General features: G+C 42.2%; 84 protein-coding genes, 1 tRNA gene and 6 pseudogenes (1 of these 91 only partly in view). 44 read left to right on the forward strand and 47 right to left on the reverse strand.

Annotated features, from left to right (window positions below):
- The 4 genes from B5D77_RS25155 to B5D77_RS25175 form a co-directional block, all read left to right on the forward strand.
- A protein-coding gene (locus tag B5D77_RS25155) for a bifunctional aminoglycoside phosphotransferase/ATP-binding protein (protein ID WP_106909897.1) crosses the window boundary here: on the forward strand, positions 1-62 show its 3' portion. Its footprint begins 1,465 nt before the window's first position; only the last 62 of its 1,527 coding nucleotides appear in the window; its start codon lies beyond the left edge, outside the window; it ends in the stop codon at positions 60-62.
- A gap of 56 nt (positions 63-118) precedes the next feature.
- Positions 119-682 (forward strand): Uma2 family endonuclease, encoded by a 564-nt coding sequence (locus B5D77_RS25160; RefSeq protein WP_008200234.1) that lies wholly within the window; start codon positions 119-121, stop codon positions 680-682.
- A 163-nt stretch (positions 683-845) separates the two neighbouring features.
- The gene (locus B5D77_RS25165) at positions 846-1,409 is read left to right on the forward strand and encodes a Uma2 family endonuclease (protein ID WP_106909898.1); all 564 of its coding nucleotides are present in this window, start codon (positions 846-848) and stop codon (positions 1,407-1,409) included.
- Between the two features lie 243 nt (positions 1,410-1,652).
- Positions 1,653-3,704, forward strand: coding sequence for an FAD-dependent oxidoreductase (locus tag B5D77_RS25175; RefSeq protein WP_106909899.1), 2,052 nt, complete (start codon positions 1,653-1,655; stop codon positions 3,702-3,704).
- A 315-nt stretch (positions 3,705-4,019) separates the two neighbouring features.
- Here B5D77_RS25175 and B5D77_RS25180 read toward each other — a convergent pair whose 3' ends face one another.
- The 4 genes from B5D77_RS25180 to dnaN all read right to left on the reverse strand — a co-directional run bounded on the left by B5D77_RS25180 (position 4,020) and on the right by dnaN (position 9,257).
- Positions 4,020-4,565: a hypothetical protein gene (locus tag B5D77_RS25180; RefSeq protein WP_008200241.1), complete on the reverse strand. Its 546-nt coding sequence runs from the start codon at positions 4,563-4,565 to the stop codon at positions 4,020-4,022.
- Between the two features lie 23 nt (positions 4,566-4,588).
- Entirely contained in the window at positions 4,589-5,797 is a 1,209-nt protein-coding gene (locus B5D77_RS25185) for an XRE family transcriptional regulator (protein WP_008200242.1), read from the reverse strand.
- A gap of 31 nt (positions 5,798-5,828) precedes the next feature.
- Entirely contained in the window at positions 5,829-7,388 is a 1,560-nt protein-coding gene (locus tag B5D77_RS25190; protein ID WP_008200245.1) for a DUF262 domain-containing protein, read from the reverse strand.
- 720 nt (positions 7,389-8,108) lie between these two features.
- Positions 8,109-9,257 (reverse strand): DNA polymerase III subunit beta, encoded by a 1,149-nt coding sequence (gene dnaN / locus B5D77_RS25200; RefSeq protein ID WP_008200247.1) that lies wholly within the window; start codon positions 9,255-9,257, stop codon positions 8,109-8,111.
- A 404-nt stretch (positions 9,258-9,661) separates the two neighbouring features.
- Here dnaN and hemL point away from each other — a divergent pair, with 404 nt between their 5' ends.
- Entirely contained in the window at positions 9,662-10,963 is a 1,302-nt protein-coding gene (gene hemL / locus B5D77_RS25205) for a glutamate-1-semialdehyde 2,1-aminomutase (protein WP_039899836.1), read from the forward strand.
- A gap of 525 nt (positions 10,964-11,488) precedes the next feature.
- Positions 11,489-11,869, forward strand: a complete 381-nt coding sequence (locus B5D77_RS25210; RefSeq protein ID WP_008200251.1) for a DUF1830 domain-containing protein — start codon at positions 11,489-11,491, stop codon at positions 11,867-11,869.
- A gap of 8 nt (positions 11,870-11,877) precedes the next feature.
- On the opposite strand, the gene B5D77_RS25215 is transcribed toward B5D77_RS25210, so the two are convergent.
- Positions 11,878-14,505, reverse strand: coding sequence for a chloride channel protein (locus B5D77_RS25215; RefSeq protein WP_106909901.1), 2,628 nt, complete (start codon positions 14,503-14,505; stop codon positions 11,878-11,880).
- Between the two features lie 219 nt (positions 14,506-14,724).
- Here B5D77_RS25215 and B5D77_RS26815 point away from each other — a divergent pair, with 219 nt between their 5' ends.
- The gene (locus tag B5D77_RS26815; protein ID WP_232306161.1) at positions 14,725-14,949 is read left to right on the forward strand and encodes a DNA cytosine methyltransferase; all 225 of its coding nucleotides are present in this window, start codon (positions 14,725-14,727) and stop codon (positions 14,947-14,949) included.
- Here the strand turns inward: B5D77_RS26815 and B5D77_RS25225 are convergent.
- The gene (locus B5D77_RS25225) at positions 14,857-15,102 is read right to left on the reverse strand and encodes a hypothetical protein (RefSeq protein WP_232306162.1); all 246 of its coding nucleotides are present in this window, start codon (positions 15,100-15,102) and stop codon (positions 14,857-14,859) included. The genes B5D77_RS26815 and B5D77_RS25225 overlap by 93 nt on opposite strands.
- Positions 15,103-15,287: 185 nt before the next feature.
- Here B5D77_RS25225 and B5D77_RS25230 point away from each other — a divergent pair, with 185 nt between their 5' ends.
- On the forward strand, positions 15,288-15,806 hold the full coding sequence (locus B5D77_RS25230; protein WP_008200258.1) for a DUF3122 domain-containing protein: 519 nt from the start codon (positions 15,288-15,290) through the stop codon (positions 15,804-15,806).
- 82 nt (positions 15,807-15,888) lie between these two features.
- On the opposite strand, the gene B5D77_RS25235 is transcribed toward B5D77_RS25230, so the two are convergent.
- Positions 15,889-16,275: a DUF4359 domain-containing protein gene (locus B5D77_RS25235; protein WP_008200259.1), complete on the reverse strand. Its 387-nt coding sequence runs from the start codon at positions 16,273-16,275 to the stop codon at positions 15,889-15,891.
- A gap of 101 nt (positions 16,276-16,376) precedes the next feature.
- Between B5D77_RS25235 and B5D77_RS25240 the strand changes: the two genes are divergently transcribed.
- The 3 genes from B5D77_RS25240 (at position 16,377) to B5D77_RS25250 (ending at position 18,889) form a co-directional block, all read left to right on the forward strand.
- Positions 16,377-16,449, forward strand: a tRNA-His gene (locus B5D77_RS25240).
- Positions 16,450-16,683: 234 nt separating this feature from the next.
- The gene (locus B5D77_RS25245; RefSeq protein WP_106909902.1) at positions 16,684-17,628 is read left to right on the forward strand and encodes an isoaspartyl peptidase/L-asparaginase; all 945 of its coding nucleotides are present in this window, start codon (positions 16,684-16,686) and stop codon (positions 17,626-17,628) included.
- Between the two features lie 70 nt (positions 17,629-17,698).
- Positions 17,699-18,889 (forward strand): FtsW/RodA/SpoVE family cell cycle protein, encoded by a 1,191-nt coding sequence (locus B5D77_RS25250; RefSeq protein WP_008200263.1) that lies wholly within the window; start codon positions 17,699-17,701, stop codon positions 18,887-18,889.
- Between the two features lie 64 nt (positions 18,890-18,953).
- Here B5D77_RS25250 and B5D77_RS25255 read toward each other — a convergent pair whose 3' ends face one another.
- Positions 18,954-19,154 (reverse strand): hypothetical protein, encoded by a 201-nt coding sequence (locus B5D77_RS25255; protein WP_106909903.1) that lies wholly within the window; start codon positions 19,152-19,154, stop codon positions 18,954-18,956.
- A gap of 212 nt (positions 19,155-19,366) precedes the next feature.
- Here B5D77_RS25255 and B5D77_RS25260 point away from each other — a divergent pair, with 212 nt between their 5' ends.
- Together B5D77_RS25260 and B5D77_RS25265 are read left to right on the forward strand one after the other, a co-directional pair.
- Entirely contained in the window at positions 19,367-20,035 is a 669-nt protein-coding gene (locus B5D77_RS25260; RefSeq protein WP_106909904.1) for a 1-acyl-sn-glycerol-3-phosphate acyltransferase, read from the forward strand.
- Between the two features lie 361 nt (positions 20,036-20,396).
- Positions 20,397-20,741, forward strand: a complete 345-nt coding sequence (locus B5D77_RS25265) for a hypothetical protein (RefSeq protein WP_008200276.1) — start codon at positions 20,397-20,399, stop codon at positions 20,739-20,741.
- Here B5D77_RS25265 and cbiB read toward each other — a convergent pair.
- The 3 genes from cbiB to B5D77_RS25280 are packed head-to-tail and all read right to left on the reverse strand — an operon-like array spanning position 20,712 to position 22,559.
- Positions 20,712-21,692 (reverse strand): adenosylcobinamide-phosphate synthase CbiB, encoded by a 981-nt coding sequence (gene cbiB / locus B5D77_RS25270; RefSeq protein ID WP_008200278.1) that lies wholly within the window; start codon positions 21,690-21,692, stop codon positions 20,712-20,714. The two genes, B5D77_RS25265 and cbiB, sit on opposite strands and share 30 nt — an antisense overlap.
- Positions 21,693-21,694: 2 nt before the next feature.
- The gene (locus tag B5D77_RS25275) at positions 21,695-22,168 is read right to left on the reverse strand and encodes a GFA family protein (protein ID WP_081504661.1); all 474 of its coding nucleotides are present in this window, start codon (positions 22,166-22,168) and stop codon (positions 21,695-21,697) included.
- Complete coding sequence (locus B5D77_RS25280) at positions 22,116-22,559, reverse strand: RrF2 family transcriptional regulator (protein ID WP_002783777.1); 444 nt, start codon at positions 22,557-22,559, stop codon at positions 22,116-22,118. Before B5D77_RS25280 ends, B5D77_RS25275 begins: the two co-directional genes overlap by 53 nt.
- Before the next feature lie 300 nt (positions 22,560-22,859).
- Here B5D77_RS25280 and B5D77_RS25285 point away from each other — a divergent pair, with 300 nt between their 5' ends.
- Positions 22,860-23,249, forward strand: coding sequence for an AbrB family transcriptional regulator (locus B5D77_RS25285; RefSeq protein ID WP_008200283.1), 390 nt, complete (start codon positions 22,860-22,862; stop codon positions 23,247-23,249).
- 292 nt (positions 23,250-23,541) lie between these two features.
- Here B5D77_RS25285 and B5D77_RS25290 read toward each other — a convergent pair whose 3' ends face one another.
- From B5D77_RS25290 to B5D77_RS25325, 7 genes and pseudogenes are all read right to left on the reverse strand, one after another.
- Positions 23,542-23,709, reverse strand: a complete 168-nt coding sequence (locus B5D77_RS25290) for a YqaE/Pmp3 family membrane protein (RefSeq protein ID WP_008200286.1) — start codon at positions 23,707-23,709, stop codon at positions 23,542-23,544.
- A gap of 507 nt (positions 23,710-24,216) precedes the next feature.
- A complete protein-coding gene (gene eno, locus B5D77_RS25300) occupies positions 24,217-25,515 on the reverse strand; it encodes a phosphopyruvate hydratase (RefSeq protein WP_008200287.1) in 1,299 nt (432 codons plus the stop codon).
- A 46-nt stretch (positions 25,516-25,561) separates the two neighbouring features.
- Positions 25,562-26,323, reverse strand: coding sequence for a DUF3887 domain-containing protein (locus tag B5D77_RS25305; protein ID WP_106909905.1), 762 nt, complete (start codon positions 26,321-26,323; stop codon positions 25,562-25,564).
- A 115-nt stretch (positions 26,324-26,438) separates the two neighbouring features.
- Complete coding sequence (glgX, locus tag B5D77_RS25310; RefSeq protein WP_008200291.1) at positions 26,439-28,517, reverse strand: glycogen debranching protein GlgX; 2,079 nt, start codon at positions 28,515-28,517, stop codon at positions 26,439-26,441.
- 276 nt (positions 28,518-28,793) lie between these two features.
- Positions 28,794-29,255 (reverse strand): annotated as a pseudogene (locus B5D77_RS25315) (DUF4351 domain-containing protein); the annotation flags it as partial.
- Between the two features lie 120 nt (positions 29,256-29,375).
- Positions 29,376-29,811: pseudogene (locus B5D77_RS25320) on the reverse strand (hypothetical protein); the annotation flags it as partial.
- A 39-nt stretch (positions 29,812-29,850) separates the two neighbouring features.
- Positions 29,851-30,780 (reverse strand): DUF4351 domain-containing protein, encoded by a 930-nt coding sequence (locus B5D77_RS25325; protein WP_106909906.1) that lies wholly within the window; start codon positions 30,778-30,780, stop codon positions 29,851-29,853.
- A 150-nt stretch (positions 30,781-30,930) separates the two neighbouring features.
- Between B5D77_RS25325 and B5D77_RS25330 the strand changes: the two genes are divergently transcribed.
- Together B5D77_RS25330 and B5D77_RS25335 are read left to right on the forward strand one after the other, a co-directional pair.
- The gene (locus B5D77_RS25330; RefSeq protein ID WP_106909907.1) at positions 30,931-32,637 is read left to right on the forward strand and encodes a TrkA family potassium uptake protein; all 1,707 of its coding nucleotides are present in this window, start codon (positions 30,931-30,933) and stop codon (positions 32,635-32,637) included.
- Positions 32,634-32,888, forward strand: coding sequence for a hypothetical protein (locus B5D77_RS25335; protein ID WP_002776534.1), 255 nt, complete (start codon positions 32,634-32,636; stop codon positions 32,886-32,888). The genes B5D77_RS25330 and B5D77_RS25335 overlap by 4 nt, the downstream gene beginning before the upstream one ends.
- Positions 32,889-33,158: 270 nt before the next feature.
- Here B5D77_RS25335 and B5D77_RS25340 read toward each other — a convergent pair whose 3' ends face one another.
- Entirely contained in the window at positions 33,159-33,770 is a 612-nt protein-coding gene (locus B5D77_RS25340; RefSeq protein ID WP_106909908.1) for a Uma2 family endonuclease, read from the reverse strand.
- 230 nt (positions 33,771-34,000) lie between these two features.
- Here B5D77_RS25340 and B5D77_RS25345 point away from each other — a divergent pair, with 230 nt between their 5' ends.
- The gene (locus tag B5D77_RS25345; RefSeq protein WP_002740011.1) at positions 34,001-34,207 is read left to right on the forward strand and encodes a hypothetical protein; all 207 of its coding nucleotides are present in this window, start codon (positions 34,001-34,003) and stop codon (positions 34,205-34,207) included.
- A gap of 78 nt (positions 34,208-34,285) precedes the next feature.
- Here B5D77_RS25345 and B5D77_RS25350 read toward each other — a convergent pair whose 3' ends face one another.
- The 3 genes from B5D77_RS25350 to B5D77_RS27825 form a co-directional block, all read right to left on the reverse strand.
- A complete protein-coding gene (locus B5D77_RS25350) occupies positions 34,286-36,430 on the reverse strand; it encodes a pentapeptide repeat-containing protein (RefSeq protein ID WP_106909909.1) in 2,145 nt (714 codons plus the stop codon).
- Between the two features lie 41 nt (positions 36,431-36,471).
- On the reverse strand, positions 36,472-36,990 hold the full coding sequence (locus tag B5D77_RS25355) for a hypothetical protein (RefSeq protein ID WP_106909910.1): 519 nt from the start codon (positions 36,988-36,990) through the stop codon (positions 36,472-36,474).
- Positions 36,991-37,263: 273 nt separating this feature from the next.
- Entirely contained in the window at positions 37,264-37,392 is a 129-nt protein-coding gene (locus B5D77_RS27825) for a hypothetical protein (protein WP_002739494.1), read from the reverse strand.
- A gap of 293 nt (positions 37,393-37,685) precedes the next feature.
- On the opposite strand from B5D77_RS27825, the gene B5D77_RS25360 reads away from it, so the two are divergent.
- The 7 genes from B5D77_RS25360 to B5D77_RS25390 all read left to right on the forward strand — a co-directional run bounded on the left by B5D77_RS25360 (position 37,686) and on the right by B5D77_RS25390 (position 42,609).
- Positions 37,686-37,922: a hypothetical protein gene (locus B5D77_RS25360; protein WP_106909911.1), complete on the forward strand. Its 237-nt coding sequence runs from the start codon at positions 37,686-37,688 to the stop codon at positions 37,920-37,922.
- Positions 37,923-37,924: 2 nt separating this feature from the next.
- Positions 37,925-38,365 carry a hypothetical protein gene (locus B5D77_RS25365; RefSeq protein WP_106909912.1) on the forward strand — a complete coding sequence of 147 codons (441 nt, stop codon included), beginning with the start codon at positions 37,925-37,927 and terminating at the stop codon, positions 38,363-38,365.
- Complete coding sequence (locus B5D77_RS25370; protein WP_106909913.1) at positions 38,365-38,955, forward strand: RES family NAD+ phosphorylase; 591 nt, start codon at positions 38,365-38,367, stop codon at positions 38,953-38,955. Before B5D77_RS25365 ends, B5D77_RS25370 begins: the two co-directional genes overlap by 1 nt.
- Positions 38,956-39,486: 531 nt before the next feature.
- On the forward strand, positions 39,487-40,053 hold the full coding sequence (locus tag B5D77_RS25375) for a nicotinate-nucleotide adenylyltransferase (RefSeq protein WP_002743664.1): 567 nt from the start codon (positions 39,487-39,489) through the stop codon (positions 40,051-40,053).
- The gene (locus B5D77_RS25380) at positions 40,050-40,778 is read left to right on the forward strand and encodes an NUDIX domain-containing protein (protein WP_106909914.1); all 729 of its coding nucleotides are present in this window, start codon (positions 40,050-40,052) and stop codon (positions 40,776-40,778) included. Before B5D77_RS25375 ends, B5D77_RS25380 begins: the two co-directional genes overlap by 4 nt.
- 12 nt (positions 40,779-40,790) lie before the next feature.
- Positions 40,791-42,449: an NAD+ synthase gene (locus B5D77_RS25385; RefSeq protein ID WP_106909915.1), complete on the forward strand. Its 1,659-nt coding sequence runs from the start codon at positions 40,791-40,793 to the stop codon at positions 42,447-42,449.
- Complete coding sequence (locus B5D77_RS25390) at positions 42,406-42,609, forward strand: hypothetical protein (protein ID WP_254053022.1); 204 nt, start codon at positions 42,406-42,408, stop codon at positions 42,607-42,609. Before B5D77_RS25385 ends, B5D77_RS25390 begins: the two co-directional genes overlap by 44 nt.
- Before the next feature lie 192 nt (positions 42,610-42,801).
- Here the strand turns inward: B5D77_RS25390 and B5D77_RS25395 are convergent, their stop codons facing one another.
- The 3 genes from B5D77_RS25395 to gap all read right to left on the reverse strand — a co-directional run bounded on the left by B5D77_RS25395 (position 42,802) and on the right by gap (position 45,510).
- The gene (locus B5D77_RS25395; RefSeq protein WP_106909916.1) at positions 42,802-43,815 is read right to left on the reverse strand and encodes a folate-binding protein YgfZ; all 1,014 of its coding nucleotides are present in this window, start codon (positions 43,813-43,815) and stop codon (positions 42,802-42,804) included.
- Positions 43,812-44,180, reverse strand: a complete 369-nt coding sequence (locus B5D77_RS25400; RefSeq protein WP_008200332.1) for a hypothetical protein — start codon at positions 44,178-44,180, stop codon at positions 43,812-43,814. The genes B5D77_RS25395 and B5D77_RS25400 overlap by 4 nt, the downstream gene beginning before the upstream one ends.
- A gap of 295 nt (positions 44,181-44,475) precedes the next feature.
- The gene (gene gap / locus B5D77_RS25405) at positions 44,476-45,510 is read right to left on the reverse strand and encodes a type I glyceraldehyde-3-phosphate dehydrogenase (protein WP_002739710.1); all 1,035 of its coding nucleotides are present in this window, start codon (positions 45,508-45,510) and stop codon (positions 44,476-44,478) included.
- A 555-nt stretch (positions 45,511-46,065) separates the two neighbouring features.
- Between gap and B5D77_RS25410 the strand changes: the two genes are divergently transcribed.
- Positions 46,066-48,486 carry a phosphoketolase gene (locus B5D77_RS25410; RefSeq protein ID WP_008200346.1) on the forward strand — a complete coding sequence of 807 codons (2,421 nt, stop codon included), beginning with the start codon at positions 46,066-46,068 and terminating at the stop codon, positions 48,484-48,486.
- Here B5D77_RS25410 and B5D77_RS25415 read toward each other — a convergent pair whose 3' ends face one another.
- The 3 genes and pseudogenes from B5D77_RS25415 to B5D77_RS25425 all read right to left on the reverse strand — a co-directional run bounded on the left by B5D77_RS25415 (position 48,487) and on the right by B5D77_RS25425 (position 49,946).
- Complete coding sequence (locus tag B5D77_RS25415; protein ID WP_008200348.1) at positions 48,487-48,906, reverse strand: type II toxin-antitoxin system VapC family toxin; 420 nt, start codon at positions 48,904-48,906, stop codon at positions 48,487-48,489. It abuts the gene before it with no gap.
- Positions 48,907-48,909: 3 nt separating this feature from the next.
- A pseudogene (locus tag B5D77_RS28265) lies at positions 48,910-49,274 on the reverse strand (hypothetical protein).
- 459 nt (positions 49,275-49,733) lie between these two features.
- A complete protein-coding gene (locus B5D77_RS25425) occupies positions 49,734-49,946 on the reverse strand; it encodes a 2-oxoisovalerate dehydrogenase E1 subunit beta (protein ID WP_008204776.1) in 213 nt (70 codons plus the stop codon).
- 324 nt (positions 49,947-50,270) lie between these two features.
- On the opposite strand from B5D77_RS25425, the gene B5D77_RS25430 reads away from it, so the two are divergent.
- Both B5D77_RS25430 and B5D77_RS25435 read left to right on the forward strand, forming a co-directional pair.
- Positions 50,271-50,573, forward strand: coding sequence for a DUF433 domain-containing protein (locus B5D77_RS25430; RefSeq protein WP_106909917.1), 303 nt, complete (start codon positions 50,271-50,273; stop codon positions 50,571-50,573).
- A gap of 15 nt (positions 50,574-50,588) precedes the next feature.
- A complete protein-coding gene (locus B5D77_RS25435) occupies positions 50,589-51,062 on the forward strand; it encodes a PIN domain-containing protein (protein ID WP_106909918.1) in 474 nt (157 codons plus the stop codon).
- A gap of 22 nt (positions 51,063-51,084) precedes the next feature.
- On the opposite strand, the pseudogene B5D77_RS25440 reads toward B5D77_RS25435, so the two are convergent.
- From B5D77_RS25440 to B5D77_RS25450, 3 genes and pseudogenes are all read right to left on the reverse strand, one after another.
- Positions 51,085-52,303, reverse strand: a pseudogene (locus tag B5D77_RS25440) (ISAs1 family transposase).
- Positions 52,304-52,741: 438 nt separating this feature from the next.
- Positions 52,742-52,939 (reverse strand): hypothetical protein, encoded by a 198-nt coding sequence (locus B5D77_RS25445; RefSeq protein ID WP_008205015.1) that lies wholly within the window; start codon positions 52,937-52,939, stop codon positions 52,742-52,744.
- A gap of 47 nt (positions 52,940-52,986) precedes the next feature.
- Positions 52,987-53,190: a hypothetical protein gene (locus tag B5D77_RS25450; RefSeq protein ID WP_106909919.1), complete on the reverse strand. Its 204-nt coding sequence runs from the start codon at positions 53,188-53,190 to the stop codon at positions 52,987-52,989.
- 251 nt (positions 53,191-53,441) lie between these two features.
- On the opposite strand from B5D77_RS25450, the gene B5D77_RS25455 reads away from it, so the two are divergent.
- The gene (locus B5D77_RS25455) at positions 53,442-54,851 is read left to right on the forward strand and encodes an IS4 family transposase (RefSeq protein WP_106910069.1); all 1,410 of its coding nucleotides are present in this window, start codon (positions 53,442-53,444) and stop codon (positions 54,849-54,851) included.
- A gap of 388 nt (positions 54,852-55,239) precedes the next feature.
- Here B5D77_RS25455 and B5D77_RS25460 read toward each other — a convergent pair whose 3' ends face one another.
- From B5D77_RS25460 to B5D77_RS25475, 5 genes are all read right to left on the reverse strand, one after another.
- The gene (locus B5D77_RS25460; RefSeq protein ID WP_106908196.1) at positions 55,240-56,454 is read right to left on the reverse strand and encodes an ISL3 family transposase; all 1,215 of its coding nucleotides are present in this window, start codon (positions 56,452-56,454) and stop codon (positions 55,240-55,242) included.
- A 139-nt stretch (positions 56,455-56,593) separates the two neighbouring features.
- Complete coding sequence (locus B5D77_RS25465) at positions 56,594-56,875, reverse strand: DUF1036 domain-containing protein (RefSeq protein ID WP_106909920.1); 282 nt, start codon at positions 56,873-56,875, stop codon at positions 56,594-56,596.
- Between the two features lie 3 nt (positions 56,876-56,878).
- The gene (locus B5D77_RS27830; protein WP_008200360.1) at positions 56,879-57,004 is read right to left on the reverse strand and encodes a hypothetical protein; all 126 of its coding nucleotides are present in this window, start codon (positions 57,002-57,004) and stop codon (positions 56,879-56,881) included.
- A 103-nt stretch (positions 57,005-57,107) separates the two neighbouring features.
- On the reverse strand, positions 57,108-57,620 hold the full coding sequence (locus tag B5D77_RS25470; RefSeq protein WP_008200362.1) for a GTPase family protein: 513 nt from the start codon (positions 57,618-57,620) through the stop codon (positions 57,108-57,110).
- Between the two features lie 40 nt (positions 57,621-57,660).
- The gene (locus tag B5D77_RS25475; RefSeq protein WP_106909921.1) at positions 57,661-58,299 is read right to left on the reverse strand and encodes a GTPase family protein; all 639 of its coding nucleotides are present in this window, start codon (positions 58,297-58,299) and stop codon (positions 57,661-57,663) included.
- 201 nt (positions 58,300-58,500) lie between these two features.
- Between B5D77_RS25475 and B5D77_RS27570 the strand changes: the two genes are divergently transcribed.
- From B5D77_RS27570 to B5D77_RS27580, 3 genes are read left to right on the forward strand one after another with little or no spacing between them, the layout of a single operon-like run.
- Positions 58,501-58,824 carry a DEAD/DEAH box helicase family protein gene (locus B5D77_RS27570; protein ID WP_255348751.1) on the forward strand — a complete coding sequence of 108 codons (324 nt, stop codon included), beginning with the start codon at positions 58,501-58,503 and terminating at the stop codon, positions 58,822-58,824.
- A complete protein-coding gene (locus tag B5D77_RS27575) occupies positions 58,802-59,044 on the forward strand; it encodes a hypothetical protein (RefSeq protein ID WP_253860578.1) in 243 nt (80 codons plus the stop codon). The genes B5D77_RS27570 and B5D77_RS27575 overlap by 23 nt, the downstream gene beginning before the upstream one ends.
- A complete protein-coding gene (locus B5D77_RS27580) occupies positions 59,020-59,289 on the forward strand; it encodes a hypothetical protein (protein ID WP_253852012.1) in 270 nt (89 codons plus the stop codon). The genes B5D77_RS27575 and B5D77_RS27580 overlap by 25 nt, the downstream gene beginning before the upstream one ends.
- Before the next feature lie 178 nt (positions 59,290-59,467).
- Here B5D77_RS27580 and B5D77_RS25485 read toward each other — a convergent pair.
- Positions 59,468-60,626 (reverse strand): annotated as a pseudogene (locus B5D77_RS25485) (IS630-like element ISMae23 family transposase).
- A gap of 46 nt (positions 60,627-60,672) precedes the next feature.
- On the opposite strand from B5D77_RS25485, the gene B5D77_RS25490 reads away from it, so the two are divergent.
- A complete protein-coding gene (locus B5D77_RS25490) occupies positions 60,673-61,386 on the forward strand; it encodes a type I restriction enzyme endonuclease domain-containing protein (RefSeq protein ID WP_254053023.1) in 714 nt (237 codons plus the stop codon).
- Positions 61,387-61,732: 346 nt separating this feature from the next.
- Here the strand turns inward: B5D77_RS25490 and B5D77_RS25495 are convergent, their stop codons facing one another.
- Positions 61,733-62,689 (reverse strand): glycosyltransferase, encoded by a 957-nt coding sequence (locus tag B5D77_RS25495; protein ID WP_008200381.1) that lies wholly within the window; start codon positions 62,687-62,689, stop codon positions 61,733-61,735.
- A 269-nt stretch (positions 62,690-62,958) separates the two neighbouring features.
- On the opposite strand from B5D77_RS25495, the gene B5D77_RS25500 reads away from it, so the two are divergent.
- Complete coding sequence (locus B5D77_RS25500) at positions 62,959-63,150, forward strand: DUF2949 domain-containing protein (protein WP_008200383.1); 192 nt, start codon at positions 62,959-62,961, stop codon at positions 63,148-63,150.
- Between the two features lie 265 nt (positions 63,151-63,415).
- On the opposite strand, the gene B5D77_RS25505 is transcribed toward B5D77_RS25500, so the two are convergent.
- The 3 genes from B5D77_RS25505 to B5D77_RS25515 all read right to left on the reverse strand — a co-directional run bounded on the left by B5D77_RS25505 (position 63,416) and on the right by B5D77_RS25515 (position 65,273).
- Entirely contained in the window at positions 63,416-63,874 is a 459-nt protein-coding gene (locus B5D77_RS25505; protein ID WP_008200385.1) for a nitrate reductase associated protein, read from the reverse strand.
- A 185-nt stretch (positions 63,875-64,059) separates the two neighbouring features.
- Positions 64,060-64,905 (reverse strand): prephenate/arogenate dehydrogenase, encoded by an 846-nt coding sequence (locus B5D77_RS25510; protein WP_008200387.1) that lies wholly within the window; start codon positions 64,903-64,905, stop codon positions 64,060-64,062.
- A gap of 5 nt (positions 64,906-64,910) precedes the next feature.
- Complete coding sequence (locus B5D77_RS25515; protein ID WP_008200389.1) at positions 64,911-65,273, reverse strand: cupin domain-containing protein; 363 nt, start codon at positions 65,271-65,273, stop codon at positions 64,911-64,913.
- Positions 65,274-65,377: 104 nt separating this feature from the next.
- Here B5D77_RS25515 and B5D77_RS25520 point away from each other — a divergent pair, with 104 nt between their 5' ends.
- The 8 genes and pseudogenes from B5D77_RS25520 (at position 65,378) to B5D77_RS25555 (ending at position 71,507) form a co-directional block, all read left to right on the forward strand.
- A complete protein-coding gene (locus tag B5D77_RS25520; RefSeq protein WP_002737629.1) occupies positions 65,378-65,830 on the forward strand; it encodes an SRPBCC family protein in 453 nt (150 codons plus the stop codon).
- 474 nt (positions 65,831-66,304) lie between these two features.
- A complete protein-coding gene (locus B5D77_RS27585; protein WP_008200398.1) occupies positions 66,305-66,427 on the forward strand; it encodes a hypothetical protein in 123 nt (40 codons plus the stop codon).
- Positions 66,428-66,471: 44 nt separating this feature from the next.
- The gene (locus B5D77_RS27590; RefSeq protein WP_253257798.1) at positions 66,472-66,546 is read left to right on the forward strand and encodes a hypothetical protein; all 75 of its coding nucleotides are present in this window, start codon (positions 66,472-66,474) and stop codon (positions 66,544-66,546) included.
- Positions 66,547-66,650: 104 nt separating this feature from the next.
- Complete coding sequence (locus B5D77_RS25535; protein WP_255348752.1) at positions 66,651-66,845, forward strand: DegT/DnrJ/EryC1/StrS family aminotransferase; 195 nt, start codon at positions 66,651-66,653, stop codon at positions 66,843-66,845.
- A 10-nt stretch (positions 66,846-66,855) separates the two neighbouring features.
- Entirely contained in the window at positions 66,856-67,446 is a 591-nt protein-coding gene (cbiT, locus tag B5D77_RS25540) for a precorrin-6Y C5,15-methyltransferase subunit CbiT (RefSeq protein WP_008200401.1), read from the forward strand.
- A gap of 48 nt (positions 67,447-67,494) precedes the next feature.
- Positions 67,495-68,406, forward strand: coding sequence for a phosphatidate cytidylyltransferase (locus tag B5D77_RS25545; RefSeq protein WP_008200403.1), 912 nt, complete (start codon positions 67,495-67,497; stop codon positions 68,404-68,406).
- Between the two features lie 54 nt (positions 68,407-68,460).
- Complete coding sequence (cobA, locus tag B5D77_RS25550; protein ID WP_106909922.1) at positions 68,461-69,978, forward strand: uroporphyrinogen-III C-methyltransferase; 1,518 nt, start codon at positions 68,461-68,463, stop codon at positions 69,976-69,978.
- A gap of 313 nt (positions 69,979-70,291) precedes the next feature.
- Positions 70,292-71,507, forward strand: a pseudogene (locus tag B5D77_RS25555) (ISL3 family transposase).
- Positions 71,508-71,768: 261 nt separating this feature from the next.
- Here the strand turns inward: B5D77_RS25555 and rsmH are convergent.
- Positions 71,769-72,641 (reverse strand): 16S rRNA (cytosine(1402)-N(4))-methyltransferase RsmH, encoded by an 873-nt coding sequence (rsmH, locus tag B5D77_RS25560; protein WP_106909923.1) that lies wholly within the window; start codon positions 72,639-72,641, stop codon positions 71,769-71,771.
- 266 nt (positions 72,642-72,907) lie between these two features.
- Positions 72,908-74,419 (reverse strand): threonine ammonia-lyase, biosynthetic, encoded by a 1,512-nt coding sequence (ilvA, locus tag B5D77_RS25565; RefSeq protein ID WP_106909924.1) that lies wholly within the window; start codon positions 74,417-74,419, stop codon positions 72,908-72,910.
- 1,117 nt (positions 74,420-75,536) lie between these two features.
- Here ilvA and B5D77_RS25575 point away from each other — a divergent pair.
- Both B5D77_RS25575 and B5D77_RS25580 read left to right on the forward strand, forming a co-directional pair.
- Positions 75,537-76,394, forward strand: coding sequence for an IS5-like element ISMae4 family transposase (locus tag B5D77_RS25575; RefSeq protein ID WP_106910071.1), 858 nt, complete (start codon positions 75,537-75,539; stop codon positions 76,392-76,394).
- A gap of 406 nt (positions 76,395-76,800) precedes the next feature.
- Positions 76,801-78,480 carry a glycosyltransferase family 39 protein gene (locus B5D77_RS25580; protein ID WP_106909925.1) on the forward strand — a complete coding sequence of 560 codons (1,680 nt, stop codon included), beginning with the start codon at positions 76,801-76,803 and terminating at the stop codon, positions 78,478-78,480.
- Positions 78,481-78,738: 258 nt separating this feature from the next.
- Here the strand turns inward: B5D77_RS25580 and B5D77_RS25585 are convergent, their stop codons facing one another.
- A complete protein-coding gene (locus B5D77_RS25585) occupies positions 78,739-80,817 on the reverse strand; it encodes a thioredoxin domain-containing protein (RefSeq protein WP_106909926.1) in 2,079 nt (692 codons plus the stop codon).
- Between the two features lie 77 nt (positions 80,818-80,894).
- Here B5D77_RS25585 and B5D77_RS25590 point away from each other — a divergent pair, with 77 nt between their 5' ends.
- The gene (locus B5D77_RS25590) at positions 80,895-81,503 is read left to right on the forward strand and encodes a chromophore lyase CpcT/CpeT (protein WP_106909927.1); all 609 of its coding nucleotides are present in this window, start codon (positions 80,895-80,897) and stop codon (positions 81,501-81,503) included.
- On the opposite strand, the gene hemB is transcribed toward B5D77_RS25590, so the two are convergent.
- The 3 genes from hemB to def form a co-directional block, all read right to left on the reverse strand.
- Positions 81,500-82,480 (reverse strand): porphobilinogen synthase, encoded by a 981-nt coding sequence (hemB, locus tag B5D77_RS25595; RefSeq protein ID WP_008202087.1) that lies wholly within the window; start codon positions 82,478-82,480, stop codon positions 81,500-81,502. The two genes, B5D77_RS25590 and hemB, sit on opposite strands and share 4 nt — an antisense overlap.
- 235 nt (positions 82,481-82,715) lie before the next feature.
- Positions 82,716-83,372, reverse strand: a complete 657-nt coding sequence (folE, locus tag B5D77_RS25600; protein ID WP_008202086.1) for a GTP cyclohydrolase I FolE — start codon at positions 83,370-83,372, stop codon at positions 82,716-82,718.
- 423 nt (positions 83,373-83,795) lie between these two features.
- Entirely contained in the window at positions 83,796-84,338 is a 543-nt protein-coding gene (gene def, locus B5D77_RS25605; protein WP_008202083.1) for a peptide deformylase, read from the reverse strand.
- Positions 84,339-84,398 lie beyond the last annotated feature (60 nt).

Genomic DNA, 84,398 nt, shown 5'->3' on the forward strand with positions numbered 1-84,398 from the left:
TTTCCCTAGACACTACTAACCCCAATTGGCCAGAATTTTTAGAGAGTCAATTAGCTAAATAGCTTGAGATGCACCCAATGATATAGCCATTCTTATAAAGTAGCAAGAAGGAGAAGCGATGGAAACTGTAGTGTTAAATCTAGAGACAGTTAATTTGACTGATGAACAATTTTATCATCTCTGTCAGGACAATCAAACATGGAATTTAGAACGTAATCAGAAAGGAGAATTATTAATTATGCCTCCCGTGGGTGGAAATACTGGTAAACAAGAAGCTAATTTGATTGTTAAAGTGGGGGTATGGAACGAGCAAACTCAACTTGGTGAGGTGTTTAGTTCTTCGACAATTTTTCGTTTACCAAAGGGAGGCTATCGTTCTCCTGATGTTGCTTGGATAAAACGGGAGAGATGGGAAGCTTTAAGCGCAGAAGAGCGAGAAAAGTTCCCCCCTTTATGTCCCGATTTTGTGATTGAATTACGTTCTCGTACTGATTCCTTAACCTCTTTACGCGAAAAGATGCGCGAATATTTAGCCAGTGGTTTACGTTTGGGTTGGTTGATTAATCCGCAACAGCAGCAGGTGGAAATCTACCGACTAAATGATGGTGTGGAAATTATTAATTTACCTGCTACTTTATCTGGGGAAGATGTCTTACCCGGATTTGTTTTGCATTTAACCTAAGAAGGATTGAGTACCCAGACAGAATTAATTACACATATTTTTCCCTGAACTGATAACTGATACAGCAGTTCTGGCGTTCCCTAAAACCAGAGACTTCCCACCTCACCATTAAGATAACTGCTATGAGTTATAGTGTATAAAGTAGCAAAAAGTAGAAGTGATTATGGAAACTGTAGTGTTAAATATCGAGACAGTTAATCTGACCGATGAACAATTTTATCATCTCTGTCAGGACAATCAAACATGGAATTTAGAACGTAATCAAAAAGGAGAATTATTAATTATGCCTCCCGTGGGTGGAAATAGTGGTAATCGAGAAGCTGATTTAATTGCTGATGTAACGATTTGGAATCGTCAAAGTAATTCTGGTAAAGTCTTTAGTTCTTCGACAATTTTTCGTTTACCAAAAGGAGGATATCGTTCTCCTGATGTTGCTTGGATAAAACGGGAGAGATGGGAAGCTTTAAGCGCAGAAGAGCGAGAAAAGTTCCCCCCTTTATGTCCCGATTTTGTGATTGAATTACGTTCTCCTAGCGATTCTTTAACTTCTTTACGGGACAAGATGCGCGAATATTTAGCCAGTGGTTTACGTTTGGGTTGGTTGATTAATCCTCAACAGCAGCAGGTGGAAATCTACCGACTAAATGACGGTGTGGAAATTATTAATTTACCTGCGATTTTATCCGGGGAAGATGTCTTACCCGGATTTGTTTTGCATTTAACCTAAGAAGGATGACAGGGAATAACAAAGGGAATGAGACACAATCAGGATATCTCTATTTTGTCAAGACATTTCCAGAAAAGCGATCGATTGTCAGCTTGAAGGTGTATAATCTCTCAAAGGCCAGCATCAAGCTACAAAGTTCTCAATATATCCCAAAAAAACCATCAGGATTTCAGGAACAGATGCTCTGGCTTCTTCTTCAAATAAAGAGGAAACTCTCAGCCACAACATTGATATTTGTCAATAATGTCCCCTAAAATTTTCAATCATCACTTTACTCCCCTCAAATCCCTCTCTCTGGGATTATTTCTCCTACAAGCTTTCACTCCCCTTACCCTAGCGGCCCCCCCGCGAGAACCGGATCAAACCGTCGGCTGTGATATTCTGGTGGTGGGTGGTGGTTTAGCCGGTGCCGGTGCAGCCTACGAAGCCTTATTATTAGGAAAAACCGTCTGTTTAACCGAGATTACTGACTGGGTGGGGGGACAGATATCTTCTCAGGGAACCTCCGCATTAGATGAAAGACGCACACAAAGAGAAAAATTATTTTTCCCGAAAGGTTATCTAGAATTTAGGGAAAGAATTAGAAAGCATTACGGCAAACAAAACCCCGGGGAATGTTGGGTAAGTGGGTCTTGTTTTTTCCCTTTTGATGGACATAAATTATTATTTCAACAGTTAGAAGACGCTGCCAAAAAAGGCAAAGGAACCCTGAAATGGTTTCCCTCCACGGTAGTCAAAGAATTAAATATTGAAACTTTACCCAATCGCGGCACCGGTCAACAGATTACCAGTGTAATTGCCATTCAACATAGTCCCGCAAAAGGTACTCCTCCCCTAAATACCGAGTTTTTATCGCAAAAAATGGAGGATATCTATCGCTACGAAAATTCTCCCCGTTTTGATAAAAAAATCCTCCGTTTTGTCTCCAAATCCTCCCAACCGAATCAATTAGCAGATTGGTATGTGATTGAAGCGACCGAAACCGGAGAAATCATCGGATTATCAGATATTCCCTACCGTTTAGGGGTCGATAAGCGCAGTTATCTCGAACCTTCTTCCTCTAGTGTCACTGGCGACCCCTACTGTACCCAAGGCTTTACCTATACCTTCGCCATGGAGGAAACAGAAAAACCACAAACCCACGAGAAACCCGTTTATTACGAACGCTATGCCCCCTATTTTAGCTATGAATTGCCGCGATTAGCCGATTTTGACCTAGTTTTCACCTATCGTCGTATTTGGAGTCCGCAACTGGGTAAAGAGAAAACCTTTGGGGGAATTACTTTTACCGAACCCGTCCCGGGGGATATCTCCATGCAGAATTGGACTTGGGGAAATGATTATCGTCCGGGGACTGCAAAGGATAACTTTATCTACACCCGTGAACAGTTGCAAGAGTTAGGACAGTTATCTCCCGGGGGATGGATGGGAGGATTACGCACAGAAACCCTCGCAAGGGGCGAAGAACACGCCATTTCCTACTATTATTGGTTAGTAGAAGGGATCACCGATTCCCAGTTAGGGGACGGGGTAAAAGTTCCCCATTTGAATAACCGTTATCTGTCTGGTTTTGATTCTCCCATGGGAACTGCCCACGGTTTGTCAAAATATCCCTATATTCGGGAAGCAAGACGGATTATCGGTCGTCCTTCCCTGACTTTCCCCACTGGTTTTACCGTCACAGAAATCGATATTTCCCGACAAAATTTTCAAAGCGATTTCTATCGTCAAAATCTTTCCCCGGCAGAATATCGGCGCTTAATTGCCACCTTGGCAGGATTAGAGGGATTTTCCGTACTTGATGGCACATTATCCCCCGATCAGGCCGTTAAACGCAAGCGATCGACTATTTACCCCGATTCCGTCGGTATCGGCCACTATGCGATTGATTTTCATCCCTGCATGACGGAACATCCCCCCGAAAAACCGGGTAATACAGAAAAAGCAGGAGAAAGACAGGGACAGGGCCAAGCTTACCCCTTCGAGATCCCTTTAAGGGCTATAATTCCCCAAAAAATCGATAATTTACTGATAGCGGGTAAAAGTATCGCTCTCAGTCATATTGCCGCAGCCGCCTATCGTGTCCATTCCTTCGAGTGGTCTTCCGGGGTAGCTGCCGGCATCACGGCAGTGTATGCTTTAAATAATAATGTACTGCCCTATCAATTAGTAGAAAGTGATTTTCTCATCGGCAATCAACAATTGCGAGAATTACGGCAAAAAATCGACGCTAGTGGTAATCCCACTGTGTTCCCCGATGCCTCAATTTTCCGGTCGATGGATAATTGGTATTAATTAGGGTCTGCTGAAAAAGTTTGTTGGTGGGGTTAGGAGTCAGTAGCCGGTCGTCAGTAGCCGGTCGTCGGGAGTTTCAGGCTTTTTTGCCCTCTCTTTTTGTGCCAATTTTGTACTATAAGAAGGATAATGCAAGGTTTTTGATGGTCCCAATCCGATTTTCGCAGCATGAACATCGGATTTTAACAGGTCAAAAGCCTTATTTTAAAAGGGTTTTACCATTATTCAGCAAGCCCTAATTAACCAGAGTTCGGGATAAAATCGAGTGTTTTTGGAAAATTATCTAAAAATTTGACCAGTTATACCAGTATTTTTCTAATTCTGGGTAATGCTCGCCCACCAATTCGCCAGAGGATGTTCTCGCGGGGGTGAATATCGTCCTTTGACTCGAACCGATTTGAGAACGTTTTTCAAATCTTGATCGCTAATCTTATTTTTTTCCGCCCAATATTGCAGAATTTCAGGAGTCGAGAGGATCTCTAGGTTTGGTTTTTCCCGTCGAAATAAGTTCGTTGCCTGTTTGTCATCCGTCGCAATTGCCCAGCCTCTGGAAATAGCGATCGCTCCGCTTGCCGACTCTCCATCATCTTTTAAAATAGCGACATAATTGACAAAAAGATCAGTTTCTGATTCGGATTCAAAATCAACAATTTGGATGATTTTGTTTTTAACCGATTCATCTAGCTGGAGTCTGTCACTTTCTTCAAAGCGATCGAAGTTAATCAATTCCTCTTCCCAAACTGTTTGCGCGATTGTAATTTGAGTGGGAATAGCCGTAATGATTTCTAAAAAACAACCAGAAGCTATCAGATTAAAAACACAACAGGCATCGAAAACAATAGGGGAGGATCGCTTCAGCATAAGGTTAATAGCCTCTCCCCTACTTATTTGATTTTAGTTAAATCAATATCTCTGTAGTCTTCGGTTAATTCCTGTGATGGTTCACGCAATATCTCGGCGAGCCGACGAGCTTCTAGGCGATCAACACCTAAAAAATGAGCGAAAGCACCTTCAGTAATTAGTTCTCGATTGTAAGCCTCGATCGCTAAATGTTGATAATGAGTAGGAGTTAAATCGTAGGATCTATTAGGATTATTTTCTAAGCCTAGTTCCTGTTGCGCTTTTCGGATTTTAAATCCACTATCCTTTAATCTGTTATAAGTACCCGATGGCAGCAATTGCATTTCTTCCAATCGATAGCATAGTGCTTGTATCGAAACACCGTAGTAATGAGCTAAGGTAATTAAATGGGTAGGAGTAAATTTACCTTGTGATCGTTTAATGTCATTATAACGTTTCAGTAAGCTACTGGTGGGCATGAGAAAATATTTCGGAAAAGCTTCCGCCAATTGTTCACTTTTAGGCATTCTTTGATATTCATCGAGATAATCAATCACGGGTTGATAACGATGGGCTAAAAAATGTAGATAACCGTGGGCTAATGACCACAGTTGACGTTCTCGCGGGTGATTAGCGTTAATTGCGATACAAGCTCCTATGGTTTCATTGTAACTGTACATTTCTGAGCATTTCGATTGGGAAGGCATGGGCAGATAAAAAATTCTGATTCCCACTTCTTGCTCTAAAATATCTCGTAATAGCGAAATCGGTTTATCTCCTAAACCTAATCGTTGTCTTTCGGCATTGGCGATACTTTCGGCGATAATATTAATGGGAAAAGTATCATCTAGATGATATTCGGGGGGATAGTTACGGGGTAAAGGCGACTTCATTAGTTCTTCTAATTCAAGGTAATTTTGACAGAATTCTTGGAAGCGCAAGATCACAGACTGTATTTCCGTTTTTTCCGCTTCACCACGACGAGAAGCGGAACGAAATTGTACCTCGAAAGATTCAATCGGAGGGGTTAAGACAAGAAAATCACTAACATTTTTACCGTAAGTGCGAGCGAGTTTTACTAATTCTGAGGATTTGAGACGGCGCTCCCCTTTTTCAATCGCGACTAGGGTTGTCCGCGCCACCTCGATAATTTTTGCCGCCGCTTCTTGCGTCATGCCGCGCTGTTCTCTCGCTTGTTTGAGTCGTTTTCCTAAGTCGTTGAGATTAATGCGATCGAGGATATTATTCGTCATGATTGTAATTCTCGATTTTCGTTAAATAAAGTTAGTTTTTATAGCCTGTATTACAATAAGGATGGGTAACTTGTCCATTATCTACATTTGCCGAACCTCCATCTCGTTTGCGTTTTTTATGATCGATGGAAATAGAGTTACAGTGAATCAGTCCGTTGCAAATTTGACAACGCGGAGCTTGTGAAAATGTTTCCAAGATAAAAATTTCACTCTTTTGGTCTTGACTAAAATTTTGTGATACTGCTGATGTTGAAGTTGGCAAATCATGGCTATATCCGATTTTTAAGTAATTAAAATTATTATTTACAATATCTTCTAGAATAAAATCTATTTTTTTATTACTCTTTAAACCTTCAACAATTTTCAACCAAAACTCAGCAATAGGTCTATAGCTTTTTTGAACAGAGCGATATTTGCTCATGATTTGGGAAACTAAGTAATTATAGTCAAATAAAAATTGCTCAAATTCTGCTCGGATATTTATGAAGCCATTTAAATGCTTTGTTTCTACTAGCTTGATAACAAAATAAACAGTTGCGAGAAAAGAAACCGTACGGTATCTTCCGGATCGAGAATAACAATACAGTAACGGATGTAAGCCAAGAGACGAAGGATGATTACTATTAAACCGTTGAGCAACTTTTTTAGCTTGTTTCAAAAAATTTATCGTTGTTTCTCCTGTTTCATCATTCTCAATATTTGGATTTTCATCTTCAACATGATTGGCAATATTAACAAAAGTGAGAATCATGGATAAGGTTTCATTAGAGTATAGCTTTCCGCACACTGGCAAATCTAAAGTTTTAATAGGAGTTTGTAGAGGTGGTTTAAATAGTATATTGTTAATCTCTTTAGCCAGTTCTTGTACTTGACACTGCTTTTCCTTAGAAAAGCTTGACCAATATTTATGCCCCGTTCCACTATTTATAATTGCTCGTGTTGCAATACTGTTTGGCTTTCTTCTAGATCTCAACAGCTTAATTTCAGTTGTATCAAGCGGAGTAGATTGTTGATTTATTTTAAAAAAAGAATCTTCAGCTTTTTCTGAATTTCCTTCAACCCATTGAAGCTGAATGGCTAATACTCCTAGCTCTCTAGCATTATTGACAATATCATCCCTAACTTTATCTGGGTTTTCTAAAGCTAGTTTGAAGTTCTGATACGATCCAACTTTTTTATCGATCAGTTTTCTGGTTCTATCGGCTATATTTAATTGTTCATCAGGAACAATACCATTATAAAAAGGCTTTGATATTAAACCATCTCCGTAGTCATCATTTACCCACGCTATCAATGAACTTAATCGATGACTGCCATCTATAACAAAAATTAATCCACTTTCACTACGCCATAAAATAATAGCTGGGATCAAATCACCTTCTACGAAACTTTTAATAAACTGACATACTCGTTCTTCATCCCATTCATTCGTCTCTCTTTGAAAGTCGGGCTTACGAACAGCGGGAAAAAAAAATGAATCAGGTGTAATATCCCTAATAGCGATAGACTCTATTTTCTTAATTGCTTTAGTGCTGGCTTTGATTTCAAAGTCTTCTCGCGGAATTAAAGCATCCAGATTAACTTTAACCATAAGTCTGTCGTGCGGGTAGAGAAAGGTAATAATGTCGTACAGGCGATCTCTTAATATATTAACTCTTTTATGCTGACATTGTTAGAAATTTATGGGTTTTTTGCAGGGTGAGAGCATCTCAAAAGCTATTGACAATTGGCCAATTTTGTGGTCCGCGTGGGTATTTCAGGTGATACCAGTCAATCAGAATAGTTACGAAATCTTAACATTTGGTCGATTTTTGCTTAACAATTGAGATGGCAAATTCTCCTCAAATATTCCTGAATCGTCCTCTGGGTAAGCAACTCACACAAAGTTCATTTTGTCAAGGATTGTTAAGATGCGCTTGCCCTGGGGTTTTTGGGGTTAAATGTCAGTTCTGGGTACTAACCAATCGAAAAAACAGTTTTTTAAAATCGATTTTGTCAACTTTTCCTTTTTTAGGGATAAATTTCAGACAATACCTGCAAAAAAAAAAACATAATTCATAAGACTTGCATGAGTAGAAAACGGGTTTCTCCGAGAAACCCGTTTTCTGTGCGTTACTCAACGGATTTAGTATAACTTGTGATCACTCTCGAAAGCAAAATCGGATTATCGCTATAATCCGAAGGATAAAGTTATCGCACTCGTTTTCCTTTTCCAGATTCTCGCGATACCTTTTAATTAGCATTTTTAGGGGTTGGGACTAACAACCCCTAATTGTTAGACAAGCTATTGATAATCGCTTCTAGAGAAAAATTACTGACGAATTTGTACCGGCATCACCAAATAGGTCATCTTTAAACCTCCCAAGGGGGTAAAAATAACCGGTTGGGTACTAGCATTTAACTGCATTTGGATATCATTATTGGGTAAAGCCTTCAAACCGTCCATCAAATATTTAACATTAAAGGCAATATCGCCACTTTCTCCCTGAATTTCCGCCGCCATAGACTCTTTGGCGCTACCTAAATCAGGAGATTCCACCGCTAGGGATAAACGGTCATTTTCGCTATCGAGACTAAACTTGACTAAATTATTCTTTTGGTCCGATAAAACCGCCACTAATTCCAAACAACGGATTAACTGTTTGCGGTCTAAAACCAAAGAACGCTCGAAGGATTTAGGAATTAACTGATTATAAGTGGGATAGGCCCCTTCTAACTTACGACTGGTTAACCTCTGTTCCCCCATTTCAAAGATGACTTGAGAATCATCCACGTGCAGAGTAATAGTCTCGATATTTTGTTTTGTTGACATCATTCTTTCCAATTCTCGCAGGGCCCGGGCCGGAATGGTGACATTAAAGCCACCAGAGGCACTTTCCACCTCCTCTAGGGGAGTTTGTACCACCGCTAAACGATGACCGTCTGTAGCGGCAAATTCTAGACAATCGACGGTTTTAGTTAAATGTACCCCCGTCAACACCTGTTTAGTTTCATCGCCACTAGCGGCAAACAATGCACCTTTTAGTCCCTCTGTCAAGGCAACTATAGGTAAATTAACAATTTCTCCATCGGCCACCGTGGGCAATTCTGGGAACTCATCGGCCTTCATGCCGCGAATTTGGAACTGTGCCGAGGCAGTTTTCAGGAAAGCGAGACTATGCTCTTCATCATTCTCGTTTTCTTCCACAGAGATGGTGATTTCCCCCTCTCCCAAACGAGAGACAATATCGTTAAGCAATTTTGCCGGCAGGGTAATTTTGCCCCCTTCCACCACTTCGGCCCGAAAACTGGTGCGAATCCCTAAACTCAAATCAAAAGCAGTCAGGCTAATTTCGCCCTTTTCCTCATCGGCACAAAAGAGAACATTTCCCAACACCGGATGGGTAGGACGACTGGCAACGGCCCGACTAACTAGGGATAAATTGCTGTTGAGTTCGCTTTGACTACTGGTAAATTTCATAGCAGGAATAGTTTTTTTGTACGCTAAAAAATAATAGCAAGAATTCCCCTGTGGAAAATCTGTGGAAAACCTGAGCTTTTTTTGATCGCTCTTTCCGGGCTAAAATCTATCAATAGCAATAACTTCGCCCATTGCTAGGTTTTTCTGGCCATTCTGAAAAGATTGTGGAAAAATTGTCAAAAGTGAAATTTTCGCCCCTTCTCAGCCAATTACATCAACTGTTAACCATCAAGCTACAAGTTAAGAATAGCGAGACTTGAGCCGACCAGCATCTTTCTTTGGGAAAAAATTGCGTAAAATGTAGGCTGGTGATCTTTAAAATGGAACAAGCAGCAGGAAGTTAACAAAACAAAACTCCGGGCATTCCCCGGAATCGATAGACTCAAATAGACAAGGAGACAGGATTGGTTAGCACATCTTCGTATCAAACAACAAAATCGAAAGAAATCTTTACAGCCGCTCAAAAATTAATGCCGGGGGGTGTAAGTTCCCCCGTGCGGGCCTTTAAATCCGTCGGTGGGCAACCCATCGTTTTTGAAAGCGTCAAAGGGGCCTATATTCGCGACGTGGACGGTAACGAATACATCGACTATGTGGGAACTTGGGGGCCGGCTATCTGTGGTCATGCCCATCCCGAAGTGATTGCCGCCCTACACGAGTCCCTAGATAAAGGGACCAGTTTCGGCGCTCCCTGTGTCCAAGAAAATATTCTCGCTGAAATGGTGATTGATGCTGTTCCCAGCATTGAAATGGTGCGTTTTGTCAATTCTGGCACCGAAGCCTGTATGTCCGTCCTGCGCTTAATGCGGGCTTTTACCGGCCGGGATAAAATCATCAAATTCGAGGGCTGTTACCACGGTCACGCCGATATGTTCCTGGTTAAAGCCGGCTCTGGTGTAGCCACCCTGGGCCTACCCGACTCGCCGGGGGTTCCCAAAACCACCACTAACAACACTTTAACCGCCCCCTACAATGACCTGGAAGCGGTAAAAGCCCTCTTTGTCGAAAATCCCGACTCTATCGCTGGGGTGATTTTAGAGCCAGTGGTGGGTAATGCCGGCTTTATCGTGCCAGATGCCGGCTTTTTAGAGGGATTGCGGGAATTAACCAAAGAATACGGGGCTCTATTAATGTTTGATGAGGTAATGACCGGATTCCGCATCGCCTACGGTGGCGCTCAGGAAAAATTCGGCATCACCCCCGATTTAACCACCCTGGGCAAAGTTATCGGCGGTGGGCTGCCGGTGGGGGCCTACGGCGGTCGGGCCGATATTATGGCGATGGTGGCTCCGGCCGGTCCAATGTACCAAGCGGGAACCTTATCCGGCAACCCTTTGGCCATGACGGCGGGAATTAAAACCCTCGAGTTACTCCAGCGCCCCGGCACCTACGAATATCTCGATAAAGTGACTAAATCCTTAACTGAAGGGCTGCTGAAAGTGGCTAGAGATGCTGGTCATAGCGTTTCTGGGGGTCATATCAGTGCCATGTTCGGGATGTTTTTTACTGGCACCCCTGTGCATAATTATGAAGATGCCAAAAAGGCCGATGTGGCTAAATTTGGTCGTTTTCACCGGGGAATGTTGGAAAGAGGCGTTTATCTAGCTCCTTCCCAGTTTGAAGCTGGTTTTACTTCCTTAGCTCACACAGAGGCCGATATCGAACGGACTTTGGCCGCCGCTAAAGAGGTTTTAGCAGGTTTATAGTTAATACTGCTTCGGCCGGGAAAATCGATTGATAGAGTCCCAAGTATGGATGAGTTGACATCTCCCCGCTTGCAAAAGACGGGGATTCTCCGGGGAAATTTGCCGAGAAACCCCGAACAATCGAGGGATTATTATCCCCAGCACTGTAAAACTTATCAGTCTAACCACAGGCCGACCCTTTTTAGTCAACCAGATGGAGGAGACCATGAGCAAGCGGTATCTAACTTGACAAAAATTACCTCGGTTTTTATAATCCTGAAACCGTTAACAAAATTGAGCGATAAATAGCCCCGCAAAAAATCAAGAAAAACAGCAAAAAACCCCAGTTCCCCCCTTGACAAATAGCCAAAACTAGGCATTAGTTAAATTTAATGATTTTTTAATAAAAACCGCTTTCTATCACCAGAAAAAGCTATCGGTAGATTTTTATCAGAGTAATGTAATCATCTTTACAACTATCGGGGATCAAAGGATGTTACGGTGAAGGAGCGATGACAAACCCACTTTAAGATCACCCCGATTGCTATGGCACAAATTCTCGATCCCCTCCCCAACGGCAAGAAAAATAGTATTCTTTGTTGTTATGTCAATGCGACCAGTCATATTCAAATTGTTCGCATCACCAATATTGCTAACTGGTATTTTGAAAGGGTGGTTTTCCCCGGACAGCGTTTAGTATTTGAGACCCTAGCGGATGCTTTCTTAGAGATTCACACGGGGATGATAGCCAGTGCTATCCTTTCCGATAACATCCCCTGTGAGCGCCTTTATATCAGCGATGGGGATGACGATGACTCCGAGGGTCAACTAGACGGGGAAATATTCTACCCCCATTCCCTAGAGGAAAGTCAAGGGGCGAAAATTGACAATACCGTACCCTTCAGTTTAACTTTAGCTTCCGCCTAGCTAATAACCTAATCTGATAATTCCCCTCGTACGAGAATCACAGTGCAGTTAACGGCACGGGCAATCGTCGAGGGGATATTGCCATTTAATAACTGATTGAGCAAACTTTCCCTCGATGCACCCAAAAGCACCAAAGAACAATCCTCCGATTCTACCAGATCAATGACTGCCTCGGCCGGAGAGGCCGAACGAATCGGTAAAGGTACAATCGGCTCTGCGATCGCTTTCTGTAAAGATGCTTGTAAAACTTCCAAAGTGGACAGGTCTGGCAGTAACTCCGTCGGAGAATAGATTTTACATAACCAAAGTTTGGGATGATCCGAAGACTCGGACAAGGACAGCAAACTAGGCAATAATGCTAAAGCGCGTTGGGCATTCGGACCGCCGGCGGTGGGAATCAGCCAAATCCTTTCCCGATTAGGATCGTTGGGAAAACAATCCTTTGTTCCTAATTTTACCAAGATGGTTTCACAGGGAGCTTGGGCGATCAAAGTATCGACTGAAAACCCAAAAATCGCCCCAGTAGTCGATTTTTCCCCCGTCCAACCCATAATTAATAAATTGCTGTGTCGTTCGCGAATCGTGGCCAAAATCCCGTCGGCGATGTCCTGAGCCACGGAAATTTGCGTATGAACAGAGATATGCTGCTGACGGGCTAATCTTTCCAGACGATGAAGTAATTTGCGTCCTTCGCGTGTATCTACCCGGACTTCCGCCGGAGAACTAAGACGAGGCACAGTAATCACATAGAGACAATCTATCTCATAATTGCGTTCACGGGCGATGGCAGCGGCAATTTTAAACAAAGCGGTAGCGGTGTCGGGATTGGCAATGGGTAACAAAATCCGGCCTATTCCCACAGCCGGAGAACGAGTTTGATAAACCACATAGGAAGGAGTACTGGGTTGGGGCAGTTGACAAACCCCCCCTAATTGATCAGCTTCCACCCGGATAATATCAGTGCGGGTGATGATCCCCACCAGTTTTTGACCGTCGGTAACGGGTAAACGGGAAAGCTGATAGCGATTCAACAGAAATAAAACATCGGTTAAAGCTGCCTGGGGAGCCACCGTAATCGGATTGGGAGTCATCATCTCCCGCAGGACGGTTTGACTGTTTTTTGATCGCCATTTATCCAGATCACTTTGGGTAAAAATCCCCAATAGTCGCCCCTGTTCCACCACGGGAAAACCGCGATGATGGGAACGGGACATAATTTTCACCACTTCCCCCAGGGGTAAATCCGCCGCCAGAATTTCCACCTGCGATTGCATCACATCCATAGCCGACAGATGGGCCAGCACATCGTTAGCCGGGGTTTCCTCGTTGAGAATAATACCACTAGCGGAAAGTAAATGCTGATAGAGGGAACCGGGGCGAATGCTTTCGGCAGTGATATAAGAAACGGCACAGGTCAACATCAGGGGCAGCACAATATTAAAATTGCGATGCAGTTCAAAGACAATCACGATCGCCGTTACCGGAACCCTGACTACTCCCGTAAAAAAGGCCCCCATACCCGCTAAAGCATAACTAGGTTCGCTGCCGAAACCCATAATTTTCGTCTCGATTCCCCCCACCAGAAACCCCAAACAGGATCCCAACACCAAAGCGGGGGCGAGCAGTCCTCCAGGGGCGCCGGAACTGTAGGAGATCATCGTCAGGAAAAAATAGACCACAAAAGCGAGGGCGGTATTCTGCCAGCTTAATTCCCCTGCCAGCAAAAACTCGCGTAAACCCGTATTATCTCGAAAAAAGTCGGGTAAAAAAGCCACTACCGTTCCCGATAACCAGCTGACCAGACCGATGCGCCAAGCCAGAGATAACCGCCAACGCCGCTGCAGCTGGCTACAAAAAAGGATGCCTTGATTGAATAAAGCCCCCAATAAGCCCGCTAAAGCCCCTAAAAGGCAATAAATGGGTATTTCTTGGGCAGAGAAGCTAATATTGGCATATTCAGTGATGATCGAGGGGGTATTCTGCAGCATCATCGAAACCACGGCCCCGGTAAAGGAAGCCACAATCGCCGTTTCTAGGGTCATACTGGAAACATCGCGCATTAATTCCTCGATCACAAAGAGGACCCCGGCGATGGGAGTAGTAAAACCGGCCGCTAACCCCGCGGCTGCCCCGGCTGCGATCATCTGACGACGGTGATCGGGACTGGTGGGCAGCCATACGCTTAATTGGGCCGCTAGGGCTGCCCCGATGTGTACCGTCGGGGCCCGACGACCAAGGGTTAAACCACCGCCAAGGATCAGGATCGCCCCGATCATTTTTACGACGGCAACGCGCCAAGACAGGGGCAAAGGATATTTAGCTAGGGCCGCTTTTACTTGGGGAATACCCCCCCCAGCGGCCGCGGGGGAGAAGTGTTCGACAATCCAACCAGCGCTATAACCAAGCAGAAAACCGCCGAGGGGCAAAACTAGGAAAGGAGAGGAATTGGCTACTAGATGCACCCGCCAACCACCTAACCAACCGATGCCCAATTTCAGGATAATAGCGGCAAGGGCGGAGAGAATTCCGATGAAACAGGCTACCAGTAAAGCATAACGACTATCGGTCGCGCTACGTCCGAAGTGTTGGGATTTAAACCACTGACGGAGGTTTTGGTGACGGGCAAAAAGTCCCATAATTATCAGGGAGAATCAAGGCAATGGCAGGGCGAGGATTTATTTTGGGTTCTGATTCCTCGTCTCTTTAATCATAGGCCGTTAAGTTCTGTGACTGTTCACCTTGTTTCTACCAGTGGACCCAATAGTAGTTTTTCGATCGATGGGCTAGGATCGAAGGTTGTCCCTATCTTTGAGCGGAGGATATAAAGCTTGTCATTGATTGACCATATCTCTACAGTGGATCTATTTTGTGGGGCTGGGGGGCTAACCCATGGTTTTGAGAAAGCTGGACTAATCGTTAAAGCGGGTTATGATATCGACCCAGCTTGTCAATTTCCCTACGAACATAATAATAAAGCCCAGTTTATTTTAAAAAATAATGAACTTCGACTGGTGAGCTTCTGGCCAGATCATCTCTCTTTGGTAATCTGGTATATAAAGTTCATTGATGTCGTCCTCTAAACCATCTTTATATTTTTGAACTAAAACTTCCACAGGATATTCCTTTGTGTCGTAATCAACTATTTTCTGTTTTTCGCGGATTTCTTGCTCTGCTTCCTCTTTCAGACTATCGCTGATTTCTGTTCTGGCAAATTCATCGGGTTTGTTAGCCATCTCGAAGTTACTTGCAACCATCAATTTATCTAATCAATCATACAATGTCTTTGCGGACAAAAGCCGCTCCACTTCCCTTGACAGCATCTTTTTTTGAATAATTAACTATATAGTGATATAATTATATTGATTTGGCTCAAGTGCCGAAGCTCATACCATATTTTTTAGCTAATGTCAATAAAGTTATGAAACGATTTCTATTATTATTTTGTGTTATCGTCAGTTTTTTGGTATTTATCAGCCTTCAAATCGATTTTTCCTTGTCCGCACTAGCTCTAACCAGACAACAGCCAGAAGGACCGGGGCAGCTGTTGTATCAATCCCGTCATAGTTTGCGCGATGATACCGGTAGTCCTTGGCAGGTGGTGTTATTTAAACGAGTTAAAGATGGGGAAACGGTAGAAATTAGTTTGCGCTTGGTGGGATTTCCAGAGGGGATTGAGTTTCTTCACCCGGAAAGATTAACGATAACCACTGCTAAAGGCCAAATTTTAGCGGCTGAGGATGCTTTTGCCCAAGAATCACCCGCAGCTAACGTTGGTCAATACAAGATGCAGGATATCTTAGCACAGCTACCCGTTACCGAAGCGATCGAGCTTTCCCTACCCCTAGACAATCCCCGCTCTCTCAGTATCCCGACTCCTGTACTTTTGGAATGGCAAAGTCTGCTTTTTTCCGTAAATGGAGGAAATCCCCATCACTGACAATAAAAAAAAATGCCCAATTAGGCAAAGTTTCAGCTATCACCACTACAATAAAATCACTATCAAAATTTCAATTGTCTGACTATAGTTCTAAAGCTTCGTAGATGTATAATTTATTCAAAAAACCGACGGTGCTGAAGTGATAACTAGGTAAAGGCGGAGGGAACCATAATTCCGTTTGATAAACGCTGAAAATGACAAAATTCTTTCTAGTGGTGTTAGTGGCGATCGCTTCTTGTAAAAAAGGATGACCCGTATCCACCAACATTTTACAGTAACCCCGCAAGAGAGCCTGCACTTCGAGGGAAGCTTGCGCCCGAGCGCAGACATTATCCTTGAGATAGCTAGTTAACCTCTGGGAAGCGTATTGTTCGTAATCTTGACGATTGGGGTTAGTTGTCAGCAATATTCCCGCAATTCCCCCTAAAACCACTCCTACCACCATTCCCCCTAACCTTGCCAATTTCATAAGCTCTCAAATCATCACTCACTTACCCTAACCATAGCCCGAATTAGGATAAAAAACCTGTTGTCAATGATTCCTTTTCTGGTATAGTAGATATGTGTACGGCGAGCGTAGCCAAGTGGTTAAGGCAGTGGATTGTGGTTCCACCACTCGGGGGTTCGAGTCCCCTCGTTCGCCCTCTTTTTAAGGATCGCTGATGATTAGGCTTTAAGGGAGTCAATTGGCACTTACCCGCTCAAATCCCCAATCAATTCGTTATCGGTAAAACCCTACACCCCACACCCCACACCCTGTCCCCACAAAAAACTTTTTGCCGCAAACCCTACTTACCAGTTAAGACGGCACTAGAGAAGCGGAGTAGCGATAACGTGATAGTTTAGATCCGATCGGTAATGTGAAGTTAGAACAATAATGACCAGAGTAAACCCGAAGTTAATTATTCATGGGGGAGCGAGTTCCCTAGAGGACAAAGGTGGTTTAGAATCGGTGCGCGATTCTCTCCGGGGGATTGTTAAGAATATTTACAACCTCCTTGACAATGGTGCAAATGCTGTGGAGGCGGTGACAAAAGGATGTATGTTACTGGAAGATGAACCGCGATTTAATGCTGGGACTGGTTCGGTGGTGCAATCGGACGGTCAGGTGCGAATGAGTGCAGCCTTGATGGATGGTCGTCATCAGCGTTTAAGCGGTGTCATTAACGTCTCGCGGGTACAGAATCCCATTAGCCTAGCCCACTTTCTCCAAAGTCAAGAGGATCGCATTCTCTCGGAAATTGGAGCTGCCGATCTGGCCCGAGAATTACAAATTCCCCTCTATGATCCCCTAACCGATTATCGGATTCAAGAATGGATGGAGGAAAGAAAGACGAATTTTAATCGCAAAATGGCCCGTTTATTCGCCGACTCGTCAGCGCAACGGGGAACCATCGGGGTGGTGGCCCTTGATCAACAAGGAGACATCGCCGCCGGAACTTCTACCGGAGGCAAGGGACTAGAAAGAATCGGTCGCGTTAGTGACAGTGCCATGCCAGCGGGCAATTATGCGAATCCATGGGCAGGAGTAAGTTGTACGGGAGTCGGGGAAGATATTATCGATGAGTGTTTAGCCGCTAAGGTGGTTATTCGCGTCACCGATGGTTTTTCCCTCGCCGCTGCCGTGGAGAAATCCATGCACGAATCCCAAACTAATGGTCGGGATCTGGGCATGATTTCCCTTGATCGTCAGGGGAATATTGTTTGGGGAAAAACGGCGGAAATTCTCTTGGCTGCCTATCACGACGGTCAGGCGATCGGTGATACCCTAGAATGGCACGGTGAAAATGTCGGTTTAATCGGCCATGTCGCCGTCGGATAGTGGAACAAACTGCGATCGAACTTAGTCTTCTCGGTTAATCTCTGCAAGATACTTCTTCTCGAAAATCTCCGTGTGGCAATATATTATTCCTATTTTTGACCCCGATGTGAAAAACTGGTCAGCCGAAGCGCGGTTATTGCGCTGGATGACTTTTTTGTGGCTGTCAGTCGGGTTAGTCGTGCTTTTTTCCGCCTCCTACGCTCTGGCTGACAGTCGCTTTGATAACGGACTATACTATTTTATCCGCCAATTAATCTGGCTTTGGATTGGCTTAATTGGCTTTAATTTCCTGGTGCGATTGCCGATCGAGAAACTCCTCAAAATCGCCCCCTGGATGATTTTATTAGTTTTAGGATTAATTTTGATCACTCTTATCCCCGGTTTAGGAGCTAATATCAATGGTGCCACCCGTTGGATTAAAATCGGGCCGATTCTCTTGCAACCGTCAGAATTTATGAAACCGTTTCTCGTCCTGCAAGGGGCGGCGGTTTTCGGTGGTTGGCCGCGTTTAAATGTCAATCAACGGTTAACTTGGATCGCTATTTTTGGGCTAATTCTAGCCGGCATTCTCTTACAACCTAACTTGAGTACCACTGCTCTGTGTGGTATAACTCTCTGGCTGATCGCTCTTGCCTCTGGTCTGCCTTTATCCTACATGACCAGCACCGCTTTACTGGGTGTAACTATGGCTGTGGTTAGTGTTACTTTCCGCGAATACCAGAGAAAACGGATTTTATCTTTCCTAGACCCCTGGCAGGATCCCCGGGGTGATGGTTATCAATTAGTGCAGAGTTTACTGGCGATCGGTTCTGGCGGAACTACCGGCAGCGGTTACGGTTTATCCCAACAAAAATTATTTTATCTACCCTTCCCGGATACGGATTTTATTTTCGCTGTCTTTGGCGAGGAATTTGGTTTTGTTGGCGGTATTTTACTGTTAATCATGCTATTTCTCTACGCTACTCTCGCCCTGATCGTGGCGGTTAAATGTCGTCATCGCATCAAAAAATTAGTGGCGATCGGGGCGATGGTAATTTTAATCGGTCAATCCCTGTTAAATATCGGTGTGGCCACTGGTTCTTTACCCACTACCGGCTTACCTTTCCCCCTCTTTAGTTATGGCGGCAGTTCCAGTTTAGCTAGTCTCTTTTTAGCGGCCCTCTTAATCCGGGTGGCTAGGGAAGAAAATGAGACCGGGGAGCGCCAGACTTGGCAGAAGGGTGCGGGGAGCAGGGAGAAAAAGCTGATGGCTGACGGCTAAAAAGCTAAATACTGTCTCGGAGTCTCCTCAATACTGACTTCTAACCCAATTCCCCGGCCAAACCCTAGAAATCCTCGGGAATAATCCATTGGGTCGGTTGCGTCAGTTTTTTCAGTCTAGCGGCTTCTGCCATTTCTAACATCTTTTCCAAAGAAGTTGCGGCAATAAATTTGGCTGCTTCGGCGGCATGGACTTGATTGGGGCATCGATCGCCTAAAATACAACCATTTAGGCAATCTACAGCACAATTTACCTGTTTTTCCATAAAAACTCTCTTTTTCTAACTAGATTTGGCCTTTATATTTTAACCCAACTTTTTTTCAGCCAACCCTAGGTAAGTAATTATGCCAGTTAAGAAAGCGGCACGCTTAACCTTTCCCTAACCAATAAATTACTATATATTTTAATTGTGTGAGGAGTGAGAAGAAAGCAAAGTCCTTGGGGTCGAAACACGGCAAGACTCCCAAGGGCTTTTCCATGTCTAGGGAACAGTTGTCAGTCATGAACCAGCCTCAAGAGCGAGAACCTTTTGCCAGTTTAGTTTTATATCATCTCTTTAAATGGTCGATCGTTAGCCCCACCCTACACGGCTATTTTCGTGGTCACGTTTACGGAGTGGAAAATGTCCCCCGGCGTCATCCTCTGATTATCGTCTGCAATCACGCCAGTTACTTCGATCCACCCCTATTATCCTGTGCCGTAGGTCGTCCTGTAGCTTATATGGCTAAAGAGGAATTATTTACCATCCCGATTTTAAAACAGGCGATCGCTCTTTATGGGGCCTATCCCGTCAAACGCGGCAGTGGTGATCGCGGGGCAATTCGGGCGGCGATGGGAGCATTAGCGGCGGGCTGGGCAGTGGGAGTGTTTCTGGAGGGAACGCGCACCGAGGACGGATTGATCCATCAACCAAAACTAGGTGCGGCGATGATTGCCGCTAAAGCGGGAGTTCCCCTATTACCCGTCAGTTTGTGGGGGACAGAAAAGATTTTTCAAAAAGGTTCTTCTTTTCCCCATAGTATCCCCTTAACTATTCGCATCGGCGAAGTGCTGCCGCCACCGATTTCTAACAAAAGAGAAGCTTTACAGGCAGTTACCGAGCGCTGTGCCGAAATTATTAACGGATTACACGCCCTCGGACGCTAACTAGGGTCTGCGGCAAAAAGTTTTTCTTGGGGACAGGGTGTGGGGTGTGGGGTGTGGGGTATAGGGGGAGTGGGAATTATGAATTATGAATTATGAATTGGGGGGGTGGGGAAGTGGGGAAATTGAACTAAAACCCCAAAACCCCAACCTCCAAAACCTGTCTCCTATCTCCTGAATACTGACTCCTGCCGACCGCGTGATCTCAACAAGCAATTTAAATTACGAACAGCTTATCCAACAAGGTTTTTAGATTTATTAAGCAAACCCTAAATACCCGGGCAGCTGATGGGATTTCTTTCCCCGACACTTTGAAGTGGGGAATGTGGGTTAAAATTGGCATAACTCGACCATCGCCTCGACCATGTTCTTTTTTGTCCTCGGCTTCAATCTAGGCTTAACTTTATTTAATTGCTTTCTAGTCTGGAAATTGTGGCAATTGCGGCGGATTTTAGGGCGAGTGACCAAAATTTTAAACCGGGTGGAACGACGTTTACACCATATTTTTTACCCCGCTCCAGAATATATTATCATCGCTGGGGCAAAAACCCATTATCTCCGACAAAACTATCAACGTCTCTGGGGACAGATACAGATACTGCAATCCCTATTCTTGACCTTCTCCCTAATTATCCGTTACTGGCAGCGTCAATCCCGTCAACGCCGTCGCCTGTGGTCGCTAAAATTGAGCAAAATCTCTAGCAATTAGGCAGCTAACAGCGATCGCCAACCAAAGTAATACACAAGTACGAGTTAAATGCAAAGCCTGTTCGACGGTTTTGACAGTAATCGGGTTGAGGTTATCCCCCAATAAAGGTTTTTCGACAATCTGGCCTCGGTATTGATTTTTCCCCCCCAATTGCACCCCCAAAATTGCCCCATAGACGCATTCACTCCAACCGGAATTAGGACTAGGATCCCGACGGGCATCGCGCCAACAAATGCTTAAAACCCGCCCCGGCTGGCCCGAAATTAGGGCGAGAGTTAAGACCGTTAAACGACAGGGTAGCCATGTCAAAACATCCTCGCTTTTGGCACTAAACCAGCCCATATGGGTGTAGGGTGGCCGACGATAGCCAATCATCGAATCGAGGGTACTAGCGGCTTTATAAGCGCAAGCGAGGGGCACTGGTCCCACCCCCAGAAAAGCACCGAGAAGGGCATAAAAAAGCGGCGCGGTAACTCCATCCACACCATTTTCACTGACAGTTTCTAATAGGGCGCGAAGGATTTCTTCTTGGCCGAGATTATCTGTGTCGCGACCAACGTATAAACTTAGTTGGCAACGAGCTAAGGTGATATTTTCCGCTTGTAAAGCTGCGATGACTGTTTCAGCAGCCCGGCGTAAACTTCTACCAGCTAAACAACTAGCCAAGAGAATCACTTGTACTAGGCAACTCAGCAGCAAATTGACCTGACCTAACCATTGGATTCCTAGCCAAGTTAAGACCCCAGCCAAGATAATTAAACCTAGTCCCAGAATTATGCCCCCTAAACGTTGGCGAATTTTTTCCTGCGTCCAATTAAGGATAACTTTTGTGGCAACGGCAATAATCGCCCCCATCACCTGCACTGGATGAATCCATCCCCAGGGATCGCCGATCAGATAATCTAAAACCGCCCCTAATACTAAAATGATCGCCGTTGCCGCTTCCTTCACAATTACTCCCTTTTCCCATCGATATCCCGAATTTTCTCGATATTGTCTTCCCAGTTAGCCCCATCAAAGAACTGGAGCTGAAAATCCCCTAAGACATTACCCTCCAAACAGCGCAGGTTTATATCTATAGCGTCAGGATGGGAGCGGGGACGATAGAAAGGATGAATACCACAAACACGACAAAAATAATGTTGGGCTGTGTGGGTATTAAATGTGTAGGTACTTAAAAAATCTTCACCGCTTAGGAGGGTAAATTGTGCTGAAGGAACAATCAGATGCAGAAAACCTTTTTTCTGACAAATCGAACAATTACAGTCTAGAGCTTGATCATGCTTGATCGCCACTTGAAAACGGATCGCTCCACAGTGACAACCTCCCCCATAAATCTTTGCTTGTTTTGTTGCTGTCATAACTTCTAAACTACTAAACGATAAAGCTGGTTTCCTCTCCCCTAGCGGCGATCCAGCTACGCGCATCGTAGTATAAATCGGCTAAGGTAATCTTCCCCAGGGCCTCTTTTAATTTCTCGTGTAGGTGTTTCCAGATAGTAAATGTCACCCAATCTTCTGCCTGTTCGTCCCTGGGATGATAACCTGATAATGGCTCGATCGTCTCTCCCACCGCCTCTAAAATTTGCCCCAACGAGATCCGATTTGCCGGCCTGGCTAACTGATAACCCCCTTGCGCTCCCCGAAAGGAACGAACTAACCCCGCTCGTCGCATTTCTATCAGCAATTTCTCTAGATAAGCGGCCGGGATATCTTGACGCAGAGCGATCGATTTTACCGATACGGGAGTTCCCCTAGGTTGTAAACTAAGATCCAGCAAGGCTTTAACACTATAGTGACCCCTAGTTGTTAGCTTCATTATCCCTCATTTTTCCCTCTTTATCTCTATCCTACCTCCTGCTCTCATTGATGACAGAAAGGCTAACCTCCCCTAGCCCAGCATCTCGATCAACATTGATCAATTCTGTTAAGATTTTTATCGAGAGATAGAGTGTAATCGATTACAATCAATTTCCCCAAGCAAGTGATAATTTTTAGTTTATACCGTGTAAGATAAGTGTAGAGATCAATCGTAACCCGATTGTTTCTGGTCAGGGGAAGCAATTCTCCTCGACTGGCCTTGATGACCCTAACCTTTACTTATCTGCCGCGAACTTAAATGAACAAAACTACTAATCCAGAACCCCTGACTGGCCTCGAACTAATTGAGAAAGTTAAACAGCTAGGCAACCTCAGCAAAGAGGAAAAAGCCCGGGAATGCGGCTACTATACCATGACAAAAAATGGTATCGAACGCGTTAATATGATGAAGTTTCTCAATGCTTTAATCGATGCCGAGGGAATTGACTTAGATAGCAGTGCCAATGGCCAGGGACGGGGTGGCCGCTCGGCCAGCTACCGGATCAGTGTCCAATCAAATAATAATCTCCTGATCGGTTCGGCCTACACCAAAAAAATGGGACTTAAACCGGGAGATGAATTTGAAATTACTTTGGGGAGAAAACATATTCATCTCAAGCAAGTTGGCGCCAGCGAGGACGACGAATAGCAATAATTAAGGAGAGAGCCGTTTAACTCTCTCCTTTGAAACTAGGTATTTTATCCTCAATTGGTCTTTCAGTATCTAGATAGGGCTGGCTGAGTAAAGCTAAAAACTTTGTTGGATAAGACTTTTAGACTTTTGGAGTGATCAGGGGGAAAATTTAGGTGCTTTTTCCCTGAAAATGGCTAAAACCCCACACCTGACCCCCTAACTTCAGGAAAAACTTTGTCAGCAAACTCTAACTATTGGAGATGTCCAATGCAGCGACCGGAAAAACTGGCATCTTCCGGGATGCTAACTAGGAATTCTCGGCTTCTTTGGAGAGAATCCAGAAAGCGTGGATAATGCCGGGGACATAACCGATTAAAGTTAAGATAATGTTAATAACAAAGGCTAAACTCAGTCCTCTGGTCAAAAATACGGCTAGGGGTGGCAAAAAAAACGCACAAACTAAGCGGAGAAACATTGTCCATACCTCAAAAAGAGTTTAGTGAACCTTAATTCTATATTAAGCTTGCTCCCCTTGAAGTTGGTATAAAATAGTGGCGATTATTGTGGCCATGGTTGCGGGGGCAGTTATTGGTTGAGTCAACGCACTGGTTAAACCGATTCTAGGGCTTTTGTTTCTGGTTAGCCTCGATTCTCGTCCCAGGATTCCCAGTTAAGGGTTTAGTGGCTTTTATCGGTGCGCCCATCGTCCTTGCTCTGGTCAACACCCTCCCAAATAAACACTTCGCTGAAAAGGGTTTCAGCGAAGTACCACAATAGTCAGTGACCAGTTATCAGTTATCAGTAATTTTAGTATAACACCTTTGATCCAAAAATCATACCTTCGTGCAGAAAAAAGGCCAAAAATAAATACTTCGCTGAAAAGGGTTTCAGCGAAGTACCACAATAGTCAGTGACCAGTTATCAGTTATCAGTGATTTTAGTATAACACCCTTTTTCGATCACTGCAAACTTTTTTCAAATTTTAGGCCGAGAATTTTGGACCGAGGCCGACTTTCGGCGCGTACACCGCCCGATCGCCCAATTCTTCTTCGATGCGTAATAAGCGATTATACTTAGCCACTCGTTCACTGCGACTGAGAGAACCAGTTTTAATCTGTCCGGCATTAGTAGCTACCGCCAGATCGGCGATCGTGGTGTCTTCCGTTTCTCCGGAACGATGACTGATAACAGAACGATAACCGTGACGGGTAGCCAGGGCGATCGTTTGTAGGGTTTCCGTCAAAGAACCGATCTGATTGAGTTTAATCAGGATCGAGTTAGCAATACCCAGATCGATCGCTCTTTGCAGACGGATGGGATTAGTCACCATCAAATCATCGCCCACCAACTGAATCCGCGCCCCCAGTTTATCGGTCAATAATTTCCAGTTATCCCAATCCTCCTCGTGTAAACCGTCTTCAATAGAAATAATCGGATAGCGATCAACTAAACTGGCCAAAAAGTCCACCATTTCGGCTGGAGAATGGGCCGAACCATCGTAGATGTATTGACCATCCTTATAGAATTCACTGGCGGCCACATCCATAGCCAAAGCCACCTGCGACCCCGGTTTATAACCAGCACGTTCGATCGATTCAATCAAAATATCCAAAGCTTCCTGATTTGAAGCCAAATTAGGAGCATAACCGCCCTCATCGCCCACACCGGTCAGTAATTTGCGTTCGTGCAAGGCCTTACCCAAAGCGGCGAATACTTCCGCCCCCCAACGCAAACCCTCCTTAAAAGAATCGGCCCCGATGGGGAAGATCATAAACTCCTGAAAATCGACGTTATTATCGGCGTGAGAACCACCATTAATCACGTTCATCATCGGGACGGGTAGCACATTGGCCATCGGACCTGCGAGATAACGATAGAGAGGCAAGCCCAGATCCGCCGCCGCCGCTTTGGCCGTAGCCAGAGAGACGGCCAGGATAGCATTAGCCCCTAATTCTCGTTTATTGGCCGTGCCATCGCGATCAATCATAGCTAAATCGACACTAGCTTGGTCGAAAGCATTCATCCCCTGCAAAACCGGGACAATTTTTTCGTGGACATTGCGAACCGCTTTCAGGACACCCTTGCCACCGTAACGCTGGGGATCATCATCGCGCAATTCGTGGGCTTCAAAACTGCCCGTAGAAGCGCCACTGGGGACCTGGGCCAAACCCATCGCCCCCGATTCTAACAGCACTTCCGCTTCGATCGTGGGACGGCCGCGGGAATCTAGAATCTCCCTAGCTGCGATCGCTTCGATGGGAACTTCGATTTTATCTAACATAACTTATCGTCTCCAACTCAATTTACGGGGTAATTTCGGCCGATTACTAATTGCCTAAAGGGAAATCCACGTTGACAATCTGCTTTTGATCATCAAAAACGAGGATTAAAGTATCCGTCAGTTTTTCAAATTGAATCGTCACCAACACCAAATCCACGCCGTCCGTATCCGAACCTTTTCTGACCTGAGTTCCCACAACCCGACGCACGGGGCCGGTACGCTTAAGTAAATTTTCCCAAGCGCCTTGCACTCTGGTGGGGAAAACCTCAGCTTTGAGAAAAGGGTGTAGATAACCTCTGGCCAGGCCGTAGTCTTTATTGGCCAAAGCCTTGACAAAAGCATCGCCAATCTCAGAAATACTGCGAAATTCGGGAAAATCGGCGGCAACTATCTGACCAGCCCGGTTAAAGGTAACTGTCACATCTTCGGTAACTTTCTCAAATTCAACGGTGACAATCACCAGATTGGCATTGATAGCATCGAGTAGCTTGCTTTTGACAATGCGCTTAAACGGTCCAGTATGGTCAGTTACTTGGCTTTCCCAGACCTTTTGTAGTTTTTCGGCAGTCCAGAGGGGTTTTAGTTGGGGTGACAAAGCTGCAATAACTTTGTCGTATTGTTTAGTTCCCAACCATTCTACTAACTGCCGAGCTTGCTTTTCTTCTCGGACGGGATCACCAATAGCGATCGCAGTCGGTTCTAGGTTCGCCTGTACCGGTGAAACGCTGAACGCGGTCCAAGGCAGGGAAAAACCAATTAAACACAAAGAGAGAATCGATACCCGTTTCGCTAATGAAAGCCGCATCATTTCAGCTATTGCTCCGCAAATAAATAACGTTTTTTCACTTGACGATTGAATTGATGCCATTGTTCATTAGTTAAAGCATTCAAGATCGCTCGATCGGGTAATATCTCTCCCCTTGTTATACTGGTTTAACGATTAAAACTACCGCCGAACGCGCTTGCACCCGATAGGTTTCCGATTCAATAGCAGCGGCGGCATCTAAATCACAGGCTGCCTCGGACAATTGCCCAGCAGTATCGATGACGCGATGCCATTTTTCCTCTGGGAATAGGGGGGGTAACTGGAAGTTGAGAGATTCCCAGTAAGCGTTAAGCATAATGTGTAAATACTCGTTTGCCTTAGGATGACGCAGGGAAAAAGCTAAACTGCGGGAATCTTCTGACCAATCGGGTTTACTCAACTGTACGCCATGCCAACTGAGATGGGGTTCAAGACTGGTATAGGTGACTTCTAGCAATTTTTCCTGACGGAAAAGAGCTAATTTTTTATTAAAATCGATCAGTCTCCTTACGAAACACCAAAGATCGAACTCTTGCTCTACCGCACTCCAATCGAACCAACTTAACTGGTTATCCTGACAATAGGCGTTATTGTTGCCCTTTTGGGTGCGTCGCACTTCGTCCCCCATCAACAGCATAGGTGTTCCTTGGGAAATGAACAGGATCGTTAAGAGATTTTTTATTTGTTGCAGTCGCAGGGTTTTAATCGCCTCATTATTGGTTTCCCCTTCTATTCCACAATTCCAGCTAAAATTATCGTTGCAACCGTCCCGATTCTTCTCGCCGTTAGCCTCGTTGTGTTTCCGGTCGTAGGACACTAGATCGTTAAGGGTAAAGCCATCATGACAGGTAACAAAATTTATACTTCTATTGACATCGTTGTCAGGTCTGTGGTATATGTCGGGGCTTCCTAAAATCCGCGCCGCTAATTTCGTGACTATGCCGGTATCTCCCCGGACAAAAGCGCGCACATCATCGCGAAAAGGACCATTCCACTCGGAAAACCAATCGGCAAATTCGACAAATTGACCGACACTATACAATCCTGCCGCGTCCCAAGCTTCGGCGATTAATTTTGTCCCGGCTAAGACTGGATCCGATTCGATCGCCCAGATCATGTTATAACCTTTTTGCAGGATCGGTTCCCCGTCCACATTGCGCGATAATACGGCCGCTAGGTCAAAGCGAAAACCATCGACGTGCATTTCCGACACCCAATAGCGCAAACAATCGAGAATCATTTTGCCAACAATGGGATGACTGCCCTTGAGGGTGTTACCACAGCCGGTATAGTTGCTATAGAGGCTTTTATCGACCGCATCGAGGATGTAGTAGGTGCGATTATCGATACCTTTCAAGGAAAGAGTCGGCCCGATTTCGTCCCCCTCGGCGGTATGATTGAAAACTACATCGAGAATCACTTCAATCCCCGCTTTGTGTAACGCTTTCACCAGATCGCGAAATTCATTCAAAGGACCCAGGGGTGAGCGATCGCTACTGTAACCAGCATGGGGCGCAAAAAAGCCGATCGTGCTATAACCCCAATAGTTAGTTAACCCCGGCATAGCGGCAGCGGGATCAAAGTAATGAATTGGTAACAATTCCACGGCAGTAATGCCTAGGTTTTTCAAATAGGGTATTTTTTCGATTAATCCCGCAAAAGTACCTCTTTTTTCCTCGCTAACGCCAGAATTCGGGTTACGAGTAAAACCACCGACGTGCATTTCGTAGATAAAACTGGCAGAGTAGGGAGTGCGTAGCGGTTTGTCATCTTCCCAATCGTAGCGGCCCGGATCCACTACCAGACCCCGCAAAGCTCGATGACAATTATCGCCTTTTTCGCTGGCAGCTTGTCGATCATAAATTTCCGCACCGACAATCGCTTTCGCATAGGGATCGAGAACTACTTTATCAGGATCGAAGCGATGACCCTGGGCCGGATTATCCGGACCATAGACTCGATAAGCATACACTTGACCGACTCCAATCCCGTGAACGAAAATATGCCAATAGAAAAAGGTGCGGTTTGTTTGCGGGGTGAGGAGAATAGTCCGGCTAGGTACGGGAGAATTAGTATCATCAAATAATAATAATTCGATCGCAGTGGCATACTTAGAAAATAGTGAGAAGTTGACACCATCGGCCAAGACAGTTGCCCCGACGGGATGGCTTTTACCGTGATCGGTTTCTAAGGTCATTGTCAAGAGATGAGAAGTGATTAGGAGTAGTATAAGATTATTCGGCGTTGCTGAATCAAGCTATGAATCCCAAATGTGTGTCCTATCCAAAAGTTAGTTTTGGTCTAGGTTGTGAAAATCTCACCCAAGAAGATCAGAATTCAAATCAGCAAATCCAGATTTTCTTGGAGATGGCGTGATTAATTTCTAAGACCTTGCCCTATTCAATAAAGCTCTCAATTTTCCGAACAATTAAGAAAAAAATATAGGAGTTTTAAATGACATTTCCCGAATATTCTAGGCTTGATTAAGCCAATTGATTAAGTCAGCTTGACTCTTAAAGTCTAGTAATGCTTCTCCTAAGTCTTCTAATTGTTCTACGGTTAGTTTTTGGATAGTTTCGGTGATATGGGAGGGTAGTTGACTAAAACGTCGGTTAAGTAAGCGTAGCAATAGATTGGCTTCTCCTTGTTGAAGTCCGATAGCTTCTTCTTGTTGAATAGCTTTTTCTCTATCTTGTTCGTATAAAGGGGCTAAACGCATAATAAATTTACTCTCTTCCTGGGTTCTTTTTGGTAAGGCTTGCAAGTTCCTACTCAAATTGTATAATAATTTTAAGGCAGCTGATTTGAAAGGATGATTAGAAGATAATGCCTCTAATTCATCAATCGCTCTGCTTCTGGTTCCTCCTCTACCTAATAATCTTAACCAAAGGGTTTCAGGGGTTTCAGGTAATTGATGCAGGACAATAAGGGATGTATTTAAGTAGGTAGGCACAATTATTTGTAGGATGGGTTAGCGGTAGCGTAACCCATGCGGGCGTTGGGTTTCATGCTTCAACCCAACCTACGTTCATTTTATATTTAATTCCACCCACCTACTTAATGCTGGAGGTAAAAAATAAATTCCTTCTCCCCAATCTGGGTTTAATTGAGCGGAAAAAGCAGTTATAATTCTTTGACTGGCAGTAGGAGTTAGTATCCATAGTCTAGGGATATTTTCTGCTAATAAGGGTTGTTGACTACGGTGAGCTTCTCTTTGTAATTGTTCCCGCACCGTCAACAGTTTAGATAAACAGGCAATAATGCCCTCAATCGTGACAGGATTGCGATAGGGTTCTAATAGACAAGGGGTTTGAGCTAATCGGCCCAATAAACCTAATTCGGGCGGCATTTCTGGGGAAGTCGGTCGAAAATAGACATCGATTTCTTGAGTTTCTGCCGTCACATTAAGGCTAGTTTTCACGTCACCGCAAGAAGCGAGAAAAGTTTCGAGGTAGTCTTTCACTAAATTTATCCCAAAAAAAGCGAGTCAAGGCTGAAGTGATTAAATCAATGATGATTATTTTATCATTTTAAAAGTCTGTGGAGCGGTTTAGCCAATTAATTAAGTCAGCTTGAGTCTCAAAGTATAGCAATGCTTCTCCTAAGTCTTCTAATTTTTCTACTGAGAGTTTTTGGATAGTTTCAGTAATATGCGGGGGTAGTTCACCAAAACGTCGCTTTAGTTGACGTAGCACTAACTTGGATGCTTCTTTTTGAAGTCCGATAGCTTCTCCTTGTTGAATCCCTTCGATTCTACCCTTTTCAATCGCTGCTTCTCTATCTTGTTCGTATAAAGGGGCTAAACGCATAATAAATTTTCTCTCCTCCTGGGTTCTTTTTGGTAAGGCTTGCAAGTTCCTACTCAAATTGTATAATAATTTTAAGGCAGCTGATTTGAAGGGATGACTAGAAGACAAGGCCTCTAATTCATCAATCGCTCTGCTTCTGTTTCCTCCTCTGCCTAATAATCTTAACCAAAGGGTTTCAGGGGTTTCAGGTAATTGATGCAGGACAATAAGGGATGTGGTTAATGCTGGAGGTAAAAAATAAATTCCTTCTCCCCAATCTGGATGATTGAGAGCGGAAAAAGCAGTTATAATTCTTTGACTGGCAGTAGGAGTTAGTATCCATAGTCTAGGAATATTTTCTGCTAATAAGGGTTGTTGATGACGGTGAGCTTCTCTTTGTAATTGTTCCCGCACAGTCAACAGTTTAGATAAACAAGCGAGAATTCCCTCAATCGTGACAGGATTGCGATAGGGTTCCAATAGACAAGGGGTTTGAGCTAATTTGCCCAATAGGCCTAATTCGGGCGGTATTTCTGGGGAAGTCGGTCGAAAATACACATCGATTTCTTGAGTTTCTGCCGTCACGTCAAGGCTAGTTTTCACGTCACCAGAAGAAGAGAGAAAAGTCTCGAGGTAATCTTTACTAAATTTATCCCAAAGAAAGCGAGTCAAGGCTTAAGTGATTCAATCGATGATCAGGGTTATTTTATCATTTTAAAAGCCTGATTGGAAAAATTAGCAGCATTGCAGCTTTAGTTACAGATTTTTCCTAGTTTTTGCGCTAGAACTGAAAGGTTAATCAGCAAAAAACGCGCTCGACGAATGAAACCGCAAATCATCGTCTGTGGATTAGGTCGCACCGGTTATAAAATCTTTTGTTTACTCAAACAACAATCTGCGGCAGTAGTAGCGATTAGCAATCGCCAAATGGTCTGCGAATACCAGTCTGATATTATTATCGGCGATCCCTGCTCTCCTAAAACTCTCCTGCAAGCTGGTCTCCCGGATGCAGAAACCCTAGTTTTGGCCATCGATAACGACGCACTCAATCTGGAAATTCTCACCCGTGCAAGGATAATTAACCCGAAAATTCGGATAGTTAACCGACTATTTAACGAAACTTTAGGAGAAAGACTCGATCAAACCCTCCCTGCTCACGTTAGCATGAGCGTTGCTTCCCTAGCGGCTCCGATCTTTTCCTTTGCTGCCCTTGGTAATAAAGCTATCGGTCAATTACAGCTATTCGATCGCCTTTGGCCAATTCAAGAGATAATTATCGAGGAAAATCATCCTTGGTGGGGATTACCCCTCTACGAGCTTTGGGACGATCCGGCCCGGATGTTAATCTATTATCTCCCAGCCCACGACGAAATTGATCTGGTTTCAGCAGTTCTTTTAGGCAAAAAACTCCAAACTGGCGATCATCTCATTATCGGCAATAAACCGACAATTAGAACAAAACAGCGTTTTAAACTGCAAAAGTGGCTGAGAAATCTACTCAATCTCCGTCCCTATCAGCACTATGTCCAACCGGTAATTCTTGTCACCCTTTCCCTCTTGGGGATGATTTCCCTTGCTACCGTTACCTATCTCAGCGTTAATCAAAAAATTTCCCTCGTCGATTCCCTCTATTTTTCCGTCGGGATGATTACTGGTGCCGGAGGTAACGAAAAAGTGGCCGAATCTACCCCCGATAGTATCAAAATTTTTACCGTGGTCATGATGATTGTCGGTGCGGGGGTTATCGGTATCTGTTATGCTCTCCTTAACGATTTTATCCTCGGTAGTCGCTTTAAGCAGTTTTGGGATGCTACCCGCATTCCCGTCCGCAATCATCACATTATCTGTGGTTTAGGAGGTATCGGCACCCGGATCGTGCGACAATTGCACGAGCAAGGCTGTGAAGTGGTGGTGATCGAATCGGACCCCAATAATCGATTTTTGCATTCCGTGCGCTCCTGGGGAATCCCCGTTATCATCGAGGATGCGCGTCTAGTGGCTACCCTAGAAACCGCTAATATTAACAACGCTGAATCTTTGATCGTGGTTACTTACGAGGATATGATTAATGTGGAGATTGCCCTCACTGCTAAAGCGATCGCTCCTAAAATTAATCTAGTTTTACGCTGCTCTCAGGAACAATTCGGGCGATCGATTCAAGAGGTTTTTGATTTTGATACGGTATTATGTCCCCGGGATCTAGCTACCTATTCCTTCGCCGCGGCCGCTTTGGGCGGTAGAATTCTCGGTAATGGCATGACCGATGATCTCCTCTGGGTTGCTTTGGCTACATTAATCACACCTAATCATCCTTTTATGGGGCAAATTATCAAGGAAGCGGCGATGAATGCCGATTTTGTGCCACTTTACTTAGAAAAACAGGGTCAAACTATCCACGGTTGGCAATTACTGGAAATCACTCTCGATCAAGGTGATATTCTTTATCTAACTATGCCGGCTATGCGTTTACAACAGGTTTGGCAAAATACTTCCCTAACTATTCCCCAATCTTTCCCCGATTTAAAATGATTTCCGGTCTTAATTATCTGAGCAAAGCTAGTTATCGCTGTATCTTGAGTTTAGGCAGTGCCGGCAGTATTTTAAGTCTCGCTAGTGCCAGCAGCATTTTAAGTCTGGTTAGCATCGGCAGTATGCTAAGTATTGGCAGTGTCGGCAGTATTCTTAGTATTGGCAGTGTCGGCAGTATTCTTAGTATTGGCAGTGTCGGCAGTATATTTGGCATTTTTCAATATCATTCTCTGCCTAACTATCCTGAGTAGCTCTAATGAACTATTCCTCGCCGCTTCTTTGTCGATGGCGGTTTTTTGGCTCTCTTAGGTTTGGTGGGTAAAATGTATTCTAAGATACAGTCCTGCTGGCGAGCGAGTGGAAGGAACCACAGAGACACAGAGGACACAAAGATTGATCGCTTCTATAGTAAGTTAAACTGATCACACAAGGAATAAGAGAGCCGTTTTTTGAGTTTAAACTGTGGAGCGATCGCTTTTTATGCAAACAAAATAGAAAGGTTATTAATCGGATTAAGGGATTTATGAGGCTGCGGCAAAACTAACACGCCGATAAATTTCTAGCAAGGGAAGTTCAACGTTTAAACTCTCCAGAGGGATTATTTGACTAAGTTGATCGTAGGTTTGTAGTTGCCAGCGATCGCTCTGTGCGAGTCTGAGATATTGCTCAATGTAGGGTTCAGTTTGACTAACGAGCAGGTATTCACAAAAACTTGGCAGGGAACGATATTTTCTAAATTTATCACCTCGATCATCTGCTTCTGTGGCGGGGGAAAGCACCTCTACAATAAATAAAGGATTAAGAATTTCGTCTTTGCGATCGCCGTTAAATTCCGGTTCATGGTTAACAACCATGAGATCGGTATAGGTTCCACAATGATATTCAGGAATCCACAACCGCAGATCGCTGTTATACAGACGAAAATCCCTATCTCTCAATAAAAATCCCAAAAAAACCGAGATATTGATCGTGATTGCGCTGTGGGTTGCGGTTCCTCCAGGCATAAGAATCATTTCTCCATGGCAATATTCATAACGTTCCTGAGAAGTTTCAGCGATCGCCCGATATGCTTCCAAAGTGACAGGGGTTTTGGTGACTGTCGCAATAGTTGGTTTTTCTTGAGCGATAATCATCTTTGTCTTTCTCCGATATTCTATTAATTAATTTTATGGTTATTTTTTAGGGATTGTGGGGAAGCGATCGCTTTTTATCCAATCAGAATAGAAAGAGCGATCGCAGTTTTTCTGAGGTGAGAGAGAACAATTTTTTAAGAGCAAACTATCGTTAATTTGATTGTATGTACTATAATTGAGTCGTTAAATTTAACCAAAATACTATACTGTCCTCATCGAGGTTATTGTTGATGAAATCAGAGTATGATCTCGCTAATATGAAAAGTCGTCCTAATCCTTTTGCTCAACAACTCAAGCGGCAGGTCACTTTACCTTTAAGGATTGATGTCATTGATTTCTTTGAAAAAAAAGCAAAAGAAAAAGGAATTTCTTATCAGGAATTAATTGATTTATATCTTCAGGATTGTGTGACAAACGACCGAGAAATTTCTTTTTAGCGATCGCTTTTTATGAAAACAAAATAGAAAGAGCGATCGCCTTGTGATCATCAGTTAATAAAACAATAAAGTTCGGGGTCAGGTATTCAGGTTTGCTAATTGTTCCTGAATATTAGCTTGAGTAGAGAGTTTTTCAGATTTTTCCCATAGAGCATTAAAGATACTTTTATCTGTCTCGACAACTCTTGTTTGATAGGAAATATAACCTGATTCTGTTTGACCATTCATAATTCTTCTCGCTGTAAAAGAATTTCTTGGAACAGATAAGTTTTCGCTAATCAATAGGTTGGTATCATCCCAAGGATAGCCTTCAACATCTTTGGCTTTTTCCTGACAAATCAAAGCAACTTCTATGCCAGAGTTAAGTTGTTCCTGAATCACCTGTAAATGCTTTGGATTCCGAGCTTCAGGAAGAATAAAGACTCGTTGAATAGAAATCTCCCTTTTGATTAGTTCTTTGTTAACTTCCCAGAATTTTTGACCAAGGGGATTATCCCACCAGATGCAATCTGTCATGGAGTGAACAGCCAAGATTCGAGATTGACTTTTAGGATCAATGTGTTTGAGTAGTTGAGCAACCTTTTCTAAACGGGATTCGCCGCTAATTTCAATGTTAATTTCAGGCATAATTGTGTTAGTTAAAATTGTGCCATCAAGGAGGGTTAGATTATTTTCATCTAATTTAACATCGGTCAAGTTAGCTCCCGTTAGATTAGCTTTACTCAAATTGGCTCCCGTTAGATTAGCTTTGCTCAAATTGGCATGACTTAAATCGGCTCCTGTTAAATCAGCATTAGTTAAATTAACCCTCGAAAGATTAGCCTGACTGAAGTTACATCCCATCAATTTTGCATCGGAAAGATTGCCTGGGGTATCCATTAAATTGACTTGGCTGAAATTCAGTCCATGAAAATCTCGTTCGCCAATTTTGTGCAAATATGTCAATTCTTTTGTGCTATGAATATCGGGGTGATATTCATCGGGTGCATAAACGGCAATCATCGCTTTGACGTAGGCGAAAAAATGAGCCTTGAGAATATTTTCATGGGTGTGGATGGTAATAACTTCTTTACCATCATACTCAACCGCCGCCTTGACAGTTATGGCTCCTTGTTGACCCGGTGTCAAGTTGGCTAAATAGATAGATTTAAGGGTATGTTTAACCTCAACTAAATGAGCTAGAGCCTCATTAAAAGCAGTACAAAGTGCATCTACTGAACCTTTTTTAAAGGCTGATTCAGTGTAACGCTCTTGGGTTTTTGTATTACATAGGATAACTGTCGCGGAAGTTAAATTGTTATTGGCACAAAGAATTTCAAAGTTCTCAATTTTCCAGCCTTGAAAAAGCAAAAGATTATCTTCAAAGAATAAGTTTTGTTGAGGCTCGTTTTCTAAAAGAAGATTGAGTTTTTCTTTTTCATGTTCCATTGCCGCTTTACCGAGATTTTTGAGAGTTCTTTCGATAGAAGCTGGCGAGGTATCTTTCCCTAAAGACTGTAAGAATAAGGAAGGAGAACCCACAAAAGGATACCCACTGGCAATGAATTCTCGATCTCTGATGGTGATAATACCTGCTAGGCTATACTTTCTGGCAATCTCAACTTGAATTGCCGTTGTTAAATTAACGTTCGGATATTTTTCTAGGTCAATTTCTTTCAAGTTAACTTGACCGACGTTAATCTTACTCAGAAGTTCAATGATCAAACGATTGGCATCTTCTCTAGATTTCAGATTTTTGATATTATGCCAAATTTTGATTAATCCCATTTCCCCAATGTAAGGATTAATTTTTCCCTCTAAAACAAGTCCCATAACCCTAGTAGCTTCCCTGTTAAGAGTCGTCTGATTTCGTAATAAAAACTCTTCAATCAGAGCAGCGTCAATTAAGACTTTTGGAGCTTGAGAATTGTTGTCTTTTGATGGGAATACTTCTAAGTTACCCAGAAAAAAATCAATATTTATACTAGGATGATTAGTCACTTTACGCAAACTAAGCTTGATTTCGTACTGCACAAAATCATCAGATTCGCTTTCGAGATTATTTCTCAAATCCCAAAGTTTTTTAATCACTTGAGGCTCAGGATATTCTCCTAATTTCCTTATGATTTCAGCACGGCGATCGCTATTTTGTTCATTGTCTAGTTGAGCTAACAAACCATTAATAATGTCAGCACGGGGAGTGACCGATGTTGGTATCTCGCACAATAACTCTGTGTTTTCCATTTTTAAATCAATCTCCTTGATTGGTGGTCTTCTCATCCGCACTAATTTTGTCTGACAGTAAAAGACTGCTCTGTTTGAGAATTTTCAGCGTAGCGTGTTCGCAAAACTCTCACTAATTCATCGTCATTAATGTCAACAAAATAGCCCTTTTTAAAGAGAATCCTTCTTAGAGAAGTAATTCCCAGACGATCACTTTCATCTAAATCAAGGCAAAGTTTAAGATAGGATGCTAGATTTTTGTTGAAATCTGCGTTTAGATTTTTGCCGCTGCTATGATTGAACATTTCAGCCAAATCATCGGCGGAATAAAGTCCTGTAGCCGCCAGATAAAAAATAATTTTGTATTTTTCAGATAGGGTTCCGATTTCTTCCAACAAAGCTTCTAGTTTGGGTATATCCAAACCACAGTTTCTTGCCTGTTTTTGGGCATCACACAGTGACAGGGGCATTTTGTATTTTTCAGATGCGGGTTCGATTTCTGCCAACAAAGCTTGTAGCTTGGAAATATCCAAACCACAGTTGCTTGCTTGCCTTTCGGCATCGGATAGGTTTTGGGGCATTGACGAGAGCGTCTTCATGGCTGTATTTTCGAGCTAGTTCGCATATTTTGAAATGGAGTACCAACAATTATTGTTTAATCATAGCAACAATTGTTGGTTTAACTTTGCAACAATTGTTGGTTTAACTTTGCAATAATTGTTGGTTGAGATTCTTACAGTAAGTGATTATATTATGGATACAATTAAGGAAGATAGAGCGATAGTAAAAAACAGTACAAAAAAGCTGGTCGAGTGTTGGCGCACTGCCCAGCTTGAATTAGGTAAACGTTCTACCTATCGCTTCCCGCCTTGATTATCTCCACCCTGACGTTTTGCTAGTTCGTTGATGGTGTAGATAAAAACGTAGTCATAGGGATGAATCTTCCCGACAGCTACGCCGTAAGCAAGGGAGCTTAGGAGCATGACAGTGAGTAAGTTCTTCATATTGATTGACCTCCTGGCTTCTTGAGTCCACTTACTAAGGTTTTTAAGTCTCCTGGTGGGCTAATTGAGAGGGTTAATCCCGATGATGCGAAGCTAGGAGAGGGACAGTATCCTCGCGGGTGCTGGCCCTTTACTCATCATTATCATCCCCGCATAGTAGCCCATGAGGGTAGATTGAGTCAAGCTAATAATGTTAGGGATTCCTGACACGAGGAGCAAAACACTACTAGGCAAAAACAAAGATCCTGATCAAATCAACTCCCACCTTAGCCATGAAAACACTTAGCCACAAAACAGAAGATTTGAGTATAGCCGATGTCTCATCCGATTACCCCGATCAATGGGTGGTCGTAGAGATCACTGGGTGCGACAAATATGGCTGGCCAGAGAAAGGTAAGGTTATTGGGTATTCAGACGACAAAAGTAAGCTGATACAAGAGACTAAACATTTGAAGGGAGACTTGTATTTGTTTTATACAGGTCTTGTTGACGGTGGTAGGGTTGCTTAAAAATGTTAGAATCCATACAAAAAACACAATCTCCTTTAGCTTTGTCCCCTGCGTTGGCAGCTGCCATTAAACGAGGCGAAGAAGCGAAGAAGCGGTTCCTATCTAAGCAAGGCGGAACCTTAACCAGCGCCGAGGTTTGTAGTGTTTTAGCCTGTAGTTCTTTGGAATTAGAAACTATGAGGCTCAATCATCAGGTCTTAGGTTTATCTGTCAACGAAGAATTAGTTTATCCTGCTTGGCAATTTATTGATGGCAAAGTTTTGTCTGGTTTAGACCAAGTGTTAGCCGTCCTTAAAGAAGACGGTGCTTGGACACAAATGCTCTTTCTGCTCACGGGTGATATTCGTTTAGAGGGAGCAACCCCGCTAGAAAAACTCCAAAAGGGAGAAATCGAGCCAGTGGTTTTGGCCGCTAAGTGTTACGGGAGTCATAGCGCGGCGTAATGGGTTTGCCTCCTTTTCCCCTCCCACCAGACGATTTTAGTCAGCGTCAATTGCCCGTCATTGAAACCCCAGGCCCCTGGCTAAGATTAAATAAAACCGGACACCTTTCTAGTCTTCATTTTGACCGCAGTGGTAGCGGTCGTTTCGATGGGCCAAATCAGGGCTATGGGCTTCTCTATGTGGGTGATGAGTACAGTACCTTTATTGAATGTTTTGGACGAACATTTGACGGAGCCGTAACCGTTACAGCCCTAAGAAATAGAAATCTTTTTAGAATTAGAAGCGATCGCACTTTAGTGTTGGCCGACTTAACGGGGCCGGCCCTTGTTCGCATAGGAATAGATGCCCGCATTTCTTCCGGTGATTATGAATATTGTCGGACTTGGGGGCAGGCAATTTGGGGACATCCCCAAGCAGTAGATGGGATTAGATACCGTTCTCGTCATGATGATAGTGTCTATTCCGTTGGGCTTTTTGATCGGGTTAGAAACCATTTGCAAGAAGACAACTTAGGTAATTTATACGATGATAATTCATCCTGTTTAGGTGAAATTTTGGAGCATTATGATTATGCTCTTATTCAAGAATAAGTATCTTTTTGCAATAGGTGCATCTCATTTTTGTCAATCTACCAATTGGGATTTTTACGGGGAAACTCTCTTTTAAAATCGGGCATTACTTCCGATTTTATCACTCAATCCAAGCCTTTGGGGGGTAGAACCCCCCAAACCCCCCGTTGGGGGCGTGGCGCCGCCCCCAAACCCCCCGCGCATTAGCTTTTCGGTGGGATGCTTACACGCGATTGTTCATATTTTTGTACCAATTTAAGAGTCACTGATAAGTGCTGATTGTCGGTATTTCTGCAAATGTGAGATGCACCCTTTGCAATTAGACGCAATCTCCCCTATTCAGAACGGCCAAGTGTTAGGGAATTTTCTGTTAAGTTAATAGCAGCCCACTCGTCGCAAAACTTCACTGATCACTGATTACTGATTACTGATTACTGATCACTGATCCTCTTGCCCTATTTTGGTAAAATCAACTATAATGGGGAGAAGTTAATCTTTGCCAAGCTTGAGCAGAGTTAAACTAATCCCTCAGTGAGCAAGCAATTGAATCCTATGCTTAAAATTGCCCTTTTTGGAACCAGTGCCGATCCTCCCACTGCCGGTCATCAAGCCATACTAAAATGGTTATCGGAACAGTACGATATTGTTGCAGTTTGGGCCGCCGATAATCCCTTTAAAAATCATCAAACCAGTCTCGAACATCGTCTGAGGATGTTAAATTTGCTCATCCGGGATATTCAACCCCCAAGGGATAATATACAACTGCGACGAGAATTAAGCGATCGACGTAGCTTAATTAGTGTGGAAAAAGCGCAAGCAATTTGGGGAGAACAGGAGGAATATACCCTAGTCATTGGTTCTGATTTAGCTGGACAAATTAGGCACTGGTATCGTAGCCAAGAATTACTAGAAAAAGTCAAAATTCTCGTGATTCCTCGTCCCGGTTATCCTATTAATCAAGATGATATTGAACAACTGCAAACATTAGGGGGTGATTGTCTGATTGCCGATGTATTTGCTCCGGCTGTATCCTCAACAGATTATCGAGAAAAAGGCGATAAACAGGCTGTTCCTGCACCGATTAAAGATTATATCGAAGGTCAAAAACTTTACGCATGAAACCGCCAAAGACCCTAGCTAATAAATCTCTAGCTGATTTTAAAGTGGGAGTTGATAACGTGATCTTTTCCGTTGATACCCAATTAAATCGGCTGCTGGTGCTTCTGATTAAACGACGGGAAGAACCCTTTAGTAATTACTGGAGTTTACCCGGAACTTTAGTTAGAAATGGGGAATCACTGGAAACGGCAGCCTATCGAATTTTAGCCGAGAAAATTAGCGTCAATAATCTCTATCTAGAACAGTTATATACTTTTGGCAGTCCAGAGGTAGATTCCCCGGCAGCATCCGCGAGTTTTGGGAAACGTTATCTATCGGTGAGTTACTTCGCTTTAGTGCGGTTTGAAGAAGCAAAGTTAATCACTGAACGGGATTATAATATCACTTGGTATATGATTGATAAAGTGCCAGATTTAGCCTTTAATCACGGTCAAATTTTGGAATATGGCTGGCAAAGATTACGCAATAAAGTAGAGTATAGTCCCGTCGCTTTTGAGGTTTTACCAGAATTATTTACTTTAAATGATCTTTATCAATTTTATGAGACAATTTTAGGTAAAAATTTTAGTGATTATTCTAACTTCAGAAATCGGCTATTGAAATTAGGATTTCTCAAGGATATGGGTTTAAAAGTCTCTCGTGGTGCCGGTCGTCCTGCTAGTTTATATCGCTTTGATGAAAAAGCTTTTGCTCCCTTTAAAGAGCAACCGTTAGTTTTTGTTTAAATAGGAAAAAATATGAGAATTGCTATCGCTCAATTAAATCCCATTGTTGGAGATATCGAAGGAAATGCCCAAAGAATTTTAGAGGCCGCTCAAACGGCATTTAATCAGGGAGCGGAATTACTTTTAACCCCGGAATTATCCCTCTGTGGTTATCCTCCCAGAGACTTGTTATTAAATCTGGGTTTTGTGGAGAAAATGTCTCAACAATTGCAATTATTGTCCCAACAATTACCAGAAAAGTTAGCCGTCTTAGTCGGTTTTGTCGAAAAAAATCCCTCGGCAACGGTCAGGGGAGAAAAGCCGTTATTTAATAGCATAGCTTTGCTAAAAAGTCAAGAAATTAAACAAATTTTTACTAAACGTTTATTGCCTACCTATGATGTTTTTGATGAGGATCGTTACTTTGCTTCTGGGAAAGAAAGTCAATATTTTCAACTAACAGAAAATAATTTTAAAATTGGTGTAACTATCTGTGAAGATGTTTGGAATGATGAACAATTTTGGGGTCAGCGTCAATACGCGGTTAATCCCATCGCCGATTTAGCTAATTTAGGAGTGGATTTAATCGTTAATCTTTCCGCTTCTCCCTACAGTGTCGGTAAGCAAAAATTGCGAGAATCTTTATTATCCCATAGTGCCACTAGATATAATTTACCGATAGTTTACGTCAATCAAGTGGGAGGAAATGATGATTTAATTTTTGATGGTGACAGTGTTGCTTTTAACCGACAAGGAGAAGTGATTTATCGCGCCCAAGCATTTACTTCTAGCCTAGAGTTGATCGAGTTTAATCAGGATTTGTTACCCGCAGTTATTCATCCTTTACCCGTCGATGAAGATGAGGAAATTTATCGAGCTTTAGTCTTAGGAGTGCGAGATTATGTGCAGAAATGCGGTTTTAAACGGGTAATTTTCGGCTTGAGTGGTGGCATTGATTCCAGTTTAGTTGCCGCTATTGCCAGCGACGCATTAGGTAAAGAAAATGTTCTCGCTGTGATGATGCCTTCTCCCTATAGTTCCGACCATTCCATTAGCGATGCAGTGGCTTTAGTTAATAATTTAGGTATCAAAAGTGAGAAGTTAGCAATTAAAGAAATTATGACTGCTTATGATCAACTTTTAGATGGTCTTTTCGCTGGGACTGATTTCGGTATTGCTGAAGAAAATCTTCAGTCACGCATTCGCGGTAATTTATTGATGGCTCTCTCTAATAAATTCGGTCATTTACTATTATCCACTGGCAATAAATCAGAAATGGCGGTGGGATATTGCACCCTTTACGGTGATATGAATGGTGGTTTAGCAGTGATTGCTGATGTGCCGAAAACGAGGGTTTATTCCCTCTGTCGCTGGTTAAATCGGCACGGGGAAATTATTCCCCTCAATGTGATTAATAAAGCTCCTAGTGCTGAATTAAAACCCAATCAGAAGGATCAAGATTCTTTACCTCCCTACGAGATTTTAGATGCTATTTTAGCACTATTAATCGATCGCCATCAATCCGCCGAACAAATTATCGCCGCCGGTTTTGAGCCTGAAATTGTGCAGAAAGTGATTAAATTAGTTAAAAATGCCGAATTTAAGCGCAAACAAGCTCCCCCGGTCTTAAAAATTAGCGATCGCGCTTTTGGCACTGGTTGGCGAATGCCTATCGCTAGTCGCTGGGGTTAGGGGGGTTTTTCAGTTATCAGTTATCAGTTATCAGTTATCAGTTATCAGTTATCAGTTATCAGTTATCAGTTATCAGTTATCAGTTATCAGTTATCAGTTATCAGTTATCAGTTATCAGTTATCAGTTATCAGTTATCAGTTATCAGTTATTAGTTATTAGTTATAGTCATTTCAATTAAGATTGAGAATATAAATGCCAGAGTTCATAAGGTTTTCATCGGTCTAGAGTGGATCAGAATTATCTGAAATGACTATATCAGATGTGAGTTATCACTAACCCAGGCGGGCGTTGGGTTTCATACTTCAACCCAACCTACGTTCTGATTACTGATCACTGTTTACTGATTACTGTTCACTGAAAGGGGTATTCGTGAGAGAGGAAGGGTAAGGGGATTAATTCTCCTGTTGCCTCGCCGATTTGTACTTTTAAACCCTCTCCTCCCGCTTTTGTTTTCACATAACCCAAGCCAAAATCCTCCAGCACACTGGTGAGTAAACCGACTTTTTGCGCTTCTAAAATAATCGGGGTATTGCTGGGGACGGGTTGGCTGAGTTTTATGCCCCAAAGTCTTTGTTTTACGCCTTTATAGGTGTTAAGACGGGCGATAGTTTCTTGACCAATATAACAACCCTTATCAAAGACAATCGCTCGCCATAAACCGGCCTCTAAAGGGTTATAATCTTCGGTTAATTCTCGATCGACTGCCGGTCGGCCCTGATGGATTCTCAGGTATTCCCACACCTGCTCATCGGCGGGAGTAACGCCATTTTTAATTAAATTTTCCCAGAGGGGACCGGCTTCGGCGGCGGCAACGATTAAAGTGTATCCGGGTAGGTCTAAGCCGGTGCCGACGGCCACTCTCAGGGCGGGTTGAGAAAGGAGATAATGACTATGCTGCACCCCCGTTAAAATCTGCTCTGGAATGGCGATTTTTTGCAGGTATTGCCCGCTTTCAGTACCGATTAGGCTGAAAATGCCAAAATTATCGGTTAAGTCGCTAATTTCCACCTTATCGAAGGGGAAAATATAGCGATCGATCAATTCCAGTAAAAATTGACGACGTTGGGGAGAAACGAGGATGAGGAGGGAATCATCGCCGGCGTAAACTGTGACAAAATCGAGAGTACGACCGGTAGAGTTAAGGAAAATTGTCTCACAACCCTGACCCGGTTTCAGGCGATCGATCGCGTTACTGGTTTGATTGTGGAGAAAACGCAGTCGGTCCTGGCCTTTTAATTCTAATAAACCCCAATCGGAGCGATCGATTAAAATTGTTTGGGATGCTAAACTTTGGGGATCATTGTGGTAATCTTTGAGAAAATTAGCGGCATACTCTGCCTTGATCGTTTCTAAATCTGCTTTCATTGGGGTAAATTAGCGAATAATCGGTTAATAATGCGCTCGGTTTTCGTTTCCAAACTCTGCCAATCTAGTTCACCGGTGGGGTCGAGGAGACTGGTATCGATGGTGACGCTCTCTCCTTCATCGGTGGGATAATCGAGAAAACAGACTTGAAAACAAAGTTCCCAAATATTTACAGTAACGGAGCGATCGAGATAAGTCAAACAGAGCAGATAACTGGGATAGGGATCTTGAATTTCTGTATAAGTTCCTTTCCATAGGGAATTTTCTAACTGTTTACGCAGATTATCCAGCACCCGAATAAATGCCGGCTGCATTAATAATTGTGCCTGTTCCCAAGCGGTAATATCTTTAAATTTTGGATTCATCTTATCAGTGATCAGTTATCAGTTATCAGTTATCAGATTTGAGGATTAAGTGATAAAGGCAGTTATCAGATTTGAGGATTAAGTAGGTAGGCACAATTATTTGTAGGATGGGTTAGCGGTAGCGTAACCCATGCGGGCGTTGGGTTTCATGCTTCAACCCAACCTACGTTTATTTTATATTTAATTCCACCCACCTACTTAAGTGATAACGGCATGAACAGTGCTGTCTTTTCACTGTTTACTGTTTACTGTTTACTGATCACTGGTTACTGTTTACTGATAACTGATAACTGATTTAAGCTGTTACTAGGGTTGCTTCCTTAGCTGCCATCATTTTCATCAGGTCTAACATCCGGCAGGAGTAACCCCATTCGTTATCGTACCAAGAGACGACCTTAAAGAAATTGGCATTAAGTTGAATGCCAGCTTTAGCATCAAAGATACTGGAACGGGGGTCAGTGATAAAGTCACTCGATACCACTTCCTCATCGGTATAACCGAGGATACCTTTCATCGGTCCTTCGCTGGCGGCTTTCATAGCGGCGCAGATTTCCTCGTAACTGGTGGCTTTTTCGGTTTTAAAGGTTAAATCCACCGCCGAAACGTTGGGAGTTGGCACACGGAAGGCCATACCGGTTAATTTGCCTTTTAGGGAAGGAATAACTAGGGTTACTGCTTTGGCTGCTCCCGTGGAGGAGGGGATAATATTTTGACCGGCGCCGCGACCACCGCGCCAATCTTTTTTCGATGGACCATCGACGGTGGGTTGAGTGGCGGTCATCGAGTGTACCGTGGTCATTAATCCTTCCGCTAGTCCGAAGTTATCGTTAATAACTTTGGTGATCGGGGCTAAACAATTGGTGGTACAACTAGCGTTAGAGACGATCAGATCTTTAGCGGGATCGTACTCATTATCGTTAACGCCTAGTACAATAGTACGAATCTTGTCGGGGTCTTTGGTGGGTGCGGAGATAACCACCCGTTTAGCCCCAGCTTCTAGATGTTTTCCTGCCCCTTCTGCGGTGGTAAATAAACCGGTGGACTCGACCACATAATCGGCCCCGGTTGCACCCCAGGGCAGTTGAGCGGGGTCTTTAATCGAGTAACAGGGGATAAACTTACCATCCACGACGATGCCATCTTCTTTTGCTTCTACCGTACCCTGAAAACGTCCGTGGGTGGAGTCGTATTTGAGCAGATAGGCAATATTATCGGAGGGAACCAGATCATTTATACCAACAAACTCGAAATCAGGATTTTGGATACCCGCCCTAAAAACGAGGCGACCGATACGACCGAATCCGTTGATGGCGACTCTTACTTTTGTCATGAAAAAAACTCCTTTGCAGCTGCGATAAGCTTAGGCACGATCAAGAAAAAACAATCCGAGAATTGATTAGCCTGTAGAGAATCACTATATATGCTAATCAGCTTTTATTGATCGCTAGATGAAGTATAGAAAGATTTTAAGTTTCAGTGCTTCCAAGATAAAAAATAATAAATTTTCTACCCTAGTCTTCCCCGCCACCGGCATCGAGAAAACCTGATTAGACCCTTGCCGACCAACGAAAATATGATTATATAGCCTTTTGGGAAAAGTTGACATTAAAAAATAATTAAAAGCTTTCTGAGAATTTGTGGATTCCTAAGTTAAGAACATATTAATATGCCTTTAAAAGCGATTTAAAAACCCCGCCCGACTGACATAAATTCCCCTAGCCGGATTGGCAAAATATAGCTTATTTTAATAGTTTTTTGCGCCCCAAAAGGTTAGACTCTTGATTACAGTTTGAAAACTGACCGAGGGTTAACCCTCTCGATAATCTGGAGAAATTGTCTATCAACTCTCTTAATCTCATCGTTCATAGATATTGGAGAAATATTCATGGTATCCGCACCAGAAAGACCCTTAACAGAACAAAATCCCCTTTCTCAAGATGAACTCTACAAAACCCATGCCTATTGGCGCGCTTGTAACTATTTAGCTGTAGGTATGATTTATCTGCGCGATAATCCCCTGCTTAAAGAACATCTTAAACCCGAACACGTTAAGTATCGTTTACTTGGTCACTGGGGAGCAAGTCCGGCCTTAAGTTTTACCTACGTTCACCTCAACCGTTTAATCAAAAAATACGACCTCGATGTGATTTTTATGGCAGGTCCTGGCCATGGAGCGCCGGGGGTACTCGGTCCGGTTTATCTAGAAGGAACCTATTCGGAAATTTACCCCGATAAAAGTGAAGACGAGGAAGGATTACAAAAATTCTTTAAACAATTTTCTTTTCCCGGTCACATCGGCAGTCACGTCACCCCCGAAACCCCCGGTTCTATCCATGAGGGCGGCGAACTGGGTTATAGTGTTTCCCATGCCTACGGTTCTGTTTTTGACAATCCCGACCTTATTACGGCCGTGGTGGTGGGTGATGGGGAAGCAGAAACCGGTCCCCTTGCTACCGCGTGGCACTCGAATAAATTCCTTAACCCGATTCGCGATGGTGCGGTACTGCCAATTTTAAACTTAAACGGCTATAAAATCGCTAATCCCACCATTCTCTCCCGTATTTCGACCCACGAGTTAGAAAGTCTCTTTGTCGGTTACGGTTACACTCCCTACATCGTCGAATGTAAGGAGGATGAAGACCTCATGCACTGCCATCAAAAAATGGCCGCTACCCTAGAACACTGTATCAATCAGATTCGCTCCTATCAACAGGAAGCTCGCAGCACAGGAGTGGCTAAACGTTACCCCTGGCCGATGATTATCCTCCGGTCCCCCAAGGGTTGGACAGGTCCGAAAAACGTTGATGGTCATAAAGTGGAAGGATTCTGGCGCGCTCACCAAGTCCCCATGGGTGCTATGCAGGAAAACCCCGACCACTTGAGAAAATTAGAGGAGTGGATGAAAAGCTATAACCCGGAGGAATTATTTGACTATACCACGGGTAAATTTAAGCCGGAATTTAAAGAACTCGCTCCTATTGGTCATCGTCGCATGAGTGCTAATCCCCACGCTAATGGCGGATTGCTGCGGAAAGACCTAAAAATGCCCGATTTTCGTCAATATGCCGTAGATATCACCCACCCGGGCCAGGTGGAAGCGGAAAACACGGGAGTGATGGGGGTATTTTTGCGGGATGTAATGCGAAATAATATGACTAATTTTCGCGTTTTTGGTCCGGATGAAACCGCTTCTAATCGTTTAGCGGCTCTCTATGAAGTGACTAAAAAAGCTTGGTTAGCTGATACCTATCCAGAGGATTTAGATGGTAGTCAATTATCTCCCGATGGTCGTGTGATGGAGATGCTGAGTGAACATACTTTAGTCGGTTGGTTAGAGGGTTATTTATTATCTGGTCGTCACGGTTTATTTCACTCCTACGAGGCTTTTGCTCATGTTATTGATTCCATGTTCAACCAACACGCTAAATGGCTCGATATCTGCAAAAATCATGTGCCTTGGCGTGCTTCTGTTTCCTCTTGGAATCTGTTATTATCCTCGGTGGTTTGGCGGCAGGATCACAATGGTTTTAGTCACCAAGACCCCGGTTTTATCGATTTAGTAACTAATAAAAGTGCCGACGTGGTGCGGGTTTATCTTCCCCCCGATGGGAATTGTTTATTAAGTGTGGCTAACCACTGTCTCAAGAGCAAGGATTACACTAATATTATCGTTGCTGATAAACAGAAACACCTGCAATACTTGACTATCGAGGAAGCAATTAAACACTGCACCAAAGGTATCGGTATTTGGGATTGGGCAAGTAACGATGATGATGGAACTAATCCCGATGAACCAGATGTAATTATGGCTTGCTGTGGGGATATTATCACTAAAGAATCTTTGGCAGCAACGGCAATTCTACGGGAGGAATTCCCTTACTTAAAAGTTCGCTTTATCAATGTGGTTGATCTGTTTAAATTACAGTCTGAAAGTGAACACCCTCATGGTTTATCGGAACGGGATTTTGATAGTTTATTTACCCCTGATAAGCCAATTATTTTTAATTTCCACGGTTATCCTTGGCTGATTCATAAACTTACCTACCGTCGCAGTAATCAGGAACGTATTCATGTGCGCGGTTACAAAGAAGAAGGGAATATTAATACTCCCCTAGAATTAGCGATTCGTAACCAAGTGGATCGTTTTCATTTAGTAATTGATGTCATCGATCGCGTGCCAAAATTAGGTTCTGCTGCCGGTCATGTGAAGGAACGGATGAAAAATGCTATTATCGATAATCTCGATTATGCTTTTACCAATGGTATCGATAAAGACGAGATTACTAACTGGAAATGGCCCTATTAATTAGGCTAGAAAGTGGTTTAGGTGATGATAATTTATTAGTTTACCGATAAATTTCATCTGCCTATTCCACCTAAATATATTTAATTTACTAAGCCAATTAAAATCATCAATATTGCGAGTTACAATTGTTAAATTATAAACGAAAGCTGTTCCCGCAATAATGGCATCTCCTAAGGACATCTTTCTGATTTGTTTTAAAGTTACTGCTTGGTTAATTACAGGTTGAGAGATGGGTAAGATTTGAGAAACATTAAAAAATTCTTCAAAATAGACTTTATCCTGATGATTTAACCGATGGTAGCCTAAAACTTCCAGATAGGATAAAGCAGATACATAAGGATAATTTTCTGCAATAAACTCCTGGAGAAACTCATTTTCTAATTGAGCGGCATAGATAATAATATTGCTATCTAATAACATGATTTAATCCCGATCAGGAAGAGAGCGATCGCACCAATTTTGTTGTTGCCACTGTTGGGTATCAACATCAGTAAAAGTATTATTATTAGCATTTTTTTTTCAAAGCATTGGCCATTTTTTGACCGTTAGATCGATTTTCACCAATGATATTTTCTTCTAGTAAGGTAATAAGTAGTCGTGCAAAATTAATTTCCTAGTGAAGATAGGCAAGAGGCAAAAAGCAGGAGGCAAGAGGTGGTTAGATATGTGTAATTAATTTTGCTTAGGTACTTATAAACATTAACAGGATATTCGGAGTTAATTTTAGGGGTTTCATCAAGCCATTGAAGGGTATTATTTTTCAAAATTGCTTTAAAGGTTTTTAGCATAGTTTTCTCCACAGTTAAATGATACAGGATAAATGATTCAGACTAGCTCTAACCCAATTTTAACACAAGACCAACCCAACAAACTGCTTTACCTCAATCTTTTAAATTAACGTCTTTGGATCATTTTATCAATAGACAACAAATAAAGTGCATTATACTTTGTTAATGCACCCGACAAGAAAAGCGATCACACTTCCAATATTCTGCCAAATGCGATCGCAAATTCCCATTTTTACAGAAAAAATGATAATATAAAACTCAAATTTGAACTATTGTTGTGGAAAGATACTAAGATGACAAAAATACAATTAATTCAAGCGGAAATTGAAAGCCTTACTTCTGATGAATTTTTGTATTTAAGAAATTGGATCAATAAGTTACACGATCAACAGTGGTAAAAACAAATTGAGGAAGATTACATAGCTGGAAAACTTGATTTTCTAATTGAAGAAGCATTATTTAAAAAAAGCAAAAATTCATCACTCTAACAATATGTAAACAAATAATTTTAGGGCGATTTTCCCTATCATTATAATGACAATTAACGGCATCTTTTACCATTTCTCGTAAAGATTGTAAATCATCGGCTTCGGTAAAAATAGACTCGCCTAATGCCCTTGCTGTATATCCCCCTTCCGGTGCATCTTCCACTAAAAAAACTATTTCTGTCATATTTCCTTCTTTACTCTCTAAATTTTTGCAGTAATTTTAATTATAGTTTGTTTAGTTTTTTATATAGCACTTTTTAAAGCTTACAAGATTAGCGTTCGCCGTTTATCAACCCTAATCGCCTCTTTATTGCCAAAATGTAGTTAAACAAAGTGCAACCCAACACCAACCAAATAAATTAATAGTTGATCATGTTGGGTTTCGTGCCTCAACCCAATCTACCAAATCGGCGAGCGCACTAAAACAGAGGCGATCGCACTGATGTGGCCTTACTGGGGAAAAAATGGTATGATAATAACAATTTATGAATATTATTGGCAAGTAATTATGTCATCTTTAGTTATCTCACAACATATTGAAATCACTGCTAGTATCTGTGGCGGAAAACCTCGTATTGCTGGACATCGAATTAAAGTTCAAGATATTGTAATTTGGCATGAAAGAATGGGAATGTCACCAGATAAAATTATTTATCATCATCCTACTATCACCCTAGCAGATGTTTATGCAGCCTTGGCCTATTACCATGACAATCGAGAAGAAATTAGACGACAACTTGAAGCAGGAGAAACTTTTGCTAAACAACTACAAGGCAACAAACCATCTTTAATTGAGAAAATATTAAATTGACGAGCTAAAATCGTTATGAAAAAACTTAGAGTTTATATCGATACATCAGTCATTGGATTCTGTTTAGATGATGAATTTTCCTTAGAGTCCAATCAATTGATGGAAGCCATTAAGCAAGAAAAGTTTATTTTGTTAATGAGTGATATCATTGTTAGCGAATTAATTAATGCCTCCCAAGCGGTTAAAGATATTTTATTATCGATTCCGCAGAGAGTTATTGAAATAGTTAAGATAACAGCTGAAGTTTTACAGTTAAGGAATGCTTATATCAATGAAGGAGTTGTTACATCAAAGTCTATTAATGATGCTACTCATGTAGCGGCTGCTACAATAGCTAGAGCGGATGCAATCATATCATGGAATTTTAAACATATTGTGCGCCTAGATAAAATGAAAGGCTATAATCAAATTAATTTACTCAATGGCTACGGGATTTTGAATATTATTTCTCCTTTAGAGGTAACAATTGATGAAGCCAACGACAATTAAAAACAGGGTAAGAGCATCTCAATTAGGCTTGACAAAAGGCTTTCAGCACAGCCATCATATAGTTATTATCCATGGCCGCCCGTTTACTTTTTTGTGCCAGACTACGTCGGTAAGTGGATTCCTGGTTAAGAGCGTTAAGTGCTACTCGTCTCAAGAAGGCTCCCATTACGAGGGCTGTGACCAGAGCGAATCCGACATTGATCCTCATTAAAAGTAACATCTAAAATCCAATGAGCCTGATTTTCAATGCCCCAATGTTTACGAATAGCATTACCTATTTTTTGAGCATCAGCAGGGAGAGAACTGAGATAAAATTGGACTTCACAAGTGGTTTTATTCCAAAGATGACGAACTCGTTTAACCATGATAATACTTTGAAGTCCTTGCCATTGAGCCTGTTGATAAAGACCGCCGAAAGCTTCTAAAGGTACAGCCCAACACCAACGTTTTTCGAGGCGATGATGACCTTTTTCCAGACGGTAATCATAACTAAATTGAATACCATCAAATTGATGTGCTTGAGCTTGCTCAAACCAGTTTTTGACCTGAGTATAAAGAGTCGGATGATTAGCTTTAAGGGCGACAACGTAGTCAGCTTTTTTGGCTTGAATATGATTAATAATCGCCGTTTGAGTTCCCATAGCATCTAGGGTGATAATTGCCCCTTGAAGGTCTAACAGTTCTAGTAAAGCGGGAATAGCAGTAATCTCATTGGATTTATCTTCCACCTTGACTTGTCCTAAAACTAATTTCTGCTCCCCCGCCCAAGCCGTCACTAAATGCAAGGCTTTAATTCCTTGATTACGGTCGTAAGAACCTCTGAGACTTTTCCCGTCTATGGGAACTATTTCCCCCGAAAGAGAACCGATTAAATGGGGCAGCCATTGAGACAAAACTTTGTCCAAAACTTCCGGGTTAATCCGTTCAAAAACCCGCCGAAAAGTGTCATCAGAAGGAATGCCATTAGGTAATTCTAAAAACTCAGATAACCAAGACTGCTTACTGAGTCCATAATTTTCCATGTCTTCCCAACCTTTGGCTCCTGCTATAACTGCTAAAACAGCAATGACTAAAATATCAGTTAATAAATGTTTTTGGGTTCGGGACGCTCTTGGGTCAGGAATATCTTGAAGATAAGTCAATAAACTAGCTTGAATTTCATTTATTGATGTTAAAGGAAGCTCAGGTTTTAGTTGAGCTTTATTTCCGGTGGGGAGAACGGGAGCAAAACCTTTACCCATGAGCTATTTCCTCATTAATTTTCATCAACAACAGTGAGACTAAGGCTAATTATAAATTATACAGAGGTAGCAGCGGCTAAGTCTGGGTACTGGCAGTGCGGGACGGTGCTATGGCGATTTGATTACCCTATTCAGAAATCTTTGTCAAGTACAATTTATACCAAATTAGATGAGCTTACCCTGCAATTAAAAAAAGTTTTGACTGTTTAGCTTTTAAACAAACCAGTCAAGAAAAAATGGCTGAAGACATGAAAAATCTCAGCTATTCAGATCAGATTGAATATCTTCAAAAAAAGATTAATGAAAGTGATTTAAAGTTATGGTGGGAATCCATCAATAACAAGAAATAAGGCGCATTATACTCTGTTAATGCACCCGATAAGATGAGCTACTAGAAACTCCATAAAAAAGACAAAAAAACGTTTGCAGATAACCGAATTATCCGAAAATTAATTTTTTCAAATCCTCAAAGATTCTGACAACCTCTGATCCTAGTAATGCTTCTAAAATCCATCTTGCTACTACTTTAATCCACTCCATAAAAGAATGTGTACTGGAAAGAACGGCTTTCTTTTGAGACACAGAAAGTTGACGAAAGCGTTGGATAATTTCTTGTTCTTCAGGTGTTAATTCCATAAGGTATAGGCTCTTGATAAGTATTTAATATGATGTGGTTTTAGGATTTAAAATAAACTTTTAAACCAGTTCCATAAATCTTTAACAGCACCAGAAATTTTTTTCCATATTTTTGGAACCTCTGTCTTAATCCATGTTAAAAAAGCATTTTCACTGTTCTTCAAGGCATCTCTCTTAGACTGAGATAATCCTCGAATTTTATCTATAAAGTATTGTTCATCTTCAGCCAAATCTTCGTACTTTAGAGTCATAAAAAACCTCGATTTGTTTGGGTTATTGTAAAAATTTAAACCTTTCTATTCTTTCGAGTATAAAATTAATATAAGTAGCTGGTTATAATTAAATTAAAAATGGATTTTAGGTTCGATCCCCCCTGCCCCCCTTGATAAGCTATCCATTAGTCAGATCTTTCTTAACAAAAAGAGAAGAAACTTAAAAAAAGGGGAAACGATTGATAGGTATAGTTTTGAAAGAAGGAATTAAGGTGGAGGTAAGCAAAAAAATGGAGAAATGGGCAGCCCAAGAATTACAGTATGCAGACCTAGGGGACACCAGAAGAAAGAAAAGGTTAATCAGTATCGTAGAAAACTTGGCCAGCCAACCTAGTACAAGTGTGCCACAAGCTTCGGGAAATCTAGCCGCCGCCAGTGCCACCTACGACTTTTGGAATTCCCCCTATTTTCACCCCTCAGATATAATTGCCGCCCAAGCTAAAAGTACAGTAGAAAGAATCAAAGAACATCCAATAGTTTTGGCAGTGCAAGACACAACAAGTTTAGACTTTACGACGCAAAAAGCCAAAAAAGGAATGGGTTATCTAGATTGTAAAACATCCTTTGGTCTCAAAGTTCATACCACCTTAGGAGTCTCAGCGCAAGGAGTACCTTTAGGACTGATTAATCAATATGTCTGGGCAAGAGAAGAAAAGAATTTAGGGATTGCCAAGCAAAGAAAAAAAAGAGAAACTCAAGAAAAAGAAAGTCAAAGATGGTTAGATTCTTTGTCAGAAACACAACAACAAATACCCGAAGAAATTCAAGTAGTAACAATCGGAGATTCTGAGGCAGACATATTTGATTTATTTGCCCAGTCAAGAAATCCTAACTCTCATTTATTAATTCGAGGAACTCATAACCGAAAAGTTAACTATCTCGAAGACAAGCAAAGGTCAGGGCATCCAGAGACTAAATATTTACATCAATCCATCAGAGAAATAAAAGCCTGTGGTAGCCTAGATGTGCAAGTAAAACGCAATCCTAATCACGAGGCTAGACTAGCTAAACTAACAGTTAGATTTGCCAGTTTTGAAATACAAGTACCTAAGCATCACTCGAAAGCGAACCCTCGTCAACCGGTCAAATTACAGGTAATTTTAGCTGAAGAAGAAAATCCGCGTCCTGGAGTTAATCCTATCAGTTGGCTCCTCTTAACTAGCCTAGACATTAGTAGCTTTGAATCAGCGATAACCTGTGTGCGCTGGTATAGTTATCGCTGGTTAATAGAACGCTATCATTTTGTTTTAAAAAGTGGTTGTGGATTAGAAAAACTGCAATTAGAAACGGGTCGGAGAATTGAGATGGCCTTAGCTACCTATTCAATTGTAGCTTGGAGATTACTTTGGTTAACCTATCAAGCACGCTTACACGGAGAGGAGAGTTGTGAAAGTTTTTTGGAAGAACATGAATGGCAATCTTTGTGTGCCACTATTCATAAAAAGAGTCCGCCACCTGAAAAGCCGCCCTCCTTTCGAGAAGCGGTCAGAATGATTGCTTCTCTTGGGGGGTTTTTAGGTAGAAAAGGTGACGGTGAACCAGGTGTTAAAACTATTTGGTTGGGACTGCGAAGGTTACATGATATCAGCCAGACTTGGAAACTATCTCATCAAATTAGTCCCCCCATAGAACCCCCTTGAGCCATCTGGCACACTTTTCTCTTTTTGTCAAATTTTATGTTAAGAAAGATGTGACTAATGGATAGCTTGATAAGGGGGGTATCTGACAACTTTTAACGCCTACCTACTTAGGCACATCAATAGTGTTTCTTGTGTTAAATATAAATATTTAACATTTTCGTGATTTTAATTCATAAAAATTTTCTATTTAAGTTGTTTTGCATCCCTAAATATTTTTATAAAAATTTGATCTTCTTCACTTAAAGGAGAGCTGGAGTGATGAGTTAATCTGACAAGATAGCTTTTACTATTACCAACATCTAGTTTCTTAAATTTTTTAGTACTGTGAGATGTAACGCAGTGAGATGGTTCTTTAAGTTTAAGGCTCTTCGTTACTCTTTATGCTAAATCAACAGACAAGATGCCAAGACAACATACTTCTAACCCAAAAATTCCGAAAGTTTCTAAAGCCATAGCCTCTCCGTTTTATTAGTTTAAGTTTATTGTTGATTCCCTCGACCACCCCATTCGTTGTCCTTCGCTCAAAATAACTAATTATTTCTCCAAACCAGTTTCGGATTGTTTGACAACTCTTGGTAAAAACACTGGAGGATTTTGCCAACCATTCCGAGATGGATAGCATTCCCTCTGTCGGATTCTCTGAGGTTTCATAAATATTTCTAAATTCTTCCTTTAATTCCTGCATCTTTTTCAAATTTGGAAAAGTTTCTTTGATAGCTTCTAGTTTAATTTTTTGGGGTTCCGTTAAATCTTTTTCATTTTTTAACAAGCTATATTTACTTCGCTTTAAAACTTCTAGCTTCGCTTCTTTTTCCGCTTTCTGTTTTTTATTTTTCTGCGCTTCTACCGCTCTTTTTTCTGCTCTTCTCTGTTCGTCTAACTCTTGATTAATTTGTTTCATTACATGGAATCTATCAGCGACTACCTCGGCCGATGGCATCAATTCTTTCACCAGATTTTTATAGGGCAACCAAAGGTCTATGCTCACTTCTTCAATTTGCTCTAACACCTCTTTTCCCCATCCCGTAAGCGTTTCCCTCAACTCTTCTTGTGTTCGCTTCTCTAGAATAGCTATTAGTTTTCCCGTATCTAAATTTACTAAAACTGCACAGTAATTTTTTTGCCCTTTGACTAGAGCGATTTCATCAATTCCTAGTCTTTTTAATTCCGATAGGTCTGGCTCTGTAATTTCTTCGGCGATGTCCTCTATCATTCTTTGAATCTCTTCTTCCGTTACGTCATTTCTTCGGCTAACATTTAAAATATCTCCTTCTTTTAATTGTTCGAGTATATTCTCGGCTAGTCTTTTCGTATAGGTTCGTTTCTTGGCGACAAAATCTAACTCTTCACTAAAGGGTTTTCGACAATTATCGCACTTAAATTGACGACGATTAACCTGTAGGTACACTGGTTGTCCTGAGATTGGTAAATCTTTGACTAAATGTCGATGATTTTGGTGGAGTTTATCGCTCTCTAACCCACAATGAGGACAGGTTGCTTTTTGATTTTTCGATTCGATTCGGCAAACTATACCGATATTTTCTAGGTGTAGATAGCCTTGAATAGACGTTCCTTTTAGGTTCAAAAATTTGTCAAGTATCATAAGTAAAATACTCTGGTTTTTGGCTATTATATCAAATCTTAACTCAATTGTCTATCTTTTGGCATTAACCTGTTTGTGCCTTAAGTCCTTCCCCGTATGGATTTCAGCTACTTTTGAGCTTAAGTACTCTCATCGAATTTTATTTTAAGTTAATTATTTGCATAACAATTCCCGAAGAGCCAAGTTTAAACGGCTGATGAAAAACATTTAGTTCTGTATCTCCAGCCCACTCAAAATTATTTCCACTGCTATGAGCATAGAAATAGTAGTATCGATTATCAAGTTGCTTGGCATAGGGCGTGATTGTCTCATTTGAATGAATGCACCACCAATCCTCTGTCATAAACATACCTTCAGAAGAGTCATAATGAGCAATAGACAAATAAACTGGCATAGAGGTTTTATTTTCAAACTGAAGCATCGTTTAATCCTCCAATTCACGTCTTAGTAAATCTTGGACAGCAGGAGCTGCTAACTCAATTGGATCGGCAGGATTAATAGCCAACTTCCAGCCAGTTTTTCCTGCCGCTTTGATAATAGCAGACAGCACATTATAGAGTCTCTAACGCTTTTCCGCCGAATAATACTCGACTTGCTCGACCTTAATAGAAAGCACTGAACTTAATTCTTTCTGAATTGCTCGGCAACGACGATTAATTAATGTTGTCTTCCTGCTCAGGAGAAGGATAATTAAATTTAGTATTCCAAGTACCGGGACCAATTTTATCAACTTGATTTAGACCAATAACAAGGCGACCTTTCAAATTACCCATAACATTTTGAACGATGTCTCTGAGGATAACTATATCTTCTCGCAATGCTTTCAAATTCGCTTGAATGACATACAGGACTACATCGGCTTCTGGTAAAATTTTTTCATAAATTTTGGCATACTCTTGATCCAGTTCCAAATCTTCTCCCATGCCGGGCATATCAATTATTGCCAGCTTAACACCTTTGGGTAATTCAACAATTTTCTTGCTTGCTTCTGTTGTACCATGAGTAGTATGACTTACTTTTTCATCTAAATTAAATAGGGCATTGATTGTGGTGCTTTTACCTACCCCTGCTTTGCCGATAACAGCTACTTTAGGAGGATTTTTAAGTTCTTCTTCAATTAAACTTTCTAATAAGTTAAAGTCTTGATCACCTAGTACTTTACGCAAGTTATCAACAATCTTTTGTTATTCTGAGGAAACTTTTTTATTAAATAAACTCATTGCAAGATACTCCTTTTGGTTCAAACTCATTAATGACGTTTACGAGATTCTCAAGTCCATAACTTAAAAGAACTGAGCAAGGTACGATGTTAGTTTTTCTAATGAGAATATACAGAGAAAATCGTTCATATACGATATCTATTTTTTCAGGAATAAAAGATGATTGTTCGGGAGAAGGACAGTTTTTCATAGAATCCCAATTTTCTGGATAAACCCGATCAATTTGATTAAGTGCAATGACATAATGTGCTTGAGTTCGATTTTTACCATTGTCCGTAAGTTTTAAAAGTGCTTTTTGATCCTCAGCAAAAGCGCGAGTGTCAGCTTGAATAACCCATAAAATTACATCGGCAGAGTGAAATGTTTCATATACTTGTGCAAAATGTTCTTCGTCAGCATATTCACTTTCGCCAACTCCCGGAGTGTCGCAAAGTTGCCAAGTCCAGTCCTCACCCTTATTAATTTCAGATAAAATCTTACCTTCATGGCGAGTTACAACTTGAGTACAAGCCACAGCATAATCCGTACACCAATTTAGTCCAAAAAGAGTATTGGATAAGCTAGTCTTTTCTGTCCCTCTTTGACCAAAACTAGCTAAAGTTGGTAAACTACTTTGTATTATCATTGTACTAAGCTAAGACGTATTTAAACCGCTTATTCTTAGATTAGCCGAACTCCCCCCCCCTACCGACGTCGGGGGGGTTGCCTCTTGCAAGAGTGCCTCGTCGCAACAAGCAATTTAAATTACGAACAGCTTATCACTGTAAGTGTTTAAAAAATAACTCCTCGTAAGGATACCAACTGGCACTTTTACCTACCCCCCCGAATACTTGATACCTTTGCCGGTTCCGGATTGACCAATAACGAGCAAGAACTCTGCCGAGCTTCCAGTAACGAACACTTACAGAGTCTTCTGGGAGAGCATAAAGCCTATATTTTCACCCTCATCCAGAAATTCAACCAAACCGTCAATCCCGACCAACCCTACAACTCCCGAAACGATATTATCATTATCAGCGACGAAGCCCACCGAACCCAGTACGGAACCCTAGCCAGCAACCTCCGGGCTGCACTTCCGGGTGCTGGTTTTATCGGTTTTACCGGCACCCCTGAAAGCTCATACACTTATGCAAGCGATCGCTCGTGCTAACCGGGTTAACGAGGGCAAAACCAACGGTTTAATCGTGGATTACTGCGGAATCCTCAGAAATCTCCGCCAAGCTCTCGCCCATATCGCCCAAATTTCCGATCAGGGACGCAGGGAAAACCATCTTAGTCTCGACCCCACGAAACCGCAAGAAAATTTACTGGATGAATTGGCCCGATCGAGGCAGTTAAAGAATTTTTGGGGGAAAGTAACGCATCCCTAGACGCGCTCCTCGAATATAAAATACCTAGTTTCGCCTTCAATAAAGCCATTAACGACGCGAAAGAAGCGATCAATCGAAGTGATCAGGCCCGACAAAATTTTGGACTCCTCTCTCAAGAGGTCTTCCATCTTTTTAAGGCCTGTCTTAATCAGCCATCGGTTAATCACTACCGTCCGGCTCACGACACGATTAAACTTATCTATAAATGCGTTCAAGGTGATCGGGAGAAAATAGACCTCTTGTAAAAATCAAAAATTGTTGTTAGGAGTCAGGAGTCAGGAGTCAGGAGTCAGGAGAATTAGGAATGAACAATAATCAATTAAATGGTCTATTTAAGGATTTTATGCAATTTAATCCTTATTCTTACCGTTTTTGAACCCTCAAAAATTAATTATGCAAGAGGTTTAATAAGCTTTTACGCATTTAAGTTACATTGACAGCATTACCCTTATTTTTAAGTTTTCTACTCCATTTAATAATCAATCCCCCTTCATTTAAAAGCTGATTGACTACTTTTTCCAGTTCTTCTTTATTTTCAAATTCTCGATTAGCTATGTATTCTTTAGCGGAATGCCACACTAATTCTATTAGGTTGTAATCTGGACTATAAGCTGGTAAAAACTCTAGCCTAATATTGGGCAACTCTTTTTCCACCTGCTCAATAACATCTTTCTTTTTGTGATAACTAGCATTGTCTAATATAATGATAATCTTCGGCCCCTTTTCTCGAAAATCTTCGGGCAGATTTCCCAAGTTTATCCATTCTTGACGAATCTCTTCATGAAGTTTCTTTAATTGTTCATGGAAAGTTTCTGAATTTCCTTTTTTGATCATAAAACAGACTCTTTTTTTATCATTATATCTTAAGGCTCCCATCACATTCACCCTTCCTCTTTTTCTTTGCCCATTCACTTTTTTTTCGCTTTCCTTTTTTTGTCCAAGCTCTCCTTCTTATTACTCTCAAACTAAATCCACATTCATGAGGGGCTGTGTGGCGAACCTGCGTCGCCACCTTGAAAGCCCCGTCCCAAAACCATACCTGGATTGACTCTGGCTTTTCTTTCGCTAACTTTAAATATTCATCTAATTTTTCTTTAAATGCTTTTCTTAATTTCTTGTCTTGCTTATCTTCTAGACTATATTTTGCCCAGATATACACATACTTTTTTCTTCTCAATATTCTTCTCACTTGCGAGCCACTCAGTTTAATTCCTGTTTCCTTTTCTAGATGCTCTGCTAATCTTGCCGCTGTCCATCTCCCGAATTCATATCCCAATTCCTTCGGGTCTTCATCAACTATTTTCAATAGTAAATTAATATATTCCTCTGTGGCTTTTTTATGATTTCCATTTTTTCTCCCATCTTCTAGACTTTCTATATTGTTAGGATCGCCCTGAACACACCAATGGGCGACTGTTTTGAGTGAACAGCCAATAAACTCAGCTATTTCTCGTTGAGTTTTTCCGTCGTTTAGCAAGAGAAACATTAAAATTCTTTCCCTAACCTCTGCTCTTTCTTCTTCTTTAAGAGCTTTTTGTAAGTTTTTCTTTTCTTCTAAGTCTAGGAAATCTTTGGCTGGCATAAGTAGGAATTTTCTCAAGTTACTATTTCTATTTTAGGTGGTTTAAGTGCGTTTTAGCTTAGACATTGGGGAAATTCTCTTGGAAATGCGATCGGTAATCGACGGGGCGATCGATGTAACCACCGAAGCGAGGGCCGATGATACCCCACTGTACGACATCAGTAAAATCAACTTCGAGCGTCTGAAACAGGAATTCGCTAATAGCGATCGCAAGAATACCACCGTCCAAACTCTCAAAAACGCCATCGAAAATCGTCTCCGAACAATGCTCGAGCAGAATCTGCAACGGACGAACTTTCAAGAGCATTACGAGCGGATCATCGCTGATTATAATTTCGAGAAGGAGCGGGTGGCGATCAAACAGACCTTCGAGGCCTTATTAGAATTCATTCAGGAACTCGATCAAGAGTCCCAACGGGCGGTTAGCGAGGGATTAGACGAGGAATCCCTAGCCCTGTTCGACCTTTTAACCAAAGAGAATCTATCACCGCAAGACATTGAAAAAATTAAACAGATCCCCACGCAGCTTTTGAAAACCCTAAAACAAGAGAAACTAAAGATCGATCGTTGGCCAGATAAAGAATCCAGTCGGGCGGAGGTTAAAACTACTATTCACAACTTTTTATACAGCGATAATACTGGTTTACCCGTCGATCTCTACACGGAAGAAGAAGTGGAAGAAAAAACGGAAGAAGTCTTCCGCCACATCCGGCGAGTTTATCCGAGTCTGCCTTCGCCTTATTACAGTGCGGCTGCCTAGATTCTGGACTGTCCATATTTCGCTTTTCCGAAGTTGCTGATTTTAGCTCTAATAATCACCACCGTTCCTAAATATTTGGGCTCTCCTCGACTTTGTGTGATAATCAGTGCTGATCATTCTTAGGAGTCTTGCCAGACAAGGCTTTAAAGACTATGTTTCCAGAAAATTAGGCTCTTCTAGGTTCTGTGTGATAAGTTTAACTTACATAGGATCGATCTTTGTGTCCTCTGTGTCTCTGTGGTTCCCTCCACTCCCTCGCCAGCAGGACTGTATCTCAGAATACATTTTACCCACCAAATCCAAAAGAGCCGAAAATTATCGGCCCTTGTTGATCGTTTAAGTCCCATTAAGAATAAATAGGGTCTTTTTCCAGCAATCCTAGCAATTTTTGCATTTTAATCCAAGCTCTTCTCATTTGCCAGAATTTACTTTTTTCCATGGCGGCTATTTTACTGTCAGCTTCTCGATAATCCAATTGGGTTTTTTGCAATTCTTGTTGCAATTCTTGCTCATTAATTTCTAATTGTTTAATTCGTTCTCTGGCCCGTTCCAACTGAGCGAATATATCGACTCTTAAGGTGACCAAAGCAGCAAAAATGGCTTGGATATTTTGGGAGTAAAGTTGGGGATGATTATCAAAAAGTTGGGTATAGGAATAAATATATTGTTCTGCGGTCATTGAGCGACTCATAGAAGCAGCTTTTTGCCGATAGAAAAATAACACTTCCGGGATACGATAGACTTCTCGACCTAATTCGATCAGAGATAACCAAAAATCGTGATCTTCCCAACCATAAATTAAATTAGTATTATAGCCCCCCACAGTTTCCCAATCAGATTTCCGAAACAAACCGGAGCAAAATATCATATTATCTACTAATATATCGGGAAATTTATACTCAGGCAGCGGCCAAGTTCCTTGTTTATCCCCAAAATACTCCGCTTCGCAATAAACTATCCCTAATTGCTGATTACCTTCTAGCAAAGTAACCGCTTTTTCTAGATAGGAATCGGCAATTTTATCATCGGCATCAAGGGGAAGAATATAGGTTCCTTGTCCTTGGGCAATTCCTAGATTTCTCGCTGTGGCAACCCCTTGATTTTCTGTGCGGATGATCCGGGTTTTTGGCTGTTGATAATCTTGTAAAATCTCGATGGTTTCCGGTTCTGTGGAGCCATCATCAATGACAAGGATTTCAAAATCTTGGTATGTTTGTACCAAAATAGATGCGATCGCATCATCGAGATAGGAACCTTGATTATAGCAAGGAATAATTACGGAAACTTGAGGAGCATGACTCATTGGGGGCAATTCTCTCCCACTCGGGCAAAAACTAGGTTATCAATAGCTTATCCCAAAAGTTCCCCTTTCTCATTTTTCTACGTCGAGGAAGTGTTGATATCCCCACTCGCAATTTCGGGATAGTAGGACATATTATGGATAAATCCTTAAATTATTCTAATTGCTAGACAAAATCACCCAATTGGGTGATCCCCGTGAGGGAAGTATCTCTTTTTAATAGAGGATAAGTTATTCAATAATCCGATTATCGTTACAAATGATACTTAATCATGGAAGCTCATCAACAAAAACAACTCCGCCTTTTTCTCTTGGAAAAATTAGCAATTTCCCCCCGTTCCCTCGATATGGCCCTGCGTCTCTGTGAAGCATCGGTGGGTTCATTACCGATGGTTTTATGGCAGTACGGGTTAATCGATTTGTCGCAATTGAATCAAGTTTTTGACTGGATGGAAACTGTCTAATTATTTTCCAATAATAGTTCGTTAATTATCATTTTTATTAAGAGAACTGACCAATCCCCAGAGCGGCAATTTATTTAATTTTATCCCCCTGGATTAAGTCGCATTAAGGTTTACCATAGCCGAAAACCTCACCTTTGCTGGCACTAATTAAACTGGCTATCATCCGCTATTCCCCCCGTTTTAATTCGAGATTTATCTGGTCTAACATAATAATTTATCCACTTGATCGCCTTTTTGCTTGTCATGACAGTAAGATAGGAAGAAATTAGTCATCGACTATATGGAACTCTTTTAGGGCCGGATAAAAGTTAAGATTTTCGTGGCTAGGACGACTGAGTTTAATCAGGGCAAACCGTTGGGAGGGTGGCAATTTTTGCCATTGTTCTAAACTAATTTCGATCTGGAATTCTCGGGCTTTTTCTAGGACTGTATCGGGAATCTGGCTATCATCTAGCCAAGGGGGATGGGGATCTATCGCTAGTTCTCCCGGGGGAGTGCCAGTTTTTTCGGTGATTAATTTTTGCAGAAAATCTCGATAGATTTTGGCTTCTGCTGCCGTCGTACAAGCCATATTAACTAATACCATTCTTTCTGGTTGAGTTAACTGCATCCAATGGGATAATTTTAATTTAACTCCACAGGTATCTAGTTTCATTCTTACTGTCATCGGGATACAACGTAAGGAGTCAACAAATTCGGACTCAAATTCAAAAAAGGTGGTCATATAATTTTATCGGTTTAGTAACTGGGCTCTTCTAGGTTCTGTGTGATAAGTTTAATTGACATAGGATCGATCGATCTTTGTGTCCTTTGTGTCTTTGTGGTTCGTTCCACCCCCTCGCTAGGATAAATGTATCTTAAAATACATTTTACCCACCAAAGCTGGGAGAGCCGTAACTGGGCAAAATGTTATTTTTGTTGAATCAAATCGTCTCTATATTGCTGACTAGAAATGAGAATTTTCTCTAGTTCCTGCCATTGTTCTCCTGCAATATAGTCAATAATTTGATCAAGATTTTGCCGATAATTTGCCAAGGTTATCAATAAAGCTTGACGATTGTATTGAGCCATCATTAAACCTAATTCGGGATTGCCACCACCGACGCGACTGGTATCGCGAAAACCAGAACTAGCTAAATTTTCCGCTAATTCGCGAATATTCGGGTCTTGTTCTTGCGCGCAAGCTTGGATTAAACTGGTACTAATCATTACTGGCAGATGGGAAATCCAGGCCACGGCTCGATCGTGTTCTTCGGGGGAGGAATAGTAAATTTTACAGCCTAACTTGTGTACTATTTTAGTTAGGATTTCTAGGGCAAAGTTAGGGGTAGATTCAAGGGGAGTAATCAGATAGGGGGTATTGACAAATAAACCCAATTGTGCTGCATTAATTCCCTGTTCGGTTTTCCCGGCCATAGGATGACTACCGACAAAATTGGGCCACAATTGACTACAATTGGCGACGATTGCCCCTTTAACCGATCCCACATCGGTGACAATGGCTTGGGGTTTTAAATAGGGAGTTAATTTGTGCAAAGTTGGCACAATTAAATGTATGGGAGTACAGATAAAGATTAAATCGGCAGTAGCCAATAATTCTAAACTGGTGCTGGATTCGTCTACCACTCCTTTTTCTACGGCGATATCACAGGTGGATTGTTGACGGGAAACTCCCAAAACCTTATAAGCTTGTGATCGAAAATCTAACCCCAAGGAACCACCGATTAAGCCCAGTCCGATAATGCCAATATTCATTAGTTTTACTCAAAGATAATTTCGTCTTCCACTCGCCAAGCGGGATCAACAATGCACAAAAAAACTAAGGGTTCCTCCCCACAATTATGAATATATTGTTTAGCCAGAGGAGGTATATAAATGGCAGCACCGACGGTCACTAATTGCACTTCCTCATCGATGTGCATTTCCCCTTGTCCTTGCAGAATATAATAAACCTCCGCAGTTTTTAAAGCGTGGGGAGTAGAAGTTTCCCCCACATCTACCTGGGCATGGGCTAAACTATAACGTAGATTTAACGGCTGTTTATCGGGATGCAATAACTCCCGTAATCGGGTATGATCACCGGCGATGAATTCCTCACATTCGAGCAGTTTTCTGATTAACATAGTAAAATTAGACCTCGAAGATTGTTTTTATTTTATCATTGAGTTAAAGACTAAAGACTAATAGCCGTTATCATAGAAATATTCAGCATCGCCAGAATTAACGAATGACTTGGTTAGAACATAGTGTACAAGTAGAAGTGGACGCGCCGATCGATCTGGTTTGGGAGCTCTGGTCAGATTTAGAACAAATGCCCCACTGGATGAAATGGATCGAATCGGTGAAAATTCTCGAGGAGGAGCCAGAGCTTTCCCGTTGGAAGTTAGCCAGTGGTGGTTTAGAATTTACTTGGTTGTCACGGATACTGAAAATTGTCCCCCATCAGATGATTCAATGGGAATCCGTGGACGGGTTGCCTAACCGCGGGGCAATTCGTTTTTATGACCGTCATGGTAGGAGTATTGTGCGACTGACAGCAGCCTATGCTATACCTGGTTGGTTAGGAAAATTGATGGATAATCTTTTCCTCGGTCGAGTGGTAGAATCAACCCTGCAAGCCGATCTAGAGCGTTTTCGCCTTTATGCGCTCAATATTGTCAATAATACACCGCCAAGGTGAGGTAATCATTAGCAGTAAGCTGTTGACTATCTAAAACACTTGTTAAGACTGTCTATGAACAAGGAGAGGTGGGTAGCATTTGTACTAAAATTTCCCGTGCGCGGTTTTAAGGCAGTACAGCTTATTGCTGACTACGGACGACCGACTCCCCAAAACGGAAACTTTCTACCTCACCATGAAGATAACTGCCATAAGATTTAAGAGACTGTTTAGCAATAAACTGGATAGACTCGCTTGACAAAATTTTTTTAGACAGATATTAGAGTTCTTGCATAATTAATTTTCGAGAGTGCAAAAATGAGAAAAATAGACATAAAATTGCATAAAATCTCTAAATAGAGCATTTAATTGATTAATGCTCATTCTTAATTCTCCTGACTCCTGACTACTGGCGCCTGACTCCTCACCTAAGGTCAGATTTTTGATTTTTGCAAGAGGTCTATTGCACACAATTCTTGCTCTTCGGCCAATTTAGTGGCCTTAAGTGCCTTAACTTCCCCTAAACTAGGGGAAAAACAACTTAAACTGGGGTATGAAGTCATTACCGTCGCCGCCGGTTTCCCGACCACAGTTAATCCCACTTTTAAAATCAGCTAATTCCCGTCTTTTTAGACGTTAAATTACCCGGTTATGACCTCGACATCGAGCAGCTAGAACCGGCCTTGTCAGAGAAGACTAAAGCGATTATGATCGCTCATAAGCTGTTAAGCATTTAAATTGCTTGTTGAGACGAGGCAAGAGGCAAGAGGCAACAGTAAAGGGATTGGGGGAGATTCGGCTAATCTTAAGAATAAGTGCTTTAAATGCGTCTTAGCTTACCCTGGGAAATCGGTTTAATTTAGAAGCGGTGATGGCTTTTGCTGAAAAACATCACCTCTGGGTAGTTGAGGATAACTGTGATGCGGTAGGAAGTCTCTATAATCAGGGTTTTATCCCTAGAAAAGTCCCCGTTTACTTAATAAAGAAAATTGGACAAATTTATATAATAATGCTTGGTAGTGAAGCTTCTCAATAATTGACCCCCCATGACTTGGTTATATAAAACCCCCGGTATTCCCGATGAACTGTTTGAACGTTTGCCCGGGATTCCCTTGAGTAAACGCGAGGTGAGATTATTGATGATTTCCGCTTTGCGGTTAGGTGATGGGGGGGTTTTCTGGGATATCGGCGCAGGAACCGGCACTATTCCCGTTGAAATTGGCTTATTATGCCCCAATAGTCCGATTATTGCCATTGAAAGGGATGAAGAAGTGGCCAGTTTAATCCGCCGTAATTGCGATCGCTTCGGGGTAAAAAATGTTACGGTTTTTGAAGGCAGCGCCCCGGATTGTCTGCCCAATATATCCCTAGCACCCGATCGCGTCTGTATCGAGGGCGGCAAACCGATTAAATCGGTCCTGCAAGAAGTGTGGCAATACCTGAAACCCAACGGCCGCATCGTGGCCACGGCCAATAACTTAGAAACCCTCTATCAATTTTCCGAAGGCTTTTCTAATTTACAGGCGCGTAATATCGAGATTGTCCAAGCGGCAGTAAATCGCCTAGAAACTAGGGGTATTCACCAAATTTTTGCCGCCGTTGATCCCATGTTTATCCTGAGCGGCGATAAACTTTAATTGTGGATAACCTTCCATAAAGTTTTCTTAATCTATATAATTAAAACAATGCCGCCTAACTTTTCTGGATTAACCATGCCTTGGCCACGCATTGTCAGCGCTATTTTTGCTATTGCCTTCGCACTGGGAATTATTATCGTTGGGGGTTGGTATTTCACCCTCGGCATCGGTGTTATCGTCTTTTTGGGACAATTAGAGTATTTTCGCTTAGTTCGCGCCAAAGGCATTGAACCGGCCGCTAAAACCACTCTCGTAGTTTCACAATTACTACTGCTGACGGCAACTATGGCAGCCCCCCTCACCGATGCCATGTTTCCCCTGGCCGGGGCGTTAATTTGTTTTTATCTGCTCTTTCAGCCAAAAATGGCGACAATTGCCGACATTTCCACCTCAATTCTCGGTCTGTTTTACGGTGGTTACTTACCCAGTTATTGGATTCGTTTACGGGTCGGTTTTTCCCCGGAAAGTAGTCCCGTGGCCATGGCCAGTAACTTACCCCTGATGGGATATTGGCCGGAATCGTGGATGGAACCGAAATTATTCCCGGCCGCTTTGACGGTGACTTTTCTGGCCTTCGGTTGCATTTGGGCCGCCGATATCGGAGCCTATATCATGGGAAAATGGTTAGGAAAAACCAGTTTATCGCTGATTAGTCCCAAAAAAACCGTGGAAGGTTCCTTTTTTGGCATTTTAGGCAGTATAGCGGTGGCCGAGGTGGGTGCTTGGTATTTAGATTGGCCCTATTGGCAGCTGACGGGCCTAATTTTGGGCCTATTAATTGGTATTGTCAGTTTATTGGGCGATTTGACCGAATCGATGATGAAACGCGATGCCGGGGTCAAGGATTCCGGACAGTTAATCCCCGGTCACGGTGGTATACTCGATCGCACTGATAGTTATGTCTTCACCGCTCCCCTAGTATATTATTTCGTCACTTTACTGCTGCCCTTGTTGCGTTAGTAATTTGTATCTTCTCCAAGTGCTAGATTAAAGATTAAACCCAAATTTGCGATTATGTCAGCAGTCGTCCATCCCCGGGGTAAAGTTTATCTTCTCGGCGCGGGAATCGGTCAGAGCAGTTTTCTCACCCTGCAAGCGCGAGCAATTTTAGCCACGGCCGAGGTTTTGCTGTATGATGCCCTAGTGGATAGTCAAATCTTCTCCCTAGTGCCGAAAACCTGTGTTTTAGTCGATGTTGGCAAACGGGGGGGACAACCCGGGGCCGAGCAGAATCAGATTAATCGGATACTGGTTAATTATTGTCAAGAGGGAAAACGAGTTATTCGGCTTAAAAGTGGTGATCCGGGGGTTTTTGGGCGAGTATATCCTGAAATGTTGGCCCTAAAGCAGGCTGACTGTGATTTTGAACTGATAACCGGTATTTCCTCCGCTTTAGCCGCTCCTTTATTGGCTGGAATTCCCCTGACGGAAAAGGATATTAGTCGCTGTTTTGCGGTCTTGAGCGCTCACGATCCCGAGTCTCTCGATTGGTCAGCTTTAGCTAAAATTGATACGCTGGTGCTATTGATGGCCGGTCAGTCTTTAGGGCAAATTATCGAGAAATTATACCAAAATGGGCGTAATATTGACGACTCGATCGCTATTATCCGTCAGGCGGGACGCAAGGATCAACAAATTTGGCGCGGCACTTTAGAAAATATTCTCGCTCAAACCGCCGGGGTGTCCCTCTCACCCTCTATTATGGTCATTGGTCAAGTTGTGGATCTGGCGATTATGTCCTCTCCCCCACCCCTAGGCGGTAAAACTATTGTTATTACCCGTGCCGCCGAGCAAACGAGTCAATTTAGCGAAATTTTGCAAAATCAAGGTGCAGAAGTCCTAGAAATGCCCGCTTTAGAGATTCGTCCCCCCGACCGTTGGCAAGGTTTAGACGATGCCATCGCTCAGTTACAAGAGTTTGATTGGCTGATTTTAACTTCTGCCAATGCTGTTAATTTTTTCTTTGATCGCTTGACATTTTGGGGAAAAGATGCTAGGGCTTTAGCGACCGTAAAAATCGCCGTGGTGGGCAAAAAAACCAGCCAAGTTTTGCACTCACGAGGATTAAAAGCGGATTTTATCCCGGGGGATTTTGTCGCCGATGCCTTGGTAAACGAGTTTCCCGACCCGATTAAGGGTCAAAAATTCCTCTTTCCTCGCGTGGAAACGGGAGGGAGAGAGATATTAGTTAAGGAATTAACGGCCAAAGCCGGTCAGGTGACGGAAGTGGCCGCATATTATTCCGGATGTCCGGCACGCATGGATAGTGGCATCTGGGAAGCGTTTCGAGATGGGAAAGTCGATATAGTCACCTTTGCCAGTTCCAAAACCGTCCAGAATTTTTATCAGTTATTGCGACAAGAAACGGCAGAATTATCGGTTAATTCCCTCTTAGAAAAAGTTTGTCTGGCTTCTATCGGTCCGCAAACTTCAAAAACCTGTCAAGAGTTATTTGGTCGTGTTGATATCGAGGCGCGAGAATATACCCTAGAAGGATTGACTAGCGCTTTAATCGAGTGGAGTAAGACCTGACATCCTCGCCGCCGTATTTGCGGCAGCCGGGGTTGGGAGGATCAAAGCCCCTTATCAAGAAGGATCAAAGCCCCCCTTATCAAGCTATCCATTAGTCACATCTTTCTTAACATAAAATTTGACAAAAAGAGAGGCTCTTCGGGAATTGTTATGCAAATAATTAACTTAAAATAAAATTCGATGAGAGTATCTACGCTCAAAAATAGATGAAACCTATACAGAGAAAAATTTAAGGCACAAACAGGTTAATGCCAAAAGATAGAGAATTGAGTTAAAATTTGATATAATTGCCAAAAACCAGAGTATTTTAATTATGATACTTGACAAATTTTTGAACCTAAAAGGAACCTCTATTCAAGGCTATCGACATCTAGAAAATATCGGTATAGTCTTCCGAATTGAATCGAAAAATCAAAAAGTAATCTGTCCTCGTTGTGGGTTAGAGAGCGATAAACTACACCAAAATCATCGACATTTAGTCAAAGATTTACCAATCTCAGGACAACCAGTGTACCTACAAGTTAATCGTCGTCAATTTAAGTGCGATAATTGTCGAAAACCCTTTAGTGAAGAGTTAGATTTTGTCGCCAGTAAACGAACCTATACGAAAAGACTAGCCGAGAATATACTCGAACAATTAAAAGAAGGAGATATTTTAAATGTTAGCCGAAGAAATGACGTAACGGAAGAAGAGATTCAAAGAATTCTAGAGGACATTGCCGAAGAAATTACAGAGACAGATTTATCGGAATTAAAAAGACTAGGAATTGACGAAATCGCTCTAGTCAAAGGACAAAAAAAATTACTGTGCGGTTTTAGTAAATTTAGATACGGGAAAACTAATAGCTATTCTAGAGAAGCGAACACAAGAAGAGTTGAGAGAAACGCTTACGGGGTGGGGAAAAGAGGTGTTAGAGCAAATTGAAGAAGTGAGCATAGACCTTTGGTTGCCCTATAAAAATCTGGTGAAAGAATTGATGCCATCGGCCGAGGTAGTCGCTGATAGATTCCATGTAATGAAACAAATTAATCAAGAGTTAGACGAACAGAGAAGAGCGGAAAAAAGAGCCGTAGAAGCGCAGAAAAATAAAAAACAGAAAGCGGAAAAAGAAGCGAAGCTAGAAGTTTTAAAGCGAAGTAAATATAGCCTGTTAAAAAATGAAAAAGATTTAACGGAACCCCAAAAAATCAAACTAGAAGCTATCAAAGAAAATTTTCCAAATTTGAAAAAGATGCAGGAATTAAAGGAAGAATTTAGAAAGATTTATGAAACCTCAGAGAATCCGACAGAGGGAATGCTATCCATCTCGGAATGGTTGGCAAAATCCTCCAGTGTTTTTACCAAGAGTTGTCAAACAATCCGAAACTGGTTTGGAGAAATCATTAGTTATTTTGAGCGAAGGACAACGAATGGGGTGGTCGAGGGAATCAACAATAAACTTAAACTAATAAAACGGAGAGGCTATGGCTTTAGAAACTTTCGGAATTTTTGGGTTAGAAGTATGTTGTCTTGGCATCTTGTCTGTTGATTTAGCATAAAGAGTAACGAAGAGCCATAAATCTCAGATTATGAACGTCTAAAGTATATTCATAATAAATTTGGCAGAGGATTAAAGATTAATTATTGTGACTAACTCTTTTGGTTAGAAAAAGATAAACTTGAGAATCTTCAGTCAAATTTATTGACTCAAAATCAGCTGTACTTAATTTAAATGAAACAGCCCTAGGGGCAAGGGGGGGTGGGGGGTTGGGGGGGTAGCCTTTTGCCTCATCTCAACAAGCAATTTAAATTAAGAACAGCTTATCTTTTGGGCTATTCTTAGTTTAGCCGAACGAGAACGAGGATTTTTAGCCTGTTCTTCCCGGCTGGGGATAATCGGCTTTTTCGTGATAATTTTCAAGGAATTATCTTCGCGAAAGCCATACTTGATCAGACGATCTTCTAGACTATGAAAACTGATCATAGCGATAATTCCCCCGGATTTTAGCCAGTGGGGGGCTTGATCTAACAATTGTTGGAGAGAATCTAATTCTTGATTAACAGCGATGCGTAGGGCTTGAAAAACCCGCGTTGCCGGATGAATACGTCCATAACGGTAACTAGCGGGTACAGAACTAGCGATGACAGCCGCTAATTCAGTAGTGGTAGTAAAAGGACGTTTTTGGACGATCGAGCGAGCAATAGGACGAGATAAACGTTCTTCTCCGTATTGATAAAAAAGATCCGCTAATTCTTTTTCCTGCCAATGGTTAATAATATCGGCTGCCGTCAGGGATTGACAGCGATCCATTCGCATATCTAAGGCTGCCGTGTGGCGAAAACTAAAGCCGCGCTCGCTCTGATCGAATTGGGGAGAACTGACTCCTAAATCAGCGATAATGCCATCAAAACTGCTATTTTGTCCCTTATAATCGGCGAAGTTCCCCCACCAGAGGGTTAAACGGCTATCTAGATAGGGGGCAAGACTAATTTTAGCGGCTTCTAGGGCGCTTTGATCGCGATCGATGGCGGTTACTGTGGTTTCGGGATGAGCTTCTAAAAGCAGCCGGCTGTGTCCACCACCGCCTAGGGTAAGATCGAGATAATGCCCCCCGGGTTGAATATTTAAGCCGGCGATTAATTCTTGACTCAAAACGGAAATATGGGAAAAATTTTGATTCATTTGTACTGATAACTTCCTGAAAATGGCGATTTAACCTAGGGTTTGCGGCAAAAAGTTTGTTGGTGGGGGCAGGGTGTGGGGTGTGGGGTGTGGGGTGTGGGGTGTAGGGTGTAGGGTTTTACCGATTTTGGGGTAGTCAGTTACCTAATTTTCAGGGAAAAAGTGCCTGAATTTTACCCCCGATCACTCCAATGGTCAGCACTTTTTGAGGGGAAAAAAGTCTAAAACCCTTATCCAACAAGGTTTTTAGATTTATTCAGCCAACCCTAACCTAAAAATAACTGATAGGCCGGATTTTGACTTTCATCCCAATAGCGATAGCCGAGAGTATCGAGAAAAGCTTGCCATTGATTCATTTCATCGGGGGGGACCTGTATGCCCACGACGATGCGCCCATAATCGGCCCCGTTATTGCGATAATGGAAAACGCTGATATTCCAGTGGGGACTCATGGAGGCGACAAATTTCATTAAAGCCCCCGGTCGTTCGGGAAACTCGAAGCGATAAAATAATTCATGATCGGCTAAATGCGATCGCCCTCCCACCATGTGGCGCAGATGCAGTTTAGTCAATTCATCATCACTAATATCGAGGGTTTTAAAGCCACAAGCTTCAAAACTCTCGGCTAATTTCTTGGCATCGCTGCGATTTTCGATCTGGGCGCCGACAAAAATATGCGCTTCTTTTTCATCGGCAATACGATAACTAAATTCGGTTAAATTGCGTTTGCCGACACATTCGCAAAAACGGCGTAAACTGCCCGGTTGTTCGGGAATAGTCACAGCATACAACGCCTCGCGCCGTTCCCCTAATTCCGCCCTTTCCGCCACAAACCGCAGACGATCAAAGTTCATATTCGCTCCACAAGCCACAGCAACGAGGGTTTTATCCTCAATTCCTTCTCTTTCTACATAAGCTTTCGCTCCTGCTACCGCTAACGCCCCCGCAGGTTCTAAAATCGAGCGTGTATCTTGAAAAACATCCTTAATCGCCGCACAAATATCATCCGTATCCACGAGGATAATCTCGTCCACATACTGCTGACAGAGACGAAAAGTCTCCTCTCCCACCTCGCGCACCGCCACCCCGTCGGCAAATAATCCCACTTGGGACAAACGCACCCGATAACCGGCTTTTAGGGATTGATTCATCGCGTCTGAATCCACAGGTTCCACCCCGATAATTTTAATTTCTGGGCGTAAACGCTTGACATAGGCTGCAATACCTGATATAAGTCCACCGCCACCAATAGCGACAAAAATCGCCTCGATCGGTTGCTGATATTGTCGTAAAATTTCCATACCGATCGTACCCTGGCCGGCGATTACCTCCGGGTCATCGAAGGGATGGATAAAAGTTAAGCCTTTTTCCGCTTCTAACTGCCGCGCGTAAGCATAGGCATCATCGTAGGTGTCACCGTGCAGGACGACAATCCCCCCCCGGGCTTTTACTGCGTCGATTTTGACTTGGGGAGTGGTGACAGGCATAACGATAATCGCTTGGGTTCCCAATTGCCGCGCTCCCAAAGCGACTCCCTGAGCATGATTTCCCGCCGAGGCAGCAATTACACCTTTTTGTAACAAATCCCTTGACAAATACGCCATTTTGTTGTATGCGCCGCGCAGTTTAAAAGAGAAAACTGACTGCATATCCTCACGCTTGAGTAAAAGCTGATTGTGCAAGCGTTGGGAGAGATTGGGGGCAAATTCCAAGGGGGTTTCTTGGGCGACATCATAGACGCGTGCGGTGAGGATTTGAACCAGGTAATCGCAGTACATTATTCTTTTTTGGCGGTGGGGATTTGCGAGTCAGAGTCTAGGCTGGGCTGAGGCACGAAACCCAACCAATGTCCTATTATCAAATAATTATAATGATTTTGCCCAATTATCGGATGGGGTGTTGGGTAACAGTCGTCAACCCAACCTTGTATATGTCGCCGGGGTCGTCGTGAAAACAATCAATTGTTAAGCTAACAGACCCTATCGGGCAAGGATGAGTAAAATCAAGGGGATGCTCTCCAAAGTAACAATCAATCCCGCCAATTTCTCAGGCTGACAGGGGGACAAGCGAGCTAGAAGGTAGATAGGGCAAACGATATAGCTCTTTGTCCCTTGATGTAATCCTTCAACCGATAGTGGCTAATTTGCATTAGCTCTTCTATATTTTTTGGGAACATTTGATGTAGCTGGAGCCAATGATAGAGATGTTGACCCACATAAAAACTGCTGTGTCTGCGTTGACCTTTATATCTTTTTTCAGGTCTTGTGACATATTTTTGGATTCCCATATCCTTAATTTTTTTACCTTGCAGTGTGGCACTTGTGTACCCGATAGCTATAACAATTAAGTAGGGAGGCACAATTATTTGTAGGATGGGTTAGCGGTAGCGTAACCCATGCAGGCGTTGGGTTTCATGCTTCAACCCAACCTACGTTCATCTTATATTTAATTCCACCCACCCACTTATCAGCTTTGATAAGTAAGCTATGACGCATTTAAAGTGCTTATTCTTAAGATTAGCCGAATCTCCTTCAATCCCTTTACTGTTGCCTCTTGCAAGAGTGCCTCTTGCCTCGTCTCAACAAGCAATTTAAATTACGAACAGCTTAGCTAGGCAGAATTAAACTTAAAACAGTGAGTTTCGTATCCTCCTTTTTGAGCGCGAGCTTCGATCCCTTGTTTAACAGCGATCGCTAAATCGGACTCATCGGGAAAAATTTGACCTGCCAGTTCATGCGTTTTTCATTGATGCCATTCAATTTCAATAAGATTAGACCTCTTGCATAATTTTTTTATGGTATAATATAAGGTTTTGCTTTTTTCTCAATTCTTAGATTGAAGTGGAAAAAAGAATAAAATGTGATCTTAGGTCAGGAAATCATCTATAATTTTGCTATGTTTATTAGCAAAATTATGGATTATCAAAACTTATCAGATGAACAATTCAAACGCCGTTTCGGTGTGTATAAACAAACATATAGAAAGATGGTAGAATCAGTAAAAAGTGTTGAAGCCGACTCTAATTCACCATCTAAAAGGGGACCGAAACCTAAACTATCTATAGAAGAACAAGTTTTAGTAACGTTAGAATATTGGCGAGAATATAGAACATATTTTCACATTGGTACAAGCTGGGAACTATCAGAATCAACTATATGTCGGATTGTAAATAAGACGGAAAAAATGCTTTTACAATCGGGAAACTTCCGTTTAAAAGGAAAAAAAGCTTTACTCAATCAAGCAGAGATACCGGTCATAACGGTAATGGATGTAACGGAAACTCCCATTGAACGCCCCCAAAAGAAACAGAAAGATTTTTTGGGGGGTAAAAGAGGTTATCATACTTTAAAATCCCAATTAGTAGCTGATCAAAATACAGAGGAAATTATCTGTGTCTTTTGTGGGAAAGGCAGAGGTCATGATTTTAGTTTATTTAAAAAAAGTCGAGGTCGTTTTCATCCTTTAACTACCAGCATAGAAGACAGTGGTTATCAGGGAATAGCTGCATACCATAGTAATAGTTATACACCGAAAAAGAAACCGAAAAATAGAAAATTAACAGAGTTAGAAAAAGAGTATAACAAGGCTTTAGCCAAAGAAAGGATTATCATTGAACATATAAATAGGAAACTCAAAACCTTTAAAATCTTATCCTGTAAATATCGGAATCGTCGTCGAAGATATAGTTTAAGAGTTAACTTGTTGGCGGCTATTTATAACTGTGAGTTAGGGATAGGTATAGCAGCTTCTTAAAAGTTGCCTAAAGATTAATCAAGTCAAGGAGAATTTATTCTCAATTATAAAAATTGAGATAGTTTGTGCCGCTTAAATAAAGAGGTTTTGATAACCAAATTAAAGCAGCTCTAAAGAGTTTTGAGTTAAAAGTTAAACTTCAAGTTTTCATTCAGGACGAATGTACTGATTAACTAATTTTTTGGGGAAAATTAGTTAACCCATCATTATAACATATAATTAATTTGCAAGAGTTCTAGTTCTAATGAAGCTTACTTCGCCATGTTATCTTGGTGTTTTGTGCCTAAATTTCCCCGCAAGTCAGCCCCCTGTCTCGGCCAGTGCGAGTCGCTATTCTCGGAGCAACACGAGCAGTCGTGACTAAATTACTCGAATTCCGCTATTTTCCTTTCGTAAGATTAGAGCCATGAACAAAACAGATGTAATGAGTTGGATTTATTTTAGTCATCCAAAAAAAGCTGATATTGTCAATATTTTAATAATTATTGCCATATGGACTGTGATGGTAATTGTCGTCAATCCTTTGGGTAATTTTCCTCTTAATGATGACTGGGTTTATGGACTGGCAGTAAAATCGATTCTGGAGAAAGGTGATTTCCGCCTTCCCAGTCCAGCCCATACTAACCTATTTTTTCAAGCCTTTTGGGGAGCCTTATTTTGCCTTCCTTTTGGATTTTCATTTACCGCATTACGCTTCTCAACTTTAACCTTAGGATTAATCGGTGCGATTGGTACTTACCTGCTGCTTAGAGAAGTTAATGCCAATCAGAAAATCTCTTTGTTGGGTGCTTTGCTGCTAGTGGTTAATCCTCTATACTTTGGATTAGCTAACAGCTTTATGACCGACGTTCCTTTTGTGGCTTTAAGTGTCCTATCTTTCTATTTTCTTATCAGGGGATTGAAGCGGGAATCAATAATTGAAGTTATTCTGGGTCTTTGCCTAGTTTATATCAATATTTTGATTCGCCAATACGCCATAGTGATTCTTTTATCATTTGCCCTAGCATACTCGTTTAAACAAAGATTTAAAATAAAGTTTTTGTTTGCTAGTTTTGTCATATTTTCTTCAGGGATTTTACTGCATAGATTTTATCAAAACTGGCTTGATTCTACCGGTCGCACTCCCGTAATAGCAGAGAATGTGTTAAGTACACAACAATTAGATTTTCGCAACCACATGATCATGATTTCACTGATATACATAGGTTGTTTTATTTTCCCTCTCATAGGGATCTTTTTCGTAAAAAAATTAAAAGAAATATCTCGCCGACAGAAAACCATAACGATCTTGAGTATATCTAGCTTTTTTGTTGTCGTGATGGGTAGATTGATTTGGCAAGGCAAAACTATGCCATTAATTGGAAATGTCCTACGTTATTTCGGCTTAGGGCCTTTAACCCTTCGAGATACTTTTCTCTTGAAGGTAAATCTTCCCTCCTATTCCCTGGGACTAAAAGTATTTTGGTTGATAATCACGGCTATGGGTGTCTTAGGGGCGGTTTTATTGCTTTACTACTTATGTTTAGCAATCATTCAAACTTTTTCAGAATCGGAAAAATGGTTAAAAGTGCTAATACTTTCAGCAATATCGATATATATTTTTCTTTTTGGAGTAAAGTCTCCTTTTGATCGTTATTTTCTGTTTCTTTTACCATTATTTATGGTACTTTTAGTAGTTTCAAATAACTATATTAACGAACGAGATATTGGCAAAAAAATAACTGCTTTTGCCTTGACAATGATCTTTATTTGGGGCGGATTTACTATGGCTGCAACCCATGACTACTTAGCCTGGAACCGAACTCGGTGGCAAGCCTTAAATGATTTGATGGAACAGGGAGTTACTCCTGAATATATCGATGGGGGATACGAATTTAATGGCTGGTATTTAAACGATATAAAATATGAGCCGCAGCGGGGTAAAAGTTACTGGTGGGTAAATCGTGATGACTACATGATTTCCTCTGGATTGCTCAAAGGTTATCAAGAAGTCAAACGCTATCCTTTTACAAGATGGCTGCTTTTAAAGCAAGATAATGTTTTTGTTCTCCATAGGATTACTGAAGATAAAACTAATGGGACTTAAACGCTCAAACGATCAAATCGAGTACAATCGTTATAGAGTCAATACTTAACGTTGAGAGAGCGGCTATGAAATAGATAACCCCAGCCGCGATACCTCTCTTGCGTTGACCGATGGTGCGGGCGTTTTGACAATTGAGAAGAAAATTATCTCCATTCTTGTCCATTTTGGTCAAAATAATCAATAATCCTCAACCTTGGTGATTAAAAAAGCGTTAATTGCTTTTTTCTCCCTGCTCTCTGCTGGAGAGAGAAAAAATCCCTAACCGAGCAGTATTGACGGCCCCGCCATCACCCCGGCAATTTGTCGGTCTAACTGTTCTAAATTTTCCGCCGGTTCAAGGCAGCATAACCCTTGACAAATTAACCCAAATGTGCTAGACGGCAAACTGCCATCGACGCGATACACCGCAGTGGGCAAATAGCGACCTAACAACGGCTCGATCGAGCTTTCCGGGGCCCGCAGACAGAAACCGTGACGATAGTGATCGAGGGCAACAAATAAACTGGGGCAAGCGGTGGGGGACTGTTCTAAGATGGTAGTAAAAGATTGCAAGGCCTTTTCGGCCCGATCGAGATATTCTAGATTTTCCGTCAATCGCGACAGACGCAATAAATTAGCGATCGCAATTCCGTTAGCCGAAGGGGTGGCATTATCCGTATAACCTCGCTCCCGCACGATCAGATCGAGACTATGATCGGAAGCAGTATTAAAATATCCCCCCTCATCCTCGGCCCAAAACCAGCGATCGAATTCCCCCTGTAGATCGATAGCCGCCTCTAACCAGCCAGTTTCTTGGGGATTAGCCGTTTGCAAGTCCAGTAAAGCCTTAATAAAATAGGCAAAATCCTCCGATTGGGCTAAAACCGAGGCCTGACCCTGATAATTCAAGCGCTGAAAACGTCCATCTAACCACTGATGCTTGAGAATAAACTCGGCCGCGACCGTAGCCATTTGCCAGTACAAAGGTTCGCCAAAGACGGCAAAGGCCCGGGCTAAACCGGAAATCATCAAACTATTCCAAGCGACGATCATTTTCGTATCCGTTACCGCCGGAATTCGTCCCGGCCAAGAGACGGTTTTCGCCTCCTGATTGTCTCTGGCCGGGGGAAAAAGAGCTAATTGGGACTGAGAACTGCCATAACGCCGAATAAATAACTTATCGAGCATATTTTCTATCTCCTTCCCTAATTTTCCCCCTTGCCGACGTTGCAGCACATTACGACCCTCAAAATTCCCCTCCGCAGTAACGGTAAAATTAGCCTGCAGCAGCCCCAATTCCTCGGTCGAGAGATAATCCCTTAACTCCAGATCCGACCAGACATAAAAGGCCCCTTCCTCCGGTTCCCCATCCGTGGCCTTCTCAAAACTATCGGCATCTTGGGCCGCATAAAAATAACCTTCTGGGGCGGTCATTTCCCGTTTTAGCCAGTTAACCGTGCCTTTAATCCCTCTCTCAAAGGCCGCCTCTCGATTACCCGCACTCCACAAATTGGCTAAATATTCGACAATTTGCCCGTTATCGTAGAGCATTTTTTCAAAATGGGGAACTGTCCACGTCGAATCCACTGTATAACGATGGAATCCTCCCCCCACATGGTCATAGATTCCCCCCAGGGCCAGATCTTCCCCCCGTTGATAGGCCGCTTGCCGGAGGGAATCGTCAAAATCGTCACCAAAGCGACTACCCTGCAAAGCCAGATGAGAATATGGAATCATCGGAAAACTGGGCCGACCGTAGTTATTGGGATTAACCCGAATCACCTTTGTATTTGTCTCGATTCCTGTGGCTAAAAGGGAAGGTTCGGCTAAATTGGTCTCTGCTCGCGGTAAAATAGCCGATTGACGCAGTGCGCCCAGCATTTCGGCCGTGAATTTGCTTAATTTCTCCTTTTCCTCGTCATAATAACGACGTACCGATTGCAACACTTGCAGAAAACCGGGCCGGTTAAAGCGCGGTTGCACGGGAAAATAGGTGCCACCATAGAAGGGAATTAAACTATCGGGTGTTAGGAAGACATTCAGCGGCCAACCCCCTTGACCGACCATCATCTGCAATGCTTGCATATAGATGCTATCGATGTCCGGTCTTTCCTCGCGATCAACTTTGATCGGCAAAAAATACTGATTGAGATAATCGGCAATGGCTCGATCGGAAAACGCTTCTCCTTCCATAACCGTACACCAATGACAGCTAGAATAACCGATCGACAGAAAGATCGGTTTATCTTCTCTCCTGGCAATTTCTAGGGCGCTGTCACACCAATACCACCAATCGATCGGGTTTTCGGCGTGTTTTCGCAGATAAAGACTTTCGGATGCAGCCAGATGATTAGCCATGGGAAAAGGGGTATTTTTGCTCTTGCTGCTTATTAGTTTAAGCTAATTAGAGACTAACCGGAATCAAGCCTCTGCTCATGCTGAAAACTTCGATCGCCCTAGGATTTTTTCTCACTCAATCTTTGCCCCTTAATCCGCAAGTGCAGGGGGTGGCTAATCATTTAATTGGGGTGATGGATACGACGCAACAAGCGCAGACTAACCCCCGCATTGCTAAGGTGCAAATGACCACCTGTGCCGTGGATTTTTCCCCCAAACAGGATAGTATTTATCTTTATCAGGAACAGGCAATTATCGATCGCTTAAATCAACCCTATCGTCAAAGAATTTTAGTCATTCAACCTAGCCCCGATAATTCCACTGTGGAATCAAAAGCTTATAAGTTAAATAATGCCGCCAACTTTATTAATTTTTGTAACAAAGACTTGACAGAAAGAAAATTAAATGTATCAGATTTGGGCGAGTCGGTGTGTACTGTGTTTTTAAAACCGATAGCGGGGGGGTATCGGGGAGAAACTCCCCCCCAGGGTTGTCCCACTAATGCCAGAGGTGCGGTGAAAATAACTAATACAATTATTCTACATTCCCAGGGCATGGATACCAGCGATCGAGGTTATGATAGCCTTGGTCGGCAGGTATGGGGAGCGCAGGATAATGTCTATCAATTTCGCTGGCAAAAACCCTAAAATCGGCTTTCCTGTTTCATTAATGCCACATCGAGAGCAAAATAGGTCAAAATCAAATCGGCCCCCGCTCGTTTCATACTGATTAAAGTTTCCAAAATCAGACTTTTTTCGTCAATCCAGCCCTGTTTTGCCGCCGCTTTAATCATTGCGTATTCACCACTGACGTTGTAAGCGGCGACGGGAAGATGACTACTATCGCGCAGACGACGGATAATATCGAGGTAGGCCAGAGCGGGCTTAACCATAATAATATCTGCCCCTTCTGTTATGTCTAAACTGGCTTCCCGTAACGCTTCCCGACTATTAGCCCCATCCATTTGATAGGTTTTCTTATCACCAAATTTTGGCGCTGATTCTAAGGCATCTCGGAAGGGACCATAATAAGCAGAGGCATATTTAGCCGTATAAGCGAGAATTCCCACATCTAAATAGCCAGCCGCATCTAAAGCTCGACGGATCGCCCCAACCCTACCATCCATCATATCGGAAGGAGCGACGAAATTAGCCCCGGCTGCCGCTTGTGAGAGCGACATTTTCACTAAAACTTCTAGGGTTTCATCGTTGAGAATTTTACCGTCCTCCACAATACCATCATGACCATAAATCGAAAAAGGATCGAGGGCTACATCGGTGATAATAATTATTTCAGGGACTTCTTTTTTGATCGCTTTCACTGCCCTTGGCACTAAACCATCGGGATTATAACTTTCTCTGCCGAAATTATCTTTTTTATCTTCGGCAATCAAGGGGAAAAGAGCGATGGCATTAATGCCTAAATTATAAGCATTAACCACTTCTTTGAGCAATAAATCGAGGGAATAACGATAACAATCGGGCATAGAAGGAATAGCCACCTTTTGATTTTCTCCCTCCATGATAAAGAGGGGATAAATCAAGTCATTAACGGTTAATTCGGTTTCACGAACAAGACGGCGAATCGCTGGAGTATAACGAAGACGACGGGGACGAATCAGCATGATAAGTAGTTGAACAAAAGTAAAGTTAACCGTGGGGTAAGGAGTCGGTCGTCAGGAGTCAGTAAGAATTGCGGCAATTTACATTTCTTAAGATAGACAACAGAATTTATGTCCGACTACTTAACGGCGAGTCAAAAATAAAAAGTAAACAGTAAATAGCTGCCTTGACTCTGGTTTTTTACCTAGGAAAAAACTGGGGATAGGATGATCAAATAATCCCGATCCCCCTGAGTAATTAGTGAAAATCGGGACTATGACGAATCAAACTCATAAACTCTTGACGAGTCTTAGCAGAATCGGCAAAAATACCGCGCACGGCACTCGTAGAAGTCCAAGAACCGGGTTTTTCAACCCCGCGCATTACCATGCACATATGAGTCGCTTCAATCACCACAGCTACCCCTTGAGGTTGTAGTAATCCTTGCAAAGCATCGGCAATTTGTGCGGTTAAACGTTCCTGTACTTGCAGTCGTCTGGCGTACATTTCACAGATGCGGGCAATTTTCGATAAACCGATCACTTTCCCGTTAGGAATATAGGCAACATGAGCGCGGCCGATTATCGGTAAAATATGGTGTTCACAGGAGCTAAAAATATCGATGTCTCGGATTAAAACCATCTCGTTAGCCTCCTCATGAAAAACTGCCCCATTCAGCAATTCATCGAGGGATTGCTGATAACCAGAAGTGAGAAATTTTAGGGCTTTTACTACTCGTTTAGGAGTGTCTCGTAAACCTTCGCGATCGGGATCTTCTCCTAATCCTAACAGCAGTGTTCTTACCGCTTGCATCATCTCGGCTTCCGATACCGGCGATTTAGGTTCGGTAATCACTTCGGGAAAGTGATTGTAGTCATCATTGTCGAAAATTGCTTTGGACTTAGCTAAGGTCATAGATATTTTTACAGACTGCAATAGTTAATTGATCGGCCAAGTTTTCTGATTTTACCAATGTTAATAAATACCCTTTGCTAGAGTATTTATTTTTCTGGGCATCTAGACGATAACTAATGAAAGCTATCGGGTTATTCCCTCGTCTTTGGGGTTATCTCCGTGGCGAAACTTGGAAAAATTGATTTTCCTAGTCACCGAAAAAGTCTTGAGTATCTCCCTAGTTAATTGAGGGTAGAATTCCAAACCACAATTAGTTTATTTTGTCAAGTAGTTCATTTGTTTGCTTGGTCGTCCTACCTAAAATGATAATCGTTATCATTTTAACAAAAGATTTAGATTTACCAACAAAAATTTTGTCGCCAGATAAAATATTCCCGTTAGGTTATTTAACTTATTTTGAAGAGATAGGCAGATTTTGCGATTTTATCGCTTATATTCAGCAATATTCCTGATTTTTTGGTATTCTTCCTCCGAGTATAAATCCGCCGGAGAAGCAAGGCGATTGAGAAAGAGGATTCCTTCCAGATGATCGTATTCGTGTTGAAAGATGCGCGCCACAAAATCCCCGAAAACTTGACGGATTTCCTGACCATTGCGATCATAATAGGCCACCTCGATCCACTGATGACGGGGGACAAAACCGCGCCAATTGGGGACACTGAGGCAACCTTCCCAACCCTTGACCATTTCCTCGCTCACCTGCAAAATGCGAGGATTAATCATGGCAGTGGCCGGCATGATCGGAGCGTCGGGATAACGAGGATTGGGACCAGAAGCAACGATAAACAGACGTAGAGACCGAGCAACTTGGGGCGCGGCAATTCCCACCCCGTGGGCAGCTTGTACGGTGGTAATCAGGGAATCGATCAAATTTTGACAGTCAGCATCGAGAAAATTATCGATCTCCGGTGCTTTTTGCTGTAAAATTGGATTTCCTAATTGGGTGATCGTTAAAACTTGTGTCATCTGTCTAAAGATTAATTGTTTCCCTCTGAAAAATATTTTATCGTCAACGGCAAAATCTCG

Origin of the sequence: Microcystis sp. MC19 (assembly GCF_003019735.1) — a bacterium.
GTDB lineage: Bacteria > Cyanobacteriota > Cyanobacteriia > Cyanobacteriales > Microcystaceae > Microcystis.

Coding starts and splice junctions, on each gene's coding strand:
- B5D77_RS25160 (WP_008200234.1), top strand. CDS start 119: ATGGAAACTGTAGTGTTAAATCTAGAGACAGTTAATTTGACTGATGAA.
- B5D77_RS25165 (WP_106909898.1), top strand. CDS start 846: ATGGAAACTGTAGTGTTAAATATCGAGACAGTTAATCTGACCGATGAA.
- B5D77_RS25175 (WP_106909899.1), top strand. CDS start 1,653: ATGTCCCCTAAAATTTTCAATCATCACTTTACTCCCCTCAAATCCCTC.
- B5D77_RS25180 (WP_008200241.1), bottom strand. CDS start 4,565: ATGCTGAAGCGATCCTCCCCTATTGTTTTCGATGCCTGTTGTGTTTTT.
- B5D77_RS25185 (WP_008200242.1), bottom strand. CDS start 5,797: ATGACGAATAATATCCTCGATCGCATTAATCTCAACGACTTAGGAAAA.
- B5D77_RS25190 (WP_008200245.1), bottom strand. CDS start 7,388: ATGGTTAAAGTTAATCTGGATGCTTTAATTCCGCGAGAAGACTTTGAA.
- dnaN (WP_008200247.1), bottom strand. CDS start 9,257: ATGAAATTTACCAGTAGTCAAAGCGAACTCAACAGCAATTTATCCCTA.
- B5D77_RS25210 (WP_008200251.1), top strand. CDS start 11,489: ATGGCACAAATTCTCGATCCCCTCCCCAACGGCAAGAAAAATAGTATT.
- B5D77_RS25215 (WP_106909901.1), bottom strand. CDS start 14,505: ATGGGACTTTTTGCCCGTCACCAAAACCTCCGTCAGTGGTTTAAATCC.
- B5D77_RS25225 (WP_232306162.1), bottom strand. CDS start 15,102: ATGGCTAACAAACCCGATGAATTTGCCAGAACAGAAATCAGCGATAGT.
- B5D77_RS25230 (WP_008200258.1), top strand. CDS start 15,288: ATGAAACGATTTCTATTATTATTTTGTGTTATCGTCAGTTTTTTGGTA.
- B5D77_RS25235 (WP_008200259.1), bottom strand. CDS start 16,275: ATGAAATTGGCAAGGTTAGGGGGAATGGTGGTAGGAGTGGTTTTAGGG.
- B5D77_RS25245 (WP_106909902.1), top strand. CDS start 16,684: ATGACCAGAGTAAACCCGAAGTTAATTATTCATGGGGGAGCGAGTTCC.
- B5D77_RS25255 (WP_106909903.1), bottom strand. CDS start 19,154: ATGGAAAAACAGGTAAATTGTGCTGTAGATTGCCTAAATGGTTGTATT.
- B5D77_RS25260 (WP_106909904.1), top strand. CDS start 19,367: ATGTCTAGGGAACAGTTGTCAGTCATGAACCAGCCTCAAGAGCGAGAA.
- B5D77_RS25265 (WP_008200276.1), top strand. CDS start 20,397: ATGTTCTTTTTTGTCCTCGGCTTCAATCTAGGCTTAACTTTATTTAAT.
- B5D77_RS25275 (WP_081504661.1), bottom strand. CDS start 22,168: ATGCGCGTAGCTGGATCGCCGCTAGGGGAGAGGAAACCAGCTTTATCG.
- B5D77_RS25280 (WP_002783777.1), bottom strand. CDS start 22,559: ATGAAGCTAACAACTAGGGGTCACTATAGTGTTAAAGCCTTGCTGGAT.
- B5D77_RS25285 (WP_008200283.1), top strand. CDS start 22,860: ATGAACAAAACTACTAATCCAGAACCCCTGACTGGCCTCGAACTAATT.
- B5D77_RS25290 (WP_008200286.1), bottom strand. CDS start 23,709: ATGTTTCTCCGCTTAGTTTGTGCGTTTTTTTTGCCACCCCTAGCCGTA.
- eno (WP_008200287.1), bottom strand. CDS start 25,515: ATGTTAGATAAAATCGAAGTTCCCATCGAAGCGATCGCAGCTAGGGAG.
- B5D77_RS25305 (WP_106909905.1), bottom strand. CDS start 26,323: ATGATGCGGCTTTCATTAGCGAAACGGGTATCGATTCTCTCTTTGTGT.
- glgX (WP_008200291.1), bottom strand. CDS start 28,517: ATGACCTTAGAAACCGATCACGGTAAAAGCCATCCCGTCGGGGCAACT.
- B5D77_RS25330 (WP_106909907.1), top strand. CDS start 30,931: ATGAAACCGCAAATCATCGTCTGTGGATTAGGTCGCACCGGTTATAAA.
- B5D77_RS25335 (WP_002776534.1), top strand. CDS start 32,634: ATGATTTCCGGTCTTAATTATCTGAGCAAAGCTAGTTATCGCTGTATC.
- B5D77_RS25340 (WP_106909908.1), bottom strand. CDS start 33,770: ATGATTATCGCTCAAGAAAAACCAACTATTGCGACAGTCACCAAAACC.
- B5D77_RS25345 (WP_002740011.1), top strand. CDS start 34,001: ATGAAATCAGAGTATGATCTCGCTAATATGAAAAGTCGTCCTAATCCT.
- B5D77_RS25350 (WP_106909909.1), bottom strand. CDS start 36,430: ATGGAAAACACAGAGTTATTGTGCGAGATACCAACATCGGTCACTCCC.
- B5D77_RS25355 (WP_106909910.1), bottom strand. CDS start 36,990: ATGCCCCAAAACCTATCCGATGCCGAAAGGCAAGCAAGCAACTGTGGT.
- B5D77_RS27825 (WP_002739494.1), bottom strand. CDS start 37,392: ATGCTCCTAAGCTCCCTTGCTTACGGCGTAGCTGTCGGGAAGATTCAT.
- B5D77_RS25360 (WP_106909911.1), top strand. CDS start 37,686: ATGAAAACACTTAGCCACAAAACAGAAGATTTGAGTATAGCCGATGTC.
- B5D77_RS25365 (WP_106909912.1), top strand. CDS start 37,925: ATGTTAGAATCCATACAAAAAACACAATCTCCTTTAGCTTTGTCCCCT.
- B5D77_RS25370 (WP_106909913.1), top strand. CDS start 38,365: ATGGGTTTGCCTCCTTTTCCCCTCCCACCAGACGATTTTAGTCAGCGT.
- B5D77_RS25375 (WP_002743664.1), top strand. CDS start 39,487: ATGCTTAAAATTGCCCTTTTTGGAACCAGTGCCGATCCTCCCACTGCC.
- B5D77_RS25380 (WP_106909914.1), top strand. CDS start 40,050: ATGAAACCGCCAAAGACCCTAGCTAATAAATCTCTAGCTGATTTTAAA.
- B5D77_RS25385 (WP_106909915.1), top strand. CDS start 40,791: ATGAGAATTGCTATCGCTCAATTAAATCCCATTGTTGGAGATATCGAA.
- B5D77_RS25395 (WP_106909916.1), bottom strand. CDS start 43,815: ATGAAAGCAGATTTAGAAACGATCAAGGCAGAGTATGCCGCTAATTTT.
- B5D77_RS25400 (WP_008200332.1), bottom strand. CDS start 44,180: ATGAATCCAAAATTTAAAGATATTACCGCTTGGGAACAGGCACAATTA.
- gap (WP_002739710.1), bottom strand. CDS start 45,510: ATGACAAAAGTAAGAGTCGCCATCAACGGATTCGGTCGTATCGGTCGC.
- B5D77_RS25410 (WP_008200346.1), top strand. CDS start 46,066: ATGGTATCCGCACCAGAAAGACCCTTAACAGAACAAAATCCCCTTTCT.
- B5D77_RS25415 (WP_008200348.1), bottom strand. CDS start 48,906: ATGTTATTAGATAGCAATATTATTATCTATGCCGCTCAATTAGAAAAT.
- B5D77_RS25425 (WP_008204776.1), bottom strand. CDS start 49,946: ATGACAGAAATAGTTTTTTTAGTGGAAGATGCACCGGAAGGGGGATAT.
- B5D77_RS25430 (WP_106909917.1), top strand. CDS start 50,271: ATGTCATCTTTAGTTATCTCACAACATATTGAAATCACTGCTAGTATC.
- B5D77_RS25435 (WP_106909918.1), top strand. CDS start 50,589: ATGAAAAAACTTAGAGTTTATATCGATACATCAGTCATTGGATTCTGT.
- B5D77_RS25445 (WP_008205015.1), bottom strand. CDS start 52,939: ATGGAATTAACACCTGAAGAACAAGAAATTATCCAACGCTTTCGTCAA.
- B5D77_RS25450 (WP_106909919.1), bottom strand. CDS start 53,190: ATGACTCTAAAGTACGAAGATTTGGCTGAAGATGAACAATACTTTATA.
- B5D77_RS25455 (WP_106910069.1), top strand. CDS start 53,442: ATGGAGAAATGGGCAGCCCAAGAATTACAGTATGCAGACCTAGGGGAC.
- B5D77_RS25460 (WP_106908196.1), bottom strand. CDS start 56,454: ATGATACTTGACAAATTTTTGAACCTAAAAGGAACGTCTATTCAAGGC.
- B5D77_RS25465 (WP_106909920.1), bottom strand. CDS start 56,875: ATGCTTCAGTTTGAAAATAAAACCTCTATGCCAGTTTATTTGTCTATT.
- B5D77_RS25475 (WP_106909921.1), bottom strand. CDS start 58,299: ATGATAATACAAAGTAGTTTACCAACTTTAGCTAGTTTTGGTCAAAGA.
- B5D77_RS27575 (WP_253860578.1), top strand. CDS start 58,802: ATGCAAGCGATCGCTCGTGCTAACCGGGTTAACGAGGGCAAAACCAAC.
- B5D77_RS25495 (WP_008200381.1), bottom strand. CDS start 62,689: ATGAGTCATGCTCCTCAAGTTTCCGTAATTATTCCTTGCTATAATCAA.
- B5D77_RS25500 (WP_008200383.1), top strand. CDS start 62,959: ATGGAAGCTCATCAACAAAAACAACTCCGCCTTTTTCTCTTGGAAAAA.
- B5D77_RS25505 (WP_008200385.1), bottom strand. CDS start 63,874: ATGACCACCTTTTTTGAATTTGAGTCCGAATTTGTTGACTCCTTACGT.
- B5D77_RS25510 (WP_008200387.1), bottom strand. CDS start 64,905: ATGAATATTGGCATTATCGGACTGGGCTTAATCGGTGGTTCCTTGGGG.
- B5D77_RS25515 (WP_008200389.1), bottom strand. CDS start 65,273: ATGTTAATCAGAAAACTGCTCGAATGTGAGGAATTCATCGCCGGTGAT.
- B5D77_RS25520 (WP_002737629.1), top strand. CDS start 65,378: ATGACTTGGTTAGAACATAGTGTACAAGTAGAAGTGGACGCGCCGATC.
- cbiT (WP_008200401.1), top strand. CDS start 66,856: ATGACTTGGTTATATAAAACCCCCGGTATTCCCGATGAACTGTTTGAA.
- B5D77_RS25545 (WP_008200403.1), top strand. CDS start 67,495: ATGCCGCCTAACTTTTCTGGATTAACCATGCCTTGGCCACGCATTGTC.
- cobA (WP_106909922.1), top strand. CDS start 68,461: ATGTCAGCAGTCGTCCATCCCCGGGGTAAAGTTTATCTTCTCGGCGCG.
- rsmH (WP_106909923.1), bottom strand. CDS start 72,641: ATGAATCAAAATTTTTCCCATATTTCCGTTTTGAGTCAAGAATTAATC.
- ilvA (WP_106909924.1), bottom strand. CDS start 74,419: ATGTACTGCGATTACCTGGTTCAAATCCTCACCGCACGCGTCTATGAT.
- B5D77_RS25575 (WP_106910071.1), top strand. CDS start 75,537: ATGTTTATTAGCAAAATTATGGATTATCAAAACTTATCAGATGAACAA.
- B5D77_RS25580 (WP_106909925.1), top strand. CDS start 76,801: ATGAACAAAACAGATGTAATGAGTTGGATTTATTTTAGTCATCCAAAA.
- B5D77_RS25585 (WP_106909926.1), bottom strand. CDS start 80,817: ATGGCTAATCATCTGGCTGCATCCGAAAGTCTTTATCTGCGAAAACAC.
- B5D77_RS25590 (WP_106909927.1), top strand. CDS start 80,895: ATGCTGAAAACTTCGATCGCCCTAGGATTTTTTCTCACTCAATCTTTG.
- hemB (WP_008202087.1), bottom strand. CDS start 82,480: ATGCTGATTCGTCCCCGTCGTCTTCGTTATACTCCAGCGATTCGCCGT.
- folE (WP_008202086.1), bottom strand. CDS start 83,372: ATGACCTTAGCTAAGTCCAAAGCAATTTTCGACAATGATGACTACAAT.
- def (WP_008202083.1), bottom strand. CDS start 84,338: ATGACACAAGTTTTAACGATCACCCAATTAGGAAATCCAATTTTACAG.